The organism is Mycobacterium sp. NGS66, assembly GCF_059812225.1.
In genome coordinates this window covers 55,892-171,234 of record NZ_JCALCG010000015.1, presented here as the reverse complement: position 1 = coordinate 171,234, position 115,343 = coordinate 55,892, and the positions used below count along the sequence as shown (strand labels likewise).

99 protein-coding genes, 1 tRNA gene and 1 pseudogene (2 of these 101 running past the window's edge) are annotated in these 115,343 nt (G+C 65.3%); 67 read left to right on the top strand and 34 right to left on the bottom strand.

Translation table 11 applies throughout. From position 1 onward, the window contains the following. The 5 genes from AC5Y2L_RS23750 to AC5Y2L_RS23730 all read left to right on the top strand — a co-directional run. On the top strand, positions 1-159 hold the 3' portion of the coding sequence (locus AC5Y2L_RS23750) for an NAD(P)/FAD-dependent oxidoreductase (protein WP_012394828.1). Its footprint begins 1,044 nt before the window's first position; 159 of the gene's 1,203 nt are visible here — the last part of the coding sequence; the start codon falls outside the window, past its left edge; its stop codon occupies positions 157-159. Positions 160-420: 261 nt separating this feature from the next. After that, positions 421-831 (top strand): SCP2 sterol-binding domain-containing protein, encoded by a 411-nt coding sequence (locus AC5Y2L_RS23745; RefSeq protein WP_016889191.1) that lies wholly within the window; start codon positions 421-423, stop codon positions 829-831. A 48-nt stretch (positions 832-879) separates the two neighbouring features. Next, positions 880-2,496, top strand: coding sequence for a fatty acid--CoA ligase (locus tag AC5Y2L_RS23740; protein WP_016889190.1), 1,617 nt, complete (start codon positions 880-882; stop codon positions 2,494-2,496). 46 nt (positions 2,497-2,542) lie between these two features. Then, entirely contained in the window at positions 2,543-3,649 is a 1,107-nt protein-coding gene (locus AC5Y2L_RS23735; protein WP_012394825.1) for an NDMA-dependent alcohol dehydrogenase, read from the top strand. Positions 3,650-3,926: 277 nt separating this feature from the next. Next, on the top strand, positions 3,927-5,027 hold the full coding sequence (locus AC5Y2L_RS23730; protein ID WP_042789224.1) for a BtrH N-terminal domain-containing protein: 1,101 nt from the start codon (positions 3,927-3,929) through the stop codon (positions 5,025-5,027). Positions 5,028-5,362: 335 nt separating this feature from the next. Here the strand turns inward: AC5Y2L_RS23730 and AC5Y2L_RS23725 are convergent, their stop codons facing one another. After that, positions 5,363-5,647 (bottom strand): hypothetical protein, encoded by a 285-nt coding sequence (locus AC5Y2L_RS23725; RefSeq protein ID WP_012394823.1) that lies wholly within the window; start codon positions 5,645-5,647, stop codon positions 5,363-5,365. On the opposite strand from AC5Y2L_RS23725, the gene AC5Y2L_RS23720 reads away from it, so the two are divergent. Continuing rightward, positions 5,615-5,992, top strand: a complete 378-nt coding sequence (locus AC5Y2L_RS23720) for a PaaI family thioesterase (RefSeq protein ID WP_016889187.1) — start codon at positions 5,615-5,617, stop codon at positions 5,990-5,992. The two genes, AC5Y2L_RS23725 and AC5Y2L_RS23720, sit on opposite strands and share 33 nt — an antisense overlap. Before the next feature lie 162 nt (positions 5,993-6,154). On the opposite strand, the gene AC5Y2L_RS23715 is transcribed toward AC5Y2L_RS23720, so the two are convergent. Next, positions 6,155-6,844: a TetR/AcrR family transcriptional regulator gene (locus tag AC5Y2L_RS23715; protein WP_012394821.1), complete on the bottom strand. Its 690-nt coding sequence runs from the start codon at positions 6,842-6,844 to the stop codon at positions 6,155-6,157. A 73-nt stretch (positions 6,845-6,917) separates the two neighbouring features. On the opposite strand from AC5Y2L_RS23715, the gene AC5Y2L_RS23710 reads away from it, so the two are divergent. Further along, positions 6,918-7,787: a metal-dependent hydrolase gene (locus AC5Y2L_RS23710; RefSeq protein ID WP_012394820.1), complete on the top strand. Its 870-nt coding sequence runs from the start codon at positions 6,918-6,920 to the stop codon at positions 7,785-7,787. A gap of 166 nt (positions 7,788-7,953) precedes the next feature. Here the strand turns inward: AC5Y2L_RS23710 and AC5Y2L_RS23705 are convergent, their stop codons facing one another. Continuing rightward, positions 7,954-8,586: a TetR/AcrR family transcriptional regulator gene (locus AC5Y2L_RS23705; protein WP_074319847.1), complete on the bottom strand. Its 633-nt coding sequence runs from the start codon at positions 8,584-8,586 to the stop codon at positions 7,954-7,956. Positions 8,587-8,715: 129 nt separating this feature from the next. Here AC5Y2L_RS23705 and AC5Y2L_RS23700 point away from each other — a divergent pair, with 129 nt between their 5' ends. The 10 genes from AC5Y2L_RS23700 (at position 8,716) to AC5Y2L_RS23655 (ending at position 21,178) form a co-directional block, all read left to right on the top strand. Continuing rightward, positions 8,716-9,582 carry an SDR family NAD(P)-dependent oxidoreductase gene (locus AC5Y2L_RS23700; protein WP_012394818.1) on the top strand — a complete coding sequence of 289 codons (867 nt, stop codon included), beginning with the start codon at positions 8,716-8,718 and terminating at the stop codon, positions 9,580-9,582. A gap of 1 nt (position 9,583) precedes the next feature. Next, positions 9,584-10,507: a hypothetical protein gene (locus AC5Y2L_RS23695; protein WP_012394817.1), complete on the top strand. Its 924-nt coding sequence runs from the start codon at positions 9,584-9,586 to the stop codon at positions 10,505-10,507. Beyond that, positions 10,504-12,003, top strand: coding sequence for a flavin-containing monooxygenase (locus AC5Y2L_RS23690; RefSeq protein ID WP_012394816.1), 1,500 nt, complete (start codon positions 10,504-10,506; stop codon positions 12,001-12,003). Before AC5Y2L_RS23695 ends, AC5Y2L_RS23690 begins: the two co-directional genes overlap by 4 nt. Before the next feature lie 47 nt (positions 12,004-12,050). Then, the gene (locus AC5Y2L_RS23685; RefSeq protein ID WP_012394815.1) at positions 12,051-13,568 is read left to right on the top strand and encodes a flavin-containing monooxygenase; all 1,518 of its coding nucleotides are present in this window, start codon (positions 12,051-12,053) and stop codon (positions 13,566-13,568) included. Then, positions 13,565-14,530 (top strand): alpha/beta hydrolase, encoded by a 966-nt coding sequence (locus tag AC5Y2L_RS23680; protein ID WP_012394814.1) that lies wholly within the window; start codon positions 13,565-13,567, stop codon positions 14,528-14,530. Before AC5Y2L_RS23685 ends, AC5Y2L_RS23680 begins: the two co-directional genes overlap by 4 nt. A 61-nt stretch (positions 14,531-14,591) precedes the next feature. Beyond that, complete coding sequence (locus tag AC5Y2L_RS23675; RefSeq protein ID WP_012394813.1) at positions 14,592-16,127, top strand: flavin-containing monooxygenase; 1,536 nt, start codon at positions 14,592-14,594, stop codon at positions 16,125-16,127. 115 nt (positions 16,128-16,242) lie between these two features. Beyond that, entirely contained in the window at positions 16,243-17,700 is a 1,458-nt protein-coding gene (locus AC5Y2L_RS23670; RefSeq protein WP_012394812.1) for a cytochrome P450, read from the top strand. Continuing rightward, entirely contained in the window at positions 17,697-18,350 is a 654-nt protein-coding gene (locus AC5Y2L_RS23665; protein WP_012394811.1) for a transglutaminase-like domain-containing protein, read from the top strand. The genes AC5Y2L_RS23670 and AC5Y2L_RS23665 overlap by 4 nt, the downstream gene beginning before the upstream one ends. A gap of 14 nt (positions 18,351-18,364) precedes the next feature. Continuing rightward, positions 18,365-19,990, top strand: a complete 1,626-nt coding sequence (locus AC5Y2L_RS23660; protein WP_016889183.1) for a fatty acid--CoA ligase — start codon at positions 18,365-18,367, stop codon at positions 19,988-19,990. Positions 19,991-20,056: 66 nt separating this feature from the next. Continuing rightward, positions 20,057-21,178, top strand: a complete 1,122-nt coding sequence (locus tag AC5Y2L_RS23655; RefSeq protein WP_016889182.1) for an acyl-CoA dehydrogenase family protein — start codon at positions 20,057-20,059, stop codon at positions 21,176-21,178. 136 nt (positions 21,179-21,314) lie between these two features. Here AC5Y2L_RS23655 and AC5Y2L_RS23650 read toward each other — a convergent pair whose 3' ends face one another. Further along, on the bottom strand, positions 21,315-21,629 hold the full coding sequence (locus AC5Y2L_RS23650; RefSeq protein ID WP_231973737.1) for a transposase: 315 nt from the start codon (positions 21,627-21,629) through the stop codon (positions 21,315-21,317). 521 nt (positions 21,630-22,150) lie between these two features. Here AC5Y2L_RS23650 and AC5Y2L_RS23645 point away from each other — a divergent pair. Next, a complete protein-coding gene (locus tag AC5Y2L_RS23645; RefSeq protein WP_012394808.1) occupies positions 22,151-22,687 on the top strand; it encodes an HD domain-containing protein in 537 nt (178 codons plus the stop codon). Positions 22,688-22,697: 10 nt separating this feature from the next. On the opposite strand, the gene AC5Y2L_RS23640 is transcribed toward AC5Y2L_RS23645, so the two are convergent. Continuing rightward, complete coding sequence (locus AC5Y2L_RS23640) at positions 22,698-23,165, bottom strand: NUDIX hydrolase (RefSeq protein ID WP_012394807.1); 468 nt, start codon at positions 23,163-23,165, stop codon at positions 22,698-22,700. Between the two features lie 5 nt (positions 23,166-23,170). Further along, the gene (locus AC5Y2L_RS23635; RefSeq protein WP_012394806.1) at positions 23,171-23,989 is read right to left on the bottom strand and encodes a hypothetical protein; all 819 of its coding nucleotides are present in this window, start codon (positions 23,987-23,989) and stop codon (positions 23,171-23,173) included. 239 nt (positions 23,990-24,228) lie between these two features. Between AC5Y2L_RS23635 and AC5Y2L_RS23630 the strand changes: the two genes are divergently transcribed. The 4 genes from AC5Y2L_RS23630 (at position 24,229) to AC5Y2L_RS23615 (ending at position 29,431) form a co-directional block, all read left to right on the top strand. After that, positions 24,229-24,573, top strand: a complete 345-nt coding sequence (locus AC5Y2L_RS23630) for an SCO3933 family regulatory protein (RefSeq protein ID WP_011893911.1) — start codon at positions 24,229-24,231, stop codon at positions 24,571-24,573. Positions 24,574-24,662: 89 nt separating this feature from the next. Then, positions 24,663-26,096: an FtsK/SpoIIIE domain-containing protein gene (locus AC5Y2L_RS23625; RefSeq protein WP_012394805.1), complete on the top strand. Its 1,434-nt coding sequence runs from the start codon at positions 24,663-24,665 to the stop codon at positions 26,094-26,096. Further along, positions 26,093-27,598, top strand: coding sequence for a replication initiator (locus AC5Y2L_RS23620; RefSeq protein ID WP_012394804.1), 1,506 nt, complete (start codon positions 26,093-26,095; stop codon positions 27,596-27,598). Before AC5Y2L_RS23625 ends, AC5Y2L_RS23620 begins: the two co-directional genes overlap by 4 nt. Before the next feature lie 186 nt (positions 27,599-27,784). Continuing rightward, on the top strand, positions 27,785-29,431 hold the full coding sequence (locus AC5Y2L_RS23615) for a recombinase family protein (RefSeq protein WP_012394803.1): 1,647 nt from the start codon (positions 27,785-27,787) through the stop codon (positions 29,429-29,431). Here the strand turns inward: AC5Y2L_RS23615 and AC5Y2L_RS23610 are convergent. Next, a tRNA-Leu gene (locus tag AC5Y2L_RS23610) sits at positions 29,413-29,498 on the bottom strand. The genes AC5Y2L_RS23615 and AC5Y2L_RS23610 overlap by 19 nt on opposite strands. A gap of 70 nt (positions 29,499-29,568) precedes the next feature. Between AC5Y2L_RS23610 and AC5Y2L_RS23605 the strand changes: the two genes are divergently transcribed. Genes AC5Y2L_RS23605 through AC5Y2L_RS23595 form a run of 3 tightly spaced genes read left to right on the top strand, consistent with a single transcriptional unit; the run spans position 29,569 to position 32,070 of the window. Further along, complete coding sequence (locus AC5Y2L_RS23605; RefSeq protein ID WP_499931599.1) at positions 29,569-30,903, top strand: M20/M25/M40 family metallo-hydrolase; 1,335 nt, start codon at positions 29,569-29,571, stop codon at positions 30,901-30,903. A gap of 23 nt (positions 30,904-30,926) precedes the next feature. After that, positions 30,927-31,457, top strand: coding sequence for a YbhB/YbcL family Raf kinase inhibitor-like protein (locus AC5Y2L_RS23600; protein WP_499931597.1), 531 nt, complete (start codon positions 30,927-30,929; stop codon positions 31,455-31,457). A 31-nt stretch (positions 31,458-31,488) separates the two neighbouring features. Continuing rightward, a complete protein-coding gene (locus tag AC5Y2L_RS23595) occupies positions 31,489-32,070 on the top strand; it encodes an alpha/beta hydrolase family protein (protein WP_499931594.1) in 582 nt (193 codons plus the stop codon). Positions 32,071-32,073: 3 nt separating this feature from the next. Here AC5Y2L_RS23595 and AC5Y2L_RS23590 read toward each other — a convergent pair whose 3' ends face one another. The 4 genes from AC5Y2L_RS23590 to AC5Y2L_RS23575 form a co-directional block, all read right to left on the bottom strand. After that, the gene (locus AC5Y2L_RS23590) at positions 32,074-32,502 is read right to left on the bottom strand and encodes a hypothetical protein (RefSeq protein WP_499931592.1); all 429 of its coding nucleotides are present in this window, start codon (positions 32,500-32,502) and stop codon (positions 32,074-32,076) included. An 83-nt stretch (positions 32,503-32,585) separates the two neighbouring features. Further along, positions 32,586-33,674 (bottom strand): quinone-dependent dihydroorotate dehydrogenase, encoded by a 1,089-nt coding sequence (locus AC5Y2L_RS23585; RefSeq protein ID WP_499932358.1) that lies wholly within the window; start codon positions 33,672-33,674, stop codon positions 32,586-32,588. Then, complete coding sequence (locus AC5Y2L_RS23580; RefSeq protein WP_499932356.1) at positions 33,674-33,880, bottom strand: DUF5703 family protein; 207 nt, start codon at positions 33,878-33,880, stop codon at positions 33,674-33,676. Before AC5Y2L_RS23580 ends, AC5Y2L_RS23585 begins: the two co-directional genes overlap by 1 nt. 44 nt (positions 33,881-33,924) lie before the next feature. Further along, positions 33,925-34,977 carry a YncE family protein gene (locus AC5Y2L_RS23575; RefSeq protein ID WP_499932354.1) on the bottom strand — a complete coding sequence of 351 codons (1,053 nt, stop codon included), beginning with the start codon at positions 34,975-34,977 and terminating at the stop codon, positions 33,925-33,927. Positions 34,978-35,066: 89 nt separating this feature from the next. Here AC5Y2L_RS23575 and AC5Y2L_RS23570 point away from each other — a divergent pair, with 89 nt between their 5' ends. The 7 genes from AC5Y2L_RS23570 to mshC all read left to right on the top strand — a co-directional run bounded on the left by AC5Y2L_RS23570 (position 35,067) and on the right by mshC (position 40,730). Continuing rightward, on the top strand, positions 35,067-35,369 hold the full coding sequence (locus tag AC5Y2L_RS23570; protein ID WP_499931589.1) for a hypothetical protein: 303 nt from the start codon (positions 35,067-35,069) through the stop codon (positions 35,367-35,369). A 55-nt stretch (positions 35,370-35,424) separates the two neighbouring features. Beyond that, the gene (locus AC5Y2L_RS23565; protein WP_499932352.1) at positions 35,425-36,255 is read left to right on the top strand and encodes an undecaprenyl-diphosphate phosphatase; all 831 of its coding nucleotides are present in this window, start codon (positions 35,425-35,427) and stop codon (positions 36,253-36,255) included. Beyond that, a complete protein-coding gene (locus tag AC5Y2L_RS23560) occupies positions 36,252-36,989 on the top strand; it encodes a histidine phosphatase family protein (protein WP_499931586.1) in 738 nt (245 codons plus the stop codon). The genes AC5Y2L_RS23565 and AC5Y2L_RS23560 overlap by 4 nt, the downstream gene beginning before the upstream one ends. A gap of 53 nt (positions 36,990-37,042) precedes the next feature. Next, positions 37,043-37,630, top strand: a complete 588-nt coding sequence (locus tag AC5Y2L_RS23555) for a DUF3090 domain-containing protein (RefSeq protein ID WP_499931584.1) — start codon at positions 37,043-37,045, stop codon at positions 37,628-37,630. Continuing rightward, positions 37,614-38,429 carry an SCO1664 family protein gene (locus AC5Y2L_RS23550; protein WP_499931582.1) on the top strand — a complete coding sequence of 272 codons (816 nt, stop codon included), beginning with the start codon at positions 37,614-37,616 and terminating at the stop codon, positions 38,427-38,429. Before AC5Y2L_RS23555 ends, AC5Y2L_RS23550 begins: the two co-directional genes overlap by 17 nt. Before the next feature lie 142 nt (positions 38,430-38,571). Further along, positions 38,572-39,339 (top strand): 3'(2'),5'-bisphosphate nucleotidase CysQ, encoded by a 768-nt coding sequence (locus AC5Y2L_RS23545; protein ID WP_499932349.1) that lies wholly within the window; start codon positions 38,572-38,574, stop codon positions 39,337-39,339. 146 nt (positions 39,340-39,485) lie between these two features. After that, positions 39,486-40,730 carry a cysteine--1-D-myo-inosityl 2-amino-2-deoxy-alpha-D-glucopyranoside ligase gene (mshC, locus tag AC5Y2L_RS23540; protein ID WP_499931580.1) on the top strand — a complete coding sequence of 415 codons (1,245 nt, stop codon included), beginning with the start codon at positions 39,486-39,488 and terminating at the stop codon, positions 40,728-40,730. Here mshC and AC5Y2L_RS23535 read toward each other — a convergent pair. Next, the gene (locus tag AC5Y2L_RS23535; protein WP_499931578.1) at positions 40,727-41,614 is read right to left on the bottom strand and encodes a PAC2 family protein; all 888 of its coding nucleotides are present in this window, start codon (positions 41,612-41,614) and stop codon (positions 40,727-40,729) included. The genes mshC and AC5Y2L_RS23535 overlap by 4 nt on opposite strands. 468 nt (positions 41,615-42,082) lie before the next feature. On the opposite strand from AC5Y2L_RS23535, the gene metH reads away from it, so the two are divergent. The 5 genes from metH to AC5Y2L_RS23510 all read left to right on the top strand — a co-directional run bounded on the left by metH (position 42,083) and on the right by AC5Y2L_RS23510 (position 48,967). After that, complete coding sequence (gene metH / locus AC5Y2L_RS23530) at positions 42,083-45,736, top strand: methionine synthase (RefSeq protein WP_499932347.1); 3,654 nt, start codon at positions 42,083-42,085, stop codon at positions 45,734-45,736. Positions 45,737-45,857: 121 nt separating this feature from the next. Beyond that, complete coding sequence (locus AC5Y2L_RS23525; protein ID WP_499931576.1) at positions 45,858-46,139, top strand: phosphoribosyl-ATP diphosphatase; 282 nt, start codon at positions 45,858-45,860, stop codon at positions 46,137-46,139. A gap of 2 nt (positions 46,140-46,141) precedes the next feature. Beyond that, entirely contained in the window at positions 46,142-46,996 is an 855-nt protein-coding gene (hisG, locus tag AC5Y2L_RS23520; RefSeq protein WP_499931574.1) for an ATP phosphoribosyltransferase, read from the top strand. Between the two features lie 79 nt (positions 46,997-47,075). Beyond that, a complete protein-coding gene (locus AC5Y2L_RS23515) occupies positions 47,076-47,588 on the top strand; it encodes a DUF4126 domain-containing protein (RefSeq protein ID WP_499931571.1) in 513 nt (170 codons plus the stop codon). Next, positions 47,585-48,967 carry an FAD-containing oxidoreductase gene (locus tag AC5Y2L_RS23510; RefSeq protein ID WP_499931569.1) on the top strand — a complete coding sequence of 461 codons (1,383 nt, stop codon included), beginning with the start codon at positions 47,585-47,587 and terminating at the stop codon, positions 48,965-48,967. Before AC5Y2L_RS23515 ends, AC5Y2L_RS23510 begins: the two co-directional genes overlap by 4 nt. Here the strand turns inward: AC5Y2L_RS23510 and AC5Y2L_RS23505 are convergent. After that, entirely contained in the window at positions 48,952-49,806 is an 855-nt protein-coding gene (locus AC5Y2L_RS23505) for a RecB family exonuclease (protein ID WP_499932345.1), read from the bottom strand. The genes AC5Y2L_RS23510 and AC5Y2L_RS23505 overlap by 16 nt on opposite strands. An 85-nt stretch (positions 49,807-49,891) precedes the next feature. On the opposite strand from AC5Y2L_RS23505, the gene trmI reads away from it, so the two are divergent. Continuing rightward, positions 49,892-50,734: a tRNA (adenine(58)-N(1))-methyltransferase TrmI gene (gene trmI / locus AC5Y2L_RS23500; RefSeq protein WP_499931567.1), complete on the top strand. Its 843-nt coding sequence runs from the start codon at positions 49,892-49,894 to the stop codon at positions 50,732-50,734. 12 nt (positions 50,735-50,746) lie between these two features. Here the strand turns inward: trmI and AC5Y2L_RS23495 are convergent, their stop codons facing one another. Together AC5Y2L_RS23495 and lppK are read right to left on the bottom strand one after the other, a co-directional pair. After that, positions 50,747-51,040, bottom strand: a complete 294-nt coding sequence (locus tag AC5Y2L_RS23495) for a DUF503 domain-containing protein (RefSeq protein WP_499931565.1) — start codon at positions 51,038-51,040, stop codon at positions 50,747-50,749. A gap of 9 nt (positions 51,041-51,049) precedes the next feature. Further along, positions 51,050-51,583 carry a lipoprotein LppK gene (gene lppK / locus AC5Y2L_RS23490; RefSeq protein ID WP_499931564.1) on the bottom strand — a complete coding sequence of 178 codons (534 nt, stop codon included), beginning with the start codon at positions 51,581-51,583 and terminating at the stop codon, positions 51,050-51,052. Positions 51,584-51,884: 301 nt separating this feature from the next. Here lppK and arc point away from each other — a divergent pair, with 301 nt between their 5' ends. Further along, the gene (gene arc / locus AC5Y2L_RS23485) at positions 51,885-53,714 is read left to right on the top strand and encodes a proteasome ATPase (protein ID WP_499931563.1); all 1,830 of its coding nucleotides are present in this window, start codon (positions 51,885-51,887) and stop codon (positions 53,712-53,714) included. 65 nt (positions 53,715-53,779) lie between these two features. Here arc and AC5Y2L_RS23480 read toward each other — a convergent pair whose 3' ends face one another. Beyond that, positions 53,780-54,424, bottom strand: a complete 645-nt coding sequence (locus AC5Y2L_RS23480; protein WP_499931562.1) for a hypothetical protein — start codon at positions 54,422-54,424, stop codon at positions 53,780-53,782. A gap of 133 nt (positions 54,425-54,557) precedes the next feature. Between AC5Y2L_RS23480 and dop the strand changes: the two genes are divergently transcribed. The 4 genes from dop to prcA all read left to right on the top strand — a co-directional run bounded on the left by dop (position 54,558) and on the right by prcA (position 57,993). Further along, positions 54,558-56,066, top strand: coding sequence for a pup deamidase/depupylase (gene dop / locus AC5Y2L_RS23475; RefSeq protein ID WP_499931560.1), 1,509 nt, complete (start codon positions 54,558-54,560; stop codon positions 56,064-56,066). A gap of 102 nt (positions 56,067-56,168) precedes the next feature. Then, a complete protein-coding gene (locus AC5Y2L_RS23470) occupies positions 56,169-56,363 on the top strand; it encodes a ubiquitin-like protein Pup (RefSeq protein ID WP_499931558.1) in 195 nt (64 codons plus the stop codon). Then, positions 56,360-57,220 carry a proteasome subunit beta gene (gene prcB, locus AC5Y2L_RS23465; RefSeq protein ID WP_499931556.1) on the top strand — a complete coding sequence of 287 codons (861 nt, stop codon included), beginning with the start codon at positions 56,360-56,362 and terminating at the stop codon, positions 57,218-57,220. The genes AC5Y2L_RS23470 and prcB overlap by 4 nt, the downstream gene beginning before the upstream one ends. Then, the gene (gene prcA / locus AC5Y2L_RS23460; protein ID WP_499931553.1) at positions 57,217-57,993 is read left to right on the top strand and encodes a proteasome subunit alpha; all 777 of its coding nucleotides are present in this window, start codon (positions 57,217-57,219) and stop codon (positions 57,991-57,993) included. Before prcB ends, prcA begins: the two co-directional genes overlap by 4 nt. Before the next feature lie 329 nt (positions 57,994-58,322). Here the strand turns inward: prcA and AC5Y2L_RS23455 are convergent, their stop codons facing one another. Next, the gene (locus tag AC5Y2L_RS23455; protein ID WP_499931551.1) at positions 58,323-59,285 is read right to left on the bottom strand and encodes an AraC family transcriptional regulator; all 963 of its coding nucleotides are present in this window, start codon (positions 59,283-59,285) and stop codon (positions 58,323-58,325) included. Positions 59,286-59,424: 139 nt separating this feature from the next. Between AC5Y2L_RS23455 and pafA the strand changes: the two genes are divergently transcribed. The 7 genes from pafA to AC5Y2L_RS23420 all read left to right on the top strand — a co-directional run bounded on the left by pafA (position 59,425) and on the right by AC5Y2L_RS23420 (position 67,720). Further along, positions 59,425-60,783 carry a Pup--protein ligase gene (gene pafA / locus AC5Y2L_RS23450; RefSeq protein WP_499931549.1) on the top strand — a complete coding sequence of 453 codons (1,359 nt, stop codon included), beginning with the start codon at positions 59,425-59,427 and terminating at the stop codon, positions 60,781-60,783. Positions 60,784-60,817: 34 nt separating this feature from the next. Beyond that, positions 60,818-61,819, top strand: a complete 1,002-nt coding sequence (locus AC5Y2L_RS23445) for a helix-turn-helix transcriptional regulator (RefSeq protein WP_499931545.1) — start codon at positions 60,818-60,820, stop codon at positions 61,817-61,819. Continuing rightward, a complete protein-coding gene (locus AC5Y2L_RS23440) occupies positions 61,816-62,784 on the top strand; it encodes a helix-turn-helix transcriptional regulator (RefSeq protein ID WP_499944752.1) in 969 nt (322 codons plus the stop codon). The genes AC5Y2L_RS23445 and AC5Y2L_RS23440 overlap by 4 nt, the downstream gene beginning before the upstream one ends. A 79-nt stretch (positions 62,785-62,863) precedes the next feature. Next, the gene (gene tatA / locus AC5Y2L_RS23435; protein WP_499931541.1) at positions 62,864-63,124 is read left to right on the top strand and encodes a Sec-independent protein translocase subunit TatA; all 261 of its coding nucleotides are present in this window, start codon (positions 62,864-62,866) and stop codon (positions 63,122-63,124) included. 37 nt (positions 63,125-63,161) lie between these two features. Next, positions 63,162-64,124 carry a twin-arginine translocase subunit TatC gene (gene tatC / locus AC5Y2L_RS23430; protein ID WP_499931539.1) on the top strand — a complete coding sequence of 321 codons (963 nt, stop codon included), beginning with the start codon at positions 63,162-63,164 and terminating at the stop codon, positions 64,122-64,124. An 87-nt stretch (positions 64,125-64,211) separates the two neighbouring features. Next, positions 64,212-66,929 (top strand): DEAD/DEAH box helicase, encoded by a 2,718-nt coding sequence (locus AC5Y2L_RS23425; RefSeq protein ID WP_499931536.1) that lies wholly within the window; start codon positions 64,212-64,214, stop codon positions 66,927-66,929. A 50-nt stretch (positions 66,930-66,979) separates the two neighbouring features. Next, on the top strand, positions 66,980-67,720 hold the full coding sequence (locus tag AC5Y2L_RS23420; RefSeq protein WP_499931533.1) for a DUF4333 domain-containing protein: 741 nt from the start codon (positions 66,980-66,982) through the stop codon (positions 67,718-67,720). 9 nt (positions 67,721-67,729) lie between these two features. On the opposite strand, the gene AC5Y2L_RS23415 is transcribed toward AC5Y2L_RS23420, so the two are convergent. Next, on the bottom strand, positions 67,730-68,686 hold the full coding sequence (locus tag AC5Y2L_RS23415) for a 5'-3' exonuclease (RefSeq protein WP_499931531.1): 957 nt from the start codon (positions 68,684-68,686) through the stop codon (positions 67,730-67,732). Between the two features lie 19 nt (positions 68,687-68,705). Between AC5Y2L_RS23415 and AC5Y2L_RS23410 the strand changes: the two genes are divergently transcribed. Next, positions 68,706-69,836: a M24 family metallopeptidase gene (locus tag AC5Y2L_RS23410; RefSeq protein ID WP_499931529.1), complete on the top strand. Its 1,131-nt coding sequence runs from the start codon at positions 68,706-68,708 to the stop codon at positions 69,834-69,836. Between the two features lie 9 nt (positions 69,837-69,845). Then, positions 69,846-72,092, top strand: coding sequence for a prolyl oligopeptidase family serine peptidase (locus AC5Y2L_RS23405; protein WP_499931526.1), 2,247 nt, complete (start codon positions 69,846-69,848; stop codon positions 72,090-72,092). 20 nt (positions 72,093-72,112) lie between these two features. On the opposite strand, the gene AC5Y2L_RS23400 is transcribed toward AC5Y2L_RS23405, so the two are convergent. From AC5Y2L_RS23400 to AC5Y2L_RS23370, 7 genes are all read right to left on the bottom strand, one after another. Further along, positions 72,113-72,634 (bottom strand): 2'-5' RNA ligase family protein, encoded by a 522-nt coding sequence (locus AC5Y2L_RS23400; RefSeq protein ID WP_499931524.1) that lies wholly within the window; start codon positions 72,632-72,634, stop codon positions 72,113-72,115. Positions 72,635-72,643: 9 nt separating this feature from the next. After that, positions 72,644-73,342 (bottom strand): DUF5631 domain-containing protein, encoded by a 699-nt coding sequence (locus AC5Y2L_RS23395; RefSeq protein WP_499931522.1) that lies wholly within the window; start codon positions 73,340-73,342, stop codon positions 72,644-72,646. Positions 73,343-74,814: 1,472 nt separating this feature from the next. Further along, positions 74,815-75,264: a hypothetical protein gene (locus AC5Y2L_RS23390; protein ID WP_499931519.1), complete on the bottom strand. Its 450-nt coding sequence runs from the start codon at positions 75,262-75,264 to the stop codon at positions 74,815-74,817. A gap of 230 nt (positions 75,265-75,494) precedes the next feature. Then, the gene (locus AC5Y2L_RS23385) at positions 75,495-76,451 is read right to left on the bottom strand and encodes a hypothetical protein (RefSeq protein ID WP_499931515.1); all 957 of its coding nucleotides are present in this window, start codon (positions 76,449-76,451) and stop codon (positions 75,495-75,497) included. A 102-nt stretch (positions 76,452-76,553) separates the two neighbouring features. Next, the gene (locus AC5Y2L_RS23380) at positions 76,554-78,044 is read right to left on the bottom strand and encodes a putative alpha/beta hydrolase (protein WP_499931513.1); all 1,491 of its coding nucleotides are present in this window, start codon (positions 78,042-78,044) and stop codon (positions 76,554-76,556) included. Positions 78,045-78,055: 11 nt separating this feature from the next. After that, a complete protein-coding gene (locus AC5Y2L_RS23375) occupies positions 78,056-78,373 on the bottom strand; it encodes a DUF2563 family protein (protein WP_499931511.1) in 318 nt (105 codons plus the stop codon). 152 nt (positions 78,374-78,525) lie between these two features. Further along, a complete protein-coding gene (locus tag AC5Y2L_RS23370; RefSeq protein WP_499931508.1) occupies positions 78,526-78,948 on the bottom strand; it encodes a F420-dependent biliverdin reductase in 423 nt (140 codons plus the stop codon). 35 nt (positions 78,949-78,983) lie between these two features. Here AC5Y2L_RS23370 and dprE2 point away from each other — a divergent pair, with 35 nt between their 5' ends. From dprE2 to AC5Y2L_RS23350, 4 genes are all read left to right on the top strand, one after another. Further along, positions 78,984-79,733: a decaprenylphospho-beta-D-erythro-pentofuranosid-2-ulose 2-reductase gene (dprE2, locus tag AC5Y2L_RS23365; protein ID WP_499932343.1), complete on the top strand. Its 750-nt coding sequence runs from the start codon at positions 78,984-78,986 to the stop codon at positions 79,731-79,733. A 114-nt stretch (positions 79,734-79,847) separates the two neighbouring features. Further along, the gene (cbiE, locus tag AC5Y2L_RS23360) at positions 79,848-81,020 is read left to right on the top strand and encodes a precorrin-6y C5,15-methyltransferase (decarboxylating) subunit CbiE (protein ID WP_499931506.1); all 1,173 of its coding nucleotides are present in this window, start codon (positions 79,848-79,850) and stop codon (positions 81,018-81,020) included. Continuing rightward, on the top strand, positions 81,017-81,772 hold the full coding sequence (gene cobM / locus AC5Y2L_RS23355) for a precorrin-4 C(11)-methyltransferase (RefSeq protein WP_499932342.1): 756 nt from the start codon (positions 81,017-81,019) through the stop codon (positions 81,770-81,772). The genes cbiE and cobM overlap by 4 nt, the downstream gene beginning before the upstream one ends. Continuing rightward, entirely contained in the window at positions 81,772-82,497 is a 726-nt protein-coding gene (locus tag AC5Y2L_RS23350) for a cobalt-precorrin-6A reductase (protein ID WP_499931504.1), read from the top strand. Before cobM ends, AC5Y2L_RS23350 begins: the two co-directional genes overlap by 1 nt. Here AC5Y2L_RS23350 and sigC read toward each other — a convergent pair. Continuing rightward, a complete protein-coding gene (sigC, locus tag AC5Y2L_RS23345; RefSeq protein WP_499931501.1) occupies positions 82,494-83,048 on the bottom strand; it encodes an RNA polymerase sigma factor SigC in 555 nt (184 codons plus the stop codon). The two genes, AC5Y2L_RS23350 and sigC, sit on opposite strands and share 4 nt — an antisense overlap. A 187-nt stretch (positions 83,049-83,235) precedes the next feature. On the opposite strand from sigC, the gene AC5Y2L_RS23340 reads away from it, so the two are divergent. Beyond that, complete coding sequence (locus tag AC5Y2L_RS23340) at positions 83,236-84,765, top strand: PPE family protein (RefSeq protein WP_499931499.1); 1,530 nt, start codon at positions 83,236-83,238, stop codon at positions 84,763-84,765. 21 nt (positions 84,766-84,786) lie between these two features. Then, the gene (gene bla / locus AC5Y2L_RS23335) at positions 84,787-85,707 is read left to right on the top strand and encodes a class A beta-lactamase (RefSeq protein WP_499932340.1); all 921 of its coding nucleotides are present in this window, start codon (positions 84,787-84,789) and stop codon (positions 85,705-85,707) included. Here bla and AC5Y2L_RS23330 read toward each other — a convergent pair. From AC5Y2L_RS23330 to AC5Y2L_RS23315, 4 genes are read right to left on the bottom strand one after another with little or no spacing between them, the layout of a single operon-like run. Next, entirely contained in the window at positions 85,704-87,176 is a 1,473-nt protein-coding gene (locus AC5Y2L_RS23330) for a precorrin-2 C(20)-methyltransferase (protein WP_499931497.1), read from the bottom strand. The genes bla and AC5Y2L_RS23330 overlap by 4 nt on opposite strands. Then, entirely contained in the window at positions 87,173-87,799 is a 627-nt protein-coding gene (locus tag AC5Y2L_RS23325) for a precorrin-8X methylmutase (protein WP_499931495.1), read from the bottom strand. Before AC5Y2L_RS23325 ends, AC5Y2L_RS23330 begins: the two co-directional genes overlap by 4 nt. A gap of 4 nt (positions 87,800-87,803) precedes the next feature. Next, positions 87,804-88,901: a precorrin-3B synthase gene (gene cobG / locus AC5Y2L_RS23320; RefSeq protein ID WP_499931493.1), complete on the bottom strand. Its 1,098-nt coding sequence runs from the start codon at positions 88,899-88,901 to the stop codon at positions 87,804-87,806. Positions 88,902-88,941: 40 nt separating this feature from the next. Further along, positions 88,942-90,450 carry an HNH endonuclease signature motif containing protein gene (locus tag AC5Y2L_RS23315; protein WP_499931491.1) on the bottom strand — a complete coding sequence of 503 codons (1,509 nt, stop codon included), beginning with the start codon at positions 90,448-90,450 and terminating at the stop codon, positions 88,942-88,944. A gap of 133 nt (positions 90,451-90,583) precedes the next feature. On the opposite strand from AC5Y2L_RS23315, the gene AC5Y2L_RS23310 reads away from it, so the two are divergent. Continuing rightward, the gene (locus AC5Y2L_RS23310) at positions 90,584-91,246 is read left to right on the top strand and encodes an alpha/beta hydrolase family protein (RefSeq protein ID WP_499931489.1); all 663 of its coding nucleotides are present in this window, start codon (positions 90,584-90,586) and stop codon (positions 91,244-91,246) included. 52 nt (positions 91,247-91,298) lie between these two features. Then, entirely contained in the window at positions 91,299-92,756 is a 1,458-nt protein-coding gene (locus tag AC5Y2L_RS23305; protein ID WP_499931487.1) for a flavin-containing monooxygenase, read from the top strand. Here the strand turns inward: AC5Y2L_RS23305 and AC5Y2L_RS23300 are convergent. Beyond that, positions 92,753-93,673, bottom strand: coding sequence for an oxygenase MpaB family protein (locus AC5Y2L_RS23300; RefSeq protein WP_499931484.1), 921 nt, complete (start codon positions 93,671-93,673; stop codon positions 92,753-92,755). The genes AC5Y2L_RS23305 and AC5Y2L_RS23300 overlap by 4 nt on opposite strands. Further along, complete coding sequence (locus tag AC5Y2L_RS23295; RefSeq protein ID WP_499931482.1) at positions 93,648-94,469, bottom strand: SDR family oxidoreductase; 822 nt, start codon at positions 94,467-94,469, stop codon at positions 93,648-93,650. Before AC5Y2L_RS23295 ends, AC5Y2L_RS23300 begins: the two co-directional genes overlap by 26 nt. 54 nt (positions 94,470-94,523) lie before the next feature. Here AC5Y2L_RS23295 and cobN point away from each other — a divergent pair, with 54 nt between their 5' ends. After that, positions 94,524-98,096 (top strand): cobaltochelatase subunit CobN, encoded by a 3,573-nt coding sequence (gene cobN / locus AC5Y2L_RS23290; protein WP_499931480.1) that lies wholly within the window; start codon positions 94,524-94,526, stop codon positions 98,094-98,096. An 81-nt stretch (positions 98,097-98,177) separates the two neighbouring features. Then, positions 98,178-98,564 carry a PPOX class F420-dependent oxidoreductase gene (locus AC5Y2L_RS23285; protein WP_499931478.1) on the top strand — a complete coding sequence of 129 codons (387 nt, stop codon included), beginning with the start codon at positions 98,178-98,180 and terminating at the stop codon, positions 98,562-98,564. Between the two features lie 22 nt (positions 98,565-98,586). Here the strand turns inward: AC5Y2L_RS23285 and AC5Y2L_RS23280 are convergent, their stop codons facing one another. Further along, positions 98,587-99,303 (bottom strand): dienelactone hydrolase family protein, encoded by a 717-nt coding sequence (locus tag AC5Y2L_RS23280; protein WP_499931476.1) that lies wholly within the window; start codon positions 99,301-99,303, stop codon positions 98,587-98,589. Between the two features lie 73 nt (positions 99,304-99,376). Here AC5Y2L_RS23280 and AC5Y2L_RS23275 point away from each other — a divergent pair, with 73 nt between their 5' ends. From AC5Y2L_RS23275 to lnt, 3 genes and pseudogenes are all read left to right on the top strand, one after another. Then, positions 99,377-99,898 carry an FxsA family protein gene (locus tag AC5Y2L_RS23275; protein WP_499931474.1) on the top strand — a complete coding sequence of 174 codons (522 nt, stop codon included), beginning with the start codon at positions 99,377-99,379 and terminating at the stop codon, positions 99,896-99,898. Between the two features lie 9 nt (positions 99,899-99,907). Next, positions 99,908-101,512 carry an amidohydrolase gene (locus AC5Y2L_RS23270; RefSeq protein ID WP_499931471.1) on the top strand — a complete coding sequence of 535 codons (1,605 nt, stop codon included), beginning with the start codon at positions 99,908-99,910 and terminating at the stop codon, positions 101,510-101,512. 211 nt (positions 101,513-101,723) lie between these two features. After that, positions 101,724-104,393 (top strand): annotated as a pseudogene (gene lnt / locus AC5Y2L_RS23265) (apolipoprotein N-acyltransferase). Here lnt and rbpA read toward each other — a convergent pair. Beyond that, positions 104,350-104,685, bottom strand: coding sequence for an RNA polymerase-binding protein RbpA (gene rbpA, locus AC5Y2L_RS23260; protein WP_499931469.1), 336 nt, complete (start codon positions 104,683-104,685; stop codon positions 104,350-104,352). The pseudogene lnt and the gene rbpA overlap by 44 nt on opposite strands. A 177-nt stretch (positions 104,686-104,862) precedes the next feature. Here rbpA and AC5Y2L_RS23255 point away from each other — a divergent pair, with 177 nt between their 5' ends. Beyond that, the gene (locus tag AC5Y2L_RS23255) at positions 104,863-105,231 is read left to right on the top strand and encodes a hypothetical protein (RefSeq protein WP_499931467.1); all 369 of its coding nucleotides are present in this window, start codon (positions 104,863-104,865) and stop codon (positions 105,229-105,231) included. Positions 105,232-105,580: 349 nt separating this feature from the next. Beyond that, positions 105,581-115,343 carry the 5' portion of a type I polyketide synthase gene (locus AC5Y2L_RS23250; protein ID WP_499931464.1) on the top strand. It continues 2,690 nt past the right edge of the window, so only the first 9,763 of its 12,453 coding nucleotides appear in the window; it begins with the start codon at positions 105,581-105,583; its stop codon lies beyond the right edge, outside the window.

The following is a 115,343-nucleotide window of genomic DNA, read 5'->3' as shown; positions in this document are numbered from 1 at the left end:
ACCCGGGAGCGCGACTTCACCTGCTTCTACCTCCGTGCCGGCGAGCTTCTTGCCGCCGACTGCATCAACCGTCCCCGCGACTTCATGTTCAGCAAGCGGGTCATCACGCAGCAAGTCGCCGTCGAACGGGCCGAACTGGTGCTCGCCGGCTCGGACTGAGGTGCCGGCGGTGCGTAGGCGGTGGGAACGACGACGGCGGATGCGACGCGTGTCTTGGAGAGGTACTTCAGTGACAATTGCCATCCAGCCCCGCTGGCAAAGGAACGCTAGCGGCTGCCCGGCGGTCGCCTTGGCGCAGCGCATCAGGACCTAGTGGGGTTTCCCAACGAGCATGACGATTCTTTCCGGAGGAGCAGCGTCAGAAGTCGGTGCCTGTTCTGTTCTGTTCTGTTCTGACAATGAGGTTAGTTGAGGTTGACGGTGGCGGTATTTAGGGACGAGGACGAGGTCTATGCCTTCCTGGGCGGGATCTTTCGGCGGGGTTTGGAGAAGGAGGGTCTGGCGGACAAGCTCGCGAATTCGGGTGTGGTGTTGCGGGTGCATTACACAGATCCGGATGCGGTTGTGACGGTGGACATGCCGAACAAGGTGGTGGAGACCGGAGCGGCCAGTACCGCGGTGCCCAACGTGGAGTTGTTCATGTCGGCAGACACGGGGAACAAGTTCTGGTTGGGGAAGGTGAACTTGACGATGGCGATGGCCAAGGGAACGGTACGTGCGAAAGGTCCGGTGCCGAAGTTGATCAAGTTGATCCCGCAGGCCAAGAACCTGTTCCCCGAGTACCGGTTGATGCTGGAGAGCCAGAATCGGCAGGACCTCATCGATGCGTGACCCTCGCCTCACCGCGGGCTGTAGGGCGGGTGTGCGATGAGGAGCACGATGCAGGACGTTGCGTTGACTGTGCCCGCGATCGTGGCCCATGCTTCGGCAGTCCATGGCGATCGCGAGGTGCTGACTGCGCGCGGACCCCGGCAGATCTCTGGGGTGTCCTATCGCGAGGTGGGTGAGCGTGCGGCACGGTTGGCAAATGCTTTGCGCCAGATCGGCATCCGTGGAGATGAGCGTGTCGCGACGCTGCAATGGAGCAACCAGGAGCATCTGGACTGTTACGCGGCGGTGCCGTCGATGGGCGCGGTGCTGCATACGTTGAACCTGCGGCTGCCGCCGGAACAGCTGACGTGGATCGCCAATCATGCCGAGGATCGGGTGATCATCGTCGACAGTACGGTGCTTGCCCTTTTGGCGGCGGCGTTGCCGTCGATGACCTCGGTGCGCACGGTGCTAGTGACCGGAACCGGCGATCTTGCCGCGGTCGAGGGGTGCGGAAAGGACGTCCTACGGTACGACGATGTGGTGGCCGCCCAGTCGAGTACGTTCGAGTGGCCCGATGTCGATGAGCGGTCGGCTGCAGCGATGTGCTATACGAGCGGTACCACCGGGCACCCGAAAGGTGTTGTCTACAGCCATCGTTCGACGTGGTTGCACTCTCAGGCGGCGTGCACCTCGAATGCCTTGGGCATCGGTCATGACGACACGGTGTTGGCGATCGTTCCGATGTTCCACGCCAACGCGTGGGGGTTGCCGTATGCGGCGATGATGGCCGGCGCGCAGCTTCTGCTGCCTGACCGTTTCCTGCAGGCGGGGCCTTTGGTGGAGATGATCGAGGCGGTGCGGCCGACGATGGCGGGGGCGGTGCCGACAATCTGGACCGATGTTCTGCATTACTTGCGCGACAATCCTGGCCATGACGTGAGTTCGCTGAAGATGGTGGCCTGCGGTGGTTCGGCGGTTCCGCGGTCGTTGATGACCGCCTATGACGAGCTGGGCATCCGCATTGTGCAGGCTTGGGGGATGACTGAGACTTCCCCGCTGGCCTCGGTCGCTCTGCCGCGGAGTTCTGATACCCCGGAGAGGTCGCTTCACCTGCGCGCAACCCAAGGCCGGGTGGTGGCCGGTGTGCAGGCCCGCATCGTCGATGACAGCGGTGCAGAACAACCGTGGGACGGAAAATCGGTGGGGGAGATTCAAGTCCGCGGCCCGTGGATCACTCAGTCGTATTACGAGAATGACAGTCCGGCGGCGTCGCCGGACGGGTGGTTGCGTACCGGGGACGTGGGGACGATCAGCGCGGACGCGCTCATCGCGCTGACCGACCGCTCCAAGGATGTCATCAAGTCCGGGGGCGAATGGATCTCCTCGGTGGAATTGGAGAACGAGTTGGCCGCTCACCCTGCGGTGCGCACCGCCACGGTGATTGGAGTGCCCGACGACAAGTGGCAGGAACGGCCGCTGGCGGTGGTCGTCCTGGCTGCCGACCGCACCGCCACCGCGGCGGAGCTGACCGAATTTCTGCGTGCGCGGGTGGCCAAGTGGTGGCTACCGGAACGGTGGGCGTTCGTCACCGACATTCCGCTGACTTCCACTGGCAAGTTCGACAAGAAGAAGCTGCGCCGCCAGTTCGCCGACGGTGACCTCATCATCGAGACGCTGGCGTGAATCATCAATCCACTGCGACCGAAACACTGACGTTAAGGAGACACACATGAAGACACGTGCTGCAGTGCTGTGGGGCCTAGGAGAAAAGTGGGAAGTCGAGGACATCGAGTTGGATCCTCCCGGCCCCGATGAAGTGCTCGTCCAGCTGACCGCGACCGGGTTGTGCCATTCCGACGAACACCTCGTGACCGGCGACCTGCCCATTCCGCTGCCCGTCGTCGGTGGCCACGAGGGTGCCGGCACCGTGGTCGAAGTGGGTGCGGGTGTCGAGAACGTCGCCGAGGGCGATTCGGTGATCCTGACGTTCCTGCCGTCGTGCGGGCACTGTTCCTATTGCGCGCGGGGGATGGGGAACATGTGCGACTTGGGTGCCGCGCTCATGATGGGACCCCAGATCGACGGCACTTACCGTTTCCATGCCAGGGGTGAGGACGTCGGCCAGATGTGCCTGCTGGGCACGTTCTCGGAATACACCGTGGTCCCCAAGGCGTCTCTGGTCAAAATCGACCAGGGGACACCGCTGGACAAGGCGGCGTTGATCGGGTGTGGTGTGACGACCGGGTACGGGTCGGCGGTGCGCACCGGTGAGGTGCGTGCCGGGGATACCGTGGCGGTGATCGGAGCCGGTGGCATCGGCATGAATGCGATTCAGGGTGCCCGCATCGCGGGCGCGTTGAACATCGTGGCTGTCGATCCGGTGGCGTTCAAGCGTGAACAAGCCGGCGGTTTCGGTGCGACGCATGCCGTTGCCACGATCGACGAGGCCTGGTCACTGATCAGTGACATCACCCGCGGCAAACTCGCCGATGTCTGCGTCTTGACCACCGATGTCGCCGAAGGGTCCTACATCGGCGAGGCGCTGTCCTTGGTCGGTAAACGCGGCCGTGTGGTCGTTACCGCGATCGGGCACCCCGAAGACACCTCGATGTCGGGTTCACTGCTGGAATTGACGCTGTATGAAAAGCAGATCCGCGGCGCTCTGTACGGTTCTTCGAACGCCGCCCACGACATCCCGCGGCTCGTCGAGCTCTACAACGCCGGACACCTCAAGCTGGATGAGCTGATCACCCGTGAGTACACCCTCGATCAGATCAACGAAGGCTACGCGGATATGCGATCGGGCCGCAACATCCGAGGACTCATCCGATTCTGATAAAGCAGCCGAAGCGCGGGAGCGCGACCACGGGAGCAAGCGAGCTGAGTACAACGGTTGAGTGCTGCGCGTCTGTGGCTCTTACCGTTGACGTGTTGATGCAGGACTAGCGATCGAAAGTCAATGTGCCCCATCGCCATAGGCTGTCGAGATGCGCGGCTGAGGTTGGCTGCGGTCACGCGTGTTGGTGTTGGCACCTACTGTCAGCCGGGAAGCCGTGATGAAACGTAGCTTTTGACGAGTCTCAACAGTGCTACTGACAAGGAAGGAAGCGGCGATGACGAGGATTCAAGTTCCCTATCCCCATAGGAGGGGAGGGCACTGTGGTTCCGGTGCGCTTCGTGACCTTACTGAATGGGCCCAACTCGGATGGGGGACAGAAGCACTCAGTGAAGGATTGGTCTTCACCCTCGGCGGAGTCTTGGACTTCTCGTACGTCCGCTCTACGCAGTTGTTCCCCCAGGTGTACCTGGTAGGACGAGGAAGCGACCTGGAACAGGATTACCTCTCCCGGGTTGGCGCAAAGTTCGTCGTGCGATCGACCGATGACCCGGACGTGGGATGGGCATTTGTGACCGACGAAATCGACAAAGGTCGACCCGTCATGGTCTGGGCTGACATCGGCGAACTTCCTTACCTGCGCGTCCGATTGCACATGAGCCGTCACGACATTGTCATCACCGGATACGATGACGAACAACGGGTCGCCTATGTGGTCGATAATGACCGCGAGACAACCCAGACGGTGGCCTACGACGACCTACGCCGGGCGCGGTCCTCGGTCGGGTTTCCCACACCTACCCGGCACACCACATATCACGTCGACTGGCCAGAGCGAGTGCCAGACCTTGGGCCGATCGCGGCCGCTGCACTCGCCGCGAGCGCAGCGTTCATGCGCGGCGGTGCCGTAGGTGCGCCGCTACTGCGCATCGAGGCAGCTGAAGTCGAATCTTCCGGTTTGAAGGGTGTGCAGGACTTCGCCGATGACGTAGGGCATTGGCCAACGCTGTTCGATGACGATGCCCTGACCGCGGCATTGTTCGGGCTCGGGGCGTTCATCGAGAAAGCCGGTACCGGCGGCGGGCTCTTTCGTACGCTGCAGGCAGACGGTTGCCAGAACATCGCCGATCTCCTAGATGACGCCGCCACTGCCGAAGCGGCTGCCGCGGCCCGACATGCTTCCAAAGCGTGGTCTACGCTTGCGGCCGCAGCCACGGATGCCGGCACATCGCTACGGAGTCGTAGTCTAGCTGCGGCCAAAGTCGCCGCGACGATCCCGGACGCCGAAACGCGCCTCGTCGAAGCCCTCGAAACGGCCAGTCGATCCGTTGGCACTGTCGATACCGGCATCGAAGCTCATCTGAAAGGCTATCTGTGAGTGGCACTTCAAATCAATCGAGTTTCCTGAAGACTACTGGTTTCTCGATTGGCAGCATGACGATGTTCAGCGCTTCGCCCAGAACGCGGTCGGTGACGTTCGTGACCCTTGTGCAGAAGGCGAGGTTGACCGTCACCGCTGTGGGGGACAGGATTTGGTATGACCCCTATAGCACCGACGACGACCCCGAGCATTATCGGGCGAGCTATGCGGCGACAGCGTCGAGGGCGTATTGCGGGGCAGGACCAAATGGCTGATAGTGACGGAACTGGAAGGTGTACCGCAGCGATGATCTCGGCGGGCTAACGAGTCCTTTACATACTGTCTTCGGGCGATCAGCCCAGCCGACGTCGGCGCAGTTCTTCAGTCGCATGGTGGTCCATGCACTGCGTGGTCCTATTTAGGAGGATTTCGTCATCGACGAGCAAGCGGAAGAAGATTCGGCCATCGCGTGGTGGCATAACTTTCAGAATCGTGTTATCGCCGCCGACGGCGACTACCTCGATGCGCACCATCCGTGGTGCCTTGGTTGCGGCACAGACAATCCGCACGGTCATCGCCTGCGAGCGCGTCGGCGTGGCGACGGGGTGGGCGCCAGGCATATCTTCGACGGCCGACATCGCGGCGCACCCGGGATCGCACATGGCGGCGCAGTCATGACGGTTCTTGACGACACGGTGGGCATGCTGCTCTACGTCGTCGGTGAGATGGCCGTCACCCGTAAGCTCGACACCGAGTTCTTCGCGCCGGTATTGCTGGGGGTTCCCTACGAGGTCAGCGCGGAGCTCGTGTCCAGAACCGGCCGGAAACTCGAAGTGCGGACAGAATTGCGCGAGGAAGCCACCGGCCAGCTGGTCGCGTCCGCGTCCGGGTTATTCGTCGTCGTCACGCTGGATCACTTCACTAGCTCCATACAGAAGGCGTCGTCAATACGCTGCACTGCGCGACCACCCTGGGAAGGATGACTCAACCCGTAAATCTGCTCATTTTTCAACCGGCGCAGGCTGCTCAGGATTGAACCGGGGCCGACAGGGGGTTTGCTAAGCAAACGCGTACTCGACCACATCGTGGTGTACCAGCCTTCGGTAGCGTGACGCCGCAGCGTGTCGGCGAAAATACCGCCGGTCTCATCTGTTGTGGCCCGCCGGGGAGTTGATATCGACCTGGATGTGCGAAGCGGCCGGGTCAGGTTTCTGGCCGAGGGTATACAGGCCAAGACTGCCGAGAAAACCCGCACAATGCTCGATAAGCACTTCGGTCGATAGGTTTAGTTGTCCGTCTATCCAGCGACGGAGAATCTCGAACAGGCCCCCGACACCGTAGGTAGCGGCGAGATCTGCGACCTGAATCACCTCGCTGGGTATATCGAGATGCAGGCGGGCCTCTCTGAGGACGAGCTCCGCAAATTCGGACATCAGTTCGCTTCGCAGCTGCCGAAGCAGGGGTTCAGCGCCCGATTCGACAAACAATATGCGGGCCATGCTGGGATCGTTCTCGATCATCTGAACCAGGGCCTTTATCGGAGCGTAAGCGAGTTCTTGAGGAGCAACGGTGTCATCCGGTATCGCCTTGGTGATCACGGCTTGGAAGGTGGTGGAGATCTTGGTGAACATCGCACGCAGGAGCGCGTCTCTGTCGCGAAACTGCTGGTAGAAGTACCGGCTCGTCACTCCTGACTCCGTACACACAGCGGTCACGGTGCACGCGGCGGCTCCCTGCTTGCCCATGAGCGCGACCGCGGCGTCAATCAGCAGTGCGCGGCGCTGCGCATCGCGTTGAGTTGCGGACAGCCCGCCATAAACACGTGCTGGACTCATGCCCTACATTCTGGCAGTCTCATGTGACAAGGCCTAAAGTCAGATCACGCAACGGAGGAAGGACCCCGTCAAGATGCCGGAAGATCGAGCCTCGACCAAGAGCCGTGTATTGCCAAAACCCCGGCGCGTTCGTTTCCCCATGCCCACCTCCACGAAGCGGCGACACTTCGTGGATGGCGACCTGGTGATGAGCCATTTCATCTCGGTGCTTTCTGCGACCTTCCCGGAAGGGGAAGACTTCTTCATCCGCTCGGTCAAGTATTTCCAGAGTTCCATCGACGATCCCCAATTGCTGACAGCGGTCAAGGGTTTCATCGGGCAAGAGGCCACACACCGACACCAGCATCGGCTCCTCAACGAACGGCTCCAGGCCATGGGTTATCCGACCGCGCGGATCGACCGCCACGTCGCACGCCTGATCAAGCGATTGGAGCGGCGCTTTTCGCCAGAAATGCGGCTGTCGATGACCTCTGCATTGGAGCACTACACCGCGACGCTCGCTGAAATCATTCTCACCAGCGATGACGCGCAGAAGCTCATCGGACAGACAGAGGTTCGACCGATTCTGCTGTGGCATGCGTTCGAGGAGTCGGAGCACAAAGCCGTCGCCTTCGACGCCTATCGGCTGATTGGAGGCACCGAGCGCACCCGCGTACGGGGCATGCGGATCGCCTCTGCAATTCTGTTCGGCGAACTCATTCTGCAGACTGCGCTGTCGATGGCCTCTGACAAGGCCTCGTATAACCCGGTCACGTTGGTGCGTAGCCTACGTCGCTTCAGTCGCACCCCGATGTTCACCGCCGATGCGCTGCAGCGATTCCGTTCGTACAACCGCCCCGGCTTCCACCCTGATGATTGGGACAGCACCGCGGTCCTGGAGCGATGGAGCAAGGAACTGTTCGACCAAGACGGCTCACAGAAGGTCATCGCTCAGCCGGGGTAGCAAAAGTGCGTGAGGAGGGCGACGCAGAAAGACACTGTTTCTGCGTCGTTCCTCCAAACAATCGACAGCGCGCCTGTCGTCACGGATTGGATGCCCGGTGGCGGGTCAAGGCGACAGTCATACAGACAAGTGCAGTCGGCCTCGAAACTCACGGAAAGGTTAAGCCTCAGCCGCTGACGACGTAGCGTTGAGCCAAGGTTTCAGCCAGTCGGCTCGTGTGCGCGACCACTTCCTTTTCGGTCACCGCGAGCAAACCGGAGTGCCAGGCCGTGATGACTTCGACGAACCCCCCCACCGCAACCAAAGTGTCCATACGAAGGGCCGTCTCGTCGGCGTCTTCTCTGAGATGTGGCCGGCTTGCCTCGACGACCAACTGCGTTGCCTCCTGCAGCGCCACAGCGCGGCGATCTTGCAGCGGTGAGCTACCTACATGCTGAGCGAGGAGGATGTGCGCCCGGCCAGGATCGCGTGCGATCCGGTCGACCACGATGGCGATCGCCGCGGTGATGGTTTCGATCGGCGGCCGATCCACACGCTCGTCGAAGAGCGCGGAAACCTCGCCGAGCATGTCATTGCGAACGCCATCCCACGCTGCGACGAGAAGATCCTCGCGCGTCTTGAAGTCCTCGTAGAAGTATCGATCGTTGAGCCCTGTCCGGGCGCACACGCCGCGCATAGTCACTGCGGCCCAACCGCTCTCACTCCAAATCTCGGTCGCAGCCTCGATCAATTGCTGCCGTCGCTCTGCTCGACGCTCAGCACCGGTCCGACCACCCCAGCGCGTGTTTCTCGACCGCACATCAAACATCTTGACAAAACGTCGGGCTCACGACCAAACTGGTGGCATGCGACACCAATGGTGGCTGATGCCCCCAAATCAATGGTCTCCCGCACCGGAAATCAGTGTCGCGATCCGAAAGGCAAGCAGATGAGGTTCTTGCCGTTCGGTAGTTCACCAGGTAGAACCCACCGCGCCCACGCAGTAGTCACAGGCGCAGGGAGCGGTATCGGCCGCGCGTTCGCCGTTGAGCTTGCACGCCGAGGTGGACGTGTTGTGTGTGCGGACAAAGACCCCATCACTGCGAAAGAGTCGGCCGAGTTGGTGAGGCAGGCCGGCGGCGAGGGTTTCGACGTCGTATGCGACGTCACCGACCTTGAGCAGGTCCGTAACCTCGCTGATGCCAGTGAAGACTGGTTTGGCAAGGCGGCGAGCCTGGTGATCAACAACGCCGGAATCGGTGCGGGCGGCAATCGCATCGGCGCTACGTCGGTCGAGGACTGGAACGCTGCGATTTCTGTCAACCTTTGGGGTGTTATCTACGGGTGCGAGACTTTCGTTCCCCGGCTCCGGAGCAACGGCCGTGGCGGAGTGATCAATGTGGCGTCCGCCGCGAGTTTCGGCTCGGCGCCCCGAATGGGGGCATACAACGTGAGTAAGGCCGGAGTGCTCGCTCTGTCCGAGACCTTGGCGGCCGAACTGAGCGGTACTAACGTCAATGTCACAGTGCTTTGCCCCACCTTCGTCAAGACGAACATCGCCAAAAATCCTCAGATTGAGGAGTCGGCGGCGAAACTCGCGACCAACCTGATGAGGTGGACCGGCATTTCGCCGGATCAAGTGGCTCGAACGACCTTGAACGCGCACGATCGCGGACAAATCTATGTAGTGCCCCAACTGGACGCGAAAATTTTGTGGCAACTGAAAAGAGCTTTACCCGGTCAGTTTACGCGGGCGTTGGGGCTGGTGGAGCGCGTGGCCTCATGGAACGATCCAGCCGAACAGAGGGAGCAGTGAAATGGCGTTCGCATATAGCGACATGCTCGAGACGATCAAGAACAAGCAATGGGCTCTCGCCGATATCGATTGGGGCGCCCCTGGTGCGGAGTTGATCACCGACGAACAGCGTCCCAAACTCAAGCAATTCATGTCCGACGTGGTGTGGATTGAGCATGTCGGAGCGCGCGCCTTTGCTGCGATGGCCCCGAAGGCGCCCTTCGAAGCGCTCGGAGACATTTACCGTTACTTTCACGCCGAGGAGCAGCGTCACGCCAACGCCGAACTTGCTCTGATGCGTCGCTGGGGCATGATCGAGGAAGGCGAAAAGCCTGTACCGAATAAGAACATCCGTCTCGTGATCGAGTGGCTAGATCGGTACGCTGAGGCTCTTCCTCTGACTGTCATCGGCGCCGCGATTCCCGCACTGGAGACCGCGCTGGACGGGGCCCTGCTGAAATTTCTCCTTGATGAGGTCGACGACCCAATTTGCGGGGAAGTATTCAATAAGGTCAACAGCGACGAATCGCGGCACCTTGCAGTAGGTTTTCAAGTCCTGAATGACCTCGGCGCCAGTCCCATGCGAATCCATGCAATCCAAACGGTCGGCGCTGTGATGGACCCCCGTATTCTCACTGGCGCGTTGCTGTATATACCGCTTCTCACGCGCATGTTGATGAATCTCAACGCGATGGGGCTATCCGAAGAGAAGCTGTACAACGCGGTGACGCGATATGGCAATGTCGGGGACCGCAGTGAGCACACGCGGAGGGTGCCTGGATATCACATCTTGAAGGCCCACATGTCCTCCTCGATCAAGCGGTCCCAACCCCTTCACTTCGTTTCCCAGCGCTTAGGCAATGCGATCGACATCTTCCCCGTGCAAGTACTCGGGCGACCGCCTTCATGGACGGATGAACTGACCTATGAACCGGTCGCTAAATGACGGACACGGTAACGACTTTGATCGTCGGCGCCGGCTTCGCGGGTATCGGTACGGCGATGAGAATGCTTCAAGCGGGCGTTAACGACTTTGTCATCTTGGAGCGATCACATCGCGTCGGGGGCACCTGGCGTGACAACACTTACCCCGGCGCCGCCTGCGACATTCCGTCATTGCTGTACTCCTACTCGTTCGAGCCGAACCCAGGCTGGACTCGCGCATACTCGGGGAGCGCAGAGATCCTCGCCTATATCGACGCGATTGTCGCGAAATACGATCTTGGGAGGTTCATTCATTTCGGTGCGGACGTGAGTGCACTGGAATTCGACGAGGATGCCGGAGAGTGGGTTGTCGACACGACCGGCGGCAGGCGGTATCGGGGCCGTTCAGTCGTGATGGCTAGCGGACCACTTGCTGACGCCAGTTTCCCGGATATTCGTGGCATCGAGTCGTACGAGGGGAAAAAGATTCACAGTGCTCGGTGGGACCACTCCTATGACATGAGCGGTAAGAGGGTGGCGGTTATCGGGACCGGGGCGAGCGCTGTGCAGATCGTTCCCGAATTGGTCCAGTTGGCGGCGTCGGTCAAGGTGTTTCAGAGGACGCCCGGCTGGGTCCTACCGAGGGTGAATTTCCGGCATCCGGCCTGGGCGCGTTCGACTTTCAAGCGCATGCCGGCAACCGAACAGGCCCTACGAGGTGCGTGGTTTTGGGCGCATGAGGTCATGGCCGTGGGCATGGTTTGGGATACCGCTGCCACATCTGTCATCCAAGCGGCCGCGAAGGCGAATCTGCGTCGGCAGGTGAAGGATACCTGGTTGAGACGTCAGCTAACACCGCAGTTCAGACCTGGGTGCAAACGCATGCTTATGACTAACGACTATTACCCTGCTCTCCAGGCCGATAACTGCAAACTCGTCAGCTGGCCGATCGCCACACTGGCTCCGAACGGAATTCGAACCGCCGACGGCATCGAGCATGAGGTGGACTGCATAGTATTCGCGACAGGCTTCGATGTGTGTAAACGCGGTACGCCATTTCCGATCCTGGGGCGCGACGGGCGAAAACTCGAAGACGCGTGGTCTGAGGGGAGATTTGCCTACAAGAGCGTGAGTGTGGCCGGGTATCCGAATTTGTTCTTCACTTTCGGGCCTAATTCCGGTCCTGGCCACAACTCCGCTCTTCTATATATGGAGGCGGCAATCGATTACATCGTAAAAGCGATCGAGCTCTTGCGCGACCAAGGTAACGGAGTCCATACCCTGGATGTGAAAGAGAATAGCCAAAACGCGTACCACTCCAATATTCAGCGGCGGTTACGACGCACGACATGGAACTCGGGTTGCAGCAGCTGGTATTTAACAGAGGATGGCTATAACGGCACGATGTATCCGGGCTTTGCGACTCAGTTCACCAGGGAACTGTCCCGTCTGGATATGCGGGATTACGATATCACTCGGCGTGACGATGCTGACCTGAAGTTGACACAAACACGCTGAACTGCAGCAGCGGATAGGGTAAACATCAAAGCGCACGTGAGGAAGTAATGGGTTCTGAGTCTGGGCAGCACTACGAAATTGTAATAGTCGGAGCCGGGTTTTCTGGGATTGGTACAGCGATCAGCCTGTTGAAGGCCGGATTTGCGGACTTTCTTATAGTCGATGACGCCGATGGCGTCGGCGGTACATGGCACTGGAATACGTATCCGGGAATAGCGGTCGATATTCCGTCCTATAGTTACCAGTTCTCTTATGAGATGCGAACATCCTGGTCACGTACTTACGCTCACGGGGATGAGTTGAAGGCTTATGCAGAGCGGTGTGTAGAAAAATACGGACTCCAAAATTACATCCGGTTCAACACGACTGTGGACGAAGCCTGTTTCGACGAAGGCGCCGCACTATGGCGGCTGAGCTGCTCCTCTGGTCAGAATCTGACCGCGCGTTTTGTGATAAATTGCTCTGGCGTTCTCAGTCGGCCGAAGTGGCCTGATATTCCAGGAGTGCGCGACTTCGCCGGCGTGACGCTGCATACGGCCAGATGGGACCATACGAAAGATCTCACCGGTAAGCGGGTGGCGGTGATCGGGACTGGGGCATCTGCGGTGCAGCTGATTCCCGAAGTCGCGAAGATCGCATCAAGTCTGACGGTCTTCCAGCGAACGCCGATTTACTGCTTGCCGAAGCCGGATTTCTCCATACCGAGCTGGGCCGCGACAGTGATGCGGTTGGTGCCAGGGGCACAACTGATGACGCGCACTGCGAGTCAGGCGTTCGTCGAGTTCACATTTCCCATCGCAGCTCATTTTCACTCGTTGATCCCTGTGTCGGACCTCATGGAAGAGGCGGCGAAACGCTATATGCGTCGGGCGGTCGACGATCCGGTGACTCGAGACCAACTCATTCCTCGCTATTCGTTGGGTTGTAAGCGACCGAGTTTCCACAATTCCTATCTCGCAACGTACAACCGTCGCAATGTTTCGCTCGAGACCAGCGGCATCACCCATGTCGACCATGCCTCGGTTCACACTGAAGATGGCAAGAGTTATCCGATCGATGTCATGGTCTTGGCCACCGGGTTCAAAGTGATGGAGTCGGGCAATATGCCGACTTATGTGCTGAAGGGACGCGGTGGAGTGGAGCAGTCTGCCTGGTGGGATGAGCACCGCCTCCAAGCCTTCGAGGGTGTGAGCGTCCCAGGGTTCCCGAATCACTTCAATATCTTCGGTCCCTATGGTTACAACGGCTCCTCGTACTTCACACTCATCGAGGCGCAAAGTCGGCATATCGTCCGCTGTCTTCGTCGTGCGCGCACGCTGAAGGCTGATTACGTAGAGGTCAGACAGCAGGCGAACGATCGCTACTTCGGTGACATGGTTAGCCGCCGACATCGACAGGTTTTCTGGCAGCCGAGCTGTTCCAATGCCAACAGTTACTATTTCGACAAACACGGCGATGTTCCGTTGCGTCCGTCAACTACCCTGGAGACTTACTGGCGTAGCCGCACCTTCCGGCTCTCCGATTACCGATTTGAACGTCGCGCAGAATCCGTTGGCGCACGGTGACCAACACTGATGCGGCGGACCGGCGCCCCAGTCTTGCAAGTCATTTCGTGGCAATGACTTCGCGAAACACACTGCGTCCGCTGTCGCAACTCATCCCGTCGAGCGCCCACGGCCTCGCGGTGATGGATCGCGTACTCCGGATGGCGCTTGTGGGATCGCGGCCCCGCCGAAGCGTGGCGGTTCGCACAATAGATACCGAGTTCGCCGGGAATCAGATACGCGGGGATTGGATCACTTCTCCTGCAGTCGATCCACACGCGGTTCCGTTGCTCTACATTCATGGCGGCGCCTACTCCATGTGCTCACCGGCTACCCACCGCGGCCTGCTCGGTGAACTTGCCTCCGCGAGCGGTCGGCCCATCTTTGCGGTGAGGTATCGGCTAGCTCCACGCTATCCCTTTCCCGCTGCCGCCGACGATGCACTGAACGCATACCGCTGGCTCGTCACAGGGCAGCCTTCGGCTTCCGGCGAACGCGGTGTTGCGGTGGCCGGGGACTCGGCGGGCGGCCAGCTCACGATGGCCACCGCCCTTGGCGCACGTAGTGACGGACTGCCGCTGCCGGATTCGATGCTTCTCATGTCTCCGGTCCTGGATCTGACATGTGAACTCGCGAGGGCACGCGAACTTCGCCGCCGTGATCCTTTCGCCTCTGCTCGGTCCGCGGCCCGCGCTCTTGACCTGTACGTGGCTGGTGCAGATCACCGCAATGAGCGAATCAGCGTGCTCGACGCAGACCTCAGGTCCATGCCACCGATCCTGATTCAGGTAGGCGGAAGAGAAATGTTGATCGATGACTCGAGGCATCTTGCCGACCGCCTCCGATCGGCCGGATCAAGCGTTGAGATACAGGTGTACCGGGGACAGATCCACGTGTTCCAAGCCATGTTCCGAATCCTGCCCGAGGCTCGTGAGGCGATCCACCGCGCTGGAAACTTCCTGAAAGCTTCGGCCCACCGGTGAAAGTGTTGGGACCGTGGATGCTCCACTGCCACCGCGCCATCAACTGCTTCTTAGCTGTCTCATGACAGGCGGCTTTGCGAGGGATCCTCGAGGACACGATCCGTCGATAGTGATCATCGGGGCCGGCGTCGCGGGTATCGCCATGGCCCATCAGCTGAAGAGGGACGGATTCACCAACTTCACCATGGTGGAAAAGGCTGCAGACATCGGCGGCGTCTGGCGCGACAACACCTATCCAGGAGCGGCTTGCGACGTGCCGTCAGCGTTGTACTCACTCTCGGACAAGCCCAACACTCGTTGGTCGAGACGTTATGCAGAACAGCCCGAGATACTCCAATATCTTCGCCGACTCGTCCTGGCCGACGGAATGGACCTGCATTTGCGCACGCGGACCGAAGTCGTCGAGATGACCTTCGATGAACAGGCCGGCCGTTGGCGTTTGGTGACCGGATCCAGCGAGACGATCTGGTGCGATGTCGTGATTTCGGCCGTGGGGCAGCTCTCGCGACCTCATACGCCGAATATTGCCGGCGAAGACACCTTCGAGGGGCCGCGTTTTCATTCGGCGCGTTGGGACCATTCGGTATCGCTGCGCGGCAAGGAAGTAGCCGTCATCGGGACAGGCGCAAGCGCGATACAGTTTGTGCCACGGATCGCACACGAGGCACAGCGCGTAACGCTGTATCAGCGCACGGCGCCTTGGATTTTGCCGAAGTGGGACAGCAGGTACGGACGTCTTCACCAACAGCTGATTAAGGTTCTGCCGCTGTGGCTGCGTCTTGAGCGTTTCGCGGTATGGCTGATTTTTGAAGTGCTCGCAGTGACGTTGGTCGACGCGAAGCCCTTGTCACGCATTCTCGGCGCGGTCGCCCGCTACCACCTCCATCGGCAGGTTGCCGATCCAATGCTGCGCCGGCAACTCACGCCATCAGATGCGCCGGGGTGCAAGCGGGTGTTGTTCTCGAATGATTACTACCCCGCGATTGCCAACGGTGAAGTCTCGTTGGTGACCAACGCGGTTGCGAAGCTTTGCGACAAGGGAGTCGTGACCGACGATGGCGTACTCCATCGCGCGGATGTCGTCATTTACGGAACAGGTTTCCGCGCTACCGACTTCCTCGCCCCGATGCGTGTTCGCGGCTGGGGCGGAGTGACTCTGGACGAGGTGTGGGGGACGCAGGCGCACGCATACCTGGGCATTACAGTCCCGATGTTCCCGAATCTCTTTCTCCTCTATGGCCCGAACACGAATGTCGGTTCCGGGTCGATCATTTACATGATCGAGTCTCAGGTCCGCTATGTCGGTGCCCTCATCAAGATTTTGGCGAGTGACCCAGGGCGTACGGTCGACGTCAGGCCAGACATCGAGCAAAGCTACAACACACGATTGAGCCGGCGGCTGCGAAGGTCGGTGTGGGCGCTTTGCGCGAGCTGGTACACGACCTCGAGTGGCGCGATCCCGACGAACTGGCCTGGGCCTACATTTGCCTACCGGATCCTCACCCGCAAACCACGCAGTCACGATTATCTATTCAGGCACGTTGAACGCCTTCAGTTAGACGGCCCGAGTGAGAACCGCGCGAGGCTGCGCAGATGATCCGGGTCGCAGGCGGTGTCTAACATTTCACTGTTAACTGTTCGAATATTGACATTCAGCACATCTATGTAAACTATTACCAGATACCCGTGCAGCAGAGCGCCCAGGAGGCATCGTGGCTAATCAGCTTCTCGCAATCACGCGTCACCCCAAGGAGCGGTTGACGTCTGTCCTGTTGGCGCCCGCCCCCCGCGTCGTCGATGACAAATGGCGACAGTGGAGTCGGGACTGGAGAGTCCGGGAACTTGCGCCGGCCCCCGCCGGATCTGGGCTGAGAGCCGTCCTAGGGGACGCTGGACTCCCGTTGCTGGGGCACACTGTCGACTACATCCGATTTGGTTCAGAATTCAGTCGGGAGCGTTACGAACGTTTGGGCTCGGTGTCGTGGATGGGCGCATTCGGTACCAAAATGGTGGTCATCGCCGGTCCAGACGCAACGCGTGAGGCGTTCACAAGCGAAGCCAAGGCCTTTTCTCAAGATGGCTGGTCCTTCCTGATCGATGCTTTCTTCCATCGCGGGTTGATGCTCATGAGCTTCGACGAACATTTGATGCACCGGCGCATCATGCAGGAGGCGTTCACGCGTCCTCGCCTGACCGGATATGTCGGGCAGGTGGCCCCGTGCGTTCGCGCAGCCGTGCCCGCGTGGCCGACCGGTCCGTCGGTCCGGATCTACCCGTTGTTGAAGAATCTCACCCTCGATATTGCCACGGATGTCTTCATGGGTGGCCGCGGCAAGGACGAGAGCGCTGCTGTCAACGAGGCGTTCGTGTCCACTGTTCGCGCGGCGAGTTCCTTTGTGCGAGTTCCACTCCCGGGCACCAGGTTCCGCGCCGGCGTGCATGGGCGGCGCGTGTTGGAGGACTACTTCTCCCGACACCTGCCGGCCGCGCGTGCAGGCGAGACCGACGATCTATTCGCCGCCCTCTGCCAGGCGACCACAGAAGACGGTGAACGGTTCTCCGACGAGGATGTGATCAACCACATGATCTTTCTCATGATGGCCGCCCATGACACCTCCACGATCACCACCACTGCTGTCACCTACTTCCTCGCTAAACATCCTGAGTGGCAGGAGAAGGCAGCGGCGGAGGCGCGGTCCTTCGGTCACGATTCGCCAGATATCGACGAACTGGAGCGGATGACGGTCCTCGATCTGATCCTCAAAGAAGCTCTGCGTCTGCTGGCGCCCGTTCCGCTGGTGATGCGCAAGACCGTCCGCGATGTCGCCATCGACGGCTATCACATCCCCCGTGAAACCTTGTGCGCAATCACACCCGCCGTAAATCACTTCGACCGCAGAATATGGAGCGACCCGGACCGTTTCGATCCGTCGCGCTTCGATGAGCCCCGGCGCGAGGACCAACAGCACCGATTCGCCTGGGTGCCGTTCGGCGGGGGGGCGCACAAATGCATTGGGATGCAGTTCGGCACACTCGAGGTGAAGGCAATCCTGCACCAGATGTTGCGTACCTACACTTGGACGGTCCCAAACGACTATCACGTGCGTTGGGACAACACCTCGCTGCCCATTCCCGTGGACGGACTGCCTGTGACGTTGCGGCACCGATGAGCGGTGAGAACTCGCCTTACCTGGAGCCCACGGAGTTCCTCGATTGGCAACATGAATCGGTACGCGACTTCGTTGCATCGGCGACCCGCGGCGCGGTCGACGACACCACGAAGGCCATAGCCATCTTCACTGCGGTCCGCGACTCGATTTGGTATGACCCCTACACCGTGACCGATGACCCGCATGCGTATCGCGCCAGCACCATCGCAACTGCAGACCGCGCTTACTGCGTCCCGAAGGCGGTGCTCTTGACGGCGGCCTGCCGAGCAGCAGGCATCCCAGCGCGGCTGGGGTTCGCCGATGTCCGAAACCACCTTCAGACCGAGACATTGCGTGAGCGGATGGGCGGTACCGACGTCTTCGTCTACCACGGATACAGCCTCATGCATCTCTGCGGTGTCTGGGTCAAGGCAACTCCGGCGTTCAATCGCGAGCTATGCGCACGGTTCGGCGTCCCGCCAATTGATTTCGACGGGCGCACAGACGCCCTGCTGCACGGGTTCGCCGGTGACGGCACACAACACATGGAATATCTGAGGGATCGAGGCGCCTTCGACGATCTACCGCTGGCAGAGATCCTGCAAGCGCTCAGAACCCACTACGGGACGCTCATAGGCGATGCGAGTCGCCATCCAGACCTGTTCGCCTGAAGGGCCGATGCGTAATGCACAGCACGATGCAAGACGTCCAGCTCACAATCTCGGCAATTGTCCGCCATGCCGCCTCCATTCACGGAAACAGCGAGGTGATCACCCCCGACGGAATTGGATACCGAAGTATGTCCTACCGTAGCGTCCTGGGGCGAGCGGGCCGACTTGCCAATGCGTTGCGCGGGCTCGGAATAACGGCAGATCAACGGGTGGCCACTTTTCAGTGGAGTAACCAAGAACATCTCGAGGCCTACTGCGCGGTTCCCTCCATGGGCGCGGTGCTGCACACCCTCAACATTCGTTTGGCTCCAGAGCAACTCGCGTACATCGCCAACCATGCCAGCGATCAGATCATCCTGGTGGATGCGTCGGTTGCGCCATTGTTGGCTAGTGCGCTACCAGCGATGGAGTCGGTGCATACGGTCATCGCCACCGGGGGCGGCGACCTCGCTCCGCTGCAGCGATGCGGGAAGACGGTGTTGCGTTACGAGGAGATCCTGGCGCAGCAACCGGAGACTTTCGATTGGCCCGAGATCGATGAGCGTTCCGCCGCGGCCATGTGCTACACCAGCGGGACTACTGGAAATCCCAAAGGTGTTGTCTACAGCCACCGTTCGACCTACCTACATGCACTGACCGCCTGCACGTCGAACGCCCTGGCAGTGAGCGAGGCCGACCGTATCCTGGCCATTGTCCCGATGTTTCACGCCAATGCGTGGGGACTGATCTACGCGGCGTTGATGTCTGGTGCGGACTTGGTATTACCCGATCGCCATCTGCAAGCCGCGCCGCTGGTGTCGATCATCGAAGAGACTCAGCCGACTATCGCCGGTGCAGTGCCGACGATCTGGAACGATGTCGATCGATACCTGGAATCGAATCCCGCCCGGGACATCTCCTCACTTCGGCTGGTTGCCTGCGGGGGATCGGCAGTCCCCGTCTCGCTGATGCGGGCATTCGAAGACAAGTACAACGTGCCTATCGTGCAGGCATGGGGCATGACCGAAACCTCGCCGCTGGCTACCGTCGCACGCGCAGCGCACGGAGTAGGCGAGACCCGTGCGTGGGAGATGCGCGAAAGCCAGGGTCGGCCGATGTGCGGTGTCGAGATCCGGTTGCGTGACGACCACAAGAAGACAGTGCCGTGGGACGGTCGATCAGCGGGTGAAATACAGGCGCGAGGCCCGTGGATCACCGGCGCCTACTTCGGCGACGATGATCCGGACAAGTTCGACGGAGGGTGGCTGCGCACCGGCGACGTCGGCCGGATCGACCCGGACGGGTATCTCACGCTGACCGATCGTGCGAAGGACGTCATCAAGTCAGGTGGAGAATGGATCTCCTCAGTCGAGCTGGAAAACACGCTGATTGGTCACCCGGCGATCTACGAGGCTGCGGTGGTGGCAGTTCCCGACGACAAATGGCAGGAAAGACCGCTCGCCCTGGTCGTGGTTCACCGTGGAGCCGAGGTCGACATCGACCGACTGCGCGCGTTTCTGTTGGACAAGGTCGCCAAGTGGTGGATCCCGGAGCGGTGGAGCTTCGTGTCTGAGATTCCCCGAACAAGCGTCGGGAAATACGACAAGAAGGCCATACGCGCGCGTCACTCCGCCGGCGAGTATCAGATCGAAACGTCCTAAGAAATCAAACCCATTGATATTGAACAGCCGAGAGGGAATCCTGTGACAGCATCAATTTCTCCCTGGATGAGCGCCGAATTGCTCGAGCTTCGTGACCTTGCCGCGAAGTTCTTCTCGACCGAATTGGCCCCACATGCGCAACGTTTCGCAGACCAGCACCAAGTTGACCGAGAATTGTGGCACAAAGCCGGCGAACTAGGCCTGCTCTGCATGTCCATACCCGAAGAATACGGCGGGGGAGGCGGCACATTCGCGCACGAAGCCGTCGTACTCGAAGAGCAAGCCCGAGTCGGGGACAGCTCATGGGGCGCAGGGCTGCACAGCGGAATCGTCGCGCACTACATCCTCCAGTATGCGGCCGAAGAACTACGGAGGCAGTGGCTGCCCAAGATGGCCTCAGGCGAAATGATCGGTGCTATCGCCATGACGGAGCCAGGGACCGGTTCTGATCTGCAGAGTGTCAAGACCAAAGCAATTCTTGACGGTGACGAGTACGTGATCACCGGCGCAAAGACCTTCATCACCAACGGTCAGCAAGCCGACCTGATCATCGTCGTCGCCAAGACAGATCCAAGTCAGGGCGCCGCCGGCATCTCGCTGATCGTCGCCGAAGCCGATCGACCCGGATTCCGGCGCGGCAAGGTCCTCGACAAAATCGGCCAACGCGGACAAGACACCTCCGAGTTGTTCTTCGACGACGTAAGAGTGCCCCGCTCGCACCTCCTGGGCGAGACCGAGGGTCAGGGTTTCATTCAGCTGATGACGCAGCTACCTCAAGAGCGGCTCATCGTCGCGGTTGGGGCGGTCGCGGCGATGGAACTTGCCGTGGAGCAGACACTCAAATACACCCGTGAGCGGGAAGCGTTCGGACGGCCCGTCTTCGGCTTCCAGAACACGAAATTCATCTTGGCCGAAGCTGCAACCGAAACGCGCATCGCACGAGTATTTTTGGACTACTGCATCGACCTACACCTCGCGGGCCAACTCGACGTCCAGACCGTCGCCATGGCGAAATGGTGGACCACTGAGCGAGCGATGAAGGTGCTCGATGACTGTTTGCAGCTCCACGGCGGATATGGGTACATGACCGAGTACCCCATCTCGAGATTGTGGGTGGACCAGCGCGTGCAGAAAATCTACGCCGGCACAAATGAGGTGATGAAGGAAATCATCTCGCGTTCCCTATGACCCTGAACGATTAGCCACCTGCACATTACTCACCTGGGAGGATTGATGGCATCTACAGAGGTGCCATATCGCCACGAAATGGGTGGACATTGCGGATCGGGTGCCCTTCGGGAGTTGATACCAGATGCTCCTATCTTCAGGCAATGAGTTCTTCAGGCAATGAGTTCGTTGGTTCTTCTGCTGGGTTGGCGGAGGGCGTGGTAGATCTCGCGGGCGATGTACGCTTGATGCAGCGCATGATCTCGTTCTTGGTTTTGCCTTCGGCCAGGCGGTGAACGAAGTAGTCGCGGGTGGGCTGGTGACGGCGCATGCGCACCACCAGGATGACGTGCAGGGCACGGTTGGCGTCGCGATTGCCTCCCCAATTGAGCCGGTGGCGGATCGTTTTGCCGCTGGAGGCTTCCAGTGGGCTGACCCCGCAGAGTTTGGCGAAAGCGGCGTCGCTGCCGATCCGAGCGGGGTTGTCGCCGAGGGCGGTCAGCAGCGTGGCAGCGGTGTCGGGCCCGACGCTGTAGCTCGGGTGCGGCGGTGGCGGTGATGGTGTCGACGTGGCGTTCGAGTCGGGCGGCTGCGGTGTCGAGCTGGTGGCAACGTGCCGCCATCGACTTGATAGCAGTAAAGAAAGTTCTCACATCGCAGGCCAGCGGCGGTCAGGCGGGCGTTGGTCGCGCCTGCTGCCCGCGGCGTCTCGATGCGGCGAGGAGCGAGGACAGTCCTGGCTTGTCGTGGTGCCAGGATGCCGTGGCCGTTGAGATGTACAGCGCTCGTCGTCGTGTGCAAGCTTGTGTGGCGGCGGACGGAGGGCGAAGCGTAGCGAGCGGCGCGGACGGGAGCGCCAGCGGACGGGAGCAGAGGGAGTGTAGCGAAGCCCGCAGGTAGCCGCCGGTTCCTCGCGGGCTATGGCGGCCCGGGCTCCGCTGAGCATCAGTTGCGGGTCTGCGCCATGGCGATGGGACTCGTAGGATGGCGGTTGTGAGCGGGATGCTGGCGCAGCGTGCACGGCGAGAGGCCGAGACGCGACTGGTGGGGCAGCTGCGGCGGTTGGCGCATGTGCGGGGTGTCGCGACGACTGCCGAGCGGCTGAGTCGGCGGTTCGATGCCCAGACAGCGGACTCTTTGGTGGCAGCGGCGTGGCTGCACGATATCGGCTACGCACCGTCGTTGCGCCGGACCGGGTTTCATCCGCTCGATGGCGCAGAGTTTGCCCGGGCGGCGGGTTTTCGGGAGCTGGTCGCCTCCCTGGTGGCGTTCCATACTGGGGCGCACGCGGAAGCTGCCGAGCGCGGCTTGTCAGGTTTAGCGGCGTTCAGCGATCCGCCCAGCGATGTTCTGGATGTGTTGACCTTTTGCGATCTGACGACCGGGCCGGACGGGGCGCCGGTATCACCGCGAGATCGATTGATCGAGGTGTTGGGCCGCTATGGACCCGAGGACCCGGTGCACCGCGCGGTCGACGCGGGGCGCGACGAACTGTTGGCGGCGGTCCGACGGGTACGCGATTGGCTGTAAACCCAGCCGGTTAGCCGAGGTAGGGGCTGTCGCGGTGTTGCAGGTAGTGCTCGATGCGCAGTCGCATCGACGGGTGCATGTCCAGATTGGGGATGTCGTCGGGATCGGTCCAGGCGATGTCGGTGCTTTCGTGATCGATGGCCAGGGTACCGCCGAGAACCTTGGTGGTGAAGGACAGAGAGAACTGTTGGCGGACTTCGCCATCGGTGAACGCGACGACATGCTGCGGGTTGGTGTAGACACCGACAAGGCCGGTGACTTCAATGTCGAGCCCGGTTTCCTCTTTGACTTCCCGGACGGCGGTGTCGGCAATCGTTTCGCCGATGTCGTGTCCGCCGCCGGGTAGCGCCCACAGGGTGTTGTCGCGGCGTTTGATCAGCAGGATACGACCCTGTTCGTCGGTGACGATGGCCGAGGCTGACGGAACGACGCTGTTGGGCAGCGGGGCGTTGGGGTCGTTGTAGTAGTCGGTTCGCATAGGGTTCAGCCTTTCGCGCTGAGCGGTCTGGCGCGATCCCAGACCTGGGTGAAAGCGTCTTCGAGGGTGGCCCAGAGCCGTGGTTCGTGGTGGCGCGACAGCACAAGCACGGGGTTGTTGCGCCCGGGTGAGCCGTAGATGTGGAAGTTGACGATCATGGCGTCGTCGACCCGGAAGATCGACGTGTAGAGCGTGGTGTCGTGGGTGCGGATATCCAGCCCCGGGGTATCGGCATGCGGGGCGAGCAACTCCACGGACGTGCGGCAGCGGGCGATGACGGCCTCGCCGATGCCTTCCTCCTTGCCGCGCAGGATCGTGGTGGCAGTGTCAGGATCCCCGACGAGAAACCGCACCGCCACACCGCGGGCGGCGGCGTCGAGCAGAATGTCGAGGAAGCCGTCGAGGGTGTCAAACAGGAACGTGGCCGCCAGGACGAGGATGTCGATGCCGGTGGTGGCGTCGCCGAAATGCTGCTGCCACGTCGTGATCGGCAGCTGGGTGCGGCTGGCATACAGCGTCGCGGTGAACGGACCACCCAGCGACGTCGTCGCCAGCGCGCTCGCGGTAGGGGCAGGATACTGGTTGGGCCACAGGTTGTGCGGTGTGCAGCCAAGCAGCTTAGCGGCGCGGCGGGCGTTGTCCTCGCGGACGTTGTAGTCGATGTTGGCCAGCCAGCGGCGCACCGTCTTGATATCCACGCCCACCGCAGTGGCGAACCTCTGTGGGGAGAGTCCCTTGGCGTGCAGCCGTTGGGTGAGGCGATCGTTGGGGATCGTGGCGGCCTCGGCGTCGCCGTCCTGATCGCCCGTCGTCTCAGCGCACATCTTTCCGTGTCATCCCTGTCCATCCTCAGCGCGTGGTTCCTAGTTTGCCATGCGACTGCCGCCGCCCCGCGGCGGTGATGCCCGTCCGATGCCCACGGGCATGTCCCTGTCGTGTCCGAAATGTCTGCGGCAGTGTCGGCAATGCCTGCCAACGTCCCTCGCTACGTCCGCGATGTCCACGTGAACTGAGCCCAGCGCCGCAACGGGCGCAAACAGATCACGAAAGGAACAGCGGGACAATGCGTTTAAGAATCGACACATCAGGCACACGGTTCATCGTCACCCGAGCGGCCGAGCCGCGGCTGAACTTCGAGACCGGCAGCCCAAAAGTGGACACCGCCACCGGCGTGCCACTGTATGCCGCGCAGCTGTTGGCGTTGGATGACACCGGTGGTGAAGTGCTCAACGTCACCGTCGCCGGGGATCCGAAAGTGACAGTCACCCAACCTGTTTCAGTCGCGGGTCTGGTTGCTATCCCTTGGGCTCAAGGTGATCGCAGCGGCGTGGCGTTCCGTGCCGACGCCATCACCCCCACCAACCCCGCGGCTGCGCCGAGCGATCAAGCGTCCCGCGCGCAGAAATAACCCCATTTGCTGGGGCGCGGCGCTCGTGGGTGTCGCGCCCCAGCACGTGAGCTGCTATCGACCATTCACTCACCAGAGGGACGCCTGTCATGGCATCAAACTACAAAAACAGCAAGAACTCTCAATCCAACGACGACGACTGGATCACCGACCTCATCCTCTCACTGTTCAAAGCGGCCGGGTATCTGCTGTGGTGGGCGGTCCTGTTCCCGGCCATCAGCATCCCGATCATCGCCAGCGTGGCGATGGCCATTACCCATGGCTCACGCGCGGGTCTGATCATCGGTATTGCTTTCGCTGCCGCGTATGCGGGCTGGGCGTGGCTGGACCCGCGATCGTTTCACGGATGGGTCACCGAGCCGGTGCGGCGGCGCTGGTTGACCTGGTCGCGCTACACCCGCACCTGGCAATCGGTGTGCACCCTGCACGGCCTGACCGCCACACTTGGCGAACGCACCTTGGTGCCGACCTTGCAGTCGGTGCGCATCGGCAAGACGACCGACGTCCTGGCGCTGCGAGTGGTCACCGGCCACTCCCTGGCTGATTGGCACAAGCAATCCGAGGCGCTAGCCGCCGCCTGGCGTGCCGACCGGATCGCCATCCGCGCGACCGCGCCCGGAGAGCTACGCATCACCCTGATGCGCGGCGACGTGCTGGCCGACCCGATTGCCCTGCCCATGCCCACGACGGCGACTGCGGTGGATGTGGGGTCGGTGCGGGTCGGGATCACCGAAACCCGCCACTGGTGGCACCTACCTCTGCTTGGCCACCACCTGCTCGTGGCTGGCGCGACCGGCGCGGGGAAAGGTTCAGTGTTGTGGTCACTGATCGCTGGCCTCGCCCCCGCCGTGAAAACCGGACAAGTGCGGCTCTGCGTCATCGACCCGAAAGGCGGCATGGAACTGGGCGCCGGAGCACCCATGTTCACGGTGTTCACCCACGACGCCACTGGCACCACCCTGTACCTGCTGCGGCAACTAGTGGAGGTGATGCACGCCCGCGCCAATCGGTTACGGGGCAAGACGCGCATGCACACCCCGACTCCGACTGAGCCGTTATTCGTGGTGGTGATCGATGAGATCGCCGCGCTGACTGCGTATGTGACCGACCGCAAGGTGCGCAGCGAAATTGAACAGCTGTTGGGCCTGCTGCTCTCCCAAGGCCGGGCCGTCGGCATTTCGGTGGTGGCAGCGGTGCAAGATCCGGCCAAAGACACCCTGCCGGTGCGGCAGCTGTTTACCGTGCGAATCGGGTTGCGGTTGACCGAAGCCACCCAAACCACCATGGTTTTGGGCCAGGGCGCCCGCGACGCGGGGGCCGACTGCGATCACATCCCCGACACCACTCCCGGTGTGGGCTACATGATGATCGATGGCACGGCCCAACCGGTGCGGGTACGGGCATTTCACGTCGCCGACCACGACATCGCCACTCTGGCAGCACGATTCCGGCCACCTCGTGCCGCGACCCGAACCAACCAGTCCAACAGCGGGCGCACCGACACCGCCCGGGGTCAACGGTGACTACTGCAACGACAGCCCCCACGCTGGTGTTGCCCGGGGTTCCCGGCTCGATCGACACCAATGCGGTGGTGGATCAGATGGTGCGCCGCGCGTCCTCGACGGGGTTCGAATCGTGGTGGCGGCGCGCGGAATCTGTTGGCTTCTGCGCCCACCCCATCCAACTCAGAGGTACCGACGAGATAGGCCGCGATCGGGTGGTGTGGACACGGTGCAACAACCGCCGCGCACAGGTATGCCCATCGTGCTCAGACCTGTACGCCCGCGACACGTGGCAGCTCGTGCACGCTGGCACCGCCGGCGGCCACCACAACATCCCCGCAGCAGTGGCCGATCGTCCGCAGGTGTTCGTCACCCTCACCGCACCTAGCTACGGGCCTGTTCACGCCGCCGCGCGTGCAGGCGACAAGAAGCAGCGTGTGTGTCGCGACCACCACCACACTGGCGGCTACCGCCGATGCCCGCATGGAAAACCACTGTGGTGCAGCACAACCCACGGCGAAGGTGATATCTATGCGGGACAGCCGATCTGCGCGGACTGCTACGACTACACCGGGCATGTCCTGTTCACATGGCACCTGCCCGAACTGTGGCGACGCTTCACCATCACCCTGCGACGCACACTGCGCCGAGAGCTACGTGCTTCGGGCGCCGACCCGGATGCGGTGCAGGTCAGCTTCATCAAAGTCGTCGAACTGCAAGCCCGGCTCATCCCGCACATTCATGCCCTGATCCGCCTCGACCCGCCCGACAGCGATGACTCTGGCGGTCATGACTGGCATGCGCCCCTTGCGGCAACCGAACTGGCCACCATCATCCAACAGGCCGTTCGAACCGTGGCCGTGACGGTCACCGACTCATCCTCAAATACAGCGACACGGGTGATCAGGTTCGGCACACAAGTCGACACCCAACCCATCGACAACCGGCACGCCGGCACGGACGGCTCTGCTGTGCAGGAGGATTCACCACACGGCGGGGTTCTTCCAGGCCGCCGCGTAGCTCGCTACCTCGCGAAATACGTCACCAAATCCTTAGCTGACGTCGGGATCAGCGCGCGACGCATCTCCACCGAGGCCATCGCTGACCTCGATGTCTGCGACCACGTTCGGGCGATCCTGACCGCCATCAGCCAACTCGCCGATAAGGGACTGGCCGGTGTCGGTCGGTGGCTGCACACCCTGGGCTACCGGGGCCACATCACCAGCAAATCCCGCCGCTATTCCACCACGATGACCGCGCTGCGCGAACGTCGCGCGGCCTGGACCCGTGAACAACGTTTAAAAAGCACTGCGCACCAACATGATCTCGGCCTCGACTCCACCGATGGCGATGATCTGGTGGCATGGGAATTCGATCGTGCCGGCCCCACCAGCCTCGGCGACCGGACCCTCATCTACTCCGCGGCCGTCCAACACATCCACACCCGCCGCATCGGACTGATCGAAGTCCGTGGCCAAGCCCGCAATCAACAATGGGATCCGCCAGGGGGAAGCGATGGCTGACAGGTCCCGAGCAGCACGTGCTCGCTCCGGGTGTGACGCTCGTCCCGATGCGCCGACGGTGTCAGAGGGGGGTGTTGAAATTGTTGTGCCCAACCAATATCGACTTCCGTCCGAGGCCAACCGCGCGCTGGTACACGTGATAATGGCTGTGCGGGACCGGATGCTTGGATCAGGGAGGGGAGTGGCGTGAGCCTGAGGTTCGCCTTCTATGGCCGAGTGAGCACGGAGGACGCTCAAGACCCGGAGGCGAGCCGCAGCTGGCAGAAGCGGCGTGCCATGGACCTGATCACTCCGCACGGCGGATTCATCGCCGCCGACTACTTCGATGTGGGACAGAGCCGTTCACTGCCGTGGAAGCGCAGGCCAGAGGCGTCACGTCTGCTTGCTGATGTCGCTTGTCGGGACCGTAGCTTTGATGCCGTAGTGATTGGGGAACCCGCCCGTGCGTTCTACGGGCCGCAGTTTGCGCTCACCTTCCCTGTCCTCACGCACTACGGAGTTGGCCTGTGGGTACCCGAGGTCGGCGGAGCGGTCGATCCCGGCTCCGAGGCACACGACCTGGTGATGACTCTGTTCGGCGGCATGAGCAAGGGAGAGCGCGCTCGAATCCAGATGCGCGTCCGTACGGCGATGTCAGCACTCGCGCACGACACCGCCAGATATCTCGGTGGTCGACCACCCTACGGTTACCGGCTCGTCGATGCCGGCCCGCATCCAAACCCTGCCAAGGCCAATCTTGGGCAGCGGCTTCACCGCCTCGAACCCGACCCCGCGACATCTTCGGTCGTCGAGCGGATCTACCGCATGTACGCCGACGGAGCGGGCCTGCGCTATATCGCGCAACGGCTCACCGACGATGGTGTACCGTCACCGAGCCAGTACGACCCGGCACGGAATCGGCATCGTGACCCACGAGGATGGTCCCATTCGGCGATCCGCGCGATACTCGACAACCCGGCGTACCGCGGTATCCGTGTTTGGGGCAAGCAGGAGAAATACGAGGTTCTGGTCAACCCCGATGATGTCGCTGCGGGGTATGAGACTCGTATGCGGTGGCGTGATGAGGCCGACTGGATCGCACCAGAACGCCGCACGCATGAAGCGCTGATCCGTGACGAACTAGCGCAGGCTGTTCGTCTTCGGATGCAGGCGCGGCGGGGTCCCGGTCTTGTTTGCAGCAGAGAGTCAACAGTGCCATATGCACTGCGTGGGCTGCTGTTCTGTGCCGCATGTGGACGGCGGATGCAGGGCGCTGCCCGCGCCGGGAAGCGAACAACACGCATCCTCTACCGTTGTGAGCTCGGTAAGTCGCGTTCGGTACCCGCGGACCTGAGTGATCACCCGCGCACCGTCTACCTCCGTGAAGATGAGGTGACTGCGCGACTTGACGAATGGATCGCCACCCTGGCCGATCCGGCCGACTTGGCACGCGGGCAAGACGCGGACCCGGTAGCAGGGGCTGGCTACGCGGCCTTGCGGCGCCAGCTCAGCGAGGCGAATGCGAAGGTTGCTGCTCTGGTTACCGCCGTGGAGTCTGGTGTGGCCGTTGAGGATTTGACTGTTGCATTGCGCCGCCGCACCGCCGAGCGCGACGAGCTGAAGGTCCGTCTTGAGCAAGCGGAGCGACCTCGCGTCATGACTGCCGCACAAATCAGCGAGTTGGTTGAGGAATTGGGCGGGCTGTCAGCAGTGCTTGGTGAGGCAACCGGGGCGGAACGCGCTCAGGTATACGCAAGCCTGGGCCTGCGCCTCGACTACGACCCGCATCTTCAGCGAGTCACGGCGACTGCCGACTTAAGTCGTGTCGCCGGACGTGTCCGAGGGGGGACTTGAACCCCCACGCCCATTAGTAGGGCACTAGCACCTCAAGCTAGCGCGTCTGCCATTCCGCCACTCGGACCAGGCCAACCTGAGCTGGCAGCTAAGGCTATCGGATTGCGCTGCGCCCGCCCAACCCACCAGCTTGCACAGTGGTAAGAACAGTCACTGTGAGCGATGACGTGGTCGAGGTTGTCAGCAGGCTAATCCGGTTCGATACCACCAACACCGGCGATCCCACGACCACCAAAGGTGAGGCCGAATGCGCCCGGTGGGTTGCCGAGCAGCTTGCGGAAGTCGGCTATCAGCCCGAATACGTGGAATCCGGCGCGCCAGGCCGTGGCAACGTGTTCGCCCGCCTTGCCGGAGCGGACAGCTCCCGCGGCGCCCTGCTGATCCACGGACACCTCGACGTGGTGCCGGCCGAAGCGGCCGAATGGAGCGTGCACCCGTTCTCCGGCGCAATCGAAGACGGCTATGTCTGGGGCCGCGGCGCGGTCGACATGAAGGACATGGTCGGCATGATGATCGTGGTCGCCCAGCAGCTGAAGCGGACCGGCGCCGTGCCCCCGCGCGACCTGGTGTTCGGGTTCATTGCCGACGAGGAGCACGGCGGCACCTACGGGGCGCAGTGGCTGGTCGACAACCGGCCCGACTTGTTCGACGGCATCACCGAGGCGATCGGTGAGGTCGGCGGCTTCTCTCTGACGGTGCCGCGCCGCGACGGCGGTGAGCGCCGCCTCTACCTGATCGAGACGGCCGAGAAGGGCATTCAGTGGATGCGGCTGACCGCCCGCGGCCGGCCCGGCCACGGCTCGATGGTGCACGACCACAACGCAGTCACGGTTTTGGCCGAGGCAGTGGGCCGCCTTGGGCGCCACCAGTTTCCGCTCGTGCCGACCGACACCGTCGTGCAGTTCCTGGCCGCCATCAGCGAAGAGACCGGCCTCGCCTTCGACGCCGAGTCACCCGACTTGGAAGGGACGATCGAAAAGTTGGGCCCGATGGCCCGCATGCTCAAGGCCGTGCTGCGCGACACCGCGAACCCGACGATGCTCAAGGCCGGCTACAAGGCCAACGTGGTCCCGGCCACGGCCGAAGCCGTCGTCGACTGCCGTGTGCTGCCCGGTCGACAGGCGGCGTTCGAGGCCGAAGTGGCCGAATTGCTCGGCCCCGACATCACCCGGGAGTGGATCAGGGACTTGCCGTCGTACCAGACCACCTTCGACGGTGACCTCGTCGACGCCATGAACGCCGCAGTGCTGGCCGTCGACCCGGACGGCCGAACCGTGCCTTACATGTTGTCTGGCGGTACTGACGCTAAAGCCTTCGCGCGCTTGGGTATTCGCTGCTTTGGCTTCAGTCCGCTGCGGTTGCCGCCGGATTTGGATTTCACGTCGTTGTTCCATGGGATCGACGAGCGGGTACCCATCGATGCGCTGCGGTTCGGTACCGCCGTGCTGACACACTTGCTGACAAACTGCTAATCGATCGCCCGAGAGGACTGAGAATGATCTCGAAGCCCGACCCGTACGACGCGCTGCCCAAGTTGCCACGCTTCCAGTTGAGTTCGAACTCGATCACCGACGGGCAGCCGCTGGCCACTCCGCAGATCAGCGGAATCATGGGGGCCGGTGGTGAGGACGTCAGCCCGCAGCTGAGCTGGTCGGGATTCCCCGACGAGACCCGCAGCTTCGCGGTCACCGTCTACGACCCTGACGCGCCGACATTGTCCGGATTCTGGCACTGGGCGGTGGCCAACCTGCCCGTTGACGTCACCGAGTTGCCCGACGGCGCGGGCGACGGCAGCGACCTGCCCGGTGGCGCTCTCACCCTGGTGAACGACGCCGGAATGCGCCGCTACGTCGGGGCCGCGCCGCCTCCCGGCCACGGCGTGCACCGCTACTACGTCGCGGTGCACGCGGTGAAGGTGGACAAGCTGGACCTGAACGAAGACGCCAGTCCCGCTTATCTCGGGTTCAACCTGTTCCAGCATGCCATTGCTCGGGCCTATATCCACGGCACCTACGAGCAGACCTAAGCCAGGCGACCGTCGGCTCCGAATCACGGACGTGAATTCGCGCGCGTGTGTGCTTGTGCTGCCCGGCGGCAAAATGCGCAGCAACGAGCGATCACGCTGGTGGCACTTAGCGAATTTGCGCATGGTGTTGATGGCGCGAGCGTTGCGGCGCCGCCTCGGACCCGACGTCGAAGTGCGACGAGTCCAATACCGCCTGCGCGGATGGAACAGCCCAGGTTGGGACCCGGTGCGCGACGCCGAAGCGGTTCTGGACCAGGCTCGGCAGCGGTGTGATCCGAAAAATATTGTGCTGGTTGGCCATTCGATGGGAGGGCGTGTTGCCGCGCACCTGTCCGAACGGGGTGGCGTCGGCGCGGTGGTGGCACTGGCGCCCTGGTGGCACGGCGGCAAGGCCGATCTGATCCCGACGGGTACCCGGTTGCTGGTCGTGCACGGCACCGCTGATACCCGCACCGACCCGTGCGACTCACGGGCTCAGACGCTGCGCGCTCGCGAGCGTGGGCTGGATGCGCAATGGGTGGGCATCGACGGCGTCGGCCACCACATGGTGCGGCGCTGGAGCGAATGGCACCGGCTCACAACGGATTTCGTCGCGGACTATCTGGACGCTTAAGTTTTACAGTCCGGGCAAGCAGAACGGGAAGACGCACGGAGATGTGGGCGGCGTCTGAACTTTCCGAAGAAGGTTGGCCAAGTGGACAAGTGACGGCAACAGGATCGCGTCCACTTGCGCTTTTTGATCCTGGGGTAGATTTCGGCTGTCCATGTCCACCTTGGTGACCTGTTGCTGTAACTGCGCTATTCGCTGATTTCGCTGCTCCGGGGTGAGACTGTCCCAACTGGCGTCCAGGTCGTCAATTTCGTCCCGCAGCGTTTCGGCCTCGGACTGGGGACTGAGGGCGGGCGAGGGGCGCAGTGGGTAAGAATGACGCAGTGGGTAAGAATGACTCAGTGCGGACGGCGAAGGTGCCTCGGCCTGCGCGGGACTCGCTGTCACCAGCGTGCCGGCCAACAGGCCAGCCACCGCTATCGCTTTGATCTTCATCGTGGTCACCTTCTGCTGACCAAGCCATTCTGCCGCGCACCGCTTGCGCGATCTTCGCGGAATCCTTGCGAAATCCTTGCGGCCTAACTCGACGGCCTTTCCTTGGCCGCCGCGGATCCGACCGCGTCGCTCAGCGACGTGAACCCACCGTCATGCAGTCGACGGGCGATGCCGTCGTGAATGTGCTTGGGCCACAAGCCTCCGCCGTAGATGAAGCCGGTGTAGCCCTGCAGCAACGACGCGCCCGCGGTGATGCGCTCCCACGCGTCGTCGGCGGTCTCGATGCCGCCCACGCTGATCAATACCAGCCGCTCGCCGACCCGGCCGTAGAGCCGGCGGAGCACCTCGACGGCACGCGGCGCCACCGGCGGCCCCGAGATCCCGCCGGCGCCAAGCGCGTCGACACCGGCGGTGGCCAGGCCGTCGCGCGACACGGTGGTGTTGGTTGCCACGATGCCGGCCAGCCCGAGTTCGACGGCCAGGTCGGCGATCTCGTCGAGGTCGGAGTCGGAAATGTCCGGGGCGATCTTCACCAGCACCGGTGTCGAGGTCCGCGATACCTCGGCCAGCACGGCGGACAGGATGGGCCGCAGCGACTCGATCGCCTGCAGGTCCCGCAGTCCGGGTGTGTTCGGCGAGCTGACGTTGACCACCAGGTACGAGGCGAGGGGGCCGAGCAGGCGGGCGCTGGCCCGATAGTCGTCGACCGCATCGGCGGCCGGGGTGGTCTTGGTCTTGCCGATGTTCACCCCGATCGGTATCTCGGGACGGCGCCGGGCCAGTCGCATCGCGAGCGCCCCGGCGCCAAGGTTGTTGAACCCCATTCGGTTCAGCAGGGCACGGTCGTCGGGCAAGCGGAACATACGCGGGGCGGGGTTTCCGGGCTGCGGGCGGGCGGTGACGGTCCCAATCTCGGCGTATCCGAAACCCATTGCGCCCCAGGTCAATAGACCTAAGCCGTCCTTGTCGAACCCGGCGGCCAGCCCCAGCGGTCCCGGAAACCGTACTCCGAAAGCGGTGCTGGCCAGTATCGGATCCTTAGGGCCCAGTAGACGATTCAGCAAGCGGCGCACCGGTGGCAGGGCGGTCACCAGGCGCAGCATCGCGAAGACCAGGGTGTGAATGCGTTCCGGCGGTACTAAGAACAACAGCCGCCGCAGCACTGGATAGATCACAGTTGCGGCTGGTCCGGCCGACGGTTCTCCAAACGAGACTTCTTGCGGCGCAACAGGACTCGCCTGCTGCCGTCGGTGTAGACCCGCACCCGGGTCAGCTCCCAGCCGCGGTATTCGGCCTCGATGGACAGCCTGGTGGACGCACTCAGCCTGGTCACCTCCGGCGGCAGCCGCAGCGGAGCCCACTCGTACTCGTCGGTCATCTCGGTGTCCCAGCCCGCGGGTAGCCGACTCCACCGCGGGCCGGTCAACGTGCACCCGCCGCATGTTCGATGATTTGCACACCAGCACCGGACCCCGACACCACATACAAGGTGTCCGACGCTTCGTCAAAGGCCAGCGAGTTGGGTTGCTGCACGGTTGGGTAACGCACCTTCTCGACGGGAATTCCAGTCGTCAGATCGTAACCAATGACAATATTCGACGCGGTTTGGGATACCCAGGCCAGCCCGCGCGATCCGGCCAATCCGTACGGGGCTTGGCGCACCGGGTAGGCCTGCCGCAAAATCAGCGGCTCGACGCCGTAGACCAGCAGTTGGCCGCCGCGCGTGTCGGCAACCAGCACCCGGCCCAGCGGATCGGCTGCCAGGGTGGTGGCGCCTTCGCCGGCCCGCAGTGCCTGCTCGACGCGACCGTCGGCCCCGATCGTCGTCACCGACGTCTGGCCGCGATCCAGCACCACCGTCGTATCTCCTTGTGTCGCAAGGGCATCCACGCGAGCGAAGATCTTCTTGCGGCGGGTGACCGAGCCGTCGCCGGCCACCACGTAGACGGCGCCGTCGGCGCTACCCAACACGATTTTGCCGTCGCCGCGGCGCGCGATCGAGGTGAAGTCGACGTTGTCCGCGCCGGCGACGTTCACCCGAGCGGTGTGGCCCGCGGATAGGTCGGCCGTGATGAAGCCGCCGCGCGTGGCCAGGTAGGTGGTGCCGCGGCCGTCGCTGGTCAGCGCGGTCGCCGGGCCTGGCAGGACGATCACCCGGGGAGCCGAGGGTCTGCTTGCGTCGCCGAAGACACTGATGCTCGCCGGCGCCGCCGCGTCGGCGCCCGGGCACAGGACCGCCAAGCCGCCGTCCCACATCGCCGCCAACGGGCGCCCGCCCAGCGGCGCGATGGTGCCGGCCGGGTTCTGCGACACGGGTGGCGACTCGGCGGCGTGTGCCGGCGCGATGGTGGGCGGTGCGCCAGTCAGCGGGTTCGACGAACATCCGGTCGTCAAGAGCAAAGCCGTCGAGACGGTCAGAACTGCTCGTTTAAGCGTGGGTAGCAAAGGATTGCCCTGGACTGCGGAACATGTGATTGGGATTCTATGTAACTTCAAAGCCACGGATTGCACCAGGAAGGCCATGTTGCGCACAACAACTTGTTTCCAACATGTATCTTGGCGACATGACCGTCATCGCTGACCGGCATCTCGCAGAGAACGACTTTGCTGTCGAGGACATCACTCCCGGCATTTTCGCCAGCGGATACGGTCAGGTCGGCGACGGACGCAGTTTTTCTTTCCATATCGAGCACCGCTCGCTCGTCGTCGAGATCTACCGACCGCGCCTGGCCGGACCGGTTCCGCAGGCCGAAGACGTGGTGGCCAGGGCGGTCCGCAGCCTCGTCGACATCGACCTCACCGATGAGCGCAGCCTGACCGCCGCGGTCCGCGACTCCGTGGCCCACGCGCTGCCCGTATCCCGGTAGATCACTAAGCACCTCCGCTACCGGTACGGTCGTCGTCGTGACTGCGGTTTCGGCGATGTCCTGGTGGCAAGTCATCGTGTTGTCCGTCGTGCAGGGCCTGACCGAGTTCTTGCCGGTCTCGTCGTCGGGGCACTTGGCGATCGTGTCGCGCGTCTTCTTCGCCGACGACGCGGGGGCGTCCTTCACGGCGGTCAGCCAGCTCGGCACCGAGGCGGCTGTGCTGGTCTATTTCGCGCGCGACATCGTGCGCATCCTCAGAGCCTGGTTCAACGGATTGGTCGTCAAGTCGCACCGCAACGCCGACTACCGCCTCGGCTGGTACGTCATCATCGGCACCATTCCCATCTGTGTCCTGGGCCTGTTCTTCAAGGAGGAGATCCGGTCGGGCGTGCGCAACTTGTGGGTGGTGGCGACCGCGCTGGTGGCGTTTTCGGCGGTGATCGCGCTGGCCGAGTATTTCGGCCGTCAGACTCGCGACATCGAGCACTTGAACTGGCGCGATGCAGTTCTGGTCGGTGTTGCACAATGCCTGGCGCTGGTCCCCGGCATCTCGCGCTCAGGCTCGACCATCAGCGCCGGGCTGTTTGTCGGGCTTGAGCGCGAGCTGGCCGCGCGATTCGGGTTTCTGCTGGCCATTCCGGCGGTGTTCGCCTCCGGTCTGTTTTCGCTACCCGACGCCTTCCATCCGGTCACCAAGGGGATGAGCGCGACGGGCCCGCAGCTGCTGGTCTCCACCCTGATCGCGTTCGTCATCGGCCTGGCCGCGGTGGCCTGGCTGTTGCGATTCCTGGCGCACCACAACATGTATTGGTTCGTCGGCTACCGGGTACTGGCCGGAACGGCCGTGCTGATTCTGCTGGCCACCGGAACGGTCGCTGCGACATGACCGTCATCCTGTTGCGGCACGGCCGGTCCACGTCTAACACCGCCGGCGTGCTGGCCGGCCGCTCGGAGGGGGTCGACCTCGACGACAAGGGCCGCGAGCAGGCCGCCGGGCTGATCGATCGGATCGGTGACCTGCCGATCCGCGCGCTGGTGAGTTCGCCGATGCTGCGTTGCCGCCGCACCCTCGAACCGCTGGCCGCAGCGCTGTTCCTCGAGCCGTTGATCGACGAACGGCTCGCCGAAGTGGACTACGGGGAATGGACCGGCCGCAAGATGGGTGAGCTGGTGAGCGAACCGTTGTGGCGGGTGGTCCAGGCCCATCCCAGCGCTGCGGTGTTTCCTGGCGGCGAAGGATTGGCGCAGGTCCAGGCTCGCGCCGTGGCCGCGGTCCGCGAACACGACCGGAGGCTTGCCGACCAGCACGGGGCCGACGCGCTGTGGGTTGCATGCAGCCACGGTGACGTCATCAAGGCGGTGATCGCCGACGCCTACGGCATGCATCTGGACAGCTTCCAGCGCGTCAACGCCGACCCGGGTTCCATCAGCGTCATCCACTACACCCCGCTACGGCCGTTCGTGTTGCACGTCAACCACACCGGTGCCCGGCTTTCCGCGACACTGCGAGCCGCCGCCAAGCCAACCGAGGCGGCGCACCCGGATTCTCGAGACAAGGGGGAAGAGCCGGACGGTCAAGTGCCGTCCGGGGATGCGGTGGTAGGTGGATCCGCCGAGTAATGGCCCAAACGAATCGCGTTGCGACGGCCAGTGCCGGTATTTTGGGAGGTGCCATGGCGCGCGCAATTCATGTTTTCCGCACACCCGACCGTTTCGTGGCCGGGACCGTCGGCCAGCCCGGAAATCGGACCTTCTACATCCAGGCGGTGCACGACTCCCGGGTGGTGTCGGTGGTGCTCGAGAAACAACAGGTCGCGGTTCTTGCCGAACGGATCGGTGCGCTGCTGCTCGAAGTGAATCGCAGGTTCGGAACTCCGGTGCCTCCGGAGCCCACCGAGATCGACGACCTCAACCCGCTGATCATGCCCGTCGACGCAGAGTTTCGAGTCGGGACCATGGGTCTGGGCTGGGATTCCGAGGCGCAGACCGTGGTGGTCGAATTGCTGGCCGTCACCGATACCGAGTTCGACGCCTCGGTGGTGCTCGACGACACCGAGGACGGTCCCGACGCAGTGCGGGTATTCCTGACGCCGGAATCGGCACGGCAGTTCGCGACTCGCTCCAACCGCGTCATCTCGGCAGGACGTCCGCCGTGCCCGCTCTGCGACGAACCGTTGGACCCCGAGGGCCATATCTGCGCGCGCACCAACGGCTACAAGCGCAGCGCGCTGCTCGGGCCTGACGATGACACCGAAGGGTGACGAGCGTGAGGTGTTGCGGCGCGGCGAGCTGACGGTCCTAGGACGCATCCGCTCGGCCAGCAACGCCACCTTCCTCTGCGAATCGACGCTGGATGAACGCAGCGTGCACTGCGTCTACAAGCCGATCTCCGGTGAACACCCGCTGTGGGATTTCCCAGACGGGACCCTGGCCGGACGCGAACTCGGGGCGTACCTGGTGTCGACGCAATTGGGCTGGAACATCGTGCCTTACACCATCATTCGGGACGGCCCGGCGGGACCCGGCATGCTGCAACTGTGGATTCAGCAGCCCGGTGACCTATTCGGCAACGATCCCCAGCCCGGCCCGGATCTGGTGGACTTGTTTCCCGCCGACAAACGGCAGCCGGGTTACCTGCCGGTGCTGCGGGCCTACGACTACGCGGGCGACGAGGTCGTCTTGATGCATGCCGACGACGTTCAGTTGCGCCGAATGGCGGTCTTCGACGTGCTCATCAACAACGCCGACCGGAAGGGTGGTCACATCCTGTGCAGCCTGGACGGCCACGTCTACGGCGTCGACCACGGCGTCTGCCTGCACGTCGAGAACAAGCTGCGCACGGTGCTGTGGGGCTGGGCCGGCAGGCCGGTTGACGACGAAACCCTGGAGGCGGTCGTTGCCCTCGCCGAAGCTCTCGACGGACCGCTCGCCGACGCGCTGGCCGGAAAGATCACCCGGGCAGAAATCGCGGCGCTGCGCCGACGGACTCAGGCGTTGCTGGCCGATCCCGTGATGCCCGGACCGAACCGGCATCGGGCCATACCCTGGCCGGCGTTCTAGTTGCTTCATGCCCGCGAGGGTCCGCATTTGTACAACGACATGCCGCTTGGACTGTCATTTTGCGCGCGCTCGTGATCAGGTCGCCCCGCGCTCGCGATCACCACTCAGAGATACTGATGCGGTGAGCCGCGCCGCAGATGAGATGACCGACGCGGCGTTGGCCGCCGACCTCGCTGCCGATGCCGGGGAGCTGCTGCTGAAGGTGCGCGAAGAGGTCGGTTTCGCCTACCCCTGGGCACTCGGCGACGCGGGTGACAGCCTGGCGAACGAGCTGTTGCTGCGCCGGCTGCGCGCCGAGCGTCCGGGGGATGCGGTGCTCAGTGAAGAGGCGCATGACGATTTGGCGCGCCTGAAGTCCGATCGGGTGTGGATCATCGATCCGCTGGACGGCACCCGCGAGTTCTCCACCCGCGGGCGCGACGACTGGGCGGTCCACATCGCGCTGTGGCAGCGTCACACCGACGGCCGGCCCGAGATCACCGACGCCGCGGTGGCGTTGCCGGCCCGCGGCAACGTGGTGTACCGCAGCGACACCGTCGCAGACACCATCACACCCGTCGGCGTACCCAGCACCATCCGGATCGCGGTCAGCGCCACCCGGCCTCCCGCGATCCTGCACCGCATTCGGCAGATCATCGCGATCCAGCCGGTAGCGATCGGCTCGGCCGGCGCGAAAGCGATGGCTGTGGTCGACGGGGACGTCGACGCCTACCTACATGCCGGCGGTCAGTGGGAATGGGATTCGGCGGCGCCGGCCGGGGTGATCATGGCCGCGGGCATGCACGCCTCGCGGCTGGACGGCTCGCCGCTGCGGTACAACCAGCTCGACCCGTATCTGCCCGACTTCGTGATGTGTCGCGCCGAGGTGGCTCCGATACTGCTCGGCGCCATCCGCCAAGCATGGTGGTGAACCGGCGGCAGTCCAAGTCCGCTTGATGGCGAAGGTCCGCAAATGCACGGGTTTTGGGGCGTTTTGGTGTACGGATGAGCGCGCTCGCGGTCGGGTGCTCAGCCCGCCGGACGGGCTTAACCGCCACCGGGCCTAAAGTCGAGGACATGCAGTCGTGGTCGCCCCCACCGGTTCCGGCGGTGCCGGGACGTGGCCCGGAGCTACGGCTCTACGACACCTCGGACCGGCAGGTGCGCCCGGTGGCGCCCGGGACCAAGGCCACCATGTACGTCTGCGGCATCACCCCGTATGACGCCACCCATCTCGGGCATGCCGCCACCTACCTGGCGTTCGATCTGGTCCACCGGATGTGGCTGGACCTCGGCCACCAGGTGCACTACGTGCAGAACGTCACCGACATCGATGACCCGCTGTTCGAACGCGCGGCGCGCGACGGCGTCGAATGGCAAGACCTCGCCCATCGCGAGGTCGACCTGTTCCGGACCGACATGGCGGCGCTTCGCGTCTTGCCGCCGCACGACTACGTGGGCGCAACCGAGGCGATCGGCGAAATAGTCGAGCTCGTCGAGAAGATGCTGGCTTCCGGGGCGGCCTATGTTGTGGATGACGAGCATCAGGACGTCTACTTCCGGGCCGACGCCACACCGCAATTCGGTTATGAGTCAGGCTATGACCGCGACACCATGCTTCAGCTGTACGAGCGGCGTGGTGGTGACCCGCACCGCCCGGGCAAGACCGATCAGCTCGACGCCTTGCTGTGGCGGGCGCAGCGGCCAGGCGAGCCCAGTTGGCCGGCGCCCTTCGGTGCCGGACGCCCGGGCTGGCATGTCGAATGCGCGGCGATCGCCCTGGGCCGCATCGGCAGTGGTCTGGACATTCAGGGCGGGGGCAGCGACCTGGTCTTCCCACATCACGAGTTCACCGCTGCGCATGCCGAATGTGTCAGGGGCATAAGACGTTTCGCCCGTCATTATGTGCACGCCGGCATGATTGGTTGGGATGGTCACAAGATGTCCAAGAGCCGAGGCAACTTGGTCTTGGTGTCGGCCCTGCGCGCGCAAGGCGTTGAGCCGCAGGCCATTCGGCTGGGCCTGCTGGCCGGGCACTACCGCGCCGATCGCTGGTGGAGTGAGCAGGTGCTGCACGACGCGACCGCCAGGCTGCGGCGCTGGCGCTCAGCGACAACGCTGCCGGCGGGGCCCGACGCCGCCGACGTCGTCGCCCGGCTGCGCCGATATCTGGCCGACGACCTAGATACCCCGAATGCCATTGCCGCACTTGATGGTTGGGCTACCGATGCACTCGAGTACGGCGGCCACGACGCAGCCGCGCCGAAATTGGTGGCAACAGCCGTCGACGCCCTGCTCGGGGTGGAACTGCAAGAGCGTTAAATGCCGAAGCCGGGCCGGCGGCGGCGTAGATAACGCTCGAACTCGGCGGCCAGCGCGTCGCCGTCGATCTTGCCCAAGGTCTCGTTCAGATCCACCTCGGCATCGCCGCGCTGCTCGAGGGACTGCACGTATTCGGCCAGGTCGTCGTCGTCGTCGGTCATCTCGCTGACCGCGCGCTCCCACTCCTCGGCCTGCGCCGGCAGGTCGGCCAGCGGAACCTCGATGTCCAGCACGTCTTCGACCCGACGCAACAGTGCCACCGTCGCCTTCGGGCTCGGCGGGTGTGACACATAATGCGGGACCGCCGCCCAGAACGTCACCGCCGGAATCCCGGCCGCCACGCAGGCGTCCTGGAAAACCCCGGCGATCCCGGTCGGGCCTTCGTAGCGGGTTTCCTCCAGCCCGAAACGCCGCGCCGACTCCGAGGAGTAGGCCGCGCCGGAGACCGGCACCGGCCGGGTATGCGGTGTGTCGGCCAGCAGTGCCCCGAGAATGACGACGGTGTCGACGTTGAGCTTGTCGGCGATCGCCAGCAGCTCGGCGCAGAAGGTGCGCCAGCGCATGTTGGGCTCGACCCCATGCATCAACACCACGTCACGGTCGCTGCCGGGCGGCCGACAGTGCGAAATCCGCATTGCCGGCCACACCAGCTCCCGGGTGACCCCGTCGACTTGGCGGATCACGGGGCGATTCACCTGGTAGTCGTAGTAGGCCTCGTCGTCGATCTCCACGATGGGATCGGCTTCCCAGATGGCGTCCAGATGCTCGAGCGCATCGCTGGCGGCGTCGCCGGCGTCATTCCATCCCTCGAACGCCGCCACGACGACGGTGTTGTGCAGTTCGAGCTTCGACAAGCTATCCGAGCCGCCATCCGGAGGGGTCACAGATTCAGGGTACGGCCTGGCGAGCACCTGTCAGAGACCTGTGACACCCCCATTGATTTGCATAGGCCCACTATCCTTATGGGGTGATTGAGCACCGCTACAACCGGCGCCGACGCGGTCAAGACGAAATACGTCCAGCCGCAAACTGGTCAACCTTGGTAACTACGACCCCAATGTTCATTGCCGACACGATCCGCGAGCTGGCGCTCAAGGGCATCGCAATCGCCGTGCGGGTCGGGTCGAGCTGGGCGTCCGCACGTCGGGGGACGACGTAGACTTTCTTGGTCGAGAGGCGTTGCAACGGCTATTTGGGGGCCCGGCCCCCGGTATCCGCCACGCTCGACAGAGTCAAGGACGCCTTCCGCTATGGAAGGAACGTACGTGAACGCCGTTGATGCGAAATCTTTCGCGCCGAACATCCGCCCGGACTGCGCCGAGGAACTGACGGCAGCGCTGCGCCAGCGGATCATGGTGATCGACGGCGCGATGGGCACGGCGATTCAGCGGGACCGGCCGGACGAGGCCGGCTACCGCGGCGACCGGTTCACCGAGTGGCCGACCGCCCTTCAGGGCAACAACGACCTGCTCACCCTGACGCAGCCGCAGATCATCGAGGGGATTCACCGCGAGTACCTCGAGGCGGGCGCCGAAATCCTCGAGACCAACACGTTCAACTCGAACGCGATCTCGCTCGCCGACTACGACATGGCGGATTTGAGCTACGAACTGAACTACGCCGGCGCCGCCCTGGCCCGCAAAGCCGCCGACGAGTTCAGCACCCCGGAGAAGCCCCGCTACGTCGCCGGCGCAATCGGGCCGACGACGCGCACCGCGTCGATCTCGCCGGACGTCAACGACCCCGGAGCCCGCAACGTCTCCTATGACCAGCTGGTCGCCGCGTACCTCGAAGCCGCCAACGGCCTCGTCGACGGTGGTGCCGACCTGCTCATCATCGAGACGATCTTCGATTCGCTGAACGCCAAGGCGGCGGTGTTCGCCGTCGAGACGCTGTTCGAGGACCGTGGACGCCGGTGGCCGGTCATCATCTCGGGCACCATCACCGACGCCTCCGGCCGGACGCTATCCGGCCAGGTCACCGAGGCATTCTGGAACGCGATCAGGCACGCAAAGCCGATCGCGGTGGGCCTCAACTGCGCCCTGGGCGCGCCGGAGATGAGGCCCTACATCGCCGAGATGGCGCGGATCGCGGACACCTTCGTCTCCTGCTACCCGAACGCGGGCCTGCCCAACGCCTTCGGCGAGTACGACGAGTCCCCAGAGCGTCAGGCCGGCTACATCGCCGACTTCGCCGAGGCCGGCCTGGTCAACATCGTCGGTGGTTGCTGCGGAACCGCGCCGCCGCACATCGCGGAAATCGCCAAGGTCGTCGAGGGCAAGCCGCCGCGCGAGGTGCCGCACATCCCGGTGGCCACGCGGCTCTCGGGCCTGGAGCCGCTCAACATCACCGATGACTCCTTGTTCGTGAACATCGGTGAGCGCACCAACATCACCGGCTCCGCCCGGTTTCGCAACCTGATCAAGGCCGAGGACTACGACACCGCGCTGTCGGTCGCGTTGCAGCAGGTCGAGGCCGGCGCGCAGGTCATCGACATCAACATGGACGAGGGCATGATCGACGGCGTCGCCGCGATGGACCGGTTCACCAAGCTGATCGCGGCCGAGCCGGACATCAGCCGCGTCCCGGTGATGATCGACTCCTCCAAGTGGGAGGTCATCGAGGCGGGCCTGAAGAACGTGCAGGGCAAGCCGATCGTCAACTCCATCTCCATGAAAGAGGGTGAGGAGAAGTTCATCCGCGAGGCGCGGCTATGCCGCAAGTACGGCGCCGCCGTCGTCGTGATGGCCTTCGACGAGCAGGGTCAGGCCGACAACCTGGAGCGCCGCAAACAGATCTGCGGGCGTGCCTACCGGATCCTCACCGAAGAGGTCGGCTTCCCGGCCGAGGACATCATCTTCGACCCGAACTGCTTCGCGCTGGCGACCGGCATCGAGGAGCATGCCACCTACGGGATCGACTTCATCGAGGCCTGCGCCTGGATCAAGGAGAATCTGCCGGGAGTGCACATCTCCGGCGGTATCTCCAACGTGTCGTTCTCGTTCCGGGGCAACAACCCCGTCCGCGAGGCGATCCACTCGGTGTTCCTGTTCCACGCCATCAAGGCCGGCCTGGACATGGGCATCGTCAACGCCGGCGCCCTGGTGCCCTACGACTCGATCGACCCCGAGTTGCGGGAGCGCATCGAGGACGTCGTGCTGAACCGCCGCGAGGACGCGGCCGAACGGCTGCTGGAGATCGCCGAGCGGTTCAACAAGTCGGACAAGACTGACGAAGCGGCGGCAGCCGAGTGGCGCGGCCTGCCGGTCCGCGAGCGGATCACGCACGCCCTGGTCAAGGGCATCGACGCGCACGTCGACGAGGACACCGAGGAGTTGCGGGCCGAGATCGCCGCCGCGGGAGGGCGGCCGATCGAGGTGATCGAGGGCCCGCTGATGGACGGCATGAACGTCGTCGGCGACCTCTTCGGCTCCGGCAAGATGTTCCTGCCCCAGGTAGTGAAGTCGGCCCGGGTGATGAAGAAGGCCGTCGCGTACCTGTTGCCGTTCATCGAGGCGGAGAAGCAGCCGGGTGACTCCAAAGACACCAACGGCACGATCGTCATGGCGACCGTGAAGGGCGACGTCCACGACATCGGCAAGAACATCGTCGGAGTTGTGTTGCAGTGCAACAACTTCGAAGTGATCGACCTCGGTGTGATGGTGCCCGCCGAGAAGATCCTGGCTGCGGCGAACGAGCACGACGCCGACATCATCGGGCTGTCCGGCCTGATCACCCCGTCGTTGGACGAGATGGTCAACTTCGCCGTCGAGATGGAACGCGAAGGGCTGGAGATCCCGCTGCTGATCGGTGGCGCGACCACCTCGCGCGCCCATACGGCCGTGAAGGTGGCGCCGCGTCGTAGCGGTCCGGTGGTCTGGGTCAAGGACGCGTCCCGCTCGGTGCCGGTGGCTGCGGCGCTGCTCGACGACAAGCAGCGTCCGGCCCTGCTGGAGGCGACCGAGAAAGACTACGCATCCCTGCGCGAACGGCACGCCCAGAAGAACGAGCGGCCGATGCTGACGCTGGAAAAGGCCCGCGCCAACCGGACGCCGATCGACTGGGACGGCTATACGCCGCCGGTGCCGGCCCAGGGCCTCGGGGTGCGGGAGTTTCACGAGTATGACCTCGCCGAATTGCGCGAGTACATCGACTGGCAGCCGTTCTTCAACGCCTGGGAGATGAAGGGCCGTTTCCCCGACATCCTCAACAACCCGACCTCGGGCGAAGCCGCCCGCAAGCTCTACGACGACGCTCAGCAGATGCTGGACACCCTGATCAAGGAGAAGTGGCTGACTGCAAACGGGGTGATCGGGTTCTTCCCGGCCAACGCGGTTGGGGACGACATCGAGGTCTACACCGACGACACCCGCACCGAGGTGCTGACAACGCTGCACAACTTGCGCCAGCAGGGCGAGCACCGGGAGGGCATCCCGAACCGGTCGTTGAGCGACTACATCGCGCCCAAAGACACCGGTCTGGCTGACTACATCGGCGCCTTCGCCGTCACCGCTGGGCTCGGCAGCCAGGAAAAGATCGCCGAGTTCAAAGCTGCCCTCGACGACTACAGCGCGATCCTGCTGGAGTCGATCGCGGACCGCCTGGCCGAGGCTTTCGCCGAACGGATGCACGAGCGGGTCCGCAAGGAGTTCTGGGGATTCCAGCCGGACGAGCACCTGGACAACGAGGCGCTCATCGCCGAGAAGTACGTCGGAATCCGCCCCGCCCCGGGCTACCCGGCCTGCCCGGAACACACCGAGAAGGCGACGCTGTGGAAGTTGCTCGACGTCCATGAGCGGACCGGCATCGAGCTGACCGAGTCGATGGCGATGTGGCCCGGTGCCGCCGTCAGCGGCTGGTATTTCTCCCACCCGCAGTCGCAGTATTTCGTGATCGGCCGGGTGGCCCAGGACCAGGTCGCCGACTACGCCAAGCGCAAGGGCTGGACGATGCGGGAAGCTGAGCGCTGGCTCAGCTCCAACCTCGCCTACAACCCGGAGGACTGACCCTCACTCCGCCGGCCGCGAGGGTGCGTGAATGTACAGGGAAACGCCGTAAATGTTGGCAATTTGCGCACCTTCGCGGCTCGGGCGCTTGCCAAACCGAGATGACTTTGCTCGCCGGTGCATGAAACAATCGCTGGCCGTGAAGACGTTTGAGGATCTGTTCGCCGAACTCGGCGAGCGCGCCCGCACCCGGCCGGCGGGCAGCGCCACGGTCGCTGCACTCGACGCCGGGGTGCATGCGGTGGGCAAGAAGATCCTGGAGGAGGCCGGGGAGGTGTGGCTGGCCGCCGAACATGAGCCCGATGACGCACTGGCCGAGGAGATCAGTCAGTTGCTGTACTGGACGCAGGTGCTGATGATCTCGCGCGGACTGTCTCTCGACGACATCTACCGGAAGCTATGAGCATGCTGCGCATCGCGGTTCCCAACAAAGGTGCGCTCAGCGAGCCGGCCACCGAGATCCTGTCCGAGGCCGGTTACCGCCGTCGCACCGATCCCAAAGACCTGACCGTCATCGACCCGGTCAACAACGTCGAATTCTTTTTCCTGCGGCCCAAAGACATTGCCATCTATGTCGGTTCGGGAGATCTCGACTTCGGGATCACCGGGCGCGACCTGGTCAACGATTCGCAGGCACCGGTACGGGAACGCCTGGCGCTGGGCTTCGGTTCGTCCAGCTTCCGTTATGCGGCTCCCGCCGGGCGGGACTGGACGACGGCCGACCTGGCGGGGAAGCGGATCGCCACGGCATATCCGAATCTCGTTCGAAATGACTTGGCCGCCAAGGGTATTGAAGCAACAGTGATAAGGCTCGACGGCGCCGTGGAGATTTCGGTGCAGCTCGGGGTCGCCGACGCCATCGCCGACGTGGTGGGGTCGGGCCGCACCCTGAGCTTGCACGATCTGGTGGCCTTCGGTGAGCCGCTGTGTGATTCGGAGGCGGTGCTGATCGAGCACGTCGCGGACAGCCGGCATCAGCAAACCGCGGCGCATGATCAATTGGTGGCCCGCATACAGGGTGTGGTGTTCGGTCAGCAGTATTTGATGCTGGATTACGACTGCCCGCGTTCGGTGCTCGACCAGGCCACGTCTATCACGCCGGGCCTGGAGTCGCCGACCATTGCGCCGCTGGCCGAGCCGGACTGGGTCGCAGTGCGCGCACTGGTGCCCCGACGCGACGTCAACGGCATCATGGACGAGCTCGCCGCCATCGGGGCCAAGGCAATTCTGGCCTCCGACATCAGGTTCTGCCGGTTCTGATCGTCGGGCAGTGCCGGTAACCGATGAGTGTGTTAGCGTCCGGCGGGGGCCGAGTGCACTTCGACCGAGGAGGATCGCCGTGACCCATTATCTCCCTGTCCTTTTGATGGGTCTGCTGATCGGCATCATCGCGGGCCTGCGATCCCTGATGGCACCGGCAGCAGTGGCGTGGGGCGCGCACCTCGGTTGGAAAAATTGGGACTACATCGCCGGTGCCCCCTGGGCCGGCTGGGTGGCCAACGTCATCACCGTGGTGATCCTGAGCATTCTTGCGGTGGGTGAACTCGTCAACGACAAGCTTCCCAAAACGCCTCCACGAACTGCACCGCCGGTGTTCGCCGTCCGCCTGCTGATGGGCGGTTTCGCCGGCGCGGTCCTGGGGGGTGCGCTGCTGCATTCGCCGCATGGTTATGCGATGACCGGACTGGGCGCGGGCGTAATCGGCGCCGTGCTCGGCACGCTGGGCGGTTACCACGCCCGCCGACGCCTGGTAGCCCTGATCGGCGGCAAGGACCTGCCTATCGCGTTGTTGGAAGATGCCGTGGCGGTCTTCGGCGCTTTCGGCGTCATCGCCGCGACGGCCGCTCTGTGACAGAGCATTTCGACGCGATCGTCGTCGGCGCCGGCCAGGCCGGCCCGCCGCTGGCGGGTCGGCTCACGGCCGCAGGGCAGCGGGTTGCGGTGGTGGAGCGCAAACACGTGGGCGGCACCTGTGTGAACACCGGTTGTATCCCGACCAAGACGCTGGTTGCCAGCGCGCACGCCGCGCAACTGGCCCGACGCGGCGCGGAATACGGTGTGGCAACCGGAGCGATCAGCGTGGACATGGCGAAAGTCAAGGCGCGCAAAGACGGCATCATGCTCGAGGACCGCAAGGGTGTCGAAGACTGGCTGGACGGCATGAACGGCTGCACCCTCTTTCGCGGTCACGCACGTTTCGAGGATCCACACACGCTGCGGGTCAACGACGAACTGTTGCGCGGTGACCGGATCTTCCTCAACGTCGGCGGACGCGCGGTGGTGCCCAACATCCCGGGTCTGTCGGACGTCGACTACCTGACCAACGTCTCCATTCTCGAAATCGACACGCTGCCAGAGCATCTCGTCATCGTGGGCGGCAGCTACATCGGCCTGGAGTTCGCGCAGATGTACCGTCGCTTCGGGGCGAGGGTAACCGTCGTGCAGCGCGGCCGGCGGTTGGCCTCGCGTGAAGACGAGGACGTCTCAGCCACTATCCGCACGGTCTTGGAGGCCGAGGGGATCGATATCGTCGTCGGCGCCGACGATATCCGAATTAGTAAGCACAACAACGGATTTGAGCTTACCCCGAGTGCCGGTGCAGCCGAGATAGCCGGCAGTCATCTGCTGCTGGCGGTGGGCCGGCGGCCCAACACCGACGATCTGGGGCTGGACGTCGCCGGTGTGCAGACCGACGCCCGCGGACACATCGTGGTGGACGACCAGCTCAAGACCAACGTCGACCACATTTGGGCGATGGGCGACTGCAACGGCAAGGGCGCGTTCACGCACACCTCGTACAACGACTTCGAGATCGTCGCGGCCAACCTCCTCGACGGCGACCCGCGGCGCGTGAGCGACCGCATCACCACTTACGCGCTCTACATCGACCCGCCCCTGGGCCGCGCCGGGATGACCGTCGACGAGGTTCGCGCGTCGGGCCGTCGGGCACTGATCGGCAAGCGACCGATGACCAGGGTCGGCCGCGCCGTGGAAAAGGGTGAGACGCAAGGCTTTATGAAGGTGGTCGTCGACGCCGACAGTCACGAGATCCTGGGAGCGGCCATCTTCGGGGTGGGCGGTGACGAGGCCATTCACGCGATTCTGGACGTGATGTCAACCAGGGCCCCCTACACCACGCTTTCGCGGACGATGCACATCCATCCCACGGTCAGCGAGTTGATTCCCACGATCTTGCAAGAGATGTCGCCGCTCGATCAAGCCGCCGGCTGAGTCGTCTGATCCGGCCAGCCGGGATATGGCGGCGGCGTCCCGCCGAAGGCAGGGCAGTGCTGCTGGTGGGGGCACCACTCGCATAGCCGTGACGGGTTGGGGCGGAAATCCCCTGTGGCACCGGCGGATTGGATGGCCCGCCAGATCGCTATCAAGGTCTTCTCGAAGCGCAGCAGCTCGTCATGGTCCGGCGAGTAGTCCAGCAGCTGGCCGTCAGCCAGATAGATGAGCCGCAGCCGCGTGGGCAGCACGCCGCGTGACCGATAGAGCGCCACCGCATAGAACTTCATCTGAAACATCGCCTTGAATTCGGCCATGGCCCGCGCGGCCGGCGGCGCCTTCCCGGTCTTGTAGTCGACCACCCGCAGCTCGCCGGTGGCGGCGACGTCGACCCGGTCGATGAACCCGCGCAACAGCGTGCCATCGGCTAGTTCGACCTCTACGCGCTGTTCGCAGCTTTCTGGGTCGAACCGGGTCGGGTCTTCCAGCCGGTAGTAGCCGGAAAGCAGCGTGCGGGCCTCCTCGAGCAGCTGGACCCGCTGCTCGGGATCCAAGTCCACTGCCAGGTCCGGCTGCTTGGCGATCACTTGCTCCCAGGCCGGGCCGACCAGTGACTTCGCCGTGTCGGGATTGCGCTGTTCCGCGGGCAGGCCGTAGAGCTGCTCGAGCGCGGCGTGCACTAGCGACCCGCGCACCTGGGCCGTCGACGGCGCCTCGGGCAACCGGTCGATCGCGCGGAACCGGTACAGCAGCGGGCACTGCTTGAAGTCCGCGGCCCGCGACGGTGACAGTGCCGGCCTTGAGGGGGGACCCGGCCCTTCCTCCGGCTGGTCGATCATGGCCTCCGTCATGGCCGAAGCCTAAGACGGGACGCCGACAACCCCGGGGACCGGCCACGGCGAGTCGGCTGGCACGCTAGACGGCGTGTCCGCAACCGGCCCGTTTACCGTCGGCGAGCGAGTTCAGCTCACCGACGCCAAGGGCCGGCATTACACCATGTCGCTGACTCCGGGCAGCGAGTTTCACACCCATCGCGGGTCCATCGCCCACGACGCGGTGATCGGCCTGGAGCAGGGCAGCGTGGTCAAATCCAGCAACGGTGCCCAATTCCTGGTGCTGCGCCCGCTGCTCGTCGACTACGTGATGTCGATGCCGCGCGGGCCGCAGGTGATCTACCCCAAGGACGCCGCTCAGATCGTGCACGAGGGCGACATCTTTCCCGGCGCGCGGGTGCTGGAAGCCGGAGCCGGATCCGGTGCGCTGACCTGCTCCCTGCTTCGCGCCGTCGGGCCGCAGGGCCGGGTGGTCTCCTACGAAAAACGCGCCGACCACGCCGAACACGCCCGCCGCAATGTCGTGAATTTCTATGGCCGGCAACCCGAGAACTGGCAACTCGTCATCGGCGACGTCACCGACTCCGAACTGCCCGATGGCACCTTTGACCGCGCGGTGCTGGACATGCTGGCGCCGTGGGAAGTGCTCGAGTCGGTGTCGCGGTTGGTGGTCGCCGGCGCTGTGCTGGTGACCTATGTGGCCACCGTCACCCAGCTGTCGAAGGTCGTGGAAGCGCTGCGGGCTCAGCAGCGCTGGACCGAGCCGCGGTCCTGGGAGACGCTGCAGCGCGGCTGGAACGTGGTGGGCCTGGCCGTTCGCCCGCAGCATTCGATGCGGGGGCACACCGGCTTTCTGGTGACGACGCGCCGTCTGGCGCCCGGCGTCATCGCCCCGGCTCCGCTGGGCCGCAAACGCGAGGGCCGCGACGGCTAGTCGCCAATCGGGCTAGTCGTCACTTCGGTGCAGACCCTGCCGCACCGACAGCAACTCGAACTCCGGGTGCGCGGCGACCAGACGTTCGGCGGCCTCGAGGACGTCGACGGCATGGCTGCGGTCCCCGGACACGACGGCCACCCCGATGCCCGCTCGTCGATACAGATCACGCGACCCGGTCTCGGCGGCCGAGACGCTGAACTTGCGCTGCAGCTCGGCGACGACCGGACGGATCACCGAGCGCTTCTCCTTCAGCGATCGCACGTCGCCCAACAGCACGTCGAACTCGAGCCAGCCGATCCACATCGTGCGCGCTCAGCCAGTAGGAGTTGGCGAGGGCATCGAGCCATTCACGGCAAGGAGCATCTCCGCCGTTTTCCGGGACAGCTGCCAGCCACCCTGGAAAGGGCTGAACTCCATTGGGAAGGTGAACACCCGGTTGGTCGCATGTGCGGTGTTCACGACGACGGTGGCCGTCACGTTGGACGGATTCTTGTCCGACCACGCGAGGTCCTTCGCCACGAAGGTCATGGGCAGGTAGCCGCCGTCGCGTAATGCATTGGTGAACTTGTCCAGGGTGGCGGCACTGGCCGGCGTCGCGCCTTCGACGAGGCCCACCTTGTCGCTGCCCGGCACGCCCGGGTCGGCCAATCTGATCAGCACGTCGACCAGGGCTTCGGGCGTGGGCAGGGGAGCATTCGGGTGCGAGGCGACCGCACTCGGTGTGGGCAGCGGTACCGAAACGGCGGTCGGTGAAGAGACTTTCGACTCGTTGTGCGCACATCCCGAGAGCCCAACTGCCGCCAGAATTGTGGCGGCGCCGAGCACTACACTGCGATGCCAGCGCATTCCGACGGGCGGGTTAAACGCCCACTGCGGCGAGCGGCACTGGCGGCCAAACGGGTGCAAGGAAAGTCACACCGACGGCAGCGGCGCCGGCCATGGCCGTGGCCGTAACGCCTGTGGCGAGCGACTTTATCGTCACGGCTGTCCTTTCGATCGGCCAGATTCGTGGCCGAGATTACCAGCGTGACCTTATTTGTAACTTTTCAACGGCATTCGAGTGCATTTGACTCCACGCATGAACCGGCGATGGCCGGTAGCGTTGAAGTATCCGCCGGACCATTGCGGTGCGGGAAAGGAGCGCAACATGGGTGAGTCAGAGCGTTCTGAAGTGTTCGGTGCCCACCGAAACAACCCCCTGTCCAGCGATGATGCTGCCGAACTGGAACAACTGCGTCGTGAGGCCGCCGCACTACGCGAGCAACTGGAGCATGCGGCCGGCCCGCATGGGAGTGCCCGCTCATCGCGTGACGTGCACCAGCTGGAAGCTCGTATCGACTCACTTGCGGCGCGCAATTCCAAATTAATGGAAACTCTTAAAGAAGCCCGCCAACAACTGCTGGCGCTGCGTGAAGAAGTCGACCGGCTGGGACAGCCGCCCAGCGGTTATGGCGTTCTGCTGGGGACCCACGCTGACGACACGGTCGACGTCTTCACCTCCGGCCGCAAGATGCGCTTGACCTGCTCGCCCAACATCGATGTCGCGTCGCTGCGGAAGGGTCAGACGGTTCGCCTCAACGAGGCACTCACCGTCGTCGAGGCCGGCACGTTCGAATCGGTCGGCGAGATTTCCACCTTGCGGGAGGTCTTGTCTGACGGTCATCGCGCTCTCGTGGTCGGCCACGCCGACGAGGAACGCATCGTGTGGCTGGCCGAGCCGTTGGTCGCCGAGGACTTGCCGGACGGGCATCCCGATGCCCTCAACGACGACACCCGGCCCCGCAAGCTGCGGCCCGGCGACTCGTTGCTGGTCGACACCAAAGCCGGCTACGCCTTCGAGCGCATTCCCAAGGCCGAGGTCGAGGACCTGGTGCTCGAAGAGGTGCCCGACGTCAGCTATCAGGACATCGGCGGCCTGACCCGCCAGATCGAGCAGATCCGCGACGCCGTCGAGCTGCCGTTCCTGCACAAGGAGCTTTACCGCGAGTACGCGCTGCGTCCGCCCAAGGGTGTGCTGCTGTACGGTCCGCCGGGCTGCGGCAAGACGTTGATCGCCAAGGCGGTCGCCAATTCGCTGGCCAAGAAGATGGCTGAGGTCCGCGGCGACGACTCCCGCGAGGCGAAGTCGTACTTCCTCAACATCAAGGGCCCCGAGCTGCTGAACAAGTTCGTCGGGGAGACCGAGCGTCACATCCGGCTGATCTTCCAGCGGGCCCGCGAGAAAGCGTCGGAGGGCACTCCGGTGATCGTGTTCTTCGACGAGATGGACTCGATCTTCCGCACCCGCGGCACCGGCGTCTCCTCAGACGTCGAAACCACCGTGGTGCCGCAGCTGCTGTCCGAGATCGACGGCGTCGAGGGGTTGGAGAACGTCATCGTGATCGGCGCCTCCAACCGGGAGGACATGATCGACCCCGCCATCCTGCGGCCGGGACGCTTGGACGTGAAGATCAAGATCGAACGGCCGGATGCCGAAGCGGCGCAAGACATCTACTCGAAGTACCTGACCGAGGATCTGCCGGTGCACGCCGACGACCTCGCCGAGTTCGACGGCGACCGCACGGCTTGCATCAAGGCGATGATCGAGAAGGTCGTCGACCGGATGTACGCGGAGATCGACGACAACCGTTTCCTGGAGGTCACCTACGCCAACGGTGACAAGGAGGTCATGTACTTCAAGGACTTCAACTCCGGGGCGATGATCCAGAACGTCGTGGATCGGGCGAAGAAGAACGCCATCAAGTCTGTCCTCGAGACGGGCCAGCCGGGGCTGCGGATCCAGCATCTGCTCGACTCGATCGTCGACGAGTTCGCCGAGAACGAGGACCTGCCCAACACCACCAATCCCGATGACTGGGCGCGGATTTCGGGCAAGAAGGGGGAGCGGATCGTCTACATCCGCACCTTGGTCACCGGTAAGTCGTCGAGCGCGTCACGGGCCATCGACACCGAGTCCAACCTGGGCCAGTACCTGTAGGGAGCGGCGATCGCGAGCGCGGCGGAGCCGGGTGAAGTGGGTCGCCGCTGGTCAATGGCGGCGACCTAGTCGGTCACCAGCGAATAACTGTTGGTCAGATCGTCCTGGGTGACCTGCGCAGCGCGTGACGTGGTGTCCACCCGCAATTCTTCGGTGAGCACGCGCGGCTGGTAGGACCACCCGTCGGGCAGGTTCAGCCGGTCGGCCAGCTTGGGTAGGTCGGCGCGCGACAGGTTGGGGTCGACCACCTGGCTCCAGGTCTGCATGACCCAGCGGTTGCCCTGCGGGTCGTGGAGTTCGTACACCTCTTCGCCGGCGTAGAAAACGAACACCGTGTTTCGGCTCACCGTGTTGGCGGTGTAGGGCGCGGGGTTCATCGATGACAGCAGCACGGTGGCCTGCAGGATCATCTCGATGCCGCCGAAGTTCTTCGTCAGCTGTGGGCCTTGAGATCGCTTCTCGATGGCGTTCATCAGCCAATAGCGTGGACCGTTGAGCAGCGCCGCGGCCGCGCCGTTTTCGGTCGCGATGGCATGTGGGTCGAGTGCCGACCACAATTCGGCCGGGCAGTCGTTGAGCGGGAAGCTGTTGTAGACGTTGGCCTGCGGGCCCGCCTCGCCGGGGGTTACCAGCAGCACCTCGCCATACCGTTGCCCCGAGAGGTCCGCCAATGCGTGGCGACCGGTTGACTCCGACTGCGGGCTGGCCATCAGGTGAAATTAATCACAGAGTCAGTAAGCGTCAAATTTTGCTGCCGGGCTGCCCTCGTCGTTTGGCGCCCGGGCGGTTCCCCAGCGCGGGCTGCCCGGAAGGTTCGCAGTCGGCGCGCCTACGCTTTACGGCATGCAACGGATTATCGGGACGGAGGTCGAGTACGGCATTTCGTCGCCGTCCGACCCGACCGCCAACCCGATCCTGACCTCGACTCAAGCCGTCCTCGCGTATGCGGCGGCGGCCGGCATTCAGCGTGCCAAGCGCACCCGCTGGGACTACGAGGTCGAATCGCCGCTGCGCGATGCCCGGGGCTTCGACTTGAGCCGGTCGAGCGGCCCGCCGCCGGTGGTCGACGCCGACGAGGTCGGTGCGGCCAACATGATCTTGACCAACGGGGCGCGCCTGTACGTCGACCATGCCCACCCGGAATACTCCGCGCCGGAGTGCACCGACCCGCTGGACGCGGTGATCTGGGACAAGGCGGGCGAGCGGGTGATGGAGGCGGCGGCCCGGCACGTCGCCAGCGTGCCCGGCGCGGTCAAGTTGCAGCTCTACAAGAACAACGTCGACGGCAAGGGCGCCTCCTACGGGTCGCATGAGAACTACCTGATGAGCCGCCAGACACCGTTTTCGGCGATCATCGCCGGGCTCACCCCGTTCCTGGTATCCCGGCAGGTGGTGACCGGCTCCGGCCGCGTCGGCATCGGGCCCTCCGGCGACGAGCCCGGCTTTCAGCTCTCCCAGCGTTCCGACTACATCGAGGTCGAGGTCGGGCTGGAAACCACCCTCAAACGCGGCATTATCAACACCCGCGACGAGCCGCACGCCGACGCCGACCGGTATCGCAGGCTGCACGTCATCATCGGCGACGCCAACCTCGCCGAAACGTCGACATACCTGAAGCTGGGTACCACGGCGTTGGTGCTTGACCTGATCGAAGAAGGCCCGCTTCATGGGATCGACCTGAGCGATCTGACGCTGGCGCGCCCGGTACACGCGGTTCATGCCATCAGTCGCGACCCTACGCTGCGGGCCGCTGTGGCGCTGGTCGACGGTCGCGAACTCACCGGCCTTGCGCTGCAACGGATTTACCTCGACCGGGTGGCCAAGCTGGTCGACAGTCGCGACCCGGACCCGCGCGCGTCCGACATCGTGGAAACCTGGGCGCACGTGCTGGACCTGCTCGAGCGCGACCCGATGGAATGCGCCGAGCTGCTGGACTGGCCGGCCAAGCTGCGGCTGCTGGAAGGTTTCCGCCAGCGCGAGAACCTGAGCTGGTCGGCACCGCGACTGCATCTAGTGGACCTGCAGTATTCCGATGTGCGGCTGGACAAGGGTCTGTACAACCGGTTGGTCGCGCGCGGCTCGATGAAGCGTCTGGTCACCGAACACCAGGTGCTCGACGCGGTGGACAAACCGCCCACCGATACCCGGGCGTACTTCCGCGGCGAATGCCTGCGCCGCTTCGGGGCCGACATCGCCGCGGCCAGCTGGGATTCGGTGATCTTCGACCTGGGCGGCGACTCGCTGGTCCGCATCCCGACGCTGGAGCCGTTGCGCGGCAGCAAGGCGCACGTCGGTGCGCTGCTGGATTCGGTGGACAGCGCGGTGGAGTTGGTCGAACAACTCACCAGCTGAAGGTCGTTAGCCCGACGAAACGTCGGTGTCGACCGGTAGGGTAGACAAGACCAGCGGGCGCGTCGACGCGCACCGGGGCCGATCACGAAGCAGGAGGCGGCGATGGCTCAGGAACAGACCAAGCGTGGCGGTGGCGGCGGTGAGGAAGACGAACTCACCGGCACCACGGCCGCTGGCCAGGAGCGTCGCGAGAAGCTGACCGAGGAAACCGACGATCTGCTCGACGAGATAGACGACGTCCTTGAGGAGAACGCTGAGGACTTCGTCCGGGCGTACGTCCAAAAGGGCGGACAGTGACCTGGCCGTTCTCTGATCGCCTGTCTCTCAACTCTTCCGCTGTAGATCTGTCCTCGTTCGCCGACTTTCTCCGCCGCCAGGCTCCGGAGTTATTGCCAACGAGCCTGAGTGGGCCGCAATCGGGCGGCAGCGGGGAGCGGTTCCCGCACGGCACCACGATTGTCGCGCTGAAATTCCCCGGTGGTGTCGTCATCGCCGGGGACCGCCGCTCGACGCAGGGCAACATGATCGCCGGGCGCGATGTGCGCAAGGTCTACATCACCGACGACTACACCGCCACGGGCATCGCCGGCACCGCCGCCATCGCCGTCGAGTTCGCCCGCCTGTACGCCGTCGAACTCGAGCACTACGAGAAGCTCGAAGGTGTGCCGCTCACCTTCGCCGGCAAGGTGAACCGGCTGGCGATCATGGTGCGGGGCAACCTGGCGGCAGCGATGCAGGGTCTGGTCGCGCTGCCGCTGCTGGCGGGTTACGACATCCATGCAGCGGACCCGGAAAGCGCGGGCCGCATCGTCTCGTTCGATGCCGCCGGTGGCTGGAACATCGAAGAAGAGGGCTACCAGTCGGTGGGGTCCGGCTCAATCTTCGCCAAGTCGTCGATGAAAAAGCTGTATGCACAAGTCACCGACGCCGATTCGGCGCTGCGGGTCGCCGTGGAGGCGCTCTACGATGCCGCCGATGACGATTCCGCCACCGGGGGACCGGATCTGGTCCGCGGCATCTACCCGACGGCGGTCAGCATCGACGCCAACGGCGCGGTCGACGTCCCCGAGGATCGGATTGCCGAACTGGCCCGCGAGGTCATCGAAAGCCGTTCGCGCGCTGACACTTTCGGTCCCGATGGCGGTGAGAAGTGAGCTTCCCGTACTTCATCTCGCCTGAGCAGGCGATGCGCGAGCGCAGCGAGCTCGCGCGCAAGGGCATCGCCCGCGGCCGCAGCGTGGTGGCGCTGGCCTATGCCGGTGGTGTGCTGTTCGTGGCCGAGAACCCGTCGCGGTCACTGCAAAAGATCAGCGAGCTCTACGACCGCGTGGGCTTTGCGGCCGCAGGCAAGTTCAACGAGTTCGACAATTTGCGTCGCGGTGGAATCCAGTTCGCCGACACCCGCGGCTACGCCTACGACCGCCGAGACGTCACCGGCCGGCAGCTGGCCAATGTCTACGCGCAGACTTTGGGCACGATCTTCACCGAACAGGCCAAGCCGTACGAGGTGGAGTTGTGCGTCGCCGAGGTCGCGCACTACGGCGAAACCAAACCGCCTGAGCTCTACCGCATCACCTACGACGGGTCGATCGCCGACGAGCCGCACTTCGTCGTGATGGGCGGCACGACCGAGCCCATTACCACCGCGCTGAAGGAGTCTTACACCGAGAACGCCGATCTGAACGATGCCCTGCGGATTGCGGTGGACGCGCTGCGGGCGGGCAGTTCAAACGGCGGCGATCAGCCGTCGCTCGGCGTGGCCACGCTGGAGGTGGCCATTCTCGACGCCAACCGGCCGCGACGGGCGTTCCGGCGGATCAGCGGCGCCGCCCTGGAATCGCTGCTGCAAAAGGCGCGTCCCAAAGGATCGAAGGCATCCAAGGACGGTGCCAAGGACGCCAAAGCCGACGGCGATTCGTCGAAGTAACGGCCATTCGTCGCAGTCCCAGTCGGCCCGCTTGTCATTGGCGCTGTCGCGACGCCTTGGTGCAGAAGCGGTGCCCGGACTGGAGTTGCTTCCCGCGATATTTCTGACGCCGGCTATCGCTGAGCCTGTAAATTTGCAGCGGAATCTCGAGTAACGGCCTGCAAAATTACAGGTTCGGCGAAACTAGTGCCCCAGCTACTCGACGTGGTTGCGGACCGGATCACACGGTCAGAGCGGCGATCGCCGACAGCCGCCGCGCGCGCTTACGGCCGCCTCAGCACGCGCCTAACGCAGCGTGGTCAATTGGTGAGCGGAGTCTATTGAGGTGTTCAGGCACCGGATCGCAGTGTCGTGTGCGGGCTTTGGCCATAAGTCTCGCGGTAGTACAGAGCGAAGCGACCGGTGTGACCGAATCCCCATTTGGCGGCGATGGCCGCGACGGTGGTCCTGTGGTGATCGCCGGCCAGCAGCTCATGATGGGCCTGGTGCAGCCGCGCTCGGCGGAGATATTCCATCGGCGTGCAGTCCATGTGCTTGCGGAACATGTACTGCAACGCCCGCGGCGTCACATAGACAGCACGGGCTACATCGGCCAGGGAGATGTCGCGGTGGGCGTTGTCGTCGATGAACATCTTGGCGCGGCGAAATAACACCGGCGTGCTGTCCCGGCGGTCCTGAATCGTCGGATCAGTCAGCGCGCTGTTCGGTAATGCGGCCAACACGCTGGCCGCCACATGCTGACCCACCGTCCCCACCACCAGCGGCGACTGACAGGCGTCGGGATTCCCGAACACCAAGGCGTGGACGTAGTTCATTACAGCGCTCAGCTGTCGTTCGGCGCCCTTGGTGATCGGCTGTTGGCCTAGCAGTCGCACCGGCTCATCACCACGACCCGGCGCTGATGCGACTCGATCCAGCAACCGCGAGTCGAACATCACCAAGTCGTACGCCGGCCCACAAAGTTGACCTGAGAACGGAAGTTCTGGTGGTGAAAACAACCTGACATCCCCGGACTCGAACACTTCGGTAGGACGCCGGTAGATATGCTCGATGATCCGCCCTGACCGTATCCGGCCCAGGCAAACGCGTTCGAGCGGATTGGCGTCGAAAGCCAGCGTGTAGTCGAACTTGACCTTGTCGGCGTTGATGTCCCCCATCCACCGTCGTACGAAGTGCGCCGAGGACCGCTCACCGTCTGCATTCAGGCTCAGCCGCGTATAGACCCGGCTCAGGAAGTCTTCGGTGGCATCCAGATCATCACTGGCGAATTCCACGTCCTCCGTGTCGACCATCGTCCTCACCTCATCGGGCTGTTGTATACCCACCGCCAGCCGTTATCAGCATTGCCGTTGAGCAGGTGGTCCCGTTGCAGACATCCTCTGGGCGCGGCTTACTCACCTTCGCGGCAGGACAACCAGTACCCTCGATTACGTGCAGCGGCGAATCATGGGCATCGAGACCGAGTTCGGTGTCACCTGCACCTTCCACGGCCATCGGCGCCTGTCGCCGGACGAGGTGGCGCGCTACCTATTCCGTCGAGTGGTGTCCTGGGGCCGCAGCTCCAACGTTTTCCTGCGTAACGGCGCGCGGCTCTATCTCGACGTCGGCAGCCATCCCGAGTACGCCACCGCCGAGTGCGACAGTCTGGTGCAACTGGTCACCCATGACCGGGCCGGTGAGTGGGTGCTCGAAGACCTGCTCGTCGACGCCGAACAGCGCCTGGCCGACGAGGGCATCGGCGGCGACATCTATCTGTTCAAGAACAACACCGACTCCGCCGGCAACTCGTACGGCTGCCACGAGAACTACCTGATCGTGCGGGCCGGCGAGTTCTCCCGGATCTCCGACGTGCTGCTGCCCTTCCTGGTGACGCGTCAGCTGATCTGCGGGGCCGGCAAGGTGCTGCAAACCCCGAAGGCCGCCACGTTCTGCCTCAGCCAGCGCGCCGAGCACATCTGGGAGGGCGTCTCGTCAGCCACCACCCGGAGTCGGCCCATCATCAACACCCGCGACGAGCCGCACGCCGACGCCGAGAAGTACCGCCGACTGCACGTCATCGTCGGTGACTCCAACATGTGCGAGACCACCACCATGCTCAAGGTGGGCACCGCGGCCCTGGTATTGGAGATGATCGAGGCCGGCGTCCCGTTCCGTGACTTCTCACTGGATAACCCGATTCGTGCCATCCGCGAGGTCAGCCACGACATCACCGGGCGCCGGCCGGTCCGGCTGGCGGGCGGACGTCAGGCCAGCGCGCTCGACATTCAGCGGGAGTACTACAGCCGTGCCGTCGAGCATCTACAGATCCGGGAGCCCAACGCGCAGATCGAGCAGGTCGTCGACCTGTGGGGGCGTCAGCTCGATGCCGTCGAGAGCCAGGATTTCGCCAAGGTTGACACCGAGATCGACTGGGTGATCAAGCGCAAGCTGTTCCAGCGCTACCAGGACCGCTACAACATGGAGCTGTCCGACCCGAAGATCGCCCAGCTCGACTTGGCCTATCACGACATCAAGCGCGGGCGTGGGGTTTTCGATCTGCTGCAGCGCAAGGGTTTGGCGACTCGGGTCACCACAGACGAGGAGATCGCCGAGGCCGTCGACCACCCGCCGCAGACCACCCGTGCCAGGTTGCGTGGCGAGTTCATCAGCGCCGCCCAGGCGGCGGGGCGTGACTTTACTGTCGACTGGGTTCACCTCAAGCTCAACGACCAGGCGCAGCGCACCGTGCTGTGCAAGGACCCCTTCCGGGCGGTCGACGAGCGGGTGAAACGGCTGATCGCCAGCATGTGAACCCCCACACTCCACTCGATCTAACCTGAGGCAGATGTCGATCTCGAAAGTCGAACGGCTGGTGAACCTTGTCATCGCCTTGTTGTCGACCCGTGGCTACATCACCGCCGAAAAGATCAGGTCCAGCGTGGCTGGCTATTCGGACAGTCCCAGCGCCGAGGCGTTTGCCCGCATGTTCGAGCGAGACAAGAACGAGTTGCGTGACCTCGGCATCCCGCTCGAGGTCGGCAGAGTGTCAAGCCTGGACCCCACCGAGGGGTACCGGATCAACCGCGACGCCTACGAACTGCCACCGGTTGAGCTGACGCCCGACGAGGCCGCCGCCGTCGCGGTCGCTGCCCAACTGTGGGAGTCCCCGGAACTGATCACCGCCACCCAGGGTGCACTGCTCAAGCTGCGCGCTGCCGGGCTGGACGTCGAACCGGATGCCCCCGTGACGATCGCGTCGGCGGCCGGCGTGCCGGGACTGCGCGGATCGGAGGAGGTGCTGGAAGTCCTGTTGGCGGCCATCGCTTCCGGGCAGGCGGTGCAGTTCCCGCACCGCGCGTCGCGCAGTGCGCCGTATGCCACTCGCACCGTCGAACCGTGGGGCGTCATCACCGAGCGGGGCCGCTGGTACCTGGTCGGCCACGACCGTGACCGCGACGACACCCGCACCTTCCGGCTGTCGCGGATCGGTGCCGACGTCACGCCGATCGGCCCGCCTGGGGCGGTCAAGGCGCCCGAGAACGTGGACCTGCGCAAGATCGTCCAGCAAACCATCGGCGAGGTGCCGACCGGTGTCCAGGCCACGGTATGGGTGGCCGACGGCCGAGCCACCCAGTTGCGCCGGGCCGGAAGGTCGCTGGGGCCGCGGCGACTGGCCGGCCGCGATGGCGAGGTGATCGAGCTCGACGTCGGATCATTCGACGGCCTGGCCCGAGACGTCGCCGGTTACGGCCCCGACGCGATTGTGCTGGAGCCGCAGTCCCTGCGCGACGATGTGCTCGCCCGATTACGCGCTCAAGCCGGCGTCGAGGAGGAGCGGCGCATATGACCCCCGTGTCCACTCGCTTGGTGCGGCTGCTCAACATGGTGCCGTACTTCCAGGCCAACCCCCGGATCACCCGCGCGGAGGCGGCCGCCGAACTCGGAGTGTCGCCCAAACAGCTGGAGGCCGACCTCAACCAGCTGTGGATGTGCGGTCTGCCCGGCTACTCCCCGGGCGATCTGATCGATTTCCAGTTCTCCGGCGACACCGTCGAAGTCACGTTCTCGGCCGGAATCGACCGGCCGCTGAAGCTCACCTCGCCCGAGGCCACCGGCCTGCTGGTGGCGCTGCGGGCACTGGCCGACATTCCCGGCCTGGTCGATCCACAGGCGGCGCGCAGCGCCATCGTCAAGCTCGCGGCCGCAGCCGGCGCCGCCGGCCACGACACCAGGGTGGCTGCGGTCGACGAACCGGCACCCATCGAGAGCCGGGCCGCGGCCGCGGTACGCGCCGCGGTGCAGGACAAGCACGCGCTGAAGATCGACTACTATGCCGCCTCGCATGACACGTTGACCACCCGCATCGTCGACCCCATCCGGGTGCTGCTGATCGGCGGGCACAGCTATTTGGAGGCCTGGTCTCGGGAGGCTGAGGGGGTGCGGCTGTTCCGGTTCGACCGGATCGTCGACGCCACAGAGCTGGACGAGCCGGCCGCCCCACCCGAACCGGCGTTGCAGGCACCGCCGGACACGTCGCTGTTCGACGGCGACCCCGCACTGCCGTCGGCGAAGCTGCGGGTGGCCCCCTCGGCCGCGTGGATGTTCGAGTACTACCCGATGCGCGACGTGCGCGAGCTGCCGGACGGATCCTGCGAAGCGGTCATGACGTACGCGTCGGAGGATTGGATGACGCGCTTGGTGCTGGGCTTCGGCGCCGCCGTCCAGGTGCTGGAACCCACGTCACTGGCGCGGCGAGTCAGGGATGCCGCGGCAGCGGCCTTAGCCTCGTATCAGGCCGCCGAGCAGGCATAACCCGCCCGGCCGCGGCGCGAGTGCACCGGCGGCCGGCTGGGCTGCGGTAGCATCGGGTGAACGTCTGGAGGTAATCAAAGTGACAGGTGCTTTTGGTCCGTGGCACTGGGCGATCCTCATCGTGGTGGTGATCGTGTTGTTCGGTGCCAAGCGACTCCCCGACGCGGCACGCTCGTTGGGCAAGTCGCTGCGGATCTTCAAGTCCGAGGTCCGCGAAATGCAGACCGAGGGGAAACCGCAACCGTCTGCAGCTATCGAGACGCCCACGCCCGTGCAGTCGCAGCGCGTCGACCCGCCGGCGGCGCAACAGCAGGATCACCCCGAGGCGCGGCCGGCCTAGCCCGGCATCGCCGCCGCGGCGCCCCTGACCGAGCGTGGTGAAAATCTTCAAAACCTCCGCGCGGACCGCGGGCATACTCAAGCGGCTCAACCCGCGCAACCGGCGTAGCCGCACCAATCCCGACGCGACGATGTCGCTGGTGGACCACCTCACCGAGCTGCGCACCCGGCTGCTGATCGCGTTGGCCGCCATCCTGCTCACTACGATCTTCGGGTTCGTCTGGTACTCGCATTCGATCTTCGGGCTGGAGAGCCTCGGCGAGTGGCTGCGGTACCCGTACTGTTCTTTGCCGCGGTCGGCGCGTGCGGAGATCAGCGCCGACGGGCAGTGCCGTCTGCTGGCCACGGCGCCGTTCGACCAGTTCATGCTGCGGCTCAAGGTCGGCATGACGGCCGGGATCGTGCTGGCCTGCCCGGTGTGGTTGTACCAGCTATGGGCGTTCATCACCCCTGGGCTTTACCAAAAGGAGCGCCGCTTCGCGGTGGCCTTCGTGATCCCCGCGGCGGTGCTGTTCGTCGGCGGTGCGGTGCTGGCGTATCTGGTGTTGTCCAAGGCGTTGGGCTTCCTGCTGACTGTGGGCAGCGATGTGCAGGTGACCGCGCTGTCCGGCGACCGGTATTTCGGCTTCCTGATCAACCTGCTGGTGGTATTCGGCGTCAGCTTCGAATTCCCGTTGCTGATCGTCATGCTCAACATGGTGGGTCTGCTGACCTACGAGCGGCTCAAGTCGTGGCGGCGTGGCCTGATCTTCGCGATGTTCGTGTTCGCCGCGGTATTCACCCCGGGGTCGGACCCCTTTTCCATGACGGCACTCGGCCTGGCGCTGACTGTGCTGCTTGAGCTGGCCATTCAGATCGCCCGGCTGCACGACAAGCGAAAAGCCAAGCGGGAAGCGCAGATTCCCGACGACGAAGCGTCGGTCATCGAAGCGCCGGAGCCAGTAGCCTCGCCGACAGCCGAGCCGTCGGCGGTTGGCGGAACGCATGACGACGTCACCTGAACCCCCTTGGCGCGAGCGTGCGCAAATGCACGCCGAAATGCCGCTTTTGACGTACATTTACGCACCCTCGCGCGAGATGGCGTCAGCGTGACGGAGCTGCCGGAGCTGGCCCGGTTCAGCGCCGAGCTGCCATTCGCGCTCGACGATTTTCAGCGGCGGGCCTGTGCGGCGCTGGAACGCGGCCACGGTGTGCTGGTCTGCGCACCCACTGGCGCCGGCAAGACGGTCGTTGGTGAATTCGCGGTGCACCTGGCGCTGGCGTCGGGCGGCAAGTGCTTCTACACCACGCCGCTCAAGGCGCTCAGTAACCAAAAGCACACCGACCTGACGGCGCGCTACGGCCGCGACCTGATCGGACTGCTGACCGGCGACATGTCGGTCAACGGCGACGCCCCCGTGGTGGTGATGACCACCGAGGTGCTGCGCAACATGCTGTACGCTGATTCGCCTGCGCTGCAAGGGCTTTCGTATGTGGTGATGGACGAGGTGCACTTCCTGGCCGACCGGATGCGCGGTCCGGTCTGGGAGGAAGTGATCCTGCATCTTCCCGACGAGGTGCGCGTGGTCAGCCTGTCGGCGACGGTGAGCAACGCCGAAGAGTTCGGCGGCTGGATCCAAACCGTGCGCGGCGACACCACGGTCGTGGTCGACGAGCATCGGCCGGTGCCGTTGTGGCAACACCTCATGGTCGGCAAGCGGCTCTTCGACCTGTTCGACTACGACAGCAATGCCGACAAATCCCGTGTTGATCCTGCGCTGCTGCGCCACATCGCGCATCGTCGTGAGGCCGATCGGTTGACCGATTGGCAGCCGCGCCGCAATTCCGGCCGGGCTGGTTCGGGCCGGCCGCGCTTCTACCGGCCACCGGCGCGGCCGGAGGTGATCGCGATCTTGGACGCCGAGGCGCTGCTCCCAGCCATCACGTTTGTGTTCTCCCGGGCCGGGTGCGACGCCGCGGTCAGCCAATGCCTTCGGTCGCCGCTGCGGCTGACCACCGAAGAGGAGCGCGCACAGATTGCGGAAGTGATCGATCACCGTTGCGGCGATCTCGCTGATGCAGATTTGGCGGTGCTCGGCTACTACGAGTGGCGGGAAGGGCTGCTGCGCGGATTGGCGGCCCACCACGCCGGAATGTTGCCGGTGTTCCGGCACACCGTCGAGGAGCTGTTCGCCGCCGGGTTGGTCAAGGCCGTGTTCGCCACCGAGACGCTGGCGCTGGGGATCAATATGCCCGCTCGCACCGTGGTACTGGAGCGGCTGGTGAAGTTCAACGGCGAGCAACACCTGCCGCTAACGCCGGGGGAGTACACGCAGCTGACCGGGCGGGCGGGCAGGCGCGGCATCGACGTCGAGGGCCACGCGGTGGTGCTGTGGAACCCCAACGACGAGAACAGCGAACCGGCTCACGTCGCCGGCCTGGCGTCCACTCGCACCTTCCCGCTGCGCAGCTCGTTCGCCCCGTCCTACAACATGACCATCAACCTGGTGAACCAGATGGGCCCGCAACAGGCGCATCAGTTGCTGGAGCAGTCGTTCGCCCAGTATCAGGCGGACCGATCCGTCGTCGGACTGGTCCGAGGCATCGAACGCGGCAAACGGATGCTGAACGAGATTGCGGTCGAGCTGGGCGGGCACGACGCGCCGGTCCTGGAATACGCCCGTTTGCGCGCCAAGGTTTCCGAGCGGGAACGGGCGCAGGCCCGCGCGTCTCGGCTGCAACGACGGCAGGCCGCCAGCGATGCCCTGGCCGCCCTGCGCCGCGGCGACATCATCACCATCACGCACGGTCGGCGCGGCGGGCTGGCGGTGGTGCTCGAGACCGCCCGCGACAGCTCCGATCCGAGGCCGTTGGTGCTCACGGAACATCGATGGGCGGGCCGCATTTCGTCGGCGGACTACTCGGGAGCGTCGGCGCCGGTGGGCTCGATGACTTTGCCCAAGCGGGTCGAACATCGGCAGCCGCGGGTTCGGCGGGATCTGGCTTCGGCGCTGCGGTCGGCTGCCGCCGGGCTGCCGGCTGCACGGCGACGCGCCGGTAAGGAACAGGCCGACGAGTTCCATGATCCGGAGCTGGCGTCGTTGCGGGCCGAATTGCGCCGCCATCCCGCGCACAACGCCAGCGAGGAGCAGATTCGCCAGGCCGAACGCTATTTGCGCATCGAAGGCGACAATGCCCAGCTGCAGCGCAAGGTGGCAGCTGCCACCAACTCGTTGGCCAAGACGTTCGACCGCATCGTCGGGCTGCTCACCGAACGCGGCTTCATTCACGGCCCGGCCACCGATCCGCAGGTCACCGACGACGGACGGTTGCTGGCGAGGATCTACAGCGAGAGCGATCTGCTGGTCGCCGAGTGTCTGCGCACCGGTGCGTGGTCGGGCTTGAAACCGGCCGAGCTCGCCGCTGTGGTCTCGTCGGTGCTGTACGAGAGCCGCGGTGACGCGCCCGGCGCCCCCTATGCGGCCGAGTCGCCTACCCAGCGAGTGCGCCAGGCGCTGCAGCAGACCTCCCGGCTGTCCGACGCACTGCGCGCCGACGAACAACGCCACCGGATCACCCAGAGTCGCGAGCCCGACGACGGCTTCGTGCGGGTCATCTACCGCTGGGCCCGCACCGGAGATCTGTCCGCCGCGCTTGGCGCCGCCGACCCGCCGCTCTCGGCGGGCGACTTCGTGCGCTGGTGCCGGCAGGTTCTCGACCTGCTGGACCAGGTTCGCAACGCCGCGCCTGACGTCGCGCTGCGGACTACCGCCAAGCAAGCTATCAATGATGTGCGGCGCGGCGTCGTCGCAGTTGACGCCGGGTAGGCTTGGCCGGAGCTACGGTTACATGTCGTGAGACGGACTGAGGAGAGACGATGAGTGGACCGCACGGGTCAGACCCGTACCAGCCGTGGCAACAGCCTGGCCAGGTATCCCCCGACCAGGCGACCCAGATGGGACCCGTCGCAGGATCGCCCTGGCAACAGCCGTCGCAGTCCCAGGACGCGACGTGGCATGCCCCGGCGTACACGCCCTCGGAGTATCCGCAATATCAGCAGCCCGGCACGCCCGGCTACGGCGACACCGGTTCGCAGGCCACGCAATACGGTGCGCCCACGCAGTACGGGCAGCCTGCACAGTATGGCCAGCCCGGCCAGTACGGCCAGCCGGCGCAGTACGGTCAGCCCGGTCAATACGGTCAACCCGGCCAGTACGGCCAACCGGGGCAATATGGTCAGCCCGGCCAGTACCCGCAACCTTTCGAACAGCCCAAGAAGGGTTCGTCTGGAATGGTCTTGGGCATCGTGGGCGGAATTAGCCTGCTCGTCGTCGCGGTCGTTCTGGTGCTCGGTTTCCTGGTGGGCCCCCAGTGGTTTGTCACCAAGGAGCTGGACGTCACCAAGGCGCAGGCTGGCGTGCAGCAGGTCCTCACCGACGAGACCAATGGCTACGGCGCGAAGAACGTGAAAGACGTCAAGTGCAACGGCGGCAAGAACCCCGAGGTCAAAAAGGGCGGCAGCTTCGACTGCAACGTCAGCATTGACGGCGCGCCTAAAAAGGTGACCGTGACTTTCCAGGACGACAAAGGCACGTACGAGGTCGGCCGGCCCAGTTAGTAGGAGTCGTCAATCCGGCAGCCCGTCGAGCGCTTGCTGCAGGCGCTTGATCGACGACCCCACCCCCAGCTGAGTGGCCAGCTCAGCAGTGCGTGCCGGATCGGCGGCGACCAGGGGAAGCGCGTCGGTGGGCGTCGAGAGTGTGACCGGAGCGTCGGTGGCTACCCGCACCACGCCGCCGGCGGCCTTGATGTAGTCGGTCGCCGCCAGCAGTTTGGTCCGTAAACCCTTGGGCATCTTGGACTTTGGCTCATGTGCGGCGGCCAGGATATTTTCCAGCGAGCCGTGCTGAGCGAGCAACGTGGCCGCCGTCTTTTCGCCGACACCCGGCACCCCCGGCAGGCCGTCGGACGGGTCACCGCGCAGCAATGCGAGCTCGGCGTAGGCCGGCCCCGCCCGATCCAGCGGTACCCCATATTGCTCGGCCACCTCGGCCGGCCCGAAGAGGGTGGCTTTGGTCAGTCCGCGGCCCAGGTACAGCACCCGGACGGAGACGGGATCGTCGGCCACCACCTGCAGCAGGTCGCGGTCGCCGCTGACCACGACGACGGGGTCGGTCCGTTCCTGCGCTGCCAAGGTGCCCAGCACGTCGTCGGCTTCGAAACCCGGTGCGCCCGCCATCGGGATCCCGAACGCGTCGAGCAACTGCATGATCATGTCGACCTGGGGTGTCAGATCGTCGGGCACTTCTTCGATGTCGGGCTGACCGGCGGGCTCTTCTTCGGCGACGCGGTGCGCCTTGTAGGAGGGAATCAGGTCGACCCGGAATTGGGGGCGCCAGTCCACGTCGAGGCATACCGCCAGCCGGCGCGGCTTTTGCTGGCGGATCACGACGGCCATCGAGTCGATGAATCCGCGGACGGCGTTGACCGGGCGGCCGTCGGGTGCGGTGATCGACGACGGCACCCCGAAGTATGAGCGGAACCACATACTGGCGCCGTCCAGGAGCAATAGCGGTGCAGGCATGGGCGCTATCTTGTCAGCCATGGAGACTTGCCGGTTCGACGCCTTCGAACCCGAGGTGTATGCCCGTCGGCTCAGTGCTGCGGCCGCCGCGACCGCCGAGGCCGGGCTCAGCGGTCTGGTGATCACCCCGGGCTACGACCTGCGTTATCTGGTCGGTTCGCGGGCGCAGACGTTTGAGCGACTCACCGCCCTGGTGTTGCCGGCCTCCGGAGAGCCGACCATCGTGGTGCCGCGGCTGGAGTTGGCTTCGCTCAAGGCGTCGCCTATCGCGGAACTGGGTGTGGCCGTGCGGGATTGGGTCGACGGCGAAGACCCGTACCAGCTGGTCACGGCGGCGCTCGGCGGCCCCCGCGCGGCTGTCAGCGACTCCATGCCGGCTCTGCACCTGGTGCCGCTGACTGCGCTGCTGGGTGTGCCGCCGGTGTTGGCTACCGAGGTGCTGCGCGGGCTGCGGATGGTCAAGGAGCCAGGCGAGATCGACGCACTGCGCGAGGCCGGTGCGGCCATCGACCGGGTGCACGCGCGGGTGCCGGAGCTGCTTCGGCCGGGTCGAACCGAGGCCGAGGTCGCCGCCGATATCGCCGAAGCGATTGTCGCCGAAGGACATTCGGAGGTAGCTTTCGTGATCGTCGGCTCCGGCCCGTATGGCGCGGATCCACATCACGGGTATTCGGACCGCGAGTTGCAAGTCGGTGACATCGTCGTCGTCGACATCGGTGGCGTGTATGACCCCGGATACCACTCGGACTCGACCCGAACCTACAGCCTGGGTGAGCCCAATAGCGATGTGGCGCAGCGATATTCGGTTTTGCAACGGGCCCAGCGGGCGGCGGTGGCCGCGGTACGTCCCGGCGTGACGGCCGAAGTGGTCGATGCCGCGGCCCGTGACGTGTTGGCCGAGGCCGGGCTGGCGGAGTATTTCGTGCACCGCACGGGGCACGGTATCGGGCTGTCCGTGCACGAGGAGCCTTACATCGTCGCCGGTAACGATTTGCCGTTGATCGAGGGCATGGCATTCTCCGTCGAACCCGGGATCTATTTTCCGGGCCGGTGGGGTGCCCGCATCGAGGACATCGTCATCGTCACCGGAGATGGTGCGCTATCCGTCAACAACCGACCGCACGAGCTAATTGTCGTACCCGCCAAGTAGGTTGGCGGAGTGTCAATCCTGGACCTAGCGCTGCTCCCATTCCGCATCGCACACCAGATTGCCGACGCCGTCGTGCATCCCGCGGAGCGTCCGCCGGCACCACCGGCCGAGCTCGTCGTCGTCGACGGGATGCCTGAGGGCGTGCCACCGGCTGCGCGCCGGCCCGAACCCACCCTGCCCGCGCCGGCCGGATGGCCGTTCGGCGAGGACTTTCCGCGGACCTGCGGCGCCGGACGCATGGCCGGCGGCGCTCTGTTCTGGACCGACTTCTTGTACGACGACCACGGCGCCACGGGACTTCCGATCGGGGACCTGAAGATTCAGGCTCCGCCACGAGGCACCTACATCTATCCCGACGGGCCCGCGGCCCGCAACGGCGCCGACATCTTCCGCGTCGCCATCGGACTCACCGACGAACACACATGGTGGCGGATCGACTGGAACACCCTGCTGGATGCCTCGGTGCCGATCGCATTGTTCACCTTCGATACCGGGCGCGCGGCGGCCAAGTCCGGCGAGTGGCCGTTCGGCGCCGGTGTGCGTTCGGCGGGCATCGACCTGGCGCTGTTGATTTCGGGTAGCGGTGCTCGGCTGATGGATTTGACCACGCAGGTGGTGACGGTGGTGGAACACCGCGTGGATATGCAGTCGCGGTCATTCTTGGCGCAGGTGCCCAGATCGGTGCTGGAGCCGACGGGCAGCTGGACGGTGCGGCTGGCAGCGGGGCTCGCCAACGGCGCCGGGGACGGGTTCGCCGATGTGCCCGCCTTGCATGGTGCGCTGCACGGGCAGCCCAACGTCTACAACGTCGCGTTCCGCACCAGCGCGCAGGAACCGCCGTATTTGAATTTCTGGTCTGATGCCGCCCAGGCTGCCGCTCTGACCAGCGGCGACATATCGAAGTTCTCGGTTGCCGTGGAGTGGGATCGGTTGGCGGGGCGCGAAACCACTCCCGAGCCGGTGATCACCGGTCCGTCGACTCGGTGGTACGTGTCCTCGATCGAGCTCGGGCAAGGCGTCACCGCTGATGACATCTTGAGCACCAAGCCGCAGTTCCTCGGACGGGTGCAGCCGTATTCGGTGTGTCTGCCGTCGAGCTACGCGCCGGGTCGCGTGTCGCCGTTGACACTGCTGCTGCACTCACTTGCGCTCGGGCAAAACCAGTTCGCCGCGATCGACCCGAACCTGCTGCACGAAGTCTGCGAAGGTCGCGACTCGGTGGTGATCACGCCACTCGCGCGGGGCCCGTCGACCTGGTACTTCGACACCGGAGAGCTCGACGTCTGGGAAGTCTGGGCCCGGGTGGCCGAGCAGCTGGGCACTGACCCAAACCGCACCGTGGTCTCGGGCTATTCGATGGGCGGCTACGCGGCTTACAAGTTCGGACTCAGCTATCCGGAGGTGTTCGCACAGGCCGTCGTGCTGGCCGGCCCGCCCGTGTGCGGGGTTCGATTGGTTCCGCACGTCGACATTCCCGCCGACCTCGACCTGGACTCACACTGCGCGCGGGAAGGCGATACCTGGAAGCTGCTGGTCAATGCCCGCTGGCTGCCCTATGTGATTGCCCATGGGCTGGTCGACGAGCTGGTGCCGTTCGCGTCGGTGGCCGAGCAGGTGCTCGAACTCGACCGGCTGGGCTACCGTCACCGGTTCACCGTGTATCCGCTGGAGGATCACATTGCCTGGGTGCTTCAGGACAAGTTCGAAGACCCGATCCAGCACATGGGAACCGGTCTGCGCCAAGCGGATCCAGGACACATCACGTTTGCGTGGTATCCGCAACTGGTACGGGCCGACCTGGGCATCGGGCCACATCAGGTGTGGTGGCTCTCAGAACTGACCGCTGACCCCGCAGTGACGGCGCGGCGCGGGGCGATCGCCGAGGTGGATGCACGCTCGTATGCCCGACCGGATCCGACGCACACCATTCGGCATCGCCGGGGCGTGGTGCCGCACTTCGAACCGACTCCCGGCCTGTACAGCGAGCTTTTCTGGCAGGTGGGGCTGCCGGTGCCAGCTTTGCCTTATGTGACGTTGCGGCTTACCGGGGTGGGTAGCCTCGCTGTCGACGTCAAGCGTGCCGGGCTCGCCTCGTTGCCGTCGTCGACGATTGCCGTGGCCACCGACGTCAGCGCGCAGATAATGCTGCAGGCGCTACCCGACGGCGTTGACGTGCGGCTCGACGGCCAACCCAGCGGTCCGTCGGTTGCCGTCCCGCCGGGTCGTCATCAAATCACGCTGGCGCTGGCGAAGTAAGGGGTTGAGATAGCGAGAAATCATTCTAATGGTACCCGCTTAATATCTTTCACCCGAATTCCGTCGTAGCTAGATACGGTCAGGGATTCAATAACTCCCTTAATCTGAATAGCTCGATCATCGATTTCTTCCACGAGCTGCTGAATGATATCACGGCGTTTATCCGACGCGATAGTTATATGCGGGATGAATGGGAGATCTATGCGAAGCTCGCTCGCCAGCGCGCCCGTATACATTAGGTCATGAAGAGCAGTGATTTCGGGGCTTCCGATGGACGGCACAAGGAAGGCGTGGAAGAGATTCTGCGAGTTATCTTCGATGACAAGCGCTTTCATCAATACAAAGATAATTTTCGGCTGTCCGCATACTTTGGACTCGGCGTAGTCGACGAGGTCTGCTGCGGAGAGCTTTTCCGTGGGGAATACAATTGTAAAATGAGGCTCGACTGCTTCAAATAGCCGGTCATGAGCACGTCGTATGGCTTGTATCCAGTCAAAATCTTCCTGAGCCAGAGTTGGATAGGCTAATACCAGGTTGCTCATGAATTAGCTTCAGCGCGATTTGCTGGGTTGGAGGCCGGCTGTCTTACCAGTCTTGAACCAAGCGAGGTGATAATTAGCGCCGGCTTTGTCGCCGGTGATCAGGGCGTCGATCGCGGCTAGTAATTGCCAGTTGCCGACGTCGTGGGCATCGACGTGGTCGGGATAGGACTCGAGGACGCGAACGCTGATCGCGTCGATGTGCTGATGAAGCAGCTCGACTTCGGAGTCCAGCACCCCGCTGCCAGTGGACGCTGCTTTGGCCAGCGTGTGGGCCAGCCGGGGTAGTCCGTCGCGCCACTGGGTCGCGAGGCTGAGCTCTGGGCCGAGTTCCTCGACATCGGGCGCGCGACGGGGTCGGGGTGACGTGGGCACGGGCTCGTCATCGTCGGGCACATGGTGAATCGGGGTGTAGCCAGCCGTGACGGTGACTTCTCCGAGGATTGCTTCCAGGTTGCCGCGGCGGCGTGCCGGGGTAAGTAGCGTCACGGCCGTCGGCAGGTCGATACCCGGTGGGATCCAGCCGCTGGCCAGATCGGTGGCCAGCACGGTCGTGTCGTCCGCGCGGTCTCCGGCTGCCCAGGCCAACCGCGGTTGTTGGCGAGCTACGAACGACACCAGCCGCTGCAGGCGCGCGCGAGCGGTGGCATCGGCAGACGCAGCACCGGCGGCTGCGCCGCTGGCGGTTGCGACGGCGGCCTCGGTTGCCAAAGCCGGTGCGGTGGACGGCGTTTTCGGTGGTGCCGAATGACGAACGACCGAAGGCGCACCTGCGCTACTTTGCCCTGCTGACGGGTGCACGGGCGCTGAGCCGGGTGTCGCCGAGGGTGCCGTCGGGGTGGGTGGCGTAGGCGGTGTCGCCACCGGCTGCATCGCGGGCCGCAGGTCAGATGCATACGCGGGCAGTGAGCCCGTCGGTGCCGGTGGTGTGGCCATGGCGGGTGTAGTAGCCGGTCCCGCAACGATCGGCGGCACCGGCGGTTCTGCGGCAGGGGGATGTGCGACGGGTGGTGGTGCATCGAATGCCTGGGCATGCGCGACGGGAGGCGTAGGCACGGGTGGCGCTGTCGGTGGGGGTTGCTGGACCGGCGCAACTGTGTGCGACATCGGTGCTGGCGGCATGGCTTCCGGTGCTGCCGAGAACGGAGCGCCCGCCTGCATTCCCTTGTCGAAGCTTTGCATTAGGTGTGTTGGGGTAAGACCTTCCGGCGGGGAGGGCGGCGCAAGGGGTGCAGCAGCTATAGGCGACGCCGCAGAAGCTGGCGATGGGCCAGACGCGGGCAGCCGCGGCGCTGACATTGGTGGTGCCCCTGGAGCAGTGTTCGGTGAGGAGAGCACAGACGCGACTGGCGCAACGTTAGGCCTAACCGTGTTGCCCAGATTGTTAGTAAGGCCTGCCGTGTGACCGGGTGTCGATAGCGGAGGGACCGCTAGTACCGGGTTGGGACCTGCCGACGGCGCGAGGTTCCTTGTACGATCGGCCGTTTCATTTTCACGCAGCGGCGGGTCCGACGGTTGGCCGTCGCCTGATATTCCGAGGTTTCCCGTTAGGCTTGCGGTTGAATTGGGTTTGCCCAGCGCTGTTCGTACGTCGCGCTCGATCGAAACGTGGTCTGGCTGATGCACCCAATGGCGCAAGTCGAATCCTTGACCTTGCACTAACTGGCGTGCAGACTGACCGGCGCCCTCCTCGTCGAGAACACGCTGCACCGCTTCCATGATTATGCCAGCGCAGCTTGCTGCAGCCACGTTGGCGTGTCGCTGGTAATCTGCAACTTTCGCGACAATCTTCCCGATCTTTATTTCGGCTGGCTCTTTTGAGCTTTCAACATCTTCAATCTCTGCGTTACCTTTTGCCGCCAACTCGGAAAGTTGGCTTTGAAGATTCACGGCGCTATCGTAAGCAGTGATATAGGAATATTTCTTAACGCGATTCTTATTGGCTACTTGCCGCGCCTGCTCCTCGCCACGTGTAAATGCACTACGAAGGTTGTCTGCAGTCATGCCTTCCTGCTGTGATAGAGGGCCTAACCGAGCGTTCTCCAAGGCTGAGGCAAAACTGCAATATTGGTTTTCGAGGCTTTCGCGGTGCGATCTGCCCCTGATGATTACGGAAAGCGTCTCGTCGTCAGGCCAAACGTGTCCTACAAGGAGTGGTGCCCACTTCCCCCGAGGCATGCTGGTCACTTGCATAGCCGTTCGATTGTTGAAGTTGCATCGTCGGACGCGCGCAGCGAAGGCTGTAACTCGGCGTCCGAATTACTGAGCCCTTCCAAATAATAGATTGCGAGTTCTTGGTATTGATGGGCTAGATTTCGAATGGCTGTTGCGAGTTCAGAGGGGGTCGCGGGTTCTTCTGACAACTTGGTCAAAAGATATCGGCTTCCAGTATCAAGAACTTGCCGCCCACTCGTGGCGACGGCAAGTACAGCGGTAGGGTCACTGCCGCCATTGCGCGCTGAACTTAGAAGCAGTGCTTGATGCACTTTCCCGTACGCTGCACACACATTCGTCTTCGCTTCGGCGATTTGTTGATCTGTGTATGTCGCGATAGGGGCGGTGCGAGGCGTGTCCTTGACGGGCACGGGACGAACCAACGCGGCAATCGCGATACCGATAGCGATGAAAGCCACCGTTAGCGAGGAGAAGGCTAGCCAACGCAGCGATCGTCCCACCTGGGTGGGCACTCCACTGGGCCAAGGTGGTGGCACGGACGGCACTGGCGGAAGATTCGACACGTCGTGGATCGTAGCGGGGAACTGCAGACTCGCTAGTCACCCTTTGCCAGGCTGCCATTGCGGCGGCCTGCTTTACATGCCCGCTCATCCAGTGGAGCTTTGCTAGGCAATTTCAGCTAAGTCCACTACCGCCCCGAGTCAGCGTCATCCTCCCGTCTGTGCTCCGGCAGCAAAATCCGCCGCGTCGCGACAGGCTTGCCATCCACGCGCTTGATCACCTCAGGCGTCGGCGGAGGTGTGGTGATCCGTCCCTGCACCGGCGCCCCGTTCTTCACCGACGGAACTAGGACGCGCTTGGTGTCAGGCTTCGACTCATTACCGGGCCCCGGACCAGCCATACCCGGCGGCATGATCGGCATCGGACCCATTCCGCCCCGTGGCGCGGTCTGAGCCTCCGGCGGACTAGGGGGCGCCGGTGAGGTCGCATGCGACGAAGCGGGCAGGGTGCCGGCAGACGATCCGGGTAGCGGGGTCAGCATTGCGGTCGGCACCGTGGGGCCAATACCGCCACCCGCGCCACCGCCGCCGCCGGCGCTACCGCCCCCACCGAACTCTTCCCCACCGCCGCCGCCCTCAAGCTCAGCGGGAATGGTCTCACCCGCGGTCGTGGCTGCTCCGGCGCCATGCTGCAGCGCGCCCATGCCCATTTGCAGCGCCTGCTGTCCGGCCTGCGCCAACTGTTGCGGTATCTGACTCGCCGGCTGCAGCGCCGCCCCAAGGGCGCCCGCGATACCACCGGCGATACCAGCCGCCATCTGCGGCACCTGCTGCAGCACAGGCGTCATCTCACTTTGACCGCCGACTCCGGCCAACCGCGCGGACGACTGCTCTTCGTTGGCGGGGAATTTGGCCAACGCGTCGGCAGCCTTCGCCTCGCGTTCGTCATGTCCTGCCACGGCCGCGAGGTTGTCGCCGGGATCACCGCCGTTCGCGGCCAAACCGAGCACCCTCAGCAGCTGGCTGATGGCCGACTGTCCCGTGGCCAGCTGATCGGGGGTGATCACAGGTGGCGGCGGCATCCCGGTGAGTCGTGCGAGCTGGTCCAGCACAATTCTGAGCCGCTCTTCGTCACCTCCGCTCATTGCGTCCTTTCCAGCTCTGGTGCCCGCGAAGAGCACCGGCTGATGCTAGCGCGAATCAACACAACAGGTTATTCATCCTTTGCCCCGGCAGCATCGCGAGCGTCAGGGAAGGGGAATGCGAAGGGGAATTGGAAGGGAGGGAAGCCCCGGAAGGCTGGGAAGCCGGGGAACCGGCGGAAGCCCCGGAACGGTAACGGGAGGAGGAGTGACAGGGAGCTTCAAAGCAGGCCACTGGTCCCCGAATCGCGATACAACCGCTTGGTCACCGATCTCTTTATGCCATTCCAGACCCAGCAATGGTCCAAGTCGCCCGTCCTCATAGCGAGGCCAGGCCTGAACAAGCGGTGTCGTCTCTCCTTGCCGGTCACTGTAAATCTCGACAGCTGGGAAATTCGTCACGATGCCACCCGCGCTGGGCCCTGATTCGGTCGGCTCGATCGCGATGGTGCCATTCACATCGATGGTGGTGGCCTTTGCCAGAGCTTCGCCACCAGGTGAGAATGGGTCGGCGGCACTGTAATTGACTAAAACAGAGCCATCCTGTTTCTGGACGGCCGTCACGGACGGAGTGCCCGCGCGAATCTGACCGGTTTTCGAATCGATCGATGGGTTCTGCCGCGTCACGATGATGCCGTTTTCGTAGTCGATAGTTATTGCGACTCTTGACGATTCGGGTCCGGCCGTAGGCGAGAAGGACCGGTTGTCACCGAGGTTGTCGTGGCCTGGCGGCCAGTCGAATTGCGGATTGATCACCGACTCCCCGGGGATAAAGAGGTTGGTGCGGACGACGCCCTGGCCAGGTACCGGGTTGATGCGATCGATCACGATATTCGGCGGTACACCGCCGTTTTTCGGGTCGTAGCTGTGTCGATCAAGGGCCGCGGCAGTTTCCCAGTCGGCCGGCGAGCTTGGCGGACGGTTGAAAACCTTTGTGAAGGCATCGATTTGATTCTGTCGACGGTGTGTTTCGGGTTCAGCCTTCGATGGCGTGTCCGGACCGTCGAACGCCTGGATAGCCTCCGGCTCGTATCCATCCGTGCGCAGGGCGGTCAGCGAAGTCTGTAAGTTGTCCGAGTATCGCGTGCGGATCGACTCGAGCTGTTGAAGCGCTTCCTTGGTGTCATCGATGGCCTGCTGTTCGAAGGCGGAGATGATCCTGTCCAGCCGCACCCACTCATTCGTGCTGGGGCCGAAGCCTTTCTGTCGATCCAGCGCCTTTCCGATCAGGTTGTCTATCGCACGCAGTCGCGCCCCCAAGGTCGAGGTCTGCGTATCCGCGGATCGCTGGGCCTCGGCCAAGGCAGCGGCGATATTCTCCAAATCGACTGCTATGCCAGGTAGTTGCCGAGCCTGCACATGTAGCGAGTTGATTGCGCGCTGTACCTCCGCGGAGTCGTTGATCGGGTGATCGGCGTTTTCGCCATTCCACGAAGCCCTAAAGCGGCTGAGCGCTTCATTGAAAGCGGCATTGGCCTCGGCGCTCGATTGCGCCGCCCCGTGAAACGCTTGCGCTAGATCGTTAATCTGAGACGGACGGCCACTTCGGAGGCTACCGTGGATCGCCCAAGGATCACCGTGGGCTTCGGCTATCAAGTGCCGGACGCTTATGTGCCGAAAGAATTCCATTGCACCGTACGCAGTTTCGTGGCGTTGGTTACATCCATTGCAGTGAAATTCGCAGCTGCGCGGTGAGCCTTGTCGCCGAGCGCTGTCAGTGCCTGGTGATGGCCTTCGAACTTTCCGACGTGCCCGGCATGCGTCGACTTCACCGCTTCGTAAAAGACTTCAGCGGCGCCGAAATCGCCAAACATACCCGAAGACAAGGGACCTCGCGAGAGCCGATCAGCGCCGTCGCGCGCGTGCCCGCCCGCACGGTAGGACTGGTTGGCTCCCGAGTGCAGCCATCCGGTTTCGACGAACATTACTGTCCTTCCGCAGCCATCCACAATCAATATCGCCACGGCGACAAAAGAATCGGCGCCGTGAGCTTGTCGGGAAGGCTAGAGATGGCAGGCACGCCGGTCAATTCAGTGCGGTCGTGCTTGTGAATAGCGGTATGGCTGGCCGAACCCCGTCAGCTGGATTCGACGCGCCCACGGTCAAGCAGATCCGACGAACCCAGCACCCGCTCGACGTGGACTTCGATGACCACCCGTCGCGGGTTGGCTCTCGGCGTGCGATAGCGCTGGGCGTAGCGCAGCTCGGCGTCGCGGACGGCGTCGACTTCGCCGTTCACCTTGGCGCGACCCTCCAGTGACAGCCATCGGGCGCCGTCGACCTGACTGAGCACCGCCACCCCGCCGCGCTCCGCGTTGATCGCCTTCTGAGACCCGCCGGTGGTGATGACCCGCGCAATATGAGTCTTGGGGTCGAACGTGAAACCCACCGCCACCACATGCGGCGAACCATCGGCCCGCAGCGTCGTCAACATCGCCAGATGGCGCTCGGAGAGAAACGCCAGCGCATCGTCGGTGAGCCGGGTAGTGGTATTCGCCATCGCTCCCCACGCTAGCGCAGGTGATAATCGCAGCCGTGGACGACACGGGGGCTGGTCCGGTGGTAATTTTCGGCGGCCGTAGCGAGATCGGTATGGAGCTCGCTCGGCGGCTGGCCCCGGGCGCCACCGTGGTGCTGGCGGCGCGCAAGGCCGACCAGCTCGGCGAGCAATCCGCAGCACTGCGCGAAGCCGGGGCGGCCAGCGTGCGCACGGCGGAGTTCGACGCCGACGACCTGGCTTCACACGGCCCGTTGGTGTCCTCGATCATCGCGGAACACGGCCCGATCGGCACCGCGGTACTCGCCTTCGGGATCCTCGGCGACCAGGCCCGCGCCGAGACCGACGCCGCCCACGCCGTGGCCATCGTCCACACCGACTACGTCGCTCAAGTCAGCCTGCTCACCCACCTGGCCGCCGAAATGCGCACCGCCGGCCGCGGATCGCTCGTGGTGTTTTCTTCGGTGGCCGGTGTGCGGGTGCGTCGCGCGAACTATGTGTACGGATCGGCCAAAGCCGGTCTGGACGGCTTCGCCAGCGGACTGGCCGATGCCCTGCACGGCACCGGGGTGCGGTTACTGCTCGCCCGACCCGGGTTCGTCATCGGGCGGATGACGAAGGGGATGACGCCGGCGCCGTTATCCAGCACGCCCGAGCAGGTCGCGAAAGCGACCGCGCGAGCGCTGGCCAAGGGACGGCGCACGGTGTGGATCCCGTGGGCATTGCGGCCGATTTTCTTCGCGCTGCGTCTGCTGCCGCAGTTCATTTGGCGCAGGATGCCCCGATGATCCGAAGCGATGAGGAGGAGCGGCGCAAATGATCCGCGCCGGCGACGATGCAGTGGGGGCGCCCCCAGCCGCGCAGCGGCGAGGGGGACAACGCGATGAGGAGGAGCGGCGCAAATGATCATCGTGGTCGGCATCGGCGCCGACGGCATGTCGGGACTATCAGCCTCCTCAAGGTCCGAACTGCGAAGAGCCACAGTCATTTACGGTTCGAAGAGACAACTCGACCTGCTTGACGACACCATAACCTGCCCGCGCCGCGAGTGGCCGTCACCAATGCTTCCGGCGCTGCAGGCACTCAAGGCCGACGGTGCCGACATCCATGTTGTGGCCAGCGGGGATCCGTTGCTGCACGGCATCGGTGGAACCCTGATCCGCCTGTTCGGCGCCGACAAGGTGAAGGTTCTGCCGCACGTTTCTTCGGTGACGCTGGCATGCGCCCGAATAGGCTGGAACGTCCACGACACCGAGGTGATCAGCCTGGTCACCGCCCCGCCGGAAACCGCGGTTCGCCGCGGCGGACAGGCGATTGTGCTGTCCCGTGACCGGACCACGCCGAAGGAACTGGCGATGCTGCTCAGCGCCCACGGCCGCGGTGATTCGGAGATCAGCGTTTTGGAACGACTCGGCGGTCCTACCGAACGCCGCCGCGACGGCCGCGCCCGAGACTGGGACGCCCACGCGCATGACGATCTCGACGACCTCAACGTGGTCGCCGTCCGCTACCTACCCGACGAGCGCGTCTCCTCCGTGCCCGACGACGCCTTCGTCCACGACGGGCAGATCACCAAACACAGCATCCGGGCAATGACTATCGCGGCGCTTGCCCCGCGGCCCGGAGAGCGGTTGTGGGACGTCGGTGCCGGATCCGGCAGTATCGCGGTCGAGTGGTGCCGAAGTTGGCTCAGCTGCACCGCGGTGGCGTTCGAACGCGACGAGCGACGAGCGCTCAACATCGGGTTCAACGCCGCGCATTTCGGGGTCAGCATCGATGTCCGCGGCGAGGCGCCGCAAGCATTCGACGGTGCCGAACGACCGTCGGCAATCTTCCTCGGCGGCGGCCCCACTCAGCCCGGGCTGCTGGACGCCTGCCTCGACCAGCTGGGCATTGGCGGACGGCTGGTTGCCAATGCCGTCACTGCGGAATCGGAAGCGATTCTGCTACAAGCATATTCAAAGCACGGCGGCGAACTGCGACGGTTCCAGCACTATCAAGGCGAGCCGCTGGGTGGCTTCACCGGCTGGCGTCCACAGCTTCCGATCACCCAGTGGCTGGTGGCCAAGCGGTGACGGTGTACTTCATCGGCGCGGGCCCGGGGGCCGCCGACCTGATCACCGTTCGCGGGCAACGGCTCCTGCAGAGATGTCAGGTCTGCCTGTACGCGGGGTCGATCATGCCCAAAGACCTACTGGCGCAGTGTCCTTCCGATGCCAAGGTGGTAGACACCGGACCGCTGACACTGGACCAGATCATTGCCGAACTGGCCGACGCCGACGCCGCCGGTCACGACGTCGCGCGGCTGCACTCCGGGGATCCGTCGCTGTACAGTGCGCTAGCCGAGCAATGCCGCCGACTCGACACCCTGGGCATCGACTACGAAATAGTGCCGGGCGTACCGGCTTTCGCCGCGGCCGCCGCCGCGTTAGGACGCGAGCTCACGGTCCCGGGGATCGCGCAAACGGTGACTCTGACCAGAGTCTCCACGTTGTCCACACCCATGCCACCCGGTGAAGACTTGGCCACCCTCGCGCGATCCGGCGCCACGTTGATCCTGCATCTGGCCGCCGCCCAGATCGACACTATCGTCCCGGATCTGCTGGCGGGGGGATACCGACCCGAAACGCCCACAGCCGTCGTAGCTTTCGCCAGCTGGCCACAGCAGACGGTGCTGCGCGGAACCCTGGCCGACATCGCCGGGCAGCTGCATGACGCGGACATCACCAAAACAGCCGTCATCGTCGTCGGGGAGGTGCTGGCCGCGCAGGGATTCACCGACAGCTACCTGTATTCCGCGGCGCGACGCAGGCGGGGGTCGCATTGATGCGGGTACTGCTGCTCGGTGGTACCGCCGAGGCGCGGGAATTGGCGAAGCGCTTGCACCCGCGCGTCGACATCATCAGCTCGCTGGCCGGCCGCATACCGGATCCGGCCCTGCCCGTCGGCCAGGTGCGCGTCGGCGGCTTCGGCGGCACGGAGGGGCTACGGAACTGGTTGCGCGACAACAGCATCGATGCGGTGGTCGACGCGACCCACCCGTTCGCCGCAACCATGACCGCCCATGCCGCGCAGGCCTGCCGCGACTTGCAGATGCCTCATCTGATCTTGGCCCGCCCGGCCTGGGACCCCGGTGCCGCCGCCGTCGTCGCATCCGATGCTGAAGCCGCCGAAACCGTTGCCAAGCAACAATTTTCGCGGGTATTTCTCACCACGGGCCGCTCCGCGGTCAGAGCGTTCGCCGACAGCGACGCATGGTTTTTGATCCGAGCGGTCACCGCGCCGGACCGTGCGTCACTGCCGCGACACCATCAGCTGTTGCTATCCCGCGGGCCGTATCACTACAACGACGAACTGCAGCTCCTTACCCAGCACCGCATCGACGCGCTGGTCACCAAGAACAGCGGGGGTGACATGACCCGGGCCAAGCTGGATGCCGCTGCGGCACTGCAGATCCCGGTGGTGATGGTGGCGCGCCCGCCGTTGCCCGCCGGGGTAACCGTGGTGGGAACCGTCGCAGCAGCCGCCGAATGGCTCGCGCGTCAGGGCTAACCGGTCAAGTCGTCGCGATCGCTGTCGGCCAATAGCGCGTCGCGGGCGCGCGCGACGCGCGACCGGATGGTCCCCACCGGGCAGCCGCACACGGCGGCGGCATCCGCGTAGGAAAGGCCGAGTAGCTGGGTGAGCAACAGCGCCTCCCGCTGTTCGGTGATGAGTCCACCGATCATGGTCGTCACCTCGACGAGGTCTTCGAATCCTCGGGTGTGCCGAGGGCTGTCGAGCACGCGTTCGGGGTCGGTGCCGTGCGCGGTGCGAGGACGCGACTGGGCCTGACGGATGTGGTCGGCCACCACCCGCCGGGCGATGGCCAGCAGCCAGGTTCGCGCGCTCGAGCGTCCGGAGAACCGCCGGATGGCGCCGATTGCGCGCAGGAAGGTCTCTTGAGTCAGATCGTCGGCGTTGCCTACATCCGACAGGTAGGTGACGAACCGCCACACGTCTTGCTGCGTGGCTTTGATGAACGACTCGAGTGCCCGCTCGTTGCCGCGGGCAGCTGCCAGAGCGAGTGCGGTGACGGCCTCGTCGTCGCTCCGCGCGCTCATGACCATCCACCTTAAACGGGCGGGCTCGGTGAGTCTACGACTGGCTGTCGTAGAGATTCTCAGGCCGAATTCATAGAAACCCGGCCGGAACCAAACGACAACAGCCGCCGACCAGTAACCGAAAGTGCCACTTGGTTTTCGAGAGGGTGATCATGTCGCTGCGTGCTGTTGCCGAAGGATCGCGTCGATGACCGCACCGATTTGGATGGCCCTGCCACCGGAGGTGCACTCGACGCTGCTGAGCAGCGGGCCGGGGCCGGGACCGCTGCTGGCGGCCGCCGCCGCATGGACATCGCTGGGCACCGAATACGCCGACGCGGCCGACGAGCTGACCGGATTGCTGGGCGCGGTACAGGGCGGGGCATGGCAAGGCCCCAGCGCGGAGCAATACGTGGCGGCGCACGGGCCCTACCTGGCCTGGCTGCTGGAAAGCGCCGCCAAGAGCAGCGCCGCCGCGACACTGCACCAGACGGCGGCCGCCGCCTACACGACCGCGTTGGCCGCCATGCCGACGCTGGCCGAATTGGCGGCCAACCACGCCACCCACGCAGTGCTGGTGGCCACGAACTTCTTCGGCATCAACACCATTCCCATCGCCGTGAACGAGGCCGACTACGTGCGGATGTGGGTGCAAGCCGCCGAGACGATGACCGCTTACCAAGTTGTCAGTACATCGGCGTTGGCTGCCGTTCCCGTGACCGCGCCGGCGCCGTCAATTCTCGCCCCTGGCGGAGAGGCCCACACAGCCGTAACACAAGCTGCCGACACTCCGCCCGCCACGTCATGGCAGGACCAGCTGGCGACCTGGCTTTCGGACTTCACCAAGAACGTCACCTGGCCGCTGGGAAAGGCATTGTTCCCGGATGGGTGGCCAATTCCCGCGGTGCCCTTCGCCAATGCGCTGGCCGCTCAGCTGATGCAGATTCCGGGCATGACTCCGGTCTTGGCCACGGCGATGGCCTGGTTCATCTTCCACGCGCTGATGGTCGTCTGGGGGTTCGCCCAGCAGGCTGTTCAGTTGGCGGTGTTGCTTGCTCCGGCGATGATCGTGGCGTTTTCGGCCACCGTTGCGGTAGGCGTGGCCGCGGTTGTTGCGGGTGCCGCCGGCGCCGCCGCCGCCGTCACGCTTCCGGCGACCCTGCCCTCGGCGGCCCCAGCGCCGGCGCCGACAACCCCCATGCCCGCTTCGACGCCGACCACGACCGTTGGCACCCCGACACATGCGACCAGCGCCACCGTATCCACGGTCGCGCCTACTGCTGCCACGGCCTCCGCAGGCCCACCCGTCGATGGCGGTCCCGGCGCAGGCTTCGGGGGCGCGACGGACGGCGTCGGTGCCGGCATGGCCGATGTCCAGTACGCGGTCGGCCTGGCGGGGCTGTCGTCGCGCAGCAGTGCCAGCAGTCGTGCGCGCAGTAAGTCCCAGGAGTCCGCGCCCGACGAGGCCGAAGAACCGGCCGCGACGGCGGCGGCGGCAAAAGAGCGGTCGCGCAGGCGTCGTCGTCGCACGGCGGACGTTCAAGATCACGCCCATCGCTACGAGTACCTGGATCTCGACCCTGAGGAAGCATCCTCGGCATCCGAGGCGGGCGCGGGACCAGTTGGGTTCGCCGGTGCCGCGCCCAAGTCCGGATTTGAGCCTGCCGGGCTGGTCACGCTGGACGACGAGCCGAATGCGCCGATGCTGCCGCGCAGCTGGGGCGACGACACGCTCTAACCTGGACGCGTGACACGCCTTTTGCGGGCGGAACGCGTACCGCATGTCCACGCTCGTCGACAACTATTCGCGGCAGTGCTATTGATTCCGCTCGCGGGTTGTGCGCGCCCCGCGAGCGGTGTTCGTGCCGCGCCGACTGCGGCGGCGGGGCCGGAGTTGACCGGTCGCTTCGATCAGCTGGAGCGAAAGCACGGCGCCCGGCTCGGGGTATACGTGCCCGCCGCCGGTGCCACTGGTGAGATCGCCTACCGCGCCGACGAGCGGTTCGCCTTCTGCTCCACCTTCAAGGCGCCACTGGTGGCCGCGGTGCTGCAACACAACCCGCTGCCGCAACTGGACAAAGTCGTCACCTACACCGCCGACGACATCCGGTCGGCATCGCCGGTGACCCAACAGCACGTCCAGACCGGAATGACCATCAAGCAGCTGTGCGATGCCGCGATCCGCTACAGCGACGGCACCGCCGCCAATCTGCTGCTCGGCGAGCTCGGCGGACCAGCGGCGTTCACCGCATACCTGCGCAGCCTGGGCGACGACGTGAGCCGGCTGGACCAGGTAGAACCGGAGCTGAACCGCGACGCCCCCGATGACCAGCGGGATACCACGACTCCGCGGGCGATCGCCCGCGTCTTTCAGAAGCTCGTACTTGGTGACGCGTTGCCGTCTGACAAACGGGCGTTGCTCACCGATTGGATGGCGCGCAGCACCACCGGCGCCAAACGGATCCGGGCGGGATTCCCCGCCGATTGGAAAGTCGTCGACAAGACCGGATCCGGTGACTACGGCCGCACCAACGACGTCGCGGTCACATGGTCACCCACCGGCGCGCCTTACGTCGTCGCCATCATGTCCGACCGCGTCAGCGGCGGCTACGATGCTCCGTCCAACGACGCGATCGTTGCCGCCGCCGCCACCATCGCCGCGTCCGGAATCGGCGGCTAGCTCGGGTAGCGCCGCGGGGTGAACACCCGGTCGCCGGAATCGGTTGTGTACCACTGGGTTTGAGACGATCCGATAATCAGCAGGCAGCGCATGTCGACGTCGCCGGGGTCCAGGTCGGCCAGGCGCACCACCCGGACTTCCTCGTCGGGCCCAGAAACGTTGCGCCCGATGACCACTGGCGTGCTTGGTTCCCGGTGGGCCAGCAGCGCCTCGCGCATCGCACCTACCTGCCAGGTTCGCGACTTCGAGGCCGGGTTGTAGATGGCCAAAACCAAATCCGTTGCGGCAGCGGCCTGCAGACGCGCGGCGATCACCTCCCACGGCTTGAGCCGATCCGACAACGAGATCACCGCGTAGTCGTGGCCCAGGGGAGCGCCGACCCGGCTCGCGACGGCCTGCGCAGCCGTCATCGCCGGAATCACCCTGACCCGTATCCCCGGCCACTGCTTGGCTTCTTCCAAAACGGCGGTGGCCATCGCGAACACACCCGGATCGCCCGACGACACCACAGCGACGGTGCGGCCCTGTTCGGCGAGTGCGAAGGCCAGTTGCGCACGCGCGGGCTCGTCGGTGTTGTCGCTGGGATGACGCTGCTGGCCATCGCGGGCCGGGACGCGATCCAGGTAGCCCCGGTAGCCGATCACGTCAGTGGCGACGGCCAGCTCGCGCCGGCTCTGCGGCGTCATCCAGTCGTGGTCGCCGGGTCCCAAACCCACCACCGCGACGGTTCCCGCCGTGCCGCCACGGGTGCGGCCGCCGGGCAGCATGGCCAGCGAAAAGTACGGCACGCTGGTCTCGTCGACGTCAGCGGCCGCCAGCACCCGTTGCCCGGGCGTGCTGGCCCGTTCCACATAGAAGGCGTCGGCCAGCTGGCCGGACGCCGAAAGTGCTTCGCGGACATTGTGATACGAGCGGCCCAGTTTGAGTACGACGGCCGCGTCCGCATCGGCGAGCCGACGGGTCAGCTCGTCGACGGGCAATGTGCCCGGCAGCACCGACAGCACTTCGTCGCCGGCCACCAGCGGCGTCGCCACGGCCGCCGAAGCGGCGCTGACCGACGTCACACCCGGCACGATCACCGCGTTGAACCGCTGCGTCAGCCGGGTATGCAGGTGCATGTAGGAGCTGTAGAACAGCGGGTCGCCCTCGGCCAGCAGGGCCACATTGCGGCCCGCGTCGAGGTGCGCGGCGATGCGCTCGGTGGCCTCGGCGTAGAAGTCCTCGAGCGCGCCGGCGTAGCCGCCCCGATGGTCGGTGGTTTCGGTGGTCACCGGATAGACCAGATGCTCCTCGATCTGGCCGGACCGCAGATATGGTTCGGCGATGCCGCGAGCGATGCTGCGGCCGTGGCGGGCGCTGTGGTAAGCCACCACATCGGCCTCCCCGATCACTCGGGCGGCCTTGACGGTCACCAACTCCGGGTCGCCGGGCCCCAGTCCGACGCCCCACAGCGTGCCACGGGTGGTCATGCGGTGTCGGCGGCGATCGCGTTGACGGCGGCGGCAGCCATGGCACTGCCGCCGCGGCGGCCACGGACCACCAGATAGGACATGCCGCGCGGGCGAGCGACGAGTTCCTCCTTGGACTGGGCGGACCCGACGAATCCCACCGGCCCGCCGAGCACCGCGGCCGGCGCCGCGACGCCCTCGTCGATCAGTTCGAGCAGCCGGAACAGGGCGGTGGGCGCGTTGCCGATGGCGAGGACCGCCCCCGGCAGGCGGTCGGCCCACAATTCCACGCCGGCCGCCGAGCGGGTGGTCTCGCGCCGAGCAGCCAACTCCGCGGCGCGCGGATCGGCGACCAGCGACACCACCTGATTACCGGACGGAAGCCGCGCGGTGGTGATGCCGGCGGCCACCATCGACGAGTCACACAGCACCGGCGCGCCGCCACGTAGCGCCGCGCCGGCTCGGTCGACGACGTCGTCGGTGTAGGCGATGTGCTCGGTGAGGTCGACCTGTCCGCAGGTGTGGATCAGCCGAACCACCACCCGCGCGACGTCGGCGGGGAACCGGGTCAGGTCGGCTTCGGCCCGGATGGTCGCAAACGACTGACGGTAGATCTCGTCGGCGTCGCGAAGGTAGTCGAGCACTCGCTCACCTTAAGGGGCGCAACAACCGGTATCCCGTTCCGGTCGCGAGCAACACCTCTCCCGTCTGGGGGCTGCCGCAGGCCCGTTCGCAGCCGACGAAATGCCGGTGCACGGGGTAAGCCGCGTCCAGCGCTTGCGCCGCGTCGGCCCGCACGTCCGCGGCCGAGTGCACGCAGCCGGGGCTGCCGGTGCAGGCGCTGACGTTCAGCCAGGGGGAGTTCTCGTCGAACACCAGGCCCAGCGGAGCCAGCACGCGCAGCGCAGTGTCGGCCACAGCTTCGTCGAGATCGCACACCAGCACCGACCGCCACGGCGTGATCACCATCGGGGCCTGGATCGCCGCCAGGTATTCCGCTGTGGAGGCGGGCAGAACGCCCAACGGGACCGCGGCACCCAATGCGACCCGGCCGTCCTCTTGCTGGATCCAGCCGACCGGCGGCCGGGTGACGGTTTTAAATCGGGCGCCCAGTGCGGCCCCGGGCAGCAGGGCCGCAGGATCAGCCAATTCGGTTACCCGCCAAGCCTTTCCGCGGACCTCGACGAACCGCAGCGCTAGTTCTAGTAGGGCATCGACGACGTTGTCGACCCGCACCCCGGTGTCTCGTCCGGCGAGCAGCAGGGCGACACCGTCGTGCATGACGTGGACACCGACGTCGGCACCCAGGCCGGACACGTCGGCGCGGCCGTCGTCGAGACTGAACCAGAACCGGCCGCCCAGTTCCGCGAATCTTGGCTCGCGGCAGATGGCCGCATCGAGGTCAGCCACCGACTTGCGAACATCTGGCTGCTTGCCGACCCGGCCGGAAAGGGGCGAGGCGACGATGTTGCGGACGCGCTCATGCATCGCCGATGGCAGCAGCCCGATGCCGGCAATCGCGTCGGCGGCGGCGGTGACGTCCGTGATGCCGCGCAGTTGGATGTTTCCCCGGGCGGTCAGCTCGAGCGTGCCCGAGCCCGCCCCGTTCGAGACGCTTGCCAAGGTCGCCAGCTGCGTGGCGGTGATCATGCCGCCTGGCAACCGGACCCGCGCCAACGGCCCGTCGGCGGCCTGGTGCACTTGCAGCGCGCCCGGGCAGGCGTCGGTGTTGCGGGATCGGGGCATGGTTTACGGTAACGACGTTCGTCGAGGACGGCGAACGCCGCTAGAAAGGCGGCGGTTTGTTGCGTTCGGCGACATGAGCAGCGTTGAGAGCACGCTCGGCGTTGATGCGGGACGTCCGGTCTTGTTCGCGGGTGCGGCGGCGTCTGGGCATCATCAATCCCCGTCCGCCGGCTGGACGGCTCGTCGTCGGCGCGGGCGGCAACTCGCCCGTAGGCAGACACAGCATCGGCAATAGCAGCCGACTGCCGGGACGGGTGGTGTACGTCTGGCCAGTCGGCGAAGTCCACACCACCGTGCCGTCGGGCAGTTGTTGGTCGTGCCAGGCTGTCCAAAATGTCTTGAGCAGGTGATGTTTTCGGCACAGACACTTCAAGTTCGAAGGGTGGGTCAGACCAAGCGGATATGGGATCGTGTGGTCCACATCGCAGAACTCGGCGGACTGGTCGCAGTTGGGAAACCGACAGGTCATATCGCGGCATCGCACGTACATGTCCAGCGCTGCCGACGGACGGTAACCAGTCTCCGGTGCGACCCGATTGCCCGGATGGATTGTCGGTTTTACCTGCGCACCATCTCTGATCAGCTCGGCCAGCAGCGGCGCGGGCACCACGCCGCCGCCATTCATGATCAAGGCGGCGGGTCGTTTCTGAGGTGGCTCGGTCCGCGGTGCTGGCTCAGTGACGGCCCCTGGCTCGGACCTGCCCGACATGTCGGGTTGAAAGCTTGCCGTTGATCCCTCGGCGAGGAGGTGGATCATCACACTGCCCGCACGACGGTCGGGGACGGCGGCGGCGAGACAGTCGGGCGCGCCGCAGCGACAGGCGAGGCGATCAGCTCCAGCGGCCAATGCCCCCAATGCGTCGGCACGACGCTGCTGGTGGGTGCGCGGGTCGCCCTCGCAGACTTCTTGGGCCATTTGAGTGAGCCGCCTGTCCAGCACAGCCGCGTCGGTGGCATATAACCGTCCCCACAGGGCGGCGGTACCCGACTCCTCCTTTGACCCGTCGATGACAACCTCGCGGTTGCGAACCGCGTCCTGAATGCCGCGCAAGGCACCGGGGTCGTAGAAATCGACGACGGCGTCGATAGCCTGCGAGGTCTTAGTCGCCGACATCGGACCGAATCGTGCTGCGTCCTCCGCCAAGGTTTTATCGACCAAGCTCAAGGTCTCAGGGTCCTTGATCAGGTCCGTGTGCCACACGATCGTCGACACCAGGCGCGCGCTGATCGTGCCTTCGGCGAACAGCGCTGCCACTCTCGGTAGCCGATCCCGTAGTCCCACAGCCAGATACATCTGAGCCGATGCCATACGGTGGCTGATGCCTTGGGCAGCCCCGACTTCAGCGGCCATGGCATCCCAGTTGTCGCACGACCAGTGAGCGCAGTCGGTTGGACCGTCGGCACGGCGGCGGACGAACTCGGCGACAGCCTCGAGCCGGCGAGCCGCCGCGGCGGCCTCCGCCCGCGTCCACCAAGTGATCGCGGCGACCACGGCCGCATCATCGGCGGTCTTCAGGGCTTCGACGCTCGGCCAGGGACTATCGCACATACGTTCGATCTTAGGCGTCTCATCAGACGCCGTAAGTCAGCGATCCTTGGGCTGTGGACAAAGGTCCAACTGTGGATAAACGACAAGCGGCCCCGAAGGTTGAACGCATGCCGACCCGGGCACCCTGATAGCCGTGGAAACGGTGGAGTACGCCCCGGCACGTCTGGCCGACGTGTACGGCGATTCGACCCGGCCCACAATCCTGCTGTGGCACGGCATGCAAACCGACGCCCGAGCCGCCGTCCGGCCGCTGGCCGGCTTGCTCGCCGACCACGGTGCTGCCGTCGTCGCGCCGGACTGGAACTCCCATGCCGCCGACGGCGGCCGCGCGGATCTGCTGCAGTCGCTCGACTTCGCCCGGCGTCGCGCGAACGACGGCCTCGTGCTCGTCGGGTGGTCCTTGGGAGGTGTCGCCGCAGCCCGCGTGGCGCTGGAGGCAGCCGACTTCAATGTTGAAGTCGCCCATACCATTTGCTTGGCCGGTGCATTCATGGCCCCCGATCCGATCGCTGGACGCCTGGTGACCGACGGGCTATCGGCCGAGCACGTCGGTTCGCCTTTCCTGCTGCTGCAGGGTCTCGATGACGACGCGGTGCCGATAACGGCCGGCAGAGATTTCGCCGCTTCCCTCGAACGGGTCGGATGGCCGGTGGAATTGGTGGAGCTCGATGCAGATCACGGGACGATCGCCGGGGCCGACTACGACCCAGTCGCAGATCGCTACCAGCCGGGGCAGAGCAAGGAAGCACGCGACATGGCCGGCCACGTCGCCGCTCTCATCGCCGCCAAACTCTGAGTCGCGGGCGCCCGACCGGCGTAACGTGCAGCCAGAGAGGTCGGGTGAACACATGACGCACCAACGCCAGCTGCAAATCGCGATCATCGGCGCCGGAATGTCCGGTATCTGCATGGCGGCCAAGCTGCAGGACGCCGGTATCGATTCGTTCACCATCTTCGAAAAGGCAGACGACGTCGGCGGCACCTGGCGCGACAACACTTATCCCGGTCTCACCTGCGACGTACCGTCGCGCTACTACTCCTACTCATTCCGGCCGAACCCGAAGTGGTCACACTGGCTGCCGCCGGGTCCGGAGATCCAGGCCTACTTCCAGGAGGTCGCAACCGAAAGAGGCATCCGCGAACACATTCGGTTCGGCACCAACGTCACCGCGGCTCAATACGACGACGGTCGCTGGCACCTCACCACGCCCGAAGGGGACGAGACGTTCGACGTCCTCGTCACCGCAACCGGAGTGTTGCGGGTGCCGTCCTATCCAGATATTCCAGGACGAGACACGTTCGCCGGGCCCGCTTTTCATTCGTCGCGCTGGGATCACTCGGTTTCATTGCCGGACAAGCGGATTGGCCTGATCGGTACCGGATCTACCGGTGTCCAGATCGCCGCGGAGCTGGGCGGCAAGGTTCGCGAACTGAAGATCTTCCAACGTACCGCGCAATGGGTCTATCCGATGCCCAACCCGCGTTACTCGAAGCTGGCCCAAGCGGTGCTGTCACGTTGGCCGGCATTGAACTGGTGGCCATATCGCTTCTGGGGGTGGCTCTTCCGGCATTTGTTCGGCCGTGCGCCGATCCGTCCGGGCTGGCAGCGCAGCCTGGCCACCTTCGAGTGTCGATGGAACCTGCGCCTTTCGGTGCGCGATCCGGAGTTACGCGCCAAGCTCACTCCGACGTACGAGCCGATGTGCAAGCGACAGGTGATGGCCGGCCATTTCTACCGTTCCGTGCAAAAGCCGGGTGTCGAAGTGATCACCGACTCCATCGACCACATCGAACCCCGCGGCATCGTCACCGCCGACGGCACGCTGCACGAATTGGACCTAATCGTTTTCGCCACCGGATTCGACGCCCGCGCCTATGTGCGCCCGCTAGAGGTGATCGGCGAGCGCGGGATCGCGCTGGACGACGTCTGGGCCGATGGCCCGATGGCCTACCGGTCGATTGCGGTGCCCGGATTCCCGAATCTGTTCATGATGATGGGACCGCATTCGCCGATCGGCAATCAGTCGCTGATCCCGATCGCCGAGGACCAAGCCAACTATGTGATGTGGTGGATCGAGGCGTTGCGCGACGGCCGTGTGCGTGCCGCGGCCCCGACCGAAGCGGCCACCAAGCAGTACAACGAGGACATGAAAGCCGCTATGCCGCAGACGATCTGGGTCACCGGTTGCAAGAGCTGGTACCTCGGCAAAGACGGCCTGCCCGAGCTGTTCCCGTGGACTCCGGAGACCCATAGCGAGCTCTTGCGCCAACCGGAGCTCGACCATTTCGACGTCCGTACCGCCTAAAGTCGGCGCGGAACTCTGCCCAGTTCGCGTAGCCAGCCCTTCCGGGCGGATTGGTGCCATCTCAGGGATGCGGGCATGACGTGCCAGCCCTGCCGAATTGCCGTCCGAACCGCGCGGTAGCTGAACTCGTCGGCGCCGGTCCACCGAATATTGAAGCGCTCTCGCACAATTGGCGGCAGGCCCCCGAAGATCACCAGGCGCATCGGCGGCGCCAGCGCGGTCCGCACGGGCCGTGTGGGCAGCAGCGCATCCATCAGCGGACGGAGTAGCGGATGGCTCGGGTAATCCGGCGATGTGCTCATGTCGGGGATCGCGGAGCGCTGAATGAACGCAATCAGATAGTCCGAAGCCGCATTGGGTTGCAGTACTTCGGTGCAGTAGCGCTGATATTCACGGTTGAACTCGGCCAGCGTGGGTGGCAGCACCGACTCGGACATGCCGTACCGCCGATACCATTCGCAGCCTTCCCGGTAGAGCTGTTCGCGTTCTCGATCGGTCAGCCGGTGGGAATCCCAGTGTTCGGCCAGTCGGTGCACCATCATCTGGAACGTGGCGTGCGCCCACCAGTAGGTCTCCGGGTTGAGCGCGTGATAGCGCTGCCCGTCCGGCAATTCGCCCTTGATGTCGCGGTGGAAATCGCGCACTTTGATCCCGGTCTCATCCGCGTCGGGGCCATCGTAGACAGTGCCGAGAATGCCAGGCAGCGAACGGAATACCCGATCCACCGGGTCGTCGAAGAAATTCGAGTGATCGATGAGGCCCTGGCCTATGGCGGGATGCATCGTCTGCATCAGACCCGCCGTACCGCCCTCGAAGGCAATCCGCATGTCGCCCGCCCAGCGCCAAAGCAGAGACCGCGGGCCCAGGTCGATCCGGGTGGTCACGGCATCCTCAGGATGTCCCAGTTCGTCGGGCATACGCCACGCGCTTCTCGGCCTGAACGTCGCTGGTGAAAACGCGGCCCGTACCCAGCACGCGACCCAGCGCCTCCGCCAAGGGCCGGGGGACCAAACGCTGAGCGGACAGCGCGATACCAAATGAGCGAGGAATGGCCACACGTGGTTTCGGCCTGACGATCGTGCTAACTACGGCCCGGGCGACATCTTCGGGTTCGACGTTCTTGAAGCCCGTCCCATGGCCGATACCTGCGATCATTTCGGTGTTGGTCAGCGTCGGCATGATTGCCGAAAAGTGCACGCCGCTGCCGCGGTTCTCCAGGCGGACGGTGTCGGTGTATCCGAGCACGGCATGCTTTGTGGCGCAATAGGTTGCGATTCCCTCCGTCGGCAGCAGACCACCCAGCGACGCGATGTTGACGATGTGACCGCGTCGGCGGGGCAACATTCGCTTGGCGGCCAGCTTGGTGCCCAGGATCACGCCGAAAACGTTGACGTCAAGCAGGCGTTCGGTGGCGGCGTCGTCCTCGTCCACCGCGCTGCCCACCGCGATGACACCGGCGTTGTTCACCAAAACGTCCAGTGGTCCCAGCTGCTTTTCGACGTCGTCGAGGAAATCGGTGAAGGATTGCCGATCGGTCACGTCCAACTTGCGCGAAAGCTCGAACGCGCGTCCGGCTTCTTTGGCGGCCGGTTCGTCGATGTCTCCGATGGCGACCTTGGCGCCGGAATTGTGCAGAGCCGTCGCGATCGCCAGTCCTATTCCGCGCGCCCCACCCGTGACGGCGACGACCTTGCCTGCGATAGCTGATGCCATGCCGACACGCTACCCACAAGCAGCGAAGCCACGGAACTACGGTACGAATGATAGGTGGCCGAGCCGACCGTCCTGCTGCTCTCGACGTCCGACACCGACCTGATCAGCGCCCGGTCGAGCGGCAAGAACTACCGGTGGGCCAACCCGGCACGGCTGTCCGACGAGGAACTTCCGGACTTGCTCGCCGGCGCTGCGATCGTGGTGGTCCGGATACTCGGCGGCTACCGTGCCTGGCAGAGCGGTATCGACATCGTGCTGTCCAGCGGCACGCCGACCGTGCTGGTCAGCGGCGAGCAAGCGGCCGACGCCGAGTTGACGGGCCTGTCCACCCTCGCTGCCGGCATTGCCGTGCAGGCGCACATCTACCTGGCCCACGGCGGTGTGGAAAACCTGCGCCAGCTGCACGCCTTCCTGTCGGACACGGTGCTGATGACCGGCTTCGGCTTCACGCCACCGGTGGTCACTCCCACCTGGGGCGAGCTGGAACGACCCGACGGCGGCACAACCGGCCCGACGATCGCGGTGCTGTACTACCGGGCGCAGCACTTGGCCGGCAATACCGCGTATGTCGAAGCGCTGTGCCGGGCAATCGAAAGCGCCGGCGCGCGGGCACTGCCGCTGTACTGCGCGTCGCTGCGCACCGCCGAACCGGAACTACTGCAACGCCTCGGCGACGTCGACACCATGGTGGTGACCGTGCTCGCCGCCGGAGGGGTCAAGCCGGTCACCGCGTCGGCGGGCGGCGATGACGACAGCTGGAACGTGGAACACCTTGCGGCACTGGACATTCCGATATTGCAGGGTCTGTGCCTGACCAGCCCCCGCGAGCAGTGGCTGAACAACGACGACGGGCTCAGCCCACTCGACGTGGCCAGTCAGGTGGCGGTGCCCGAATTCGACGGCCGTATCATCACAGTTCCGTTCTCGTTCAAGGAGATTGACGACGACGGGTTGATCTCCTATGTCGCGGACCCGGAGCGTTGCGCGCGGGTAGCCGGACTGGCGGTGCGTCACGCGCAGTTGCGGCATGTCGCACCCGCCGACAAAAGAGTGGCCCTGGTGTTCTCGGCGTATCCCACCAAGCATGCCCGCATCGGCAACGCCGTCGGCCTGGACACCCCCGCGAGCGCGGTCGCGCTGCTGCGGGCGATGCGCGAACACGGTTATCGGGTGGGCGAGCTGCCCGGCGTGGACGCGGGCGACGGGGACGCGCTGATTCACGCGTTGATCGAACGCGGGGGACAGGATCCCGACTGGCTCACCGAAGGACAACTGGTTGGCAACCCAATCCGGGTGTCCGCCAAGGACTATCGCGCGTGGTTCGCTACCTTGCCTCCCGAGCTTGCCGATGCGGTGACAGCGCACTGGGGCCCGCCGCCGGGCGAATTGTTCGTCGACCGTAGCAAGGATCCCGACGGCGAAATCGTGATCGCCGCAATGCAAGCCGGCAATCTGGTGCTGATGGTCCAGCCGCCGCGCGGCTTTGGCGAAAATCCCGTCGCGATCTATCACGACCCCGATCTGCCGCCCAGCCATCACTACCTGGCCGCATATCACTGGCTGGACTCCGGTTTCCAAGCACACGCCGTGCTACATCTGGGCAAGCACGGCAATCTGGAATGGCTGCCCGGAAAGACGCTGGGCATGTCGGCGGCGTGCTCGCCCGACGCCGCGCTGGGCAACCTGCCGCTGATCTACCCTTTCCTGGTCAACGACCCGGGCGAAGGCACCCAGGCCAAGCGGCGAGCGCACGCCGTACTCGTCGACCACCTCATCCCGCCCATGGCTCGCGCCGAAACATACGGCGACATTGCCAGATTGGAGCAACTACTCGACGAGCACGCCAACGTCGCCGCGCTGGACCCAGCCAAGCTGCCCGCGGTCCGCCAGCAGATCTGGACGCTGATCCGGGCCGCCAAGATGGACCACGACCTGGGGCTGACCGAGCGGCCGGAAGAGGACGCGTTCGACGAGATGATCCTGCACGTCGACGGCTGGCTGTGCGAGATCAAGGACGTCCAGATCCGCGACGGCCTGCATGTCCTTGGTCAAAAGCCGGATGGGGAACAAGAACTCGACCTGGTGCTGGCCATGCTGAGAGCACGCCAGCTCTTCGGCGGCGAGCACACCATCCCCGGGTTGCGGCAAGCATTGGGTCTGGCCGAGGACGGCACCGACGAGCGGTCCGCCGTCGACCAGGCCGAGGCAACCGCGCGGGCACTGGTCGCTGAACTGCAGGCCAGCGGCTGGGACCCCGCCGCGGTAAGCCGGCTCACCGACAACGACGGCGTCGCCGCGGTGCTGCGGTTCGCCGCCACCGAAGTGATACCCCGGCTCGACGGCACCGTCGCCGAAATCGCGCAGATACTCAGGGCTTTGGACGGCCGCTTCATCCCGGCCGGGCCGTCGGGATCCCCGCTGCGTGGCCTGATCAACGTGCTGCCCACTGGCCGTAACTTCTACTCCGTCGACCCCAAAGCGGTGCCGTCCCGGCTGGCTTGGGAAGCCGGTGTGGCACTGGCGGATTCGCTGCTGGCCCGCTACCGCGCCGATCACGGGCAGTGGCCGCGGTCGGTCGGGCTCTCGGTGTGGGGCACGTCGGCGATGCGGACGGCCGGTGACGACATCGCCGAAGTGCTGGCGTTGCTGGGTGTTCGGCCGGTGTGGGATGACGCGTCGCGGCGGGTTGTCGGCTTGACGGCGATTCCGCTGAGCGAACTGGGCCGCCCGCGTATCGATGTGACGGTGCGGATTTCGGGGTTCTTCCGCGATGCCTTCCCGCATGTGGTGACCATGCTCGACGACGCGGTGCGGCTGGTCGCCGACCTCGACGAAGCCGCCGAACAGAACTATGTCCGCGCGCATGCTCAAGCTGACCTGGCGCAGCATGGCGACCAACGCCGTTCCACGACAAGGATTTTCGGCTCCAAGCCAGGTACCTATGGCGCCGGGCTGCTGCAGCTCATCGACAGTCGCAACTGGCGTGACGACGCCGACCTCGCGCAGGTGTACACCGCGTGGGGCGGCTTCGCTTACGGCCGCGGCTTGGACGGTCGCGAGGCCGTCGACGATATGAACCGTCAGTACCGCCGAATCGCGGTGGCCGCCAAGAACACCGACACCCGCGAGCATGACATCGCCGACTCCGACGACTACTTCCAGTACCACGGCGGCATGGTCGCCACCGTCCGCGCCCTCACCGGCCAGGCGCCGGTGGCCTACATCGGCGACAACACCAGGCCCGACGCGATCCGCACCAGGACGTTGTCGGAAGAAACCACCAGGGTGTTCCGCGCCCGCGTGGTCAATCCGCGCTGGATGGCCGCGATGCGCCGGCACGGCTACAAGGGCGCGTTCGAGATGGCGGCCACGGTGGACTACCTGTTCGGCTACGACGCCACCGCCGGGGTGATGGCCGACTGGATGTACGAACAGCTGACCGAGCGCTATGTGCTGGATCCCGAGAACCGGAAGTTCATGGCCGAGTCCAATCCGTGGGCGCTGCACGGCATGGCCGAACGACTGCTGGAGGCGGCCGGCCGCGGCATGTGGGCCAACCCGCAGGCCGACACCCTGGACGGGCTGCGTCAGGCGCTGCTGGAAACCGAGGGTGATTTAGAAGGGTGACCGGCCGCAAATGCACGCCAAAAACGCTGGTTTGGTGTGCATTTGAGGCCGGTCACCGGTAGTAGAGGTAGGTTGGCAGCCGTGAAACCAACCTTCGCCGACCTCGCCAAGGCGCAGTACATCCTGCTGACCACGTTCACCAAGGACGGCCGGCCCAAGCCGGTTCCGATCTGGGCCGCGGCCGACGGCGATCGTCTGCTCGTCATCACCGAGGCAAAGTCGTGGAAGGTCAAGCGAATCCGCAACACCCCGCGCGTCACGCTGGCCGTCTGCGACATCCGTGGCCGACCGAAAAGCGATGCCGTCGAGGGCACCGCAACCATCCTCGACAAGTCCCACAACGCCGCCGTCTACGACGCCATCGGCAAGCGATACGGCATCGTCGGCAAGGTATTCAATCTCTTCAGCAAGCTGCGCGGCGGCATGGAGAACAACGTCGGCCTCGAACTCAGGGTCGCCCAAACCTAGCGTCGATGAGTACCGTCCTCACTCACCGGACCACGTCGCCGCCCCCGGCTCCCAGGTGCTCGCCGAAGAACGCGAAGACACGGCTCCAGGCGTCTTCTGCGGCGTCCCGGTTGTAGCCGAAGCCGGTGATGCGCAACAGCGGCTGGGCGGGCAGCTTGTTGGCGAAGCTGTGCCCGGCCTTGGGGTAGCTCTTGATGTCTGCAGTGATGTTCTTGGCCTGGGTGACCTTGCGCAGTTTGTTGGCGGCGCCCACACCCAGCGGGTCGCGGCTGCCGAAGCTCGCCACAATCGGGCAGGCCCCGTCCAGGGTCTCGCTCAAGTTGCGTGGCAGCGGGGTGCCGTAGAACGGCGCGGAAGCGCCAAAGCCCTGGGGCGACATGACTAACGCGAAGCCGCCGCCCATGCAGAAGCCCGCAATGCCGACCCGGCCGGTGCATTCCGGCATCCGCAGCAGGTGATCGCGGGCCGCCAGGATGTCGTCGAGCGCACGACCGCGCTTGGTCAGCAGCTCACGCATGACGCGTGTGACGCAGCGAGCGCGGCCGCCTCGGGAGAACAGATTCGGCGTGAGCGCCACATACCCGCCGCGGGCGACGTGGTCGTTGATCGACTCCTTGTCCGGCCCGTAGCCGATGGCGTCGTGAATCACGACCACACCGGGCCAAGGACCTTTGCCGGGGGGAAGGCTCAACAGCCCGTCGATCAATCCGTCGGGGGTATCGATCTCAATCGTCGTCATATCGCCATCTAACTGCAGTCGCGACGTGGGTCACCAGAGGAACTTCGGCTGCACTCGCAGACGTTGGCGTCATATGGTCCGGGGTTTGTTCCTTGTCTACGTCGTCGTCGAGCTCGCGGCGACACTCGCGCTGTGGGCGACCGTCGGGTGGGGCTGGACACTGCTCGCGCTGCTGGTCACCGCCGTTCTGGGCGTCGTGGTGTGGGTTCCGTTGGCCGGGTGGCAGCTCGGCGCCCAAGTGGTGCAGCTGCGGTCGGGCCTGAAGGAACCGCGCAGCGCGCTGAGCGACGGGGCGATGGTCAGCCTGGCCACGGTCCTGATTCTGGTGCCCGGACTGGTCACCACGGCCCTGGGCATCCTGTTGCTGGCGCCGCCGATTCGCGCCCTCGCCCGGCCCGCATTGGCCGCGATCGTGCTGCGCGGGGTCGGGCGGCGGATTCCGCTGATCACAGACGTCCGGACGTTCCACGATGGTCGTGACCGCCGTGAGCCTGGCGACTACATCGACGGCGAGGTCCTGGACGTCAGGGACGTCGAGGCGCCGGCGCTACCGCCGGCCCACGTCCAGACCGCCACCACTCAGCACGCCCCGTAGTTTTGCGGTGTGACCGATATCCCGACCAAGCTGCTGGTGAACGGCCGGGTCTACAGCCCGACCCATCCCGACGCCACCGCCATGGCGGTGCGCGGCGCGGTAGTCGCCTGGCTGGGTAGCGACGACGTCGGGCGCAGCCAGTTCCCCGATGCCGACGTCGAGGATCTCGACGGCGGTTTTGTCACGCCGGGGTTCGTCGACAGCCACATCCACCTCACCGCGACCGGACTGACCATCAGCGGGCTGGATCTGCGGACGGCCAGCTCCCGTGAGCACTGCGTCCGAATGATCGCCGACTACGCGGCTGCCCATCCCGGTCGGCCGGTGTGGGGCCATGGCTGGGACGAATCGACGTGGCCCGAGAACACTCCGCCCAGCACCGACGACCTGGACGCCGTGCTGGGCGACCGACCCGCCTACTTGACCCGCATCGACGTGCACTCGGCTCTGGCGTCCAGCGGATTGCGCAACCGGGTCCCCAACCTGGCCGCGACGGATGGTTTCAGTGCACAGCAGCCGCTGGTCGAAACCGCCCACCACCTGGCCCGGGCCGTCGCCCGTGACCTACTGACCACCCAGCAGCTTGCCGAGGCTCGCGCCGCAGCGCTGCAGGCCCTCGCCGCGGCGGGCATCGTCGCGGTGCACGAATGTGCCGGGCCCGAAATCGCCGGCATCGACGACTGGCTTCAGCTGCGTGGGCTCGACCACGGCGTCGAGGTGATCGGCTACTGGGGACAGGCGGTGACCACCGCTGCGCAGGCCCGCGCGCTGGTCGCGCAGACCGGGGCCCGCGGGCTGGCCGGTGACCTGTTCGTCGACGGCGCGCTCGGCTCGCGAACCGCCTGGCTGCACCAGCCGTACGCCGACGCGCCGGATTGCACCGGCACCTGCCACCTGGGGCCGGACGCCGTCGAAGCGCACCTGCGCGCCTGCACCGAGGCGGAGGTGACCGCGGGTTTCCACGTCATCGGCGACGCGGCGGTCTCGACGGCGATCGCCGCTCTCGAGCGCGTCGTGGCGGACGTCGGGGCGGTTGCCGTGGCGCGCTGTGGGCACCGTCTGGAGCATCTGGAGATGGTGACCGCGGAGCAAGCCGCAAAGCTCGGCGCGTGGGGTGTCATCGCCAGCGTGCAGCCCAATTTCGACGCGCTCTGGGGTGGCGGCGACGGCATGTACGCGCGTCGTCTCGGCGCTGATCGAGGCAGCCGGCTCAACCCGTTGGCGCTGTTAGCATCCCAAGGCGTGCCTCTTGCGCTCGGTTCCGACGCCCCGGTCACGGCTATCGACCCGTGGCAAAGCGTGCGGGCAGCCGTCAATCACCGCACGCCGGGGAGCGCGATTTCGGCGCGGGCGGCGTTCGCGGCGGCCACCCGGGGTGGCTGGCGGGCTGCCGGTGTCCGGGACGGCAAGACCGGCACCCTGGTCCCCGGCGCGCCGGCCTCCTATGCCATCTGGGACGCCGGAGCCCTTGATGCCACAGCCCCGCGCGACGCCGTGCAGCGGTGGTCCACCGATCCGCGTTCCCGGGTGCCCGCCTTGCCGAGGCTGGGCCCGACGGACGCCCTGCCACGTTGCCGCCAGACCGTGCATCGGGGCGTCGTCATCCATGGCTAAGCACGCCCGACGGAAACGGCCCGTCGAGCGTAACCGGCCGGCCCCCCCGAACGACGACGCCACAACCACTCGGGACGTCGGCGTGCCCACCGAGGCCGCGGACACCGCGGAGGCGCCGGCAATCGAGGATGAGCGGCACGACGACAACGTTGACGTCGAAGACGCCCCGGCGAGCCCGGCAGCTCGAGCCAGAGCCGCGGCGGCCGCGCTCTTGCCGGCCGCGCGGGCCGCGTTGGTGCCGCGTGTGCCTCGGCTGGTGGTCACCGTGATTGCCGGCTCGCTGCTGTTCGCCAGCTTTCCCACGACGAACTGGTGGTGGGCCGCCATCCTCGCGTTTGGTTTGCTTTCGTGGGTGCTGACCTGGCCCGCTACGACGCCGGTCGGCGGCATGGGCTACGGGTTGCTGTTCGGGTTGGCCTTCTACCTGCCGCTGCTGCCGTGGGTCAGCCTGCTGGTGGGTGCCGTGCCCTGGCTGGCGTTGGCGACGGTCTCGGCACTGTTTCCGGGGCTCTTCTGCCTGTTCGCCGTCGTCGTGCGCCGGTTGCCTGGCTGGCCGTTGTGGTTTGCGGTGCTGTGGGCGGCGCAGGAGTGGTTGAAGTCGACCATTCCGTTCGGGGGTTTCCCCTGGGGCTCGGTGGCCTATGGCCAGACCAGCGGGCCGTTGCTGCCATTGGTCCGGGTCGGCGGCGTGCCATTGCTGTCAGCGGCGGTCGTGCTCGTCGCATGCAGCTTCGCCGCGATCGCGCTGGAAATCGCGCGGTGGTTCACATCCGGCGCTCAACCCGGCCCACCGGGCAGCACGCTAGCCCCGGAAGCCCCAGCCGTTCGCCCGCCGGGGGTGTTGCTGCCGGGCATATGCATCTGCCTGGTGCTATTGGGCGCCATGGTGGTCTGGCCGCAAGTGCGGCACGCCGGTGCCGGATCGGGCGACGAGCCCACTGTCACCGTGGCTGTGGTGCAAGGCAATGTGCCCCGGCTGGGCCTGGACTTCAACGCCCAGCGCCGCGCGGTCCTGGACAACCACGTCCAGGAGACGCTGCGGCTGGCGGAGGACGTGCGCCGGGGGGCCGCGCTGCGGCCGCAGTTCGTGATCTGGCCGGAGGACTCGTCGGACGTCGACCCGCTGGTCAACCCCGACGCCGGGCAGCAGATCTCGGAGGCGGCGCGAGTGATCGGCGCGCCGATTCTGGTCGGGACGGTGCTCGATGTTCCAGACCGGCCCGAAGGAGCCCCCGAGTTCACCAACACCGTGATCGTCTGGAACCCGGTCACCGGACCGGCGGACCGTCATGACAAGGAAATCGTCCAGCCGTTCGGCGAATACCTGCCCATGCCTTGGCTCTTCCGGCATCTTTCCGGCTACGCCAGCCGGGCCGGCCATTTCGTGCCGCGCAGCAGCAGCGACGTCGTCCAGATCGGCGGCGTGCCGCTCGGGGTGGCCACCTGCTGGGAAGTGATCTTCGACCGCGAGCCGCGAAAGGCGGTCCGCAACGGCGCCCAGCTGCTGGCCGTGCCCAGCAACAACGCCACCTTCAACCAGACGATGAGCGAACAACAGCTCGCGTTCGCCAAGGTCAGGGCCGTGGAGCACGACCGGTACGTCGTCGTCGCGGGCACTACTGGGATCAGCGCGGTGATCGCCCCGGACGGCAGTGAGCTGGCCCGCACGGACTTCTTCGAGCCCGCCTACCTGGACAGCCAGGTGCGCCTGAAGGCGACACTGACCCCGGCGACGAGGTGGGCGCCAATCCTGCAATGGCTCCTGGTGGGGGCGGCTGGAGCGGTCATTCTCGTGGCAATACGGCACAATGGGTGGTTCCCGCGTCGGATTCGCCTGGGGTCCCGATCCTCGGGCGAGCCTGACCACTCCGGTGCCCCCGCACCGGAAACCCGGGACTCAGGTCCCTCGCCGCAGCGTGCCGCCGTGGTCGCAGCTGACGGCTCGGATACCCCCGACGAGGACGTTCCGGAGCTCACGGACACTGCGCCCGATGGGCCTGGTGATTACACTCCGCGTCACATCCCGCGACACAAAGGAGCCACATGACCACCGGCCAGCCCGGCGATCGTCCGAGCCAGCGCGTCCTGGTGATCATCCCCACCTTCAACGAGCGGGAAAACCTGCCGCTGATCCATCGACGGCTCCGGGACGCCTGCCCCGGCGTGCACCTGCTCATCGTGGACGACAACAGCCCCGACGGCACCGGCCAGCTCGCCGACGACCTGGCCCTGGCCGAGCCCGGCCTGACCCACGTCCTGCACCGCACCGCCAAGAACGGCCTGGGCGCGGCCTATCTCGAAGGCTTCGCCTGGGGGATGAGTCGTGAGTACTCGGTGCTTGTCGAGATGGACGCCGACGGCAGCCATGCGCCCGAGCAGCTGCACCGACTGCTGGACGCCGTCGACGACGGAGCCGACCTGGCCATCGGTTCGCGCTATGTGGACGGGGGGTCGGTCCGCAACTGGCCCTGGCGGCGCCTGGCCTTGTCCAAGACGGCCAACACCTATTCACGTGTGGCGCTCGGCATCGGCGTGCACGACATCACCGCCGGTTACCGTGCCTACCGCCGCGAGGTGCTGGAGGCCATCGATCTGGACACCGTCGACTCCAAGGGCTACTGCTTCCAGATCGAGATGACCTGGCGCACGGTCAACAACGGCTTCCTCGTCGTCGAAGTGCCCATCACCTTCACCGAACGCGAACTCGGCGTCTCCAAGATGAGCGGGTCCAATATCCGTGAGGCCCTGGTCAAAGTCACCCGATGGGGTGTCGACGGCAGGCTCAGCCGCGCCCGGGCGGCACGCGCCCAGACCCGCTAGACCGCGGCCGCCTCGGGTCAGCCGCGCCGGCGCGACCGGATCAACTCGAGGCGCTCCTTGAGCAGCTCTTCGAGTTCCTCGACGGTGCGGCGTTCCAGCAACATGTCCCAGTGCGTGCGCGGCGGCTTGACCTTCTTCGGCTCGGGCAGGTCACCCTCGATCAAGGTGCCTTCCATGCCGTTACGGCACAGCCAGGTGCCGGGGATTTCAGCGTCGTCGGCGAAGGGAACTTCGAACTCCTCGCCGTTGTCGGTGCGGTATCGCGCTATCTGACGCGGCGCCAGGTCGTGGTTGCGGTCAGTTTCATAGCTCACGGCTCCGAGGCGGCTGCCCCTCAGGACGCGATCTGCCATCGGCGTTTCTCCTTTGGTCCTGAGCTCTTCGGCTCCGGTAATGGCGATTCTCTTCGCTTGGCAAACGTTGCGACGGCCCGCGCAGTTCCCGGAAGGCACCGGACATCCAGCGACGCGACCATTCGCGAAGGTCAATGATACCGGGATCGGCGTTCCTGCCGGGCTAAAGTCGGCGGCGTGAGCCTTGGCAAGCGTCGCGCCCGTCCCCAACCGTGCCGCTGGTGCGGCCGAGACGTGACCGATACCGGGATGGGCCGTCGTCGCCAGTACTGCCGGCAGTCCTGCCGGCAGCGTGCCTACGAGCAGCGAGCCCTGATCAGCCGGGGCGGGGCCGGTGGCTCGCTGGCGCTGCCCGCTGACGCGGTGGTGCTTTCGGCCGAGGACGCGGCGGACCTTTCAGACCGGGTTTACCAGGTGCGATGCGCGGCGGAGGATGTCGCCACCGCGCTGGACGAGGGGGCCGGGGCCACCGAACTCCGCGAATTGTGCGACGCCCTGGTCAAAGCGGCGCGGGCGGCCGACGGCTGGCGGCGAGTAGGTGTCTGAGCCCGGGTCGGTTCGCGCGCATCGACCATCGCCGACATGCGCCCCGACCTCGGCCGATAAGTGGCCGGGTACAGTCGCGGCATGGACGGCGGGCCCGGTGTAGCAGTCGCCGGGCGGACACCGTGCACCTCGCCGCGTGAGCCGGTCGAGTGTTTCGCGTAGCAACTGGGAGTATCGGACGTTTTGAAATCGCGCCGGAGTTGGCCATACTCACCAGCGAGATTCTTGGGTCGGCGAGCAGCACGACAAGGTCCTTTTGGGTACCGGGGTCCTGCTGTGCAGCAAACTGTGGCTCGCGTGCGGCGGTCAACGGCGGCCAACTTCAGTTGAGGGTTAGGCGAGGTTAGCAATGGGTGATCAACTCCAGCATGCGACCGAAGCGCTACGCAAAGCGCTGGTCCAGGTTGAACGCCTGAAGCGCACCAATCGTGCGCTGCTGGAGCGGTCGAGCGAGCCGATTGCGATCGTCGGCATGTCCTGCCGGTTCCCGGGTGGCGTCGACAGCCCCGAAGACCTGTGGCAGATGGTGGCCGAGGGCCGCGACGTGATCAGCGAATTCCCCACCGACCGCGGATGGGATTTGGCCGGGTTGTTCGACCCGGATCCTGATGCCCGCCACAAGACCTACGCAAAAACCGGCGGCTTCGTCGATGGCGTCGCGGACTTCGATGCGGCGTTCTTCGGCATCGCGCCCAGCGAGGCACTCGCGATGGACCCGCAGCACCGGATGCTGCTGGAGCTGTCCTGGGAGGCATTGGAGCGGTCCGGGATCGACCCCAGCGCGCTGCGTGGCAGCGCCACCGGCGTCTTCGCGGGACTCATCGTCCAGGGTTACGGCATGTTGGCCGAAGAGATCGAGGGCTACCGCCTCACCGGCATGACGTCCAGCGTGGCGTCGGGGCGGGTGGCGTATGTGTTGGGGTTGGAGGGCCCGGCGGTGTCGGTGGATACCGCGTGTTCGTCGTCGTTGGTGGCGTTGCATATGGCGGTGCAGTCGCTGCGGTCGGGGGAGTGCGATCTGGCGCTGGCCGGCGGCGCCACCGTGAACGCCACGCCGACGGTCTTCGTCGAGTTCAGCCGACACCGCGGCCTGGCGCCCGACGGGCGGTGCAAGGCCTACGCCGGGGCGGCCGACGGGGTCGGCTGGTCCGAGGGCGGGGCCATTTTGGTGGTGGAGCGGTTGTCGGATGCGCGGCGGTTGGGGCATCCGGTGTTGGCGGTGGTGCGGGGTTCGGCGGTGAATCAGGATGGTGCGTCCAATGGGTTGACCGCGCCGAATGGGCCGTCGCAGCAGCGGGTGGTGCGCGCGGCGTTGGCCAATGCGGGGCTGAGCGCGGCCGAAGTTGATGTGGTGGAGGGTCACGGGACCGGGACCACGTTGGGTGATCCGATTGAGGCCCAAGCGTTGTTGGCCACGTATGGGCAGGACCGCTCCGCGCCGCTGTGGTTGGGGTCGATCAAGTCGAATATGGGTCATACCCAGGCTGCGGCGGGGGTGGCCGGGGTGATCAAGATGGTGCAGGCGATGCGCCATGAGGTGTTGCCGGCGACGTTGCATGTGGATGTGCCGTCGCCGCATGTGGATTGGTCGGCGGGGTCGGTGGCGTTGTTGACCGAGGCTCGGCCCTGGACGGCTGAGGGTCCGCGTCGGGCGGGGGTGTCGTCGTTTGGGATTAGTGGCACGAATGCACATGTGATTGTCGAAGCCGCCCCGGCTGAGCAGCGCATCGCCCGCGAATCCGTCCTGCCGGTGGTGCCGTGGGTGCTCTCGGCGAAGTCGGTTGCGGCGTTGCGGGCTCAGGCGGCGCGGTTGGCGGAGCATGTCCGTGCCCGTGACGAGTTGGACGTTGCCGATGTGGGGTGGACGTTGGCCGGGCGTGCGGTGTTCGAGCATCGGGCGGTGGTGGTCGGTACCGATCGGCAGCGATTGTTGGCCGGCCTCGACGAACTGGCCACAGATGACCTGGGCGCCTTCACTTCTGGGATCATTCGCGGCGATGCCCAGCCCACCGGTAAAACGGTGTTCGTCTTCCCCGGCCAGGGCTCGCAATGGCTGGGCATGGGCATCGAATTGCTCGACACTGCACCGGTTTTCGCCCAACAGATCCAAGCCTGCGCCGACGCCTTCGACGAATTCGTGGATTGGTCACTGACTGACGTTTTACGCGGTGCTCCCGGCGCGCCGGGCCTGGATCGGGTGGACGTCGTGCAACCGGCCCTGTTCGCGGTGATGGTGTCCCTGGCCGAACTGTGGAAGTCGATCGGGGTGCGTCCGGACGCCGTAATCGGGCATTCCCAAGGCGAGATCGCCGCCGCGTACGTCGCCGGCGCGCTGTCGCTGCGCGATGCCGCCCGGGTGGTGACGCTGCGCAGCAAGCTACTGCGTGACCTGGCCGGCCCCGGCGGCATGGTGTCCGTCGCGTGCAGCGCGGAGCGGGTGCGAGAGTTGTTGTCGCCCTTTGCCGATCGGCTCGGTATCGCCGCCGTCAATGGCCGGGCCGCGGTGGTGGTGTCCGGTGAGACGGCCGCGCTGGACGAGCTGATGCAGGTGTGTGCGGGCCAGGAGTTGCGCGCCCGCCGGATCGACGTGGACTACGCCTCGCATTCGGCCGGGGTCGAGGCGATCCAGGCTGAACTTGCCGATGCCCTGGCCGGCATCGAGCCGCGTCCCACCCGTACCGCCTTCTTCTCGACGGTGACCGGAAATCGCTTGGGCACCGCCGATTTGGGCGCCGACTACTGGTACCGCAACATCCGCCAGACCGTGCACTTCGACCAGGCGGTGCGCTGCGCCTGTGAACACGGTTATCGCACCTTCGTCGAATCCAGCCCGCATCCGGCGCTGATCGCCGGAATCGAGGACACCGCCAACGATTACGCCGACGGTGACGCCCGAACCGGAGCCGTCGTCATCCCGACCCTGGGCCGCGACGACGGCGGACTCGAGCGGTTCCTGACGTCCGCCGCCGCCGCCTTCGTGGCGGGTGTCAGCGTCGATTGGCGCGGCCTGCTCGACGGGGCCGCCTTCGTCGAATTGCCCACGTATGCCTTTGACAAGCGGCGGTTTTGGCTCTCCGGCGAGGCCACGGCGGTCGACGCCTCCGGCTTGGGTCTGGGCGCCGGCGAGCACCCGCTGCTGGGCGCGGTGGTGGAGCTGCCCGCTTCGGCCGGCGTCGTATTGACGGGCCGGCTGTCGCCGAGCAGCCAGGCGTGGCTGGCCGATCACGCCGTGTCCGGCGCGGTGGTGTTTCCCGGCGCCGGCTTTGTGGAGTTGGCCATCCGCGCCGGCGACGAAGTCGGCTGCCCAGTCGTCGACGAGCTGACTCTGCGCAAGCCGTTGCTGCTGCCCGTCTCGGGATCTGTTGCGCTGCAAGTGGTTGTGGGCGCCGACGACGAGTCCGGCCAGCGCAGCGTTTCGATCTACTCGCGCGCCGACGCGGACGCTGCGTGGGGGTGCCACGCCGAGGGAACCTTGAGGCCAGGGTCGGTCGAGCCGGCGGCGGAGCTGTCCCAGTGGCCGCCTGCCGGGGCCGTCCCGGTGGACGTGGCCGACGGCTACCAGCGGTTGGCGGCCCGCGGCTACCAGTACGGGCCCGCGTTCCGCGGCCTGACCGCGATGTGGGCCCGCGGCGACGAAATGTTCGCTGAGGTAAGGCTTCCGGAGACCGCCGGCGCGGTCGGCGGATACGGAATGCACCCGGCGCTGCTGGATGCGGCTTTGCATGCAGCGGTGCTCGGCAACCCGGACGCCGAGCTGGTTCTGCCGTTTTCTTGGCAGGGCGTGTCGCTGCACGCGGCGGGTGCCTCGGCAATACGGGTCCGGATCGCGCCCTCGGGTCCGTCTGGCGTCTCCATCGAGCTGGCCGACGGGTTGGGGCTACCGGTGCTGTCAGTGAAGTCCATGGTGGCGCGACCGGTGAGCGAACAGCAGCTGCGCGCTTCGCTATCCGGCTCGGGGCCCGACCGGCTGTTCGAGCTGGTTTGGTCACCGGCAACGGGTACTTCGGGGACCGCTGCTGAGCAGCCCTTCGAATTGTTCGAGTCCCTTGCCGCTCAGGATGATCCGGTATCAGAGGTCTACGAGCGCACGCATCGGGCACTGGCCGTCGTCCAGTCGTGGCTGACCGAACGGGATTCCGGAGTGCTGCTGGTGGCCACTAGAGGCGCCATCGCGTTGCCCGGCGAGGACCTGGACGATCTGGCGGGTGCCGCGGTGTGGGGCTTGGTGCGGTCCGCGCAGACCGAGCACCCGGGCCGCATCGTGCTGGTGGATTCCGATGTGCCCCTTGATGACGACGCTAAGGCCGCGGCGCTGGCGGCCGGCGAGCCGCAGGTGGTGTTGCGCGGCGGTCAGGTGTACACCGCGCGGGTGCGTGGCAGCCGCGCGGTCGACGGGATCCTGGTTCCCCCGGACGACGGGCCCTGGCGGTTGGGTATAAGCAGCGCAGGCACTTTCGAGAACCTACGCCTGGAGCCGGTTCCCAACGCCGATGCGCCGCTGCAGCCCGGCCAGGTCCGGGTGGCGCTGCGCGCCGTCGCGGCGAACTTCCGCGACATCATGATCACCCTGGGCATGTTCACCCACGACGGGCTACTCGGCGGCGAAGGAGCCGGCGTGGTCGTCGAAGTCGGGCCGGGTGTCACGGAATTCGCGGTCGGCGATTCGGTGTATGGGTTCTTCCCGGACGGTCATGGCACATTGGTGGCGGGCGACGTCCGCATCTTGCAGCCGATGCCCGCCGACTGGTCCTACGCCGAAGCCGCCGCGATCTCAGCGGTTTTCACCACCGCATATATGGCGTTCGTGCACCTGGCGGATGTCAAGCCGGGGCAGCGGGTGCTGGTGCATGCCGCCGCCGGCGGTGTCGGGATGGCCGCCGTGCAGCTGGGGCGGTATCTGGGGTTGGAGATCTTCGCCACCGCCAGCCGCGGCAAGTGGGACACCTTGCGCGCCATAGGTTTTGACGATGACCACATCGCCGATTCACGCACCTGCGAATTCGAGGACAAGTTCCGCGCGGTCACCGGCGGGGCCGGAATGGACGTCGTGTTGGATTCGCTGGCCGGTGAATTCGTCGACGCGTCGCTGCGGCTCGTCGCGCCGGGCGGCTTGTTCCTGGAGATGGGCAAGACCGACATCCGCGACCCCGATGCGATCGCGCGGGAATATCCGGGCGTTCGTTACCGGGCTTTCGACCTGTTCGAGCCCGGCCGTGCGCGGATGCACGAGTGGATGCAGGAGCTCGCGCGACTGTTCGCCGCCGGCGTGCTGCGGCCCTTGCCGGTGACCACGTTTGACATTCGGCGCGCCGAGGCGGCGCTGCGCTACCTGAGCCAGGCGCGCCATATCGGCAAGGTCGTCATGACCATGCCCACCGCCGAGGGCGGCGCACTGGGCACCGGCACCGTCTTGATCACCGGCGGCACCGGCATGGCGGGTTCGGTGTTGGCCCGGCATGCGGTGGCCCGGCATGGGGTGCGGCACCTGCTGCTGACGAGCCGAAGTGGCCTGGCCGCGCCCGGGGCACCGGAATTGGCGGCCGAGCTAACCGCTGCCGGTGCGCGGGTGCAGGTGGTGGCCTGCGACGCCGCCGACCGAGAGGCGCTGGCCAAGGTGATCGCCGACATCCCGGTCCAGCATCCGCTGTCGGCCGTCATCCACGCGGCCGGGTTGCTCGACGACGCGGTCGTGACGTCGCTGACCCCCGAGCGGGTCGATGCCGTGCTGCGGGCCAAGGTGGACGCGGCATGGAACCTGCACGAGCTGACCCGCGACGTGAATCTCTCGGCGTTCGTGATGTTTTCGTCGATGGCCGGCTTGGTGGGCTCGTCGGGACAGGCCAACTATGCCGCGGCCAACTCGTTCCTGGACGGGCTGGCCGCACACCGGCGCGCACACCGGCTGCCCGCGGTGTCGCTGGCCTGGGGGCTATGGGATCAGACCAGCGCCATGACCGGCAACCTGGATGCGGCCGACCGGGCCCGGCTGGGCCGCGACGGCATCTTGGCGCTGTCCTCCGACGAGGCGATGGAACTCTTCGACACCGCCCTGGTCGTCGACGAGCCGTTGCTGGCGCCGGCCCGAATCGACGTGACCGCGTTGCGGTCGCACGCCGCCGTCGTGCCTCCGATGTTCGCCGATCTGGTCAATGCGCCGACTCGGCGCAGGGTCGACGACTCGCTGGCCGCCGCGAAGTCGAAATCCGCGTTGGCGCACCGTCTGCAGGGGCTGCCGGAACCCGAACAGCATGCGGTGCTGCTGGATCTGGTTCGTTCCCACATCGCCACGGTGTTGGGTACCGTCACCCCTGAGGCGATCGACCCGGACAAAGCGTTCCAGGACTTGGGTTTTGACTCGCTGACCGCGGTCGAGATGCGCAACCGGCTCAAAGCCGCTACCGGCCTGGCACTTTCACCGACACTTATCTTCGACTACCCGACCCCCAACGGGCTGGCCGCCTACATGCGTGCCGAACTCGCCGGCGCCCCACAGGAAATCAAGCACGCACCGGCGGTCCGTGCCACCGGCGAGGACGCTATTGCGATCGTCGGTATGTCCTGCCGCTTCCCGGGTGGAGTCGACAGCCCCGAAGATCTGTGGCAGATGGTGGCCGAGGGCCGCGACGTGCTCTCCGAATTCCCCACCGACCGCGGCTGGAACCTGACCGACCTGTACAACCCGGACCCCGACGTTCCGGGCGCGTGCTACACGCGCAGCGGCGGCTTCGTCGACGGTGTGGCTGACTTCGACCCGGCGTTCTTCGGCATCGCGCCCACCGAGGCACTCGCGATGGACCCGCAACAGCGCATGTTCCTGGAACTTTCCTGGGAAGCGTTGGAGCGAGCGGGAATTGACCCCCACCGGCTGCGCGGCAGCGCCACCGGAGTGTTCGCCGGGGTATACACCCAGGGCTATGGCATCGGCAACGCGGAGGCCCGAAAAGCCTTGGAGGGCTTCCGGCTTACCGGCCAGTCGTCGAGCGTGGCGTCGGGGCGGGTGGCGTATGTGTTGGGGTTGGAGGGCCCGGCGGTGTCGGTGGATACCGCGTGTTCGTCGTCGTTGGTGGCGTTGCATATGGCGGTGCAGTCGTTGCGGTCGGGGGAGTGCGATCTGGCGCTGGCCGGCGGTTGCACGGTCAACGCCACGCCCGACATCTTCGTCGAATTCAGCCGCATGCGCGGGTTATCCGCGGACGGGCGGTGCAAGGCGTTCGCGGGAGCCGCCGACGGCACCGGATTCGCCGAGGGCGGCGGCATGTTGGTGGTGGAGCGGTTGTCGGATGCGCGGCGGTTGGGGCATCCGGTGTTGGCGGTGGTGCGCGGTTCGGCGGTGAATCAGGATGGCGCGTCGAATGGGTTGACCGCGCCGAATGGGCCGTCGCAGCAGCGGGTGGTGCGCGCGGCGTTGGCCAATGCCGGTCTGAGTGCTGCTGATGTCGATGTGGTGGAGGGTCACGGGACCGGGACCACGTTGGGTGATCCGATTGAGGCCCAGGCGTTGTTGGCGACCTATGGGCAGGACCGCAGTGAGCCGCTGTGGTTGGGGTCGATCAAGTCGAATATGGGTCATACCCAGGCTGCGGCGGGGGTGGCCGGGGTGATCAAGATGGTGCAGGCGATGCGCCATGAGGTGTTGCCGGCGACGTTGCATGTGGATGTGCCCAGCCCGCATGTGGATTGGTCGGCGGGGTCGGTGGCGTTGTTGACCGAGGCTCGGCCCTGGACGGCTGAGGGTCCGCGTCGGGCGGGGGTGTCGTCGTTTGGGATTAGTGGCACGAATGCGCATGTGATTGTCGAAGCCGCCCCGGCTGAGCAGCGCATCGCCCGCGAATCCGTCCTGCCGGTGGTGGCGTGGGTGATCTCGGCGAAGTCGGTTGGCGCGTTGGCGGCTCAGGCGGCGCGGTTGGCGGAGCATGTGCGTGCCCGTGACGATGTGGACGTTGCCGATGTGGGGTGGACGTTGGCCGGGCGTGCGGTGTTCGAGCATCGGGCGGTGGTGGTCGGTACCGATCGGCAGCGGTTACTGGCCGGCCTCGACGAACTGGCCACAGATGACCTAACTGCGTCGGTCATCCGCGGCACGGCAACGGCCGGTAAGACGGTCTTCGTCTTTCCGGGCCAGGGTGCCCAAATACCCGGCATGGGAAGGGAATTGCACGCCGCACACCCGGTGTTCGCCGAGGCGTTCGACGCCGTGGTCGGCGAACTCGACCGCCACCTGCTGCGCCCCCTGCGTGACGTGATGTGGGGTGACGACGAAAAGCTCTTGAATACCACGGAATTTGCCCAGCCTGCGCTGTTCGCGGTGGAGGTCGCATTGTTCCGGCTGCTGGAGTCGTGGGGCGTGCGACCCGACTTCGTGATGGGCCACTCGATCGGTGAGTTGTCGGCGGCGCATGTCGCCGGTGTGCTGTCGCTGGAGAACGCGGCCATATTGGTGGTCGCTCGCGGCCGCTTCATGCAGGCCCTGCCCGCGGGCGGGGCGATGATCGCCGTGCAGGCCACGGAAGACGAGGTGCGGCCACTGCTGAGCGATGAAGTCGCCATCGCGGCCGTCAACGGTCCAGCGTCGGTGGTGATTTCGGGTGCGGACGACGCCGTCGTCGCCGTCGCGACGAAGCTGCGGGCGGATGGGCGCCGGGTGCACCGCTTGGCTGTCTCGCACGCATTCCATTCACCGTTGATGGATCCGATGATCGATGAATTCGGCACCGTGGCAGCCAGCTTCGCCGTCGGGCAGCCCACGATACCGATCGTGTCGAACGTGACCGGACAACTGGCCGACCACGACTTCGGGTCCGCCGCGTACTGGAAGCGGCACGTGCGCGAAGCGGTCCGGTTCGCCGACGGTATCCGCTTCGTGCACGAGGCCGGCGCGACCCGTTTCCTCGAAGTCGGACCGGCCAGCGGCTTGATGGCTTCGGTCGAAGAATCACTGCCCGACGCCGCGCTGACGGCGACTGCCGTCTTGCGCAAGGACCGCCCCGAACCCGTAGCCCTGGTCGACGCCGTCGCGCAAGGCTTTGTCGCCGGCATGGACGTGGATTGGCGCGCCGCACTGGGCGAGGCCACCTTCGTCGATTTGCCGACGTATGCCTTTGAGCGGCGGCGCTTTTGGCTGTCCCCGAGCGCCGATGGCGCTACCGCCGCCGGGGCGGCGGGGCTAGGCCTGCGGGCCGGCGAGCACGCCCTACTGGGCGCGGTGGTGGACCTGCCGTCTTCGGGCGGGGTGGTGCTGACCGGCCGGCTGTCGCCGAGCGCGCAGGGGTGGCTGTCCGACCATGCGGTCGGCGGGGTCGTGTTGTTCCCCGGCGCGGGATTCGTGGAGTTGGTCATCCGAGCCGGCGATGAAGTCGGCTGCGGCGTTGTCGAGGAGCTGAATCTGGCGGCGCCATTGGTGCTGCCCGCGGCGGGATCGGTGGCGATTCAAGTGGTGGTCGGTGAACCCGACGAGATGGGCGCCCGGGCGGTGTCCGTGTTTTCGCGTGCCGAGACCGGCTCCGGATGGCTGTTACATGCCGAAGGTGCGCTGCGCGCTGGTTCGGTGGCGCCGGCTTCCGATCTGTCGGTGTGGCCGCCCGTGGGTGCGGTCGCGGTGGACGTCGGCGACGGCTACGAGCGGTTGGCCGATCGCGGGTACGGGTATGGCCCGGCGTTCCGGGGTTTGACCACGATATGGCGTCGCGGCGACGAGGTGTTCGCCGAGGTGGCACTGCCGGAGGAGGCCGGGGCGTCGACGGCCGGATTCGGCGTCCACCCGGTGCTGCTGGACGCGGCGCTGCACGCGGTGATCCTGACCGCCGACGGCGCCGAGGCGGCAGGCTCGGTGTTGGTGCCGTTCTCCTGGCAAGGTGTGTCCTTGCATGCTGCAGGCGCATCGGCGGTGCGGGCCCGGATTGTGCGGACCACCCCTTCGGCGGTGTCCATCGAACTGGCCGACGGGTTGGGGTTGCCGGTCCTGTCGGTGGCATCCATGGTGGCCCGCCCGGTGACCGATCAGCAGCTGAAGGCGGCCTTGTCCGGTGCCGGCGGGGATCGGCTGTTCGAGGTGGTCTGGTCGCCGGCGCCGATTCCGACCGACATGCTTGGCGCGCCGTCGTACCGGGTCTTCG

Excerpts from the sequence above, each read along its gene's own strand:
- AC5Y2L_RS23740 (WP_016889190.1), top strand. The coding sequence starts at position 880 with ATGCAGGACGTTGCGTTGACTGTGCCCGCGATCGTGGCCCATGCTTCG.
- AC5Y2L_RS23735 (WP_012394825.1), top strand. The coding sequence starts at position 2,543 with ATGAAGACACGTGCTGCAGTGCTGTGGGGCCTAGGAGAAAAGTGGGAA.
- AC5Y2L_RS23730 (WP_042789224.1), top strand. The coding sequence starts at position 3,927 with ATGACGAGGATTCAAGTTCCCTATCCCCATAGGAGGGGAGGGCACTGT.
- AC5Y2L_RS23725 (WP_012394823.1), bottom strand. The coding sequence starts at position 5,647 with ATGTCGGCCGTCGAAGATATGCCTGGCGCCCACCCCGTCGCCACGCCG.
- AC5Y2L_RS23715 (WP_012394821.1), bottom strand. The coding sequence starts at position 6,844 with ATGAGTCCAGCACGTGTTTATGGCGGGCTGTCCGCAACTCAACGCGAT.
- AC5Y2L_RS23710 (WP_012394820.1), top strand. The coding sequence starts at position 6,918 with ATGCCGGAAGATCGAGCCTCGACCAAGAGCCGTGTATTGCCAAAACCC.
- AC5Y2L_RS23700 (WP_012394818.1), top strand. The coding sequence starts at position 8,716 with ATGAGGTTCTTGCCGTTCGGTAGTTCACCAGGTAGAACCCACCGCGCC.
- AC5Y2L_RS23695 (WP_012394817.1), top strand. The coding sequence starts at position 9,584 with ATGGCGTTCGCATATAGCGACATGCTCGAGACGATCAAGAACAAGCAA.
- AC5Y2L_RS23690 (WP_012394816.1), top strand. The coding sequence starts at position 10,504 with ATGACGGACACGGTAACGACTTTGATCGTCGGCGCCGGCTTCGCGGGT.
- AC5Y2L_RS23685 (WP_012394815.1), top strand. The coding sequence starts at position 12,051 with ATGGGTTCTGAGTCTGGGCAGCACTACGAAATTGTAATAGTCGGAGCC.
- AC5Y2L_RS23675 (WP_012394813.1), top strand. The coding sequence starts at position 14,592 with ATGACAGGCGGCTTTGCGAGGGATCCTCGAGGACACGATCCGTCGATA.
- AC5Y2L_RS23665 (WP_012394811.1), top strand. The coding sequence starts at position 17,697 with ATGAGCGGTGAGAACTCGCCTTACCTGGAGCCCACGGAGTTCCTCGAT.
- AC5Y2L_RS23660 (WP_016889183.1), top strand. The coding sequence starts at position 18,365 with ATGCACAGCACGATGCAAGACGTCCAGCTCACAATCTCGGCAATTGTC.
- AC5Y2L_RS23655 (WP_016889182.1), top strand. The coding sequence starts at position 20,057 with ATGAGCGCCGAATTGCTCGAGCTTCGTGACCTTGCCGCGAAGTTCTTC.
- AC5Y2L_RS23640 (WP_012394807.1), bottom strand. The coding sequence starts at position 23,165 with ATGCGAACCGACTACTACAACGACCCCAACGCCCCGCTGCCCAACAGC.
- AC5Y2L_RS23635 (WP_012394806.1), bottom strand. The coding sequence starts at position 23,989 with ATGTGCGCTGAGACGACGGGCGATCAGGACGGCGACGCCGAGGCCGCC.
- AC5Y2L_RS23630 (WP_011893911.1), top strand. The coding sequence starts at position 24,229 with ATGCGTTTAAGAATCGACACATCAGGCACACGGTTCATCGTCACCCGA.
- AC5Y2L_RS23625 (WP_012394805.1), top strand. The coding sequence starts at position 24,663 with ATGGCATCAAACTACAAAAACAGCAAGAACTCTCAATCCAACGACGAC.
- AC5Y2L_RS23600 (WP_499931597.1), top strand. The coding sequence starts at position 30,927 with ATGATCTCGAAGCCCGACCCGTACGACGCGCTGCCCAAGTTGCCACGC.
- AC5Y2L_RS23590 (WP_499931592.1), bottom strand. The coding sequence starts at position 32,502 with ATGAAGATCAAAGCGATAGCGGTGGCTGGCCTGTTGGCCGGCACGCTG.
- AC5Y2L_RS23580 (WP_499932356.1), bottom strand. The coding sequence starts at position 33,880 with ATGACCGACGAGTACGAGTGGGCTCCGCTGCGGCTGCCGCCGGAGGTG.
- AC5Y2L_RS23570 (WP_499931589.1), top strand. The coding sequence starts at position 35,067 with ATGACCGTCATCGCTGACCGGCATCTCGCAGAGAACGACTTTGCTGTC.
- AC5Y2L_RS23565 (WP_499932352.1), top strand. The coding sequence starts at position 35,425 with ATGTCCTGGTGGCAAGTCATCGTGTTGTCCGTCGTGCAGGGCCTGACC.
- AC5Y2L_RS23560 (WP_499931586.1), top strand. The coding sequence starts at position 36,252 with ATGACCGTCATCCTGTTGCGGCACGGCCGGTCCACGTCTAACACCGCC.
- AC5Y2L_RS23555 (WP_499931584.1), top strand. The coding sequence starts at position 37,043 with ATGGCGCGCGCAATTCATGTTTTCCGCACACCCGACCGTTTCGTGGCC.
- AC5Y2L_RS23550 (WP_499931582.1), top strand. The coding sequence starts at position 37,614 with ATGACACCGAAGGGTGACGAGCGTGAGGTGTTGCGGCGCGGCGAGCTG.
- AC5Y2L_RS23545 (WP_499932349.1), top strand. The coding sequence starts at position 38,572 with ATGACCGACGCGGCGTTGGCCGCCGACCTCGCTGCCGATGCCGGGGAG.
- mshC (WP_499931580.1), top strand. The coding sequence starts at position 39,486 with ATGCAGTCGTGGTCGCCCCCACCGGTTCCGGCGGTGCCGGGACGTGGC.
- metH (WP_499932347.1), top strand. The coding sequence starts at position 42,083 with ATGGTGATCGACGGCGCGATGGGCACGGCGATTCAGCGGGACCGGCCG.
- AC5Y2L_RS23525 (WP_499931576.1), top strand. The coding sequence starts at position 45,858 with ATGAAACAATCGCTGGCCGTGAAGACGTTTGAGGATCTGTTCGCCGAA.
- hisG (WP_499931574.1), top strand. The coding sequence starts at position 46,142 with ATGCTGCGCATCGCGGTTCCCAACAAAGGTGCGCTCAGCGAGCCGGCC.
- AC5Y2L_RS23505 (WP_499932345.1), bottom strand. The coding sequence starts at position 49,806 with ATGATCGACCAGCCGGAGGAAGGGCCGGGTCCCCCCTCAAGGCCGGCA.
- AC5Y2L_RS23495 (WP_499931565.1), bottom strand. The coding sequence starts at position 51,040 with ATGTGGATCGGCTGGCTCGAGTTCGACGTGCTGTTGGGCGACGTGCGA.
- lppK (WP_499931564.1), bottom strand. The coding sequence starts at position 51,583 with ATGCGCTGGCATCGCAGTGTAGTGCTCGGCGCCGCCACAATTCTGGCG.
- arc (WP_499931563.1), top strand. The coding sequence starts at position 51,885 with ATGGGTGAGTCAGAGCGTTCTGAAGTGTTCGGTGCCCACCGAAACAAC.
- AC5Y2L_RS23480 (WP_499931562.1), bottom strand. The coding sequence starts at position 54,424 with ATGGCCAGCCCGCAGTCGGAGTCAACCGGTCGCCACGCATTGGCGGAC.
- dop (WP_499931560.1), top strand. The coding sequence starts at position 54,558 with ATGCAACGGATTATCGGGACGGAGGTCGAGTACGGCATTTCGTCGCCG.
- AC5Y2L_RS23470 (WP_499931558.1), top strand. The coding sequence starts at position 56,169 with ATGGCTCAGGAACAGACCAAGCGTGGCGGTGGCGGCGGTGAGGAAGAC.
- AC5Y2L_RS23455 (WP_499931551.1), bottom strand. The coding sequence starts at position 59,285 with ATGGTCGACACGGAGGACGTGGAATTCGCCAGTGATGATCTGGATGCC.
- AC5Y2L_RS23445 (WP_499931545.1), top strand. The coding sequence starts at position 60,818 with ATGTCGATCTCGAAAGTCGAACGGCTGGTGAACCTTGTCATCGCCTTG.
- AC5Y2L_RS23440 (WP_499944752.1), top strand. The coding sequence starts at position 61,816 with ATGACCCCCGTGTCCACTCGCTTGGTGCGGCTGCTCAACATGGTGCCG.
- AC5Y2L_RS23420 (WP_499931533.1), top strand. The coding sequence starts at position 66,980 with ATGAGTGGACCGCACGGGTCAGACCCGTACCAGCCGTGGCAACAGCCT.
- AC5Y2L_RS23415 (WP_499931531.1), bottom strand. The coding sequence starts at position 68,686 with ATGCCTGCACCGCTATTGCTCCTGGACGGCGCCAGTATGTGGTTCCGC.
- AC5Y2L_RS23410 (WP_499931529.1), top strand. The coding sequence starts at position 68,706 with ATGGAGACTTGCCGGTTCGACGCCTTCGAACCCGAGGTGTATGCCCGT.
- AC5Y2L_RS23400 (WP_499931524.1), bottom strand. The coding sequence starts at position 72,634 with ATGAGCAACCTGGTATTAGCCTATCCAACTCTGGCTCAGGAAGATTTT.
- AC5Y2L_RS23385 (WP_499931515.1), bottom strand. The coding sequence starts at position 76,451 with ATGAGCGGAGGTGACGAAGAGCGGCTCAGAATTGTGCTGGACCAGCTC.
- AC5Y2L_RS23375 (WP_499931511.1), bottom strand. The coding sequence starts at position 78,373 with ATGTTCGTCGAAACCGGATGGCTGCACTCGGGAGCCAACCAGTCCTAC.
- AC5Y2L_RS23370 (WP_499931508.1), bottom strand. The coding sequence starts at position 78,948 with ATGGCGAATACCACTACCCGGCTCACCGACGATGCGCTGGCGTTTCTC.
- cbiE (WP_499931506.1), top strand. The coding sequence starts at position 79,848 with ATGATCATCGTGGTCGGCATCGGCGCCGACGGCATGTCGGGACTATCA.
- AC5Y2L_RS23350 (WP_499931504.1), top strand. The coding sequence starts at position 81,772 with ATGCGGGTACTGCTGCTCGGTGGTACCGCCGAGGCGCGGGAATTGGCG.
- sigC (WP_499931501.1), bottom strand. The coding sequence starts at position 83,048 with ATGAGCGCGCGGAGCGACGACGAGGCCGTCACCGCACTCGCTCTGGCA.
- AC5Y2L_RS23340 (WP_499931499.1), top strand. The coding sequence starts at position 83,236 with ATGACCGCACCGATTTGGATGGCCCTGCCACCGGAGGTGCACTCGACG.
- AC5Y2L_RS23330 (WP_499931497.1), bottom strand. The coding sequence starts at position 87,176 with ATGACCACCCGTGGCACGCTGTGGGGCGTCGGACTGGGGCCCGGCGAC.
- cobG (WP_499931493.1), bottom strand. The coding sequence starts at position 88,901 with ATGCCCCGATCCCGCAACACCGACGCCTGCCCGGGCGCGCTGCAAGTG.
- AC5Y2L_RS23315 (WP_499931491.1), bottom strand. The coding sequence starts at position 90,450 with ATGTGCGATAGTCCCTGGCCGAGCGTCGAAGCCCTGAAGACCGCCGAT.
- AC5Y2L_RS23305 (WP_499931487.1), top strand. The coding sequence starts at position 91,299 with ATGACGCACCAACGCCAGCTGCAAATCGCGATCATCGGCGCCGGAATG.
- AC5Y2L_RS23300 (WP_499931484.1), bottom strand. The coding sequence starts at position 93,673 with ATGCCCGACGAACTGGGACATCCTGAGGATGCCGTGACCACCCGGATC.
- AC5Y2L_RS23295 (WP_499931482.1), bottom strand. The coding sequence starts at position 94,469 with ATGGCATCAGCTATCGCAGGCAAGGTCGTCGCCGTCACGGGTGGGGCG.
- AC5Y2L_RS23280 (WP_499931476.1), bottom strand. The coding sequence starts at position 99,303 with ATGACGACGATTGAGATCGATACCCCCGACGGATTGATCGACGGGCTG.
- AC5Y2L_RS23275 (WP_499931474.1), top strand. The coding sequence starts at position 99,377 with ATGGTCCGGGGTTTGTTCCTTGTCTACGTCGTCGTCGAGCTCGCGGCG.
- rbpA (WP_499931469.1), bottom strand. The coding sequence starts at position 104,685 with ATGGCAGATCGCGTCCTGAGGGGCAGCCGCCTCGGAGCCGTGAGCTAT.